This window comes from Wolbachia endosymbiont (group B) of Hofmannophila pseudospretella, from assembly GCF_964028515.1.
Lineage (GTDB): Bacteria > Pseudomonadota > Alphaproteobacteria > Rickettsiales > Anaplasmataceae > Wolbachia.
On sequence record NZ_OZ034788.1, the window covers coordinates 1,384,118 to 1,499,460 of the forward strand.

Sequence of the window (115,343 nt, forward strand, 5' to 3'; positions counted from 1 at the left end):
AGTAAACATCTATAATCTTGATAAAGGAAGTTCAATAGATACATTAGATTTACGAAAAGTGATAAAAATCATACAACAAGATGATCTAAGAGTGCATATTGGCCTGCCAAGAATTTATCAAGATGGAAATGATTTACTAGTTAAGTTAGAAGCAGAATTCGGACAAAGTTTTCCAGCAGAAGTGCTGATGGTAAGATTAAAAGACGGTTTGAATTGGTATGAAAAGCTTCATATTATCTCGAATAATATACCTATGAAAATAAGTTCTGAATTAGAACTAAAACCACTACCTTTGATATTTGAAAAGGATAAGGAGATTATTGTTGTAACTGGTCAAGATGTGGAGGAAGGTACTGAGCTTATCATTTCTAGAAAAGGAGAAAACTATAGGTTTGTTCGTAGTAATGATAATGATCTAATGATAACTAATGCTTTTGATTCGACTATTACTAGAGATGATTTTTGCAGTATTACACTTAGTGAATTCTATAAAACACCTAAGATGAAAACATTATCTATCAAATTTGCTGATAAAGGGATAGTGTTAAGAGATCATGAAAAGGAAATAAATGCTGCAAGAAACGTGGATAGTGTGAAAAGAGAGTATAAGGATCAAGTATATAATGATGTTTTCAGCAAATATAAACAGCAAAATGTTGCAATTAGGCATAGAAGACATAAGGAGTACAGTGATTTAGATAAAAGATTTTCAGAAAATATTAGAAACAGTAGCACAAAAGCATCTTCATGGATAAATGATTTATTTGGTTGGGTAAAGAACTCTATAGGTAGGTTTAGAGCTGCTCTGCCTGAAATTTTAGCAAATTATTCCAATACAGCTGGTACTAGCCAATTTAGTAGCGAAGTTTGTATCAGTAATAATGTTGGTTTAGGATTTCTCTTACTACAAAGTTTCCTAGATAGAAAATATCCTCTGCCTAAGTTTTGTTCTGCTACTCATGAAGAAGTTCTGGCTGATACACTTGATATAATGGAAGAGTTTAAAAAGACACTTAAAAAAACAGCTAAGCAATCTGGTGTATCAGTAAAAGGTTTTGACTTTTTTAAAGTGTATTCAGATATAGCAGGTCATGTAAGGAACGAAAGATATTCTAAAATACCAAGTACATTATATTCAGCCGTAAAAGAAGCTTATCCGAAAAATGAGAAGTTTTTGAGTACTTTCAAAAGCAGTATTGGGAAGATGCTAGATAGGCAGAAAATGGTTAATAATCATAATCAGGAGCAAGGTATAGCTAATGTAGATCCTTCATTTTTATACCAATTCCCACTATATAAAGAACAGATAGACAATAATGGGAAAGAAGTGATACTAAAGTAGATAAAATAGAGAGGTATAAATGGCATTAAGGTCAAAACTATTAGACGAAAAAGTTGTAAATTTGGCGAAAGAAATGTTAAAAAAGGTCAGAAATAACGCATATGTTTCAAAAAAGTTACAAGCGGTGATAGCAGGAAAAGAAAGTAGTATAAGCGCTGTGGCAAGAATATGTAAAATTTCAAGGACTGCTTTGACTGAATGGATAAAGCATCTAAAATTTGGTAGAGTAGAAAGATTATTTTCCCCGTCTCAGCGGCGAAGAAAAAGCAAATTAAACAAAAATCAACGTGAGCAAATTGAAATATGGGTAGAAAGAAATCCAAATATTACTATTAAGGAAGTGCAAATAAAAATCTCAGAGGAATTTGGCCTAAACATTAGCAAATCAACAGTGCACCGTGAGATACAAAGGATGAAGTTTTCTTACATAACACCGAGGCCAATTCACCATAAACAAGATAAAAACAAGCAAGAAGAGTTTAAAAAATACTTCAATAAAATAGTCAATTCCCACCCTGAAAAGGAGGTATTTTTTTGATGAATCACGATTTGGAACTCATTCAAAAATCGGACACGGATGGTTTAAAAAAGGGGTCAGAACACAGGTTAAAATGAAAATTGGTAGACAAAATTTCTATATCTACAGTGCGGTAAATCCAAGAAGTGGTAAGAAAATTAGCCTACTTGCTCCATATGTAAACACTGATTGTATGAATATATTTCTGGAGCAGATGTCGAAAGATTTAGGCACGAAAGAAGCCTTTCTTGTAATGGATTGTGCAAGTTGGCATAGATCAAAAAGTTTGAAAATTCAGGAAAACATTACCATCATATACTTGCCTCCTTATTCACCGGAACTGAATCCTGTTGAAAGGTTGTGGCAATATATCAAATACAATACTTTACGCAATAGTATCTACGATACCATAGGTTTACTTGAAGATGTTTTGTGTAATTTTATTGTCAATATTTCCAGTACTACTATTAAACGAGTTTGTAATGTTTCTTATTTGTTCGGTCAGTAATGGATTTTGGTATTACTTGTCATAAAGCGCCAGTTTTCGTTATTATATTTCTTAAAGTACCTTCTTTTTATCCAGCATCTCCCTTTGTTTGGGTGCCTAAAAACTGCCCACTTCCAGAATTTTCTATGCATAATATTATCCAATGAGCTAAAGATTTTACATGAAACTACCGAGGAGTAATATTGACTCCATCCTCTGTTTATTGGATTGAGATCCTTTATCACCCGTTCTTGTGGTGCTCTACGCATTTCTCTGAGTTTATGTTTAATAGCTAGTGTATGCTGTTTTATAGAATTACGACTTGGTTTACTTGTAACCTTTCTTACTTTCTGTTATTGGATATTATCTTATTGAAAATCCAAGAAAATCAAATCCTGGTTTTGTTTCGTCAATGGTTCTTAATGTATGAGAAACTCTTGTTTTAGAGGGCTTTAATTTTAGTCCAATGGTTTCTAACCATTCTTCAACTAAAATTTTTGCTTTAAGAATAATCTCTTCATTTTCATGTATGATGACAAGGAGAGTAGACCGGCGGAACTTCCCCACCAGTCTCTCGCAGAACTGTACGGAAAGTAGAGTGGGCAGCCAGCGAGTTACTTGTTAAGTACTTTTCCAACAACCCCTCTCCGAACCACGCATGATCGTTTCCGTATCACGTGGCTCTCCAATAATCTAACGTTTTAAGGAGTCACCATCATATTTTCCATATTGGATTTTCTTATGGCATTCATGACAAACAACAAGAGTTTTCCTCTGTCGTTCAATCATTCTCTTTTTCCATTCCGGTAGTTCAGTATTACGTTTACCTAGCAAATCAGCAAGTTTACGTACGTGATGTACTTCAATCTGCTCTTGTGATTTACATAATTCACAAGTTTGTGCCAATAGTCTTTGCTCTATTTCACTACGCTTATTCCATATTGGTATAAGGTTATCACTTATGCTTACCCATTTATTCCATTTTAGCAACACAGCACCAAAGTGTGTAATTAATGGTATCTTTGATGGTAAACGATCTACTCTGATTTGGATGACTTTTCGTTTTTCACCTTCATCATTTTCGATCGTCGCACCAAATTTTCTATAAATTTTCCTGCAAGTTGTTTTGTATTTAGATGCTAAAGTCTTTACTAATGATACTTCCATCACATATTTCAGATAACTTAGTGTGTGAAGGTTGTAGGCCATTTTGTAGTATTGTACAATTCCTCGATATTCAGTTTGATACTGAGCAACAATACTGTAAGCTGTATCAATTGTACGTTGAGGTAAATGTATCGGTTTACCACAACGCATATATTCAGAACACTTTTTCTGCTTTATATGATGTGGTACACGTAACCCAATACTACCGTTAATACATCGTTGTGTCCGATGATCATGTTTATCATCTGCATGCAAAACATGTATTTCATAACCCAAAAAATTGGCTTTGCTATCACACGCATGTGTAATAAACGTTTTATCTTCATTAAGCATAAGTTTGAGCTCCTCATTGAGAAACCCAGCAATCTCATTCTTAATTTGTTCAGCTTCATTCTTTGGTCCTGCAAACCCTACCAGAAAATCATCAGCATACCTAACATACCAAAGACGTCGATAATTTAGATCGCAAGAATCCTTAGATGGCATACCCTGCACTAATTGACGCAGTTGTTTTGCTTGATCCCAGTTCCCTTGTTTTCTCATCATCGATACTTGCATGGTTAACCTTAAATATTTTGGATTTGTCCTTCTTCGCTTACCTCGGTTATTTGCTGGTATTAGTATATGCTCCACATGTTTATCTAACCGATCGAGTAATATGTTACTCAGAATTGGACCAATAATAGAACCTTGTGGTACCCCACTATGACTCTTATTGTACTTCCAATTTTCCATATATCCTGCTTTTAGCAGTCGATTGATTAGCTGAATAAAACGGTTATCTTGGAAGCTTTCACTCAGTATTTTCAACAACATAGTATGATCAATTGAGTCATAACATGCACTGAGATCTCCCTCTATAAACCATTTTGTACCTCTGCCTTTTTGCATTACTGCTCTTAATGCAGTGTGGCATCCACGCTTTGGTCGAAATCCATGTGAACATTCACTAAATTTAGGCTCATAGTAGGCTTCCAATATTAATCGAATTACTTCTTGAAGTAACTTATTTGACCATGTTGGCAACCCTAACGGCCTGCGTTTACCACTCTTCTTTAAAACATAGATACGTTTTACTGGTGTCCACCGATATCGCTCATAGCGTAAACCCTCTATGATTTTATCGATCTTTTCCAAAGACATACCATCAACTGTTTCAACTGTCACACCTTCTGTCATAGCACCTTTATTACGACAAAGTTTGCCATACGCCCGAAGGTAAAGATCACGCTGATAGAGTAGGCGATATACGTTTTTAACCGGCAAATTTCTTTGTCCACGTTCACGTATAATGTTAAGTATTGTTTCAGCTTTCCGCATCTTGCGTACCTCCCAATTTCAACATTCAATTATCTGTCACCCTTTGCCCTGTATGTGGCTTTCCCACACTCCCCGGTGATTCGTTACTTTCACGACTACTACGATGACTCCGTAACCATAGAACTCGCGTTCCTTAGGTCATCCCATGTTCCGTCACTAAGAACTGTTCTAGATCAACTTAGGTTTTCTATTCATCCTCTTAAATAAGTTCACTACTTATCGTTCTACAGCCAGAATGTCACACAAACGAAAGTTTAATTTGTGCTTACTGTAGACATGGGGTTTTAAATGTGATACCCATGGATGTGAAATCCCACCCCTGAAGATTAGAATTCAAGCAGTTTAGCTTTAACCATATTGATCAGGTGTTGCAAGCCGTTACCTTAGAGCCTGTTCATAATCTTTTCAGAAGCAAAGCAGCGAAAGCAAGAACGACCATTTGCAGGCTAGTGTTGAGTTTCCGCTCGCAATTTTTCCACAATCGCCTACATTTTTGCAACCAAGCAAAAGATCTCTCAACAACCCATCTTTTCGGCAATACGACAAAGGTGTGTAATTCGTTTCGCTTTATTACTTCAACGGTAGCGCCAATAGTTGCTTTTATTTGTGTTGCAAAATTTTCTCCTGTGTAGCCAGCATCAACTAGTATATTTTTAACTTCAGATAGGTTTTCTTTAGCATTTTTAACCATTCTCACAGCGCTACTACGATCAGTTATTTCTGCCGTTGTTATATAAATTGCGTGGGGTAAACCTTGTGTATCTACCGCAATATGGCGTTTTATTCCTGAAACCTTTTTGCCTGCATCATAGCCTTTTTCTTCAGCAGTATCTGCATTTTTTACGCTTTGTGCATCAATTATGCAGAAGCTGGTTTTTTCTTTCCGACCATTGTTTTGTCGGACCACGCCAACTATTTTTTTTTAATACCAGCTCCAGAACACTTTCTTTATTTGCATCTGCTTTTTCACTCCACTTCTTAAAATAGTCGTAACAATTCCGCCATTTTGGAAACTCTTTTGGTAACATTCTCCACTGGCAGCCACTTTTTAAGACGTATAACACTCCACAAAATACATGATATAAATCAAGTGTTCTTGGCTTTGTCCTCTTCCTGCAAGACTCCAGATCTGCTACAATAATCTCAAACTTTTCTCGACTTATATCACTTGGATATAAACTTCGCATATCCTACTTTATATACTTTATCCTCTCATTCTATCCCTTTTTTGAGATCACGTACAGGCTCTTACACATCTTCAGATAACTCTCGCTTTACATACATGCTCTTGTCCTCCTTCCCTTTCGGGTTAAAGTTAGTTGTTCACCTCGAGGCCATTTATTCTGAACCCCGCTTAGCTCCGCTAAGTATTTCTTAATGCGTACCACGGCGCACCCTCTCGGTTTATATAGCTCCCATTATTTAGTCCTTTGATCCTAACCCAAGTGTCCAATGATAGAAAATATTTGGAGACCTCTTTCTCACTTTTCCTAGAAATTGCTTTGCTAGTCTTCCATGATCTCGAAGTTTCTTATATTTGGTTCTGACCCATCTTATGAGGTATCTCTCTATATTTCTGAGAGATGTATAAATCTCCGATTTATAAAACCTGCCATAGTACTGAAACCAGCCTCTGACTATTGGATCTATTTTCTTCGATATTTCCTCTAATGTGGTCCACGTAATCCGATGTATTCTCCATGACTTTATGGTTTTCTTGATCTTCTTCTTGGCTTTGTTGCTGATTGCAGGTAGAAATGAAACATAACAGTCCCTCTTCTTATTCTTTGCTCCTCTAGCTCTAAAGGTATAGCCCAAGAAATCAAAGTTTTGTGTAGGAAACTCATCTCTCCTATCACCATCCTTACAGTACACTATCTGTGTCTTTTCAGGATGTAACCTCAATTTACACTTAGCCAATCTTTCTTCGATCATTACTTTCATAAATTCTGCCTGTCTCTTAGTTCTGCAGTGCACTATCGCATCATCCACATACCTCTCAAATGGTACTGTCGGGTAGTTCTTTTTCATCCATATATCAAACACATGATGCATGAATATATTAGAGATGATTGGGCTAACTGAACCTCCTTGCGGAACTCCTTTATCCCTAACTACCTTACTGCCATCTGCTTGCTGAATGGGGGCTTTCATCCACCTCTCAACATACAGTATGATCCATTTGCAGTCAGTGTGTTTCTTGATAGCCTGCAGTGCTAAATCGTGGTCCAGATTGTCGAAAAATCCAGATATATCAAGATCTACTGCCCAATCATTTTTCCAACATCTCTTCCGTGCTGTATATACCGCATCCAATGCAGACTTATTTGGTCTATAACCATATGAATCCTCGTGAAATTTCGGCTCTACTAACGGTTCAAGATACATAGTAGCGGCTGTTTGTGCTATCCTGTCGGACAACATATAGAGTTCTTTGTCCTCCCGTATCTTTCGGTATTGTAACAGCTTTTACTGGCTCGGGAAAATAACTTCCGGATGACATCCGATTCCATAGTTTGTACAAATTATCTTTTAGATTCTCCTCAAACTTTGTTATCGAGACCTCATCTACACCTGCAGCACCTTTATTTTTCGATACTTGTTTATAAGCCCTACAAATAAGTTGCTTTGGTATATCAAAAGACTTTGTTTTATTCATTAACTCCTCCCTTTCGGTTGATACATAATTAAAACTGAATAACTCAGCTCCTTCGCTCCATTTCCATTACAGAAACTTCTTCACTACTACGAGCTGATCCGCCCCTGTTTTTCGCATCGGTACTCTCATCCTTAGAGTTTAGCTCCTTGGATTTCTCCCTTATCATCGAAACGACAGGTTCCCGTAGTTCCACACAATAGCCTGAAATAGATTCATGCCACCTTTATGCCGGACGCCATCTATCCAGTAAACAAGCTCCCGATAGATTTATCCCAGGTTACAAACGACCCCCTGGTTTTGACGTCATTTAAAAGGTTTCGACACTTCATCAGTGGTTCATTTTCGTTCATCTCTCTATTCCTTACATGACATATAATTATGCCTTTTCCATAACGCTCACTACCTTGGCTCTTTACCAAAGCAGCTTATGGTTGTTTGAAGCCTGCTCTTGCAAACCGGCTCCGAGGGGCCCTCCCTCATCTATTGCACAGCTTCAACACTTCCCGTGTTTCTACGGCGCACAGTCGTCTGCGTACCTGATTACATTCACTCCACTTCTGATTTTTCCTCTTCTTTTGCTACCTAATTTACCAAAGCGACTTTCTAATAACTGTTCAAGACCATCTAAGGTAAAGTTAGCTAGTATTGGAGAAATTATACTTCCTTGCGGAGTGCCAGCAGTTGTGGGATACAGAGTTTTCGATTCTAGGAAACCAGCTTTTAACCATCTATGAAGAATTTTCTTCTCCATAGGAATATGCTTCATGAGCCATTCATGGTTAATGTTATCAAAACAACCTTTGATATCACCTTCGAGTATCCATTGTAGTTGATTACGACTTGCCAGTAATAAGTGGCAAGCCACAGTAGCGTCTGCGCAGGATCTTTTAGGTCTAAAGCCGTAAGAGTGACGATCACTGATTGTTTCAGCTACCGGTTCCAACGCGAGCAGATACAATGCTTGCATCGCTCTATCTTTTATCGTGGGTATACCAAGAGGCCTTCTTTTGCCATTAGATTTACTGATATAAATTCGTTTGAGCGAAGAAGGTTTATATCCTCTTTGTTTTAACAGCTTTATTCCTTGAAATTTAGCATTGCAAGTTGACCATAGTTGACGATCTACACCTGCTGTGGTTTTTCCTTGGTTTTCAGTTACTCTCTTAACAGCCAAAGCTTTTCCGCTAAAAGAGCGTGTGAGAAGATGTTGTAAAGCTTTTACCTTACCCCATCTTCCTTCTTGGACAGCCTTAACAATACGTCTTTGTAGCCTCACAATAACTTTCTGGCATTTCTTCCATGGCAATTGCTTCCATGCTTCAAAGCTTTCGGTAGATGCACTTACAGGTTTACTTGTAATCATCTGCTTTCCTACCTTAAGTGGTTAACAAAGTTTCTTGTCACGAGGGACCAAATGGAAGTCTGCTCGTTTTCACGAGAATTAATGTTACAAATTCTATCCATTTCGTTACAAAATGGCATTCGCTTTCTCCATTATCCTTTACCTGCACCTTCATCAGCATTCCTTGCGGTTTGCTTGCCATATAGGCGAAAATACAGGCTTACCCTGTTCCTTCTATCATACAACAGTGGGTTAGGTGGCTTCTCTATACCGGTGGAGTTATTATTTGCGTACATCCAGAAATGAAGAATGTAACTTATCCACATTACCTTTTGGTCAGAGCTTATCAGCATCTTTAGCTCTTTCATCGTATCGGTACTTATAAAGCTTCACTTACGTTCACCATACCACTAAGCCTAGCCCTCCAACCACATGATGCTTGCAGTTTATGCCCCTCTCACGATTGAGCATCTTCTTTTTCAAGAGGAGGTTCATTGTCCGCATCGCTCGGCACCAACCGGTTGCCCGATTCGCACTGATGCGTAGACTCAGATGGCAAAACATCTGGTTTAATAAGTTTTAGAATCCTTTCAGTTTCTTTCTGAATGAATTCCTCTCCTTTTAAACAATATGACCGAAGACTTTCAGGTCGCACCATTTCTATAATATATCTTGAACCTTGAGAGTCCTTACAAAGAACATCAACAATACTCTGCTTTTTAGCGGCAATTTCAGGGTCTAAAATGGTAGCTAAGAATTCAACATCGTGAATAGCAGCTAAGCCAGTAAAGCCTAAAATATCGTTCAAGAAATGAATGAGGATATCTTTATTCTTCTCGGTGCCAAATATTCTTTTAAATGCATAATCGTTGCGAGCATCAAGAAACTTCGAAAGAGCCATAGCAAGAGTACGTAAAAAGCATTAATAATTATACACAATTGTGAAGAAATATTCAACGTTTTTGTGCTAAAGTCTATTAAAGTTAGCTAAATTTCAAGAGTTGGCAAAAAACTACCTTCATAGATGACCATAGAATGCTACTGCGCACCTTAGCTGTTTATTTTATCATCTTTTACAACTCCCTCCATAAACCCCAGCAAATGAATTCATGAGCTATAAAGAGCTTTAAAAACACTTATTTTGGGTGTGAGAGATTAACCTCCTAATAAAAATACAAGCCCAAAAGCTCAATTACGACTTACCTAATATCGTGAGGACAGGTTCATTAATCTCCCACACCTTTACATGATAAAGATCTTGAAACTTAGTGTCAACATTTCAGTAGCAAATTTATGTTAAATCTATATCCTGTCAATATGGACAAAAAGAAGGTTATAATATATACAGATGGAGCTTGTTCTGGAAACCCTGGTCCCGGTGGATGGGCAGCCGTGGTAATGTATGAAAATAAAAGTGTCTTTATCAAAAAACGTATCTCTGGAGATGAAGAAAGCACAACAAATAACAAGATGGAGCTAAATGCTGTAATTAATGGACTAAAGATGTTAAAAATTTCCTGCAAAGTTATTGTACACACTGATAGTCAGTATATTAAACAAGGTGTAACAGAGTGGATCAACAAGTGGAAAATAAATGGTTGGAAGACAGCCGATAAAAAGCCAGTGAAGAACAGAGAATTATGGCAGGAACTAGATGAAGTTGCTTTGCAGCATGATATTAATTGGAAGTGGGTTAGAGCTCACAACGGTAATATGTACAATGAGGAGGCAGATAGACTTGCTAGAAAGGAATCTAAAAAGCTAAAATATAGAGATTGTGAGGTCAAGAAATCACCAAAAAAAAATAGAGGGAACTCTAAGTTTCATAGATTGGGTGGAGTATTATGGCAATAATTCTTTTAGACACAAAAACAATAAACCGTATAGCAGCGGGAGAGGTAATAGAGAGGCCAGCAAGTGTAGTAAAGGAATTAGTAGAAAATGCAATAGATGCTGGAAGTACAGAAATAGAGATCAAAATAGAAAGTGGTGGGCGTAACCTTATAACTGTGACAGATGATGGAAATGGAATAGAAAAGGACGACTTAGAACTAGCATTTATGAGGCATGCCACTTCAAAATTAAGCGATAGTGAGTTAATAGAAATCAAGCACCTTGGGTTTAGGGGAGAAGCTTTACCTTCAATTGCAGCAGTAAGTAGAATGAAATTATCGTCTAAGGCAAGTGGAGCAAAGGAAGCATGGTCTATAAGGTATGAGGGAGGAGAAAAAATAAGAGAGATTACCCCTTGTTCTTTGTTGCAAGGTACATATATTGAAGTTCGTGACTTATTTTTTGCTACACCAAATAGACTAAAATTTCTAAAAACCGAAAGGGCAGAAACACAAAGCATTGTTGACATTGTAAATAACTTAGCAATGATTAACTATAGTATTGGGTTTACTCTCACTTCCGGTAATAAAAAGCTCTTAAAATATGTTAAGCAAACTTCATTATTTAACAGATTATGTGAAATAGAAGAAGAATTTCAGAGCAATTCGCTGGAAGTTAAAGAGGAAAAAGACGGCATCAAACTTACGGGACACATCTGTAAACCAACTATTAGTCGTGGCAATTCAACTCAGATCTATACGTTTGTTAATGGAAGGCCAATAAAAGATAATCTACTTATTGGTGCAATTAGATATGCGTATCAAGATTTTATTCTAAGTGGAAGGTATCCTTTTGCAGTGCTGCACTTAGAGATACCATACGATCAAGTAGATGTAAATGTGCATCCAAATAAATCAGAAGTAAGATTTCAGAATAAAAGGTTGATATATGAAATAGTAAGAAGAGGGATAATAAAAGCATTATCAACGAGAACAGGCGTATTCGCAGTAAATGATCAAAGTATTGAAGAGTTTGATAGCCAAGAACAGGTTAATGATGAAGAGAAAAAAAATCAAAAAGAGTTTTATGAAAAGAGACCAAGTCTTTTAGAAAATCGTCTAATGAAAGAGTTCAATGCACCAGATGAAAGAAGGCAAAGCTTACCAGAAACTTTTAAGTATGGAGAATCCCCAGCCCAAAAGGGAACGATGGTTTTAGAAAGGAAGCAAATTGATTTGGTAGAGGATCATCCCCTAGGATATGCACGTTGTCAGGTCCACAATACTTACATTATTGCTGAGGCTGGAGATAGGCTGATTATAGTAGATCAACATGCAGCCTATGAGAGGTTGATATACGAGTGCTTAAAGCAAAAATCAAGCATAAAAAGACAAAAACTTCTTCCTGAAACAGTTGAAATTAAAAACCAAGCTGGAATGGGGATGGTAAAAACTTATAAAGATGAGCTTTTTGAAATGGGTTTTGATATTGAAATAGAATCAGAAGATAAAGTAAGGGTGAAAGAAATACCTGCAATCTTGGGAACAATAGATATAAAAGAGATGCTAGTTGATATAGTAGATAAGTTAATGGAAATGAAAGATACGGTGCCAATAGAGGATAAGGTGAATAAAATATCAGCCACAATCGCTTGCCATGGAGCAGGAAGAAAAATGAAATTGGAAGAGATGAATGAGATACTAAGACAAATTGAGAAAACTCCATATTCTGGTCATGAAAGACCAACGTATATAGAAATGAAACTAAGTGATATAGAAAAATTGTTTGAAAGGAGATGAGTTCAGTTTGTCAAAAAGGTTGCCAATTAAGTATACGTAACAGCTCTTCTGATTATGGAGTATAAAATTTGAAAAAAGAGAATAAATGCTCTAATTTTTTAGATTACAAAGTGATAGGACAGGAAGTAAGAAATCGTAGATTAGCAAAGGGATATACTCAAAAAGATTTAGCAAAAAAAATCGGAACAACATATCAGGTAATACTGCAATATGAAAAAGGAACACGCAGAATTTCAATTAAGAAATTATATGAGTTAGCAGAAGCATTATCAACAACTGCTAGAGACCTAGCTTGCGGACAAGAAGTATCAAATGAGAAAGGGTATGAGGGAGAGGAGGTACTAAATCTAGTAAGAAGACATAAAGAGATTAAGGATCAAGAATTACGTGAAACGTTTTATTTATTAACTAAATTCATCCGTATTAGTGAGGAAGAAAGTGGAAAGGCAGTAAAAGTAGAGGTGGCAAAGGGTTTAGTTAAGGAAGGAGTTTCTATCTCTCAAACGACCAGTTTATCTATTGATGAATATGATGAGAAAAAAATTTCTATTCCGTATAAAGTAGGTCAAAGAATAAAAGAATGGAGGTTGAGGAGAGGATACACTCAAGAAGATTTAGCAAGTAAAGTAGGCATAATAAATCAAAGAATATATGAATATGAACAAGGACGAGCTGCTGTTTCACTTGAAATGTTAGATGAAATAGCAAAGGTACTATTAATTAATATTACAGGTCTGCTTCCAGAAACAAGAGAAAATGAGAATAGTGAAGTGGAACTATCAAGGTTAATAGAAGAATACAAAAAGATTAAAAGCCAAGAGCTACGTAATGTACTAATAAAATCTCTGTTTGAAAGCATACAAGTTTGCAAAGAGAAAGTGAAGAGAGTAGAAAAGATGAGAATTGCAAAGAATTTAGTTAAGGAAGGAATTTCTATCAATATTATTTTAAAAACAGTGGGCATCTCTTTAGACGAAATTCAACAAATTTAAAATAAAAAATCAGTATATATTAATATCTTTACCTATTCGTGAAAAAATAAGTAAAAAAGATTGAGAAATTGATTTGACTTCACTCAAAAGCTATGGCTTTATGCCAATGCTGACAAAAAAACAGCAGTAAATATATAAAAACATTTTGTTATTAGTGAAGGGTAATTTTTATGAATAATAAGAAAGATCGTAGAGAAGAAATAGAGTTCAGAGCATTAGAAAGCAACGGTAAAGCTCTACTTGATCGTGAAGTAATAGAAACGTTTCTAAGTGCAGTGCATGACAGGGAAGAAGCTCGAATTATTGCTAGAAAGCTAATAGATAGTTTTGGAATAGGAGGAGTTTTAGGTCAGGAAATAGATGACTTGAAAACTATAGAAGGGATAACTGACTCTACAGTAGCAGTAATTTTATGCCTAAAGGAAGCTGCAAAGAGAGTACCAAGAGAAGAGTTAAAGAAAGGACCTGTAATGGATAACTTGGAAACCATCGTAAAATATTTAAGGGTGAGTATTGGTTATTCAGAGGAGGAAAAGATGAAAATAATATATTTTGATCAAAAGTGCCGTTTAAAGGGGGAAGAAGTGTTCACTGGTACAGTGGATAAGGTACCTTTTTACATAAGAGAAGTAATAAGAAAGGCATTAATAAGAAAAGCGACGTCAATAATAATATCGCATAACCACCCAGAAGGAAGGTTAAAGCCATCTGATGAGGATGAAGCTGTAACTAAAGACTTGGCTAAAGCTTGTCAGACTATAGGGATTAGGTTACTGGATCACATTATCATCACAAGTGTTGGGTATTTTAGCTTTAAAGAGCAAGGACTGTTATAAAGCAGATATTTGAAGATTTTCATGAGTTGTTTAACTACTTGAATGAAGAAAGTATTTGCAAGTGCATTAATTATTGCTTACAATTAATGAGAAAGTATATATTAAATTAATAATAAAGTAATAAAGTCGGTTATAGACTTAGTTAAATATATTTAATAGCGGAGGCTAATATGAGTAATAAAATAATTGTACCTTTTGATGATCAAGAAGGAGGTACTTACGAGTTAAACATTGATCTTGATAGATTATCAAAAGGTGAGGTGTTAAATGCTATTGTAGGAATAGGTCGTACTAAGGAGCAATCCACCTTTGTAAGCAAAATTAATAAGGCTAAAAAGCCTGAGGAAATAGCACCTTTCCCTGGTAGAGAAGTTCGCGAAAACAAAATCAACTGTAGGAAAGGATTTGACTATGTTTATGGCACAAAACCTGTAAGTGATCAAGAAGATAAAAATCCATTTACCTCCGCCTTGCAAAAAATAAAGCCAAGTATAAGCGAAAGTGAAAAGTTGAGCTGGTTTAAGAGTGGAGTGGTAAAAGCAAAAACCCCAAAAGAGATGAACAAAGTTATAGATGAAGTAATAGGTGATGGAACAAGGCTAAATGCATGTAATGATGGGGAATGGAGTTTCTCAGAGTATGTAGTATTAGGTACACATTTTCATAAATTTGATAAGGTTGATCGTAAAAAGGTAATACGTAAATTAATGTTAAGCGGTGCAGAGTTTCATGATACTCTACTACAGAATAAACTGATAGGTGAAATCTATGATGAGCTACAACCAGAAGTTCAGCCACAGATAGATAAGCAACTAGAAGAACTAGAAAAAGCTGGCGAAAGTGCTGTTTAAGAAGGATCCTTAATAGATCTCGAGATAGACAATACAACATCATATATAGAATTTTCTGATAATAGCAAGGTAGAGGTAGCCAAAATACTGGAAGCAAACAGAAAGTTAGGAAGTAATATTTTAAAAATTGGTAATGATGCAGTTGAGGTTAAAAGCGAGAAGGGAGGTATAAGAAACTATATCGATATGTCAGATGAAAGCTCTATTATATTACAATTTCCTACAAGCATTGGTCAGCTAAATATTATATTGTACCACGATGTAAAAAAATATGATCAAGTACAAGTCAGAGTAGAAAACAAGGAAATGTGGGCTGAGTTACAAAAAAGAGGCGAAGAAATAGGAAAAAACTGCCTTTTTGGGGGAGTGAAACTTCAAGAAGCAGTAGAGAAAGGTAATTTCACTAGATGTGGCATATGGAGTGAAAAGTATGCTATAAAAGAGATTAGCAATGATGAAGTATTGTCTTCATGGGTAAATAGGGTATGTGGAGGTAGTAAAGAAACCTTTAGGGAACTTTAATTCATTTATTTTAAGGTTCCAGAGTTTACTGGAGCCTTTGAGCTATAGTAGAAAATATTATATATATGGTTTTTTGCGTGGAAAAAAGTCTAGATTATGAAGTAGGACAAAAAGTAAAAAGTTGGAGGTTAGAGCGAGGTTATACTCAGAAGGGTTTAGCAGAGAAAATTGGTGTAAAGTACTGGGTAATACTGCAATATGAGAAAGGGAACCGTAAAATTCCAATTAAGAAGTTATATGCTATAGCAGAAGCATTATCAGTAAATGTTAAAGGTCTAGTTTGTGGAGAGACGCTACCAAATGAAAAAAGATATTTTGAAGATAAAGAAATATTAAATTTAGTAAAGGGGTATAAGGATAAAGAATTAAGCGAGGTATTTTATTTATTAACCAAATTTATTCGTTTGAGTGAGGAAAGAAGCAGAAAAGCGGTAAAAATGGAAGTAGCAAGGGGTTTGATGAAAGTAGGAGTTTCTGCTCATGTTATCTCTCGAACAACTAACTTATCTATTGGTGAGTATGAGGAGAACAAAATTCCCATTCCATACAAAGTAGGGCAAAGGATAAAAGAGTGGAGATTGATACGAGGATATACTCAAAAAGATTTAGCGAATAAAGTTGGCATAACAAATCAAGGAATATACGAATATGAACAAGGGCGAGCTGCTGTCTCACTTGAAATGTTAGATGAAATAGCAAAGGTATTATCAATCAGTATCATAGATCTACTTCCCGAATCAGATGAGGATAGTGAAGCGGAAGAAAAGCTATCAAACTTGATAGAAGAATACAAAAAGATTGAGAGTCGGGAATTACGCGATATGCTAATCAAGTCTTTATTTGAAGGTATACATGTTTATAGAGAAAAGGTCAGAAAGGAAAAGAAGATTGAAGTTGCAAGGAATTTAGTGAAAGAAGGAATTTCTGTTGATATTATCTTGCAAACGACAGGCTTATCAAATTATATGATTAAGAAATTTTTGTGATTTCATAAAAACTTAGCCAATAGTGGATTTTTTTGTGATAGAATATATGTTTGCTTCTGTAGGAAAAACAGCTTTTAGAGGATTTATCTATGATAATTCAGAGCATATTGAGCTACGAGCTGGGGAAAAAAATAGAAGGTTGTAGGATAGTACAAGGGTATACTCAGGCAAAATTAGCAAGCAAAATTGGTTTAACATATAAGGAAATACATAACTTTGAACTAGGGTGCAAGGCTATTACAATCAAAGAATCGTATATAATAGCAGGAGCATTGTCAGTTAATGTTATAGATCTACTTCCAGAACCAACAGTACTAAGAGAAAACAGTTGGTATGAAGATGAGGATAAAGAAATAGTCTATCTAACAAAAATACATAGAGAAATTAAGGATCAGGAATTACGCAAGAAGCTGTATCCATTAGTAAGGTTTGTATATATTAGCGAGAAAATTAGCCAAGAAGAAGCGAAAATAGAAGTAGCAAAGAATCTAGTGAAAGAAGGAGTTTCAGTTGATATTATTTCCCAAGTGACTCGCTTATCTACTTATGAGTATGATGATATAGAGAAAGAAATTTGTACTGATTCTATACTCTACAAAGTGGGGAAAAGGATAAAAGAGGAGAGATTAATACGGGAATACACTCAGGAGGACTTGGCAAATAAAATCGGTTCAACACCTAAAGAAATACACGACTATGAACGAGGATATACAGACATTCCAATTGAAATATTATATAAGATAGCAAAGACATTATCAGTTAACATTAAAGCTCTTGGACTAACAGAATATGAAAATGAGCCAGTTTTTGGGTTTATAGGTAAATGCGAAAAAATTGAGGATCAAGAATTACTGGATACGGTAGCCAGATCTTTATCTGAAGGAATGCAAACTGGTAAAGAAAAGGTTAAAAAAGCAGAGAAAATCAAGATTGCAAAAGATCTAGTTAAGGAAGGTGTTGCTATTGATATTATTGTGCGAGCAAGTGGCCTAACTGCTGGTGAGTTGGGTGATTGTGAAAATTGAATTGTGTTAAACAATATATTAAGATATAAGTAAAGATAGTTATATATTTAATATTTCTATACAGAATTTTTCTATCACTTTCTGATTGTCCTCTATCATTGCATTTGCCTCTTGCTGAAGAGATCTGATATTTTTTGATGTAATATTATCCATGTCAGGTGATGCTATTTTCAATTGCGATTGTATTCTTACGTATCTATTGCCTATTACTTGATTCATCTGATAATTTACGCAGTCCAATCCAGAGGCAAACATCACATTTAACAAAGGTTTTATCCAGCCTATTTTTCCAAATCTCTTTGAATTGGCATACTCTATGCTTCTATCTGTTCTTCCAGTACCTATCGATAACAGTACAATATCATCATTTGGAAATAACCTCTTACCACTTGCATATGCACAAGCCGCTGGATTATTGGCAAATATCCCTCCATCCACTAATACTCTGTCTATCTGATCAATTTTTAGATGTTTTGGTATGAAATAAGTGGGTGCAGCCGTTGCAGCTCTGAGTGCATCTTTCAGCTTAATATTACCTTCTTTCCAGCTTTTGAAGAAAAATGGGCAATTATTGTGAATATCGTAACTTGCAATCAGTACATTATTTAAGGTGCTTTGTAAAGTATCATCACCAAAATATTTATCCAGTACAAATTCAATATTTTTATGTGGGTATTGTGCACAGTTAAACCAAGATAATATTGATCGCCTGAAGAATGAAGATTTAAAAATATATGACCCGTATTCTTGGTAAAATTCAACTAAATCATTGGCAGAGTATTGAAGTTTATTGCTTTTACAAAGTCCAGCAACAATAATCCCACCGGTTGAGGTGCCTGCCATTAAATCAAAAATCTGGGAAATTGGCTTTTTTGTCCTAGATTCAATTTCTGCAAGAATAATGGCAGGTATTATCCCTCTAATGCCACCTCCATCTACAGATAAAATGTACTTTGTCACTGTAAAATTTATTTGTGTTTGTGAATAGCTTCAAGTTCGTTGACTTCTTCAGTGAGGTTTTTCACTCTCTCTTCAAGTCGATAGACTATTTCGATTAGTTCTTGGTTTTTTTCTATAAATTTATCATGGATGTGTACACGTAAGTCAAGTTTTGCCAACCACCATATGAATCCTACAGTCTGTAGAACTATTGTTATTATTACCGCTATTGGGATTTTTTGCTTTTTCATGTGAAAGTATTAATCTATTATGGATGGTTTTGGGAGTTTATATAGAGATCATAAAAAACTTGCAGCTTTAGTGATTACTTTTTGTTGATTCGTATCGGTCCTCTGCTTCTGCAAGTAGCTTAATGATTTCTCTGTAAGGTTTATCTTTGTTGTGCCTTGATGCCATTACAGCTATTCTTCTAGGGCTTTTTCCATTGCTATCCTTTATATTAGGATTCGCTCCTTTTTCTAATAGAAACTCAACGATTTCTAAATAGCCTTGATCTGCAGCAGAATGTAGCGCTGTCCATTTGAATTTATTAGTAGCATTAATATCAATACCATCTTCTACTAAAAACCTTACGATTTCTAAACATCCTTCTCCTGCAACATAACGTAATGATTTTTCACCAATACCTATATTATCTTTTATCAAGGATTTCACAGTTTCCAAGTCACAGTTCTTAGCTGCGATTTCTAATGTGGCACTATAACTCTCATCTCCTTTTTTAAAAAAGGAAAAATATATAACCACAATACACACCGTTAGCACTATAAGAAAAATTAATCCATCAAATTCTCCTTGGCGTATAATTGAATTTTTATGAAAAAGCCTTCTTACATTTCTGTTCATGTAGTACTGCAATAATTATACCCATCTAGAATTAAATGACTATTTGCTTAAGTTTCACTTAAACAGCTTTGCTCACTGCTGCCTCTACTATAGTTTGATATCCTCTATTATTCAGAATATGTTCTGCCCTGCTGATTACCCATTCACCTTCAATTTCCTGACAAAATCCTGAAAGGCTGATCTTAGCTTCTGCAAATAATTCTGGATTACCAGGAACAGTTACATTTAAATTTGATGTACTACGTTTTAGTTGTTTTAACTTGGCTGCTGCTGCACTAATTGCTGATTCTGCGGTAGAGTAAAGCGTTTGCAGGGTATAACTTGGACCCTCATTTCCCACTTTCTCTTCTATAGTTTCTCCCTTTTCATAACTGTGCCATTTTGCAATAACAGATCCATATTTGTTACGCACATTAAAATTTACCTCCCAATTTATAATATCTTTAGGTGTCAATACTGTTGTACCTAACATCTTTCCAGTCGCTGATCTTGCTTCTCCCTTCGGAATAAAAATTATATATCCTCCTGCTGGTTTTACTAGTGCATCATATTTTTTGCCTAATCCTTCCAAAAAACTCATGTCGCTTTCATCTGCTTGAATGGTATGTGGTATAAATATATTTTCAAATCTTTCAGCGACTTTACCTTCATACCCATGTTCTTGTGCTATTTCTTTAATCAAATCTCCCAAGGTAATGTCTTTCCATTCCTTTGATTTTCTTTCCTTTAATGATCCTCTTAAACTTGCAGCGTCACATTTTATTCTTAAAGTTTGTGGTGGACTTTGTATTGTAATTTGATTTGCCTTATATACCCCCATAGGTAATAAACCTGTTTCTTTATATCCTAGAAAAACCTGTAAATTACCCTTAAGTTCTAAAGCGCTAGAGCTATAATTAATACATATCTCAGCTTCGTCACTTGTAGTACCTGATCCATCAGTGACACGTAGTAATATTAAACTCTTTTTTAAAACCTCTGTTACTGGGTTATTTTTTGCTACTATATCAAAGTCTGGTGTCATTCATCTAAAATGTTTATAACAGATCCTTTCGGTATTTTTTGAATTTTAGGAAGCTTAATTCTTAATCCAGCGGGCAAAAAACTTCCATGTTCTGCAAGGCCTGGATTTTCAAGCAATACTTCCTCCACTGCTCCACTACTGTATCCATAATGTTTCCAGCAAATTTCATCTAACATTTCGTTTTCTTTAGTGTAATAATAAATCACTTGCTGTAACTTTTTAACTTCAAAATAAACTCAACTTTTCTTGGTTTTCCATCAGGAAAAAATAATATCTGTTTTTCTTCTACATTAGTAATGACAAAATTTCCAAGCACATTTCCTGAATTATCAACCAGAACTTGAGTATCGCGTATATTTTTTAGCTGTTCTAAGCCATTACTCTGATAACGTGGATAAATTACTCCTGTCAGATCAATACATTCAATTCCTGAGCCAATGTTTTGTAGCAACGTTTTTTCAATACATTCAATTGTATACCACCTTTTTTCTTTACTGTATCTTAGGCTTGTTGGTTCAATCTTACATTTCCCAAGCAACATCAATGTAACTCTTCAACTATATCAAAAAGTGCCCCACGTGCTTGTTCTCTAAATCGTTCTATTACTGCATCAGCAACGCTGCGGACATCTTCAGACTTAATGTTGATATTAAACGTTTGATAGAATGCTTGATTATATACTTTAGATTCCCTATTTTCATATCTACTTTTCTTGAATGCTTTCTCAACTTCTTCTTGTTCTATAGCTCTTTTTTCTTCTATAACACCTTTAACTTTAAAACTCTCAAAATTGCCTTTACTATTTTCTGAAAATTGTTTAATAGCACTATTACTTGTCAATGGGTTTCCGTTACTGAAAATGCTATTTTTAGAAAGCCTATTAACAACATTTCCATTATTTTCAAATTTTCTAATCGGACTATTCTCAGCAAATATGCTACTAACTTTATTTCCTATCCATGAAAAAGTTTCTCCTATGGGTTTAATGAGTGATTTCCAAAAGTTAGAGAAAAAGTCTTTTACCTTTTGCCAGTTAGTGATAACAAGAGCTGCACCAGAAACAAGACTCGCTATTAAAAGTCCAATTGGGTTAGTCATTACAGCTAGTGTTATTGCTCTTAGCCCTGTTATTACTGCAGGAAAAACTATACTTGATAAAGATGAAAATGTTGTCAGTATTGTTGCTTTAAGACCAAAAATTGTACTTCCTAATAAAGTAATTCCATAGCCTACTCCCACTACTAAGACTTTCAAACTTATCAAAGCTGCTAAAGTACTCATGATTGCCGTAGTTAAAGTTGGATATTTTTCTGCAAAAGAAGCTATACGCTCTGTTATTGCTTTCAAACTTCCAGCTACATAATTTAAAGTAGGCAACATTACTGACCCTAGATTCATGCCAGCTTCAAATACTGCATTTTTAAGTAATTGTAATTTATTAGCTGTAGTATTTGCCCGATTGTTAAATTCGTCCTGCATTGAAGCGTTATATTTTTCTTTATCAGCTAAATGTTCAATAGCTTTCTTGTAAATGTCTAAGCTTCCTACTAAAAGAGCAATGTCATCTTGAAACCCAGCACCAAATAGATTCATAAGAATACCGGCACGCTCTTGGTCATCTATTTTTTTTAAAGTTTCAAGAAATTGCAGTATTGCCTCTTGAGGATTTTTTTTAATAGTTTGTTCGAGCTCTTCTATACTTGTTCCCATCTCATCTAATGCATCGTGAAATTCAGGACTTTGCTCCCTTGCGGTCTGTAGTTTACTAAGAAAGTTATTTATAGCAGTTGCTGCTTTTTCAGGTTGTTTACCTAAACTTATGAACGCACTTGCTAAGCTACTTGCTTGATCAACTTCTAAACCAAACTGTTTAGCATTACCGCCAATTCTATTCAGTGTAAGAACCATTTCCTTTGCTTTAGCAGCGGTATTATCTGAAAGATGGTTTATTATGTTACCTACATTTTCCATACCATCAACTTTAATTCCATAGACGTTGGATATTTTCGCAATAGCATTACCAGCTTCCTCTGCCGACATATCAAACGCTGTGGTCATTTTAGCAACTACTGTTGTAAACTTCATAAGATCATCTTTGTCAATACCAAGTTGACCACCACTTGCGGCTATTTGTGCTAATTCTGCAGCTGACAATGGCATCTCCCGAGATAATTTCTTTAACTCTTTAGCGAACTTTGATGCTTCATCTTTAGTGTCATTTTGTACAAATTTTACTACCTTTTTAACGTCAGCCATAGCACTTTCAAAGTCAATCGCAACTTTAACTGGAGCTGCAAGCGTTAGCCCTAGCCCAATAGTCTCTATAATTTGTGACTTAAAATGTGCTTTGCTTGCTAAAAAACTTTGGTGACTACGTATTGCAGATCCAAGCTTACCATACTTGCCTTTCAGCGCTTCAATGGACGAGCCAAGTTTATATTGGTCACTTACTAATGACTTAATATTTCTTCCACTTTTTCTTACTTCTTCATTAAATGAATGTAAAGCATCTCTCTTTTTTAAGTATGCTTCTTTTGCTTTTGTTGCAGAGGTTTTGGCCTTGTCAAACTCTGCTTTTAAAGTTTTGCTTGGTTTCTCTATTGCTTTCATTTGTTTAGCTAAAGATTTTACTTGATCTTCAAAGCCCTTCCACGACCTCCTGCTAGTCAAAACATCACTACCCAACTGCTTAAATTTTGATACTGATTTTAAAGATGAATCAAGCTTTCTTATATTCTCACCAAGACGGGTAAGTTGACTACTGCTTCCCTTTATTACAGTATTAAAACTGCCATCAAGTACCGCACCTATTTTTATCGATAATACTGACATTTGAACTCCCTAGCTAATTTGCTCCATAAAATAAACTCACTAATCTCCATATCAAGAATGTGCTCAACTCCACCACCTATGATAGAGCCAAGCACTAGTATTTCTAATCTCAAGTTTTTTGGATAATCGGTGAAAAAAAATCCTTTAATACCTCTTGAATTTTCACATAATCAGCAATATCTAACTCTTCAATTGCTTCTTTTGCAACTGATGTCAGGTTGGCAGTCAAAGTTACTTCCTTACTTAGATCACTACCATTAAGTCTCTCAATAGCTAGATAATCTCTAACTTTTGGACGTCTAATGGTAAGTTCTGAGACAGAAATACCATCAACTGTTATTGGATTATCAAGTTTTACTGTTGTCATACTTTCTCCTAAAAAATAAAATTCTAAAATCTTTTTAAAACTAAACCTAAATACCTAAAACCGTTTGCAGCAAGGCCATTTGATCAACACCATTTATCTTTCTTATCATATTTTCAGCATCGATCTCTATCAGCTCATTGCCACCTATCGTAAGTTTATAATAATGAGCAGCTACAGTGCATTTTAGAGTGGCTTTTTCAGCAGGTTTCCAGCTACCAAAATCAAATTCTTTGAATATGCCTCTAAGGTTGATAATTACTCCTTCAACCTCATTGCTACCACTACCTTGCATTCCTCCACGGAGCGTTAAAGATACTGAGTTTCCATCTATCAAGCCAAAAAGTCTAAATAGTTCTGAATCATACTCAGCGAAAGTAAAGTCTGCTTCAAGTTTCTCCATGCCCATATCAATATTTATTGGAATATCCATACCACCAGCACGATACTCCTCTGTTTTTATGGTAAGTTTTGGTAGCGTAATTTCATCTATTTTTCCTGCATAACCACGACCATCAACAAATACGTTAAAATTTCTCAGTATTTTCGGTAACACTTTGCTTTCTCCTAACTTATTACACTATTATTTACGAGATGAGATTTGAATGTTATTTGCTCAGCCGGATATGGTGGTGTAAACTCAAAGTCAAAATATACTTTTCCGCTTGCGATGTTTGCTGGTGTGTTTAATTCTGAAGTTGCATAACATTTTCCGCTGATAATCGCTCCCTGAGCTTTCAAATTTGCAAGATAAGAATTCACCCCCTCAATTACATCATCTATGTAAGTTTTGGTAATATTGCGATCAACTGCCCATAGATGAGCTCTAAGTAAACTATCGTTGATTAAATCTGCAGTTCTTCTCACTGATAAAAAAGCCCATTTCGAATCATTTGAACATGTCCTATTTCCCCAAAGCCTATAGCCATTTTGATGAATTATCGTTGTTACTTCATTTTCATTTAAATGGTTTGCTCTACAATTTGTATTACCGAGCGTAAAATCAATAGGCCTGCTTGTTCCAACAATACCATTTATCTCTTTATTTGAAGGTGAGTGCCAAAATCCTTGTTCGCTATCTACTTTTGCTATTAAACCAGCTACAAATGGGCTTGCTGGCAAGGTTCCTTCTTTTCCTTCAGTAAACACCTTAACCCACGGATCAACAACATAAACTCTTGAGCTGCCTACACTTTTTCTCCATTTTATTGCTTCTTCATCATTAGTATTTGGTCCATCTGCAACAATAATTGCTCTTAATTTTTCTGCTATGGAAATTAAAGCACTTACTACTGAATTTACTCCATCTATTTCAGGTAACTGATGAGTAAACTGAGGTGCAATTAGTATTCTTGGAGCAACATGGACTATGCTTTCACTGCTGAGAAATGCCTCAATTCCCTGATATTCTCCGGTTTCTTTATCAACTCCTCCAATTACATTTTTCAGCGTTTCTTCTTTTTTTAATTTTGGATCGCTGTTTTCACTTTCTTCAACTCTAATTACTACTATTGTTGCACCAATTTGGGAAAATATTCCATTTACTGCAGAAGGTAAACTGCCACTCTTTCCGAGCTTTGCTGCTTCCTTTAAGCTTCCTGCAATTAACACTGGTTTATTCAGTGGAAATTTTTGCTCATCTGCTTCAGGAGCAGTACCAATTACACCTATCACTGATGATTTAGCTGTACGTACTGTCCTCGCTCCTGAGGTAACCTCAATAACATTTACTCCATGTAGAAACTGTTCTGTCATTTCTTTTTCCCCTTTTCAACTTTCTTGCATTTTTTGTTTACAATCATCTAGCAAAGTTTGCAGCTCTTCCTTACTTTTAGCTTCACCGATTTCCCTTTCAGCTATATCCACCAATTCTTCGCACTTGATTATTGCTTTTTTCGCTCTTTTTGCTTTTTCCTGAATTATTCTTGCCATTTCTACTACTGAAATTCCTCGGACTTTTGCTAATGGCTCTATAATTTCTGCATCTTTTTTGTCTAGAGATTCTGGTGCTGCTAAAATGTTCTCTGCGGCTTTTGCTTGTATTTCGTACGACTTAGACTTCTGATGAGAATATCCTGCGTATTGGTGAGTATAGTTATCATAATAAGCATGAAGATTAGAAAGTGCAGAAAACTTCGCATTTTGTAGTAACTCCAATTCAATATCTTCTTGATTCCGCTGAGCAATTTTGCCTCCTTCTGTTAAACAATAGCTTTTTTGCCAATCAAAATCTTCTGGCGCTTCATACCAATCATTTCCAGTTGGCTTACTTTCAAGCGTTGTTGTTTCTACTTGTTTGTTATGTTCAAATCTAATATAAATTGGCATTGGTTTTCTCCGTTTTTAATTCCAAATTTTATGAGTGGCATCTAATCCTGGGCATTGCCAAGCTCTTAGCGTTCTCTCTACGTCCACCTCAAGTCCTGTGGTGAGAAAATTGCTACGTATGTTATAAATTCCCCACTGAATAAATTGACCATAGGTGTACACATCACCTGAAAACGCACCTTCACTAACTTTTGTTCTGGAATATAGATAAGATGATGTGTAAAGTAATATTGCAACTGTTTTTCCTGCTGGAATCTCCACATTACCAGATCCGGCTAACTTGCTATCAGAACTCGTGTATTGGTAAACATTTTTCCATACTATTTTTGAAATACTTGATTTATTAGAATTAGTATTATCTGGTGTTCCCACAAATAATCCTGCACCTCCATACTCCGTACTCGAATACGATGATCCAACAAACTCTATAGTTTTATTTATGTTCACATTCGTTGTATTTTTTATAAATACTACTCCAAGTGCAGCATATGGGTAATAGTATATTTGATCATAACTACCAGAAAAACTGTTTGTGTATAACTCTCCGTAAATAAATGTTCCCTTACTTCCCTCTATAAAACTTAGTTGTCTTGGCCGATAAAAACTAACGTAATCTGTATCGTACTTATGGCTACCTGCTAGTAGTTGTAACATATAGTCAGTTTTTGTTATATCACTACTCCACTTTCCAAGCTCTGTTGTAAAAGTTCCGTGGCCAAAGTAATTATTTTTTCTTCCAAGTACACCAAATAAGAAAGGTAATGACCCTGATTCAACCATGTTGCGCTTTCTTATTTCATTTATAAGAGACGCTTTTAACTGTTCATCCCGAGTTTTTACCTCATTTATCAGGGATGTTTTTAATTGGTTATCACGAGTTTCTATTTCCCTAATAATTGATGAGCCAGATGGTACATTATTAACAGCACGAAAATCTTCTACTAAACCTTTAAGACCATCTTTATGATCATTGCCAACACTGTTTATTGCTGCAATATTGGCATTCTTTCTCGTATCAAGTAGCGATAAATTTGTTGTTCCTTTTTCATCAATTCTCTTTAATAACTGCTTCTCTGATTCAGAGATCACTGCTAAAGAACTAGCTTTTTTATTATCCAGATCAGTTAAGTGTTTTTTTGCACTATCAAGAAGTTCTTTTAGCTTACCATCAGTCATCTGTACAATTTCAGAAACCGCACTTTTGTCGATTATTGATTCCAGTGCTTTAGCAAGATATGCTAATTGATCTGGTGTACTGTTTACTGCTAAATCCCTAAGCCTTTCTTGTAGTGCATCAATTATTTCTTTTACTTTAGTCATTTGCACAATATCAGAAATAGCTTTTTTACCTATCATCGATTCCAATGATTTAGCAAGGTACGCTAATTGATCAGGTGTGCTATTTGCTGCTAAATCTTTAATTCTGTGATGCAATGCATCTATGGCTTCGTTAGCAATGGTCATTCCACAAATTCAAAAAAGTTGCAAAGCTCAGTCGTTTAAAATTATTTTTTAGTTCATCTTCTCTTTCGGTGATATCTTCATCTATTTTTTCTATAGCTCTTCGAATACGTACTACATCTTCCACCGCAATATTTTTTGGATGAGGCAAAGGATATCCTCGTTTGGTTTGGTCAATATTCATTATGTTACTATTACTCTAAGAGCCTGTACGTGATCTCAAAAAAGGGATAGAATGAGAGGATAAAGTATATAAAGTAGGATATGCGAAGTTTATATCCAAGTGATATAAGTCGAGAAAAGTTTGAGATTATTGTAGCAGATCTGGAGTCTTGCAGGAAGAGGACAAAGCCAAGAACACTTGATTTATATCATGTATTTTGTGGAGTGTTATACGTCTTAAAAAGTGGCTGCCAGTGGAGAATGTTACCAAAAGAGTTTCCAAAATGGCGGAATTGTTACGACTATTTTAAGAAGTGGAGTGAAAAAGCAGATGCAAATAAAGAAAGTGTTCTGGAGCTGGTATTAAAAAAAAATAGTTGGCGTGGTCCGACAAAACAATGGTCGGAAAGAAAAAACCAGCTTCTGCATAATTGATGCACAAAGCGTAAAAAATGCAGATACTGCTGAAGAAAAAGGCTATGATGCAGGCAAAAAGGTTTCAGGAATAAAACGCCATATTGCGGTAGATACACAAGGTTTACCCCACGCAATTTATATAACAACGGCAGAAATAACTGATCGTAGTAGCGCTGTGAGAATGGTTAAAAATGCTAAAGAAAACCTATCTGAAGTTAAAAATATACTAGTTGATGCTGGCTACACAGGAGAAAATTTTGCAACACAAATAAAAGCAACTATTGGCGCTACCGTTGAAGTAATAAAGCGAAACGAATTACACACCTTTGTCGTATTGCCGAAAAGATGGGTTGTTGAGAGATCTTTTGCTTGGTTGCAAAAATGTAGGCGATTGTGGAAAAATTGCGAGCGGAAACTCAACACTAGCCTGCAAATGGTCGTTCTTGCTTTCGCTGCTTTGCTTCTGAAAAGATTATGAACAGGCTCTAAGATTTTTGACTTTAGGACGATAAACAACCGTACCACTCAAAACTAATTTTACTCTCGTCTCATTAGCATTAAAATTTGATAGCACATGAGTTCTCTCTACCCAATTTTCTCCAATTGGTTTTCCTGATGTTAAATTTACTAATTGCCAATCCACGTTTTTTTGCACATATGCTTTAACATCTGCAGTGCCAGGTATCAGCGCATCGTACGTTATGGTGATTTTAGTATTAGCTCCTGCTGTAATACTTCTTGTAACATAATCTCCTTTTTCCCCTATATTACCCATAACTAGCTGTAACCCAGGATATAGCACTGGACTTTTTTCTCGCCCTCCTTTTAGGCTTGCCTTTACTGTTAGCTCTCCAGATAGTCTTTCACGCAGTGCAAGTGGCAAATTATCAGACAAAAAGTTCTCTTTTCCCTCTTCATCTGTTAAGATAAATTCCACATTGGTATCAAATGCTACTTTTTCGACGTTCGTCAAAACAATTAAATCTGAAGTATTGGTTGCTGTAACTTTTCCCAGATCAATAACGTGAGAATTTTCGCTAAATTTTGCAGCCAAAAGCCGAAACGTTAAATCTAAATTTTGATGTGGAGTCCAGGTGCTTGCATTGCTTGATGAAAGTAATACTCCTACTTGATATGGCTGGCTTGTTACCCAACGGCTATTTACTGCATCATATTTGCCAAGTTCTGCTATTTTGACTGCAGTACCCGAATCATCAGTAAGCAGTACTATTGCATACTCCTCTCCTGCATGGCAAAACACTGGTGACCAAGTAATACGTGTTGCTGTGCCATCTATCTTTATATCTTTTGGCTCAATATAACTTTCAGCAATGACAGTCTGCGATGGCATTCCCACTGCTGTTTCTCTAATCTGCACAACAACACGTTTTTTGCCTTTATTTATAAACCATAACTCTAGACCTCCTATGTGTCTGCTCTCATTTAAAGTAAATGTTTGCGCTAAAGGATCAACTCTTCTTGCTGCGATAACTCTTCTTCTCTCTTCTATGGTAATAGTTTTTTTACCAGTATACGTTGCTTCTCCATAGCTTCCTTTATCTCCATAAAATTGCACTAATTTAGTACCTGCTGGAATATTTGCCGGCACTTTCACCTTTCCTTTTAATTTTCCCTGATTGTTAGCTTCCACTTTTTTTTCCTCTATGCCATAGGTATAATAGAAATGCCATCAAATTTTACTTCTTTAAGTTTTTCATTTGGCTCAAGACCTTCGATCTCAAAATTCTGTACTGCTTCTCTCATAAATTCAGTTTCGTATGAGGTACTTGACAGCAGCTCTGTTGTTTCTTTAACATTAAATACTCTAGTTACTGGACTTTTCCAATTCGTGGTAACCTCCGTCCAGTGGTCTATATTTTTATTTAGAGTAATTTGTGCCGGTACTGGATCAAAAGCTTGATATGGATTGATCTTTTCTCCTTTAGTCTGTAAAAGCTGCTCCAGTACCGGTTCAAGTTCATATGGCAAAAGATATCTTTCCCCACCTTTTTCAATATCTGCAACTTCTACATCTATTGGCAGAACTAGCTCTCTATTTACTATTGCTGCAGACTGCAAAATTCCTTGATCACGCATATCATCGTCGAAGAACGAATCAACAAATACTCCTTTTTTGCTGGTAGGTTCTCTTGAATTTGCATCACTGCGTAGACGTTCCTGTGCAACCAGCGCATAAAGATCATTTATTCCTTTTTTCATTGCTTCAAGCTCATTCATCGGTACTGCATGAATAGCATTATTCACTATTTTCACCCCTTCTTTTTCTCCGTTTTTCCATGTCTGGTGAATATAGCAGAGCAAAAGCTGTCCAGAGGGAGCTTTAGGCATCGATGGTCTCCAAGGGTGAGAAATTCCTTTTATTCTTCTTACCACACCTTTGCTATCGATAGTAATTAAATCAAAGCGTGGCATTTTCCAGGTGTAATCTATCAAAACCAAGCTATTATCAACTGCTCCCCTTACTTTACATCCCTCTTCATTTATATCTTCAGGGCTTACATGAGTGCGACAGCGATAAGTTATTAGGTAACTACTTCCAGGAGCTGGTTCTTTGCCAGGTAATGACCAATCAACGTTTCCTGCGTTTAACTTATAATCTACACTATTTTCATAAATAACATTGCCTTGTTTAATTTGAATAATCTCAAGTACCGCAGAGTCAGGTATTGGATCAACAGCTCCTGAGTATGAACCATGAGTAACGGTAATGGTTTTTTGAACAGTTATATCTACTTTTTTGATTTCACTTATTGGAAAATCATTAACCTTCAGTTCCATTACCCTTTGGCTATTTGGCTGAAAAGTATGTGGTTCTGATTCAACTGATTTTATATTCGGATCTTCATCAAAAGAAACACGAATACTGTGAGGAAGTTCAATCTCATAACCATCAACATGAGCTTTGCCCTCATTAACCACGAATACTTCTTTTCCACCTTCTTTATGTAGGAACATAACTTCCAAGCCATTTACAACGTAGGAACCATTTGCCTCTTTGTCATAACGAGCAAGAGCAGTAGTTACTATGTTTGCTTGTGGAGGTGGTGAGTGCTGAATGAGAACTCCATTTTCAATGTTATAAATTGGATAAAATTCGCCATTTACAGAAAAAGGGGAAGAAACACCTTCAGATTGATAACCCCAAATGGTAGAAACTTTAAGTCTTGCTGCTCCTACTTCCTGATAGTTTCTTGTACCAACAGCAGGATCACGAAGATTTTCATCCTCAAGCTCTGTAATAGTAGATTCTAGATAATAAACACCTATACGAACTGTGGTACTCAGTGGAATAATAAATTCTTCTTTTTCGACTTTTCTAACTGCTCCACGAAGATAGATTTTTCCTGATTCAAGTGTAACTTTACCAGTTTCTCTATCTATAATACAATTGCTTCCTGTTATAACATCACCATCACGAAATATTGCATCACCTATGCCTTTAAGCTTAGAGAGAGCATACTCCTGAGTCTCGTTTAGTTCTGCTGACTGTAGACCTCTTCCTGCCAGGAACAAGCTTTTTTCGTATTCTTTGTCAGGATTAAAGCGGTTATAATAACTATTTAAGGTCATTTTGTTTCAAAAAGTTACAACAAATGAAAAAGTTTCCCGAGTTGCAGATGTTCTGATAAGTGGTACGGTGTGTTCTAAAACTAACAAAATTCCAGGATTTTCCACGTCTTTTGGTTCAAAATATCTCTGTCCTTCAGGCAATTCTTTTTTTACTTTAGTACCAACTATAACCCCGAGCTCTCTTATCACTTGATTTGCTGCGTCCGTGAAATCGAAAGTGAATTTGAGAAAAAGATTATTAGTTGGTACATTTGAGGGTTTAAACCTTCCAGAAGGAGTTATAAGTTCGCCATTTTCATCACCTGTGCAGAATAGCACTTCATCTGCAGTACGTCTGCCAAGTTCATTCAAGAGCTTTATAGAATTTATAGGTTCAGGTGGTGTGCTTTCAGTATACTGTACAGTAACTTTATCACTTACTGGAATAGAGCTATTTTCCGTACGTTTTATTACACCACTACTGCTATCAACTATATAATCTATACTTGGCTGATAAGTTGTTTGTCCTGTAAAAACCCTTACATCTTTAATAGTATGGTGATTTAGAGCTATTTCACCCTCAATAAAAACTTTTTCGACCTGATGGCTACTTTCCCAATTGGCATCACCACTACCCCAAGCAAGATGTATAACTTGCTCTTTTATGCTGGCTGCTATTGCTGCTCTTCCTGATTGTGTAAGAATTGACACCTGTGATGAGTTTGAAAGGCTTATATAATATATATTCAGGATTTGGAAAATTTTTGTCCAAAAAAAATGAATTTTTGCCTAATTTTTTGTTGCAGTATTATTTAAAAATCGAACTGTATTATTCTCGAAAAAAAAACAATAGAATATCAATAGGTTAAAAATTGCATCTGTATTATTTATTTTTGCTCCTGTCCTACAAAGTGCACCTATAAGTTCTCATCCTTAAAGCATTAATTGTTTTAGGGAAAAGTTATGAAACTAAAAACTGCCATAGTTGTTCAAAATATACGGTATCAAGCTAAGAGATTAAAACTTTTTGAATGCTTTGCTCATGAAACTCATGAAGATCTTGAGCAAGAACTTTTCTGTGAAATTTGGACTTATCTTGATAGATATGATGAAAGCAAAGGTAGCTTTAACACTTTTGTAGCAAGATTAACTGAACGTCGTGCCAATAACTTATTGGAGAAACAACTATGTATAAAACGCAATATTAATAACTACATCAATATTGAGAAAACAGAAGCTTTTGAAGATGAAGTAGCAAAACGTACTGATGTAGATTACATGATTTCAACGCTACCAAGAAAGATGCAGAGGATATGCGAACAACTCAAGTACTTTAACTTATATGAAGTTGCTAAGATGAACAACATATCAAGAACTACTTTAAATACTATGGTAAGAAAAATACGTATAAAACTCTCTTCCATCTACTACAAGGGCAAAAAGAAAAATTGAACATAAATTCTACCTTTCCTGAATATATAACATATACCATTGAGGTGAATAAATGACTTTTAAAATTTTAAACAATAATGAAAGATTGAAAACAACTACAGGCATAAAAGTAGTAATTTTTGGTCCTTACGGTATTGGTAAAACCAGTCTCTTAAAGACTATAAGTGAACCAACACTATGTCTTGACTTTGAAGCAGGTCTGCTTGCTGTTCAAGATTGGCAGGGAGATTCAATTAGTGTTCGTACTTGGAGTCAAGCTCGTGATATTGCTTGCCTAATTGGTGGTCCGAACCCTGCACTAAAATCTGATCAGGCGTATAGTCAGAAACACTATGAGCATGTCTGTAGCAAGCACAAAGATCTTCTTTCTGAAGTGTCTAAATACCGATGCATCTTTGTGGATAGTATAACCGTTGCTTCACGTTTATGTCTATTATGGGCAAGGATGCAACCTGAAGCTTTTTCCGATAGATCAGGAAAAGAAGATAAAAGAGCTGCTTATGGGTTGCTTGCTCAAGAGATGATGGCATGGCTCAATCAGTTTCAACACATCAGAGATAAAGACATCATCATAGTTGGCACACTAGGTCAATATCTCGATGACTGTAATCGTTCAACATGGCTACCTCAATGTGAAGGGGCTAAAACTGCTAGTGAGATTCCAGGGATAGTTGACGAAGTAATCAGTATGGTTGGAATCAAGAAAGATGATGGCACGGAGAAACGTTCATTTGTCTGTCAGACTATTAATACTTGGGGATACCCTGCTAAAGATCGAAGTGGCTGCCTTGATATGGTTGAAGAACCGCATCTGGGTAAATTACTTGCGAAAATTAAAGCCAAAACTTTTGCGCCTATTGCTTAATTAAAAATTGGAGAATAGTTATTATGGAACAAAGCTTTTTCAATATCGGTCAAAAAATTCCCTTTTTCAGCGTAAAAGAGTATTTAAACGACAAAGCACCGATACCAGAAGATATAATCTCACCAAGGATTTTAACAAAAAGAGGTCTATTGGTACTAGGTGGCCCACCTAAAATTGGCAAAAGCGATTTTCTAATTTCATGGCTTGTCCACATGGCTGCTGGAGTTTCATTTTTGGGTATGACTCCAAGCAAACCTATGAAAATTTTCTATCTGCAAACTGAAATTGAATATGAATATATGAAAGAACGTTTGCAACAACTTCAACTGGATAACGAACTTTTGAATATAGCTGCCAATAACTTAATCATTACACCAAGAGTACAATTATCTTTCAGCAGTGAAGAAATAGATGAAATTAAAAATGTTATTAAAGAGCGTTTTAAACCTGATATTATTGCAATCGATCCTCTTCGTAACATTTTTAACTCAAGTGAATATGGCAATGAAAACGACAATAGCGCTATGTTATTCTTCTTGCAAAAAACACTTGAAAGACTGAGAAATGTTATCAATCCAGATTCGGGTATAATACTCACTCACCATACAAAAAAACTATCCAAAAAAATGTTAGAAGAAGATCCATTTCAAGGCCTAAGTGGTGCTGGATCTTTACGTGGATTTTATAGCACTGGCATGGTGATGTTTGCTCATGATGAGGAAAGCACTGTCCGTCAAATAGTATTTGAGTTGCGAAATGGTGAACGTGTGGCAAGCAAGCTTGTCAATAAGATAAATGGTCGCTGGAAGGTTGTAGACCAATGGAGTAACTGATTCTTTTTTTCACTTAATTTGTAGGAGACAATATGTTATCAGATTTTTTAACTGATTTTAATACTGCAAAATTACAAAGTAATTTAATACCAAAAGGTACAATAGTTAAGGTAAAAATGGCAATTAAACCAGGAGGTTATGAAAATTGGTTCACTAAAAGCTATGCTACCGGCAGCATCTATTTAAACGCTGAATTTACCGTCACTGAAGGTCAATATGCAAAACGTAAGATTTTTCAAGTAATTGGTATTAAAAGTGGCAAAGCAAGAGTTGAAGGAGAAGATACTTGGGGAGAATCTGGTCGTTCCATGCTTAGAAGTATTTTGGAGTCAGCACGAAATATTCATGCACATGACACTTCAGAGAAAGCAGTTATTGCTAGAAAAATCAACTCTATAGCTGATTTTAACGGGTTAGAGTTTACTGCAAAAGTTGGTATTGAAGCTGATCGGTATGGAGAAAAGAACAAGATTGCTACGGTTATTACTCCAGAACAATCTGAAGTTGATTGGTTGCCATTTTGAAGTACGACGAAGAGAAGCTCTGGATTGCTGTAATTGAGAGAGCTATCAAAGATGCAGCAGGAAAAAATCTAGAGCTAAAGAAAGAAGCAATTAAATGGTTTGATTCAGAGTCTTTTGAAACTGTTTGTGAGCTAGCTAATCTCAGCTCTAAACGTATGAAAAGTATGTATGGGGGTTTTATGCAGAGAAAGGAAATAAAAGGATTATTGATTGATAATATTAAGGAGTGTGTACCTTACCTAATTCCAAACGGTAATTTTTATCGAGAGAGGACTTATGTTGGCAACTGTGACGGGGATACGATTACAGTTAAAATAGTGGGTAAAAAAGCTGGGAATTGGCGTAATTTTACCAAAGGGACTAGTGGTGACATTATTGATCTTTGGACTTTAGTTAAAGGTGATATAAATTCCGCTAAGAAGTGGTTAAATACTAAAGAAAACACAACAGAACATAAAGTTACATCGTTTTCAGCAAGGCATTACTTAAATGATAAATCACCAATGCCAAAAGATATAATAGGTCCAAGAATTTTAACTCCAGGCGGTCTTTTGGTGATAGGTGGAACTCCAAAAATAGGAAAAAGTAATTTTCTTCTTTCTTTATTAGCACATATGGCATCAGGAGTGCCGTTTCTCAACATGAAGCCTCCAAGACCATTAAAAATATTTTATCTGCAAAACGAGATGGAATATGGTGATATGAAAGAACGCTTACTTCAGCTTAAAATTGATCAAAATCTTTGGAAAGAAAATTTATTTATTACCAATAAAATGCCATTAACTTTAAATTCTGAAGAGGTAAGAGCAATAATAACAGAGAAACTTGATGCAAAAACGGTAGATCTTATTGTTATTGATTCTTTTCTCGATTATAGGGAGATAATCTCTTTTGTAAGAAGTGACATGGAGAAATTACGTTCAATAACTAATCCTATGGCCGGGATAGTGCTCACACATTGTACCAAAAAAGTGTCTTCGACTGTATTGGAGAAAAATCCATTTCAAGCTTTAAGCGGCTCAAACATTTTGAGAAGTGTTTATACATCTGGCATCGTTATATTTAAACCAAACGAACGTACAAATACTCTGAAAGTGGTGTATGAACTTAGAAATAGCAAGCCTATGACAAAATACATTCGCAAAGTTAATGGATGTTGGAAGACTTCTAAAGTTATAGCTACCGCTTAGTTTTAAATTGAAAATATATTCAGAGGATTTTATGGATATCTATTGCAATTTTAATACTGCAGCTTCACGAAAAAATGCATCGTTAATAGAAAAAGAACAGCTTAAAGCTCAGCTTCTGTTAAATATCAGATCATGCCTTTCTTATCTATTGCCAAGAGGGATTTTTCGTGGTGATAAGTTTTATGTAGGCAATGTACAAGGTGATAAAGGAAAGAGTCTAGTAGTAGAATTAAGTGGCAGTGAAGCTGGCCTATGGCATGATTTTGCAACAGGAGAAGGTGGTGACATTATCGACCTTTGGGCGGGAGTAAATAGAAAAAGTACAAGAATAGAGTTTCCTGAAGTAATGGCTTCTATAGCTGAGTGGCTTGGTCATTTCAAGAATTCAAGTAGTCCAACTGCATATTGGGATTATTACGATGAAAACGGCCAAGCTATTGTTAGAGTCTATCGTTATGATGATAATAATGGAAAGCGATATCTTCCTTTTGATATTAAAAAATCTGACTTTGGTGCACCGAAGATAAGGCCACTCTATAATATTTCAGGTATCTTAAAGTCCGATAAAGTTATTCTGGTTGAAGGAGAAAAATGTGCAGAAGCGCTGATAGAGAAAGGAATAACTGCAACAACAGCAATGTCAGGAGCAAATGCACCTATTGAGAAGACAGATTGGACTCCACTTAAAGGTAAACATGTTATTATTTGGCCAGATAATGATGAACCAGGCAAACGATATGCTGAAAATGCTGCAAAAAAGCTGTTAGATCTTGGAGTTGCATCACTTGCTGTGCTTGAAATTCCTCAAGATAAGCCTGAGAAATGGGATGCCGCTGATTGTGTAAAGGAGGGTATAAGCATTGAAGAATTTTTAGCTTCAACTCCTTTACTTACTATTGATACCCCATCTACTGACATTCCAAATACTTCAAATATGAAAAGTTTAGAAAGATCTACAAAACAGCCGCTTAACATTTTAGACTGGAGTGTGAGTCGTTATTTAGGTTCAGTACCAATACAAAGGTTTCTTGTTGAAGGTTTATTTCCTTTAGGTGTTACCTCAATAGTAGCTGCTATGGGAGATACAGGTAAAGGTATGCTACTCCTTGACTTGGCACTTAAGGTTGCAAGTGATGCAGATCAGATATGTGGTTTTGGTTCCCTTGTTACAGAGCATGGATCAGTGGTGATTTTTTCAGCAGAAGATGATGCAGGTGAGATACACCGTCGTCTTGATCGTCTTGATCCTGGTAGCAAGAGAGCAGAATATCAAAATCGATTATTTATTATACCTATTCCAAATACGGGAGAGCCCTTTTCTATAGTGAAAAGCAACATGCGTGGTAAATGTCCTGAAACTTCAGATAAATTTGAAGACATCTGTAGACAATTAGATAAAGTAAAAGATCTAAAACTAATAGTATTTGATCCACTAGTATCATTTGTCCATGCTAATATAAACTCAGATCCAGAAATGGGATATTACGCAATGGGGTTACTTGCAAACTTAGCAAATGAAACAGGAGCAGCTGTAATTGTAGCACATCATATGAGAAAACCCAAGTGCAGTGAACCGATTACGACTGTGGAACAGGCAAGAGATGCGATAAGAGGTACAACTGCACTTGTTGATGGTGTGAGGTGTTCTTTTGCATTATGGCCTGCTTCAAAAGAGCATCAGAATACTGTGTTTAATACATTAAAGGTTAGTAAAGTTAATAATGCAGTATACCAAGGAGCTATAGTTAAGTCTAATGGTGCAACAGATAGGAATATAAGAACTTACTTACGTTCCTCAACTGGCTTGCTTGAGGATATATCTGAGGAATTTAAGCTTGGAAAATTATCTGATGAATACTTAAAAAAGATACTGATGCAAGCTATTGCAGTGTCAGCAGAAGAAGGTCATCCGTTTACTCATACAGGTGGACCAGGAGTGTTTCAACAACGGCATAGATTACCAGCTGCATTTCATAGTGTTAGTAGGCATAGACTTGAACGTTTAGCACAGGAACTATTAAACGAAAGAAAAATAGTAAAAGGTATGGCTACAAACTCAAAAGAGGATAAATGGCTTGATATCAAAACTGGTTCTTTTGCCAGAGGAGAAGGTAAGTTTAAGCTAGGTGCAGGAAGGTTTGAAATAGGTAACTTCTAAAAAATACTTAAAGCTCACTTATGAAAGTTTTGTGGGTTCATTTTGTCTCTCTGAAAGTAAGGTTTTAAGAACAAAAAATGAATTCCACACGACCAAATTTCCATGATTTCCGGAAAATTTATCAAGATTTGGAAATTAGAGTATATTCACACTTAAACCATTGAAATTCGTTGATTTTTAGCCATCTAATATAAGAAATATTACGTTTCCATTTCCAAAAAATTTAGCTAATTTGGTAATACTCAAACCCGCTACATTGGCTGATTTCCACTTTCCGAGAATCTTATATATTATATATATATAAATAATAATAAATGATATAATAATAAACTAATATAAAATACAATAACTATAGTAATGGTTCATAGTAACTTTTGAGCAAAAAGAAAGAAGTTTGGAAAAGTAGTCACTAATAGAAATACAACACAGAGACAAAAATACGAAAAACCTACTATTGCATTTTGAACAACTTGAAAAAAAAGATGAAGGACCTAAAAGTGAAAGACAAAACAATTTATAATAGCGTTTTAAAAAGACTCTATGACCCAAGGGTACAATTATACCACCAAGACCTAAGTTACTCATGTAGGGTAGCTTAAAACTCGATTACGAGGCACTTCTAAATTATTTTTTACCCCAAACTTTTATTTACTACAAGAAACCCTAAAACTAGTCTATCATGTTTTTTTGTTGGTTGCAAAGAAAATTTTTCAAACTTAAAGAACAAATGGTTAGTAGACTTTTTGAAACGTTATTTTTGCAACAGCCAACTTATGTCACTTCTATCATAGAGAGGGTAACAAAATACTCCTACCTTTTAAAACGCTTTAGGAGGTCCTTACAACACTATTTGTAATTTAGATATAAAAGTTCGTCTTTTTTTAATTAACGCGTGTAGCTCCCCTAAAAACTCGAATAAAAGGCATCTTTAGTAACCCAACTATTGCAAAATAAACTTACTAGTAGGTTTAACACATTTTTTACACTTTGCAAAGAAAATTCTTCAAAAAAGATTGAACGACTTGTGGTGAGTATAAGGGTTTAATGGAGACTATATGAGAATACAACAACTTTTATTGCAAACCTCTGAGCAATTGATTGCAAAACTCTCAGTAATGAAATCAGCAAATTGTAGATGAAGCTAAAGGAAAAAAGTTACTGCCATAGAAGAAGAAACAGAAGCTACAGAACTCTTAACCCGCTTAATAGTTCAAAATGGAGACAAAGATCTAAATTTATTTATTTACGTCTCCAATTTTATCGCGTATAATGAAGACAAAGATTCATGTTTTCACTATTTATTGGCAGATAGGGCTTTCTAAAGGGTGGGTCACCCCCCTTGAAATTAAAATAAAAGCAAGATGTCAAACATAGATAGCTCAACTACAAGCTGGTTTTTGTTGTAGTTATTTTCTCACTTTCTTTACTTGCTTTAATTAATTCATCAAAGTCAGATTCATGTAATTTATCTTGTATAACTCTATACTTTTCGTATTCTCCTTCAGCTAGAGCTTTTGCAACTTCAGCACTAACTTTACCAGCATCTTTAAGCACTTCATAATCATTGAACAATAGAAATGCATCCAACTTTTCAACCCAATTCTGCATTTTCATTAGCCGATGCTTTCTTGCTTGAAGTTCCGCATAATCTAGATACATCGAAACAATATGATTTAGTTCACTCAACTCTTTTTCAGTCAAATAGTTTTTTGCAGTACTCACATCACTCTTATGAATTTTGTTGCCAGAACCATCTTTCCATGTAGTTAGCCCCATATGTGGCTTTTCGTGATCAACTCGAGAACATATCAACTCTGCTGCAGTTAAACCATAAATTGCCCAATATAATTTATTTTGTACTTTTGCGTAAAATTGTCTTGTTATATCCGAATGTGGATCATAATCTGCAGAGCATTCAGCATAAATATCTGTAATCTTCTGGTAAAATCTACGTTCGGATGCTCGTATTTCCCTGATTTTTTCAAGTAATTCATTGAAGTAATCTTTGCCAAACTTTGGGCCGTTTTTTAGCCGTTCACTATTCAATGCAAATCCTTTGATGATAAAATCCCTCAAAACTTTTGTAGCCCATACTCTGAAAGATGTAGCCTTTTTAGAATTAACTCGATAACCAACAGCTATGATTGTATCTACATTATAAAATTGCGTCGGGTAATTTTTACCATCTGCAGCAGTTACCTCAAAAGTGGAAACAACTTCTTTTTCTTGTAATTCACCAGATTCAAATATGTTCTTTATATGCTTACTAATAGCCGGCAGTTGCACATCAAATAATTCAGCCATCCTTTTTTGCGTAAGCCAAAGATTTTCATCTCTGCATAAAACTTCAATTTCTATATTTCCACCTGGGGTAGTATAAAATACAATCTTATTCTCATCCATTATCTATCTCCTATAACTTACAAACAAACCATTAATGAAGTTTAAGGAATTTAACCAATTAATTGTCTTTACTGCAACCAAATTCTTTAAAACGTCTTTAGAGAGCTATTATAACTTATTAATGAGCTAGATAGAGGGGGATATATGTTTTATCAAAAATCCATTTGAACTCTTCTCAGCTCCAGTAAACAGTTATTTCCAAAATGGAAACAACTCAAATAGTAAGATGTCTAGGAGTTCCGTTTAGCGGATTCTTAAAGCTCTTTAATTTCTGAGCTACATTCAAATTATTTTAACTTTTTTTCAGAAAATCCCGGAAAAAGTAGCAAGAAATCCGGTATATATATTATAGAAGGGCATTGAGTGTAGATGTGCTTCAAACACAAAAGTCGGCAAACGAACAGAGTAGAAAAGATTGAAGAAAGCAAAAGAAACGAGATAGGTTTTTGGTGAGTTGCGTAATTGAGAATTTATATTTTCAAATTTCTTTAAATAAGACAAAAACTGTATTTTAAAGCTAGATGTGACTTTAGGGTAAAATATACTACTTTTACTTCTCGTCAACACAGTTAACGAACTACCACAGTAAAAGGGTTAATACGGTAACCATAATCTCTACGCGATGATCCAGGCCAACCAACTGTTTGAATCACATCATTACGTTCGATGTTTAGTCCTAATTTTTTAGCTAAGGTGGTTTTTATTGTTCTTTGGATTGTGTTTAGTGGTTTTCTGATGTGATGTTCTGGATCTGCTTCTGGATCAAGATTTAGGCGCTTTTCTATTTCAGTTATGCGAAGCAACATGTGTTTTTCAGGAGGTAATTCTTTTTTACAATCATTCAAAAATTGTTCAAATAATACGCGCAAAACTTTCATACATGCTACAGCTTTCTTATTTAGAATCTCTATATTGTTTACGTAAAGTGAGCCCTCTATCAATTGCAACTTTAGTAATTCCTTCTCTTTAGGAGGTTCAATTAGATTAAGTGCAGTATGTAATACCAAAATCCATTACTGACCGAACAAATAAGAAACATTACAAACTCGTTTAATAGTAGTACTGGAAATATTGACAATAAAATTACACAAAACATCTTCAAGTAAACCTATGGTATCGTAGATACTATTGCGTAAAGTATTGTATTTGATATATTGCCACAACCTTTCAACAGGATTCAGTTCCGGTGAATAAGGAGGCAAGTATATGATGGTAATGTTTTCCTGAATTTTCAAACTTTTTGATCTATGCCAACTTGCACAATCCATTACAAGAAAGGCTTCTTTCGTGCCTAAATCTTTCGACATCTGCTCCAGAAATATATTCATACAATCAGTGTTTACATATGGAGCAAGTAGGCTAATTTTCTTACCACTTCTTGGATTTACCGCACTGTAGATATAGAAATTTTGTCTACCAATTTTCATTTTAACCTGTGTTCTGACCCCTTTTTTAAACCATCCGTGTCCGATTTTTGAATGAGTTCCAAATCGTGATTCATCAAAAAAATACCTCCTTTTCAGGGTGGGAATTGACTATTTTATTGAAGTATTTTTTAAACTCTTCTTGCTTGTTTTTATCTTGTTTATGGTGAATTGGCCTCGGTGTTATGTAAGAAAACTTCATCCTTTGTATCTCACGGTGCACTGTTGATTTGCTAATGTTTAGGCCAAATTCCTCTGAGATTTTTATTTGCACTTCCTTAATAGTAATATTTGGATTTCTTTCTACCCATATTTCAATTTGCTCACGTTGATTTTTGTTTAATTTGCTTTTTCTTCGCCGCTGAGACGGGGAAAATAATCTTTCTACTCTACCAAATTTTAGATGCTTTATCCATTCAGTCAAAGCAGTCCTTGAAATTTTACATATTCTTGCCACAGCGCTTATACTACTTTCTTTTCCTGCTATCACCGCTTGTAACTTTTTTGAAACATATGCGTTATTTCTGACCTTTTTTAACATTTCTTTCGCCAAATTTACAACTTTTTCGTCTAATAGTTTTGACCTTAATGCCATTTATACCTCTCTATTTTATCTACTTTAGTATCACTTCTTTCCCATTATTGTCTATCTGTTCTTTATATAGTGGGAATTGGTATAAGATTTGCATTGAAGTATTTGGTATGAACTCTAGTACTCCTCTTTGTGCTGCTTCTTGGAATACTTCAATTAAAGTCTTATGCTGAAAGAAAAGGTCAACCATTTTTACTGTGGGCAAATCAAGAGGTATGTTTGATGGATTTTTTCTTAGTATTATTAATACAGTTGGATTAGCTTTAAGCTTATCTATCGTTAAGAATGTTGGATTGGTGCAAAAATCAAGTATGATTAAACTTACAATCTTACCTTGTCCACCAACATGATAAACTCCACTTTCCACTTTTTGCCACATAAAATTTGTATCACTTAGCTGACCTTCAAACCAATTCATAAATTTCTCTGGGTTTAAATATGCAGATAAGCGGTGAAATCTTTGCTTCTTGTAGGTATTAGGTAAAATATCACGGTTACAATTTTCACAAATTATATTATCGCATGCTTCGTTAAAGTCCTCATCAATGAAAATCTCATTGTTACAGTATGGATCAACTATATTTGGCCAATCTAATTTATCTTGTCTACGAGAGCAGATAATGTAAGACCTCTCTTGCATCTTAATTAATTCAAGATCTGACAAATACCTTGCTGCTTTGATGTAATTTTGATTTGGATTAACCCAAGAGCTGCCAGAATTAAGAAGATCAGAGATTTGCTCTTGGCAAGATTGTAAGACCATAAAATTGTTTTATGTATGCTTTAAAATCCTCTCTTTCCCTTTTATTCAGAGGATGTTCAGAGTAGTAAATTGCTATATACTCATCACTTCGCTTGAAAAATAAGCCTATCTTTTTGCCTTGAAATATTACTTTAATCGACTCTATCAATGGCACTATGTCTCCTACAAATGGCTTTAAAACATGCAATTCCGGTGCAATAGGATCATATGGAGCAACAGTCAAAGTGATATTAGTATAGCTGTAATTGAAACGATTTGACTGAAACTTTAACTCAAAAACACGAATATTTGAATCAGATTCATTAATACAAGTTTCTATAAATTTATGCACCTGTTCCGCAAAGTTTTTATCCTGCACATCTACAAAAATACATTCGCAGCCAAAGTAACAACTTGCAATGCTATTTGCTATTTCTATAGCTTGATCGATATTTCTAGCACCAAGATCTACCTGAGTGCCATTTAGTAGAAAATCCAAAATCATCCACTCTGCCTTATGGCCATGAATAACTTTGTTTGAATTTAACAACAAATCTATATCGCTAGCTTTTCGTATTAACACATATAAACGATTCTGATGATAGAAGAAACCTTGTAGTTGATTCTCGAAACTGTCATTTCTCTTAATGTTATCTTCTTTCAGTATTTGTTGTATGATTTCCTCTGAGATAAAGTCCTTAAATGGAGTACTTGGTCGTCTTGGTATTTTTTGTAAGGCAAAAGACATGAAACTCTTTCTTTGTATTTTTTCAAAGTGATAGACAGACTTTAAAAGATTGTAATCTGCATGAAACAGTAGAAACAGCAAAGACTTCTTATCATATTTATTATTATTTTTTACAAGGTAGGATTTCATGAGTTCCGTAGTTAATGCAGATCTTGCAATTTCACTGACAGTAACTTCTAGTTTTGCACGGTCAAAACAGGTAATCAAGTAGTAAGTAACGAGAGAATCGGAATAATTAGCAATCACTTTACGTTTGTATTGTACAGATGTATTATCGTAACTTTCGTCATCAAAGAGTTGAGCATTTAATTTATCTTTAAAGGAGTTTTGAAAAATAATATTTAATTGCTTACCAGAAAGTGAATCTATCCAAGACTGACGTATTTTTGTATTGTGAAAACGATCAAGCAAATGGTTAACAGGGACTTCTAAATCATCTTCCCAAAATTTACGATTTGGATAAATGTTCATAAGAAACTAACCACAGCATAATAGACTATTTAAATAGTTAAGATAGAAATCTGAAAGCCTTGACCAATAATTATGCAAGGGCTGTTTACTGATTTTTAACCAAGTTTTTTCTAAAAAGTTTGCTTAAGAAGAAGATTTTTTGGACAAAAATTTTTCAAATCCTGAATATATATTATATAGCACTCTAGCGAAACAAATTCTGAATATAAATGTCAATCCTAACACTGGACCTTGGCAAGCAAACGGGCTGGGCAATTCTAACAGATGGAATAATTGAAAGTGGAAGCAAAGGCTTTCATGGTAGTCGTTTTAGCGGAGGTGGCATGTGCTTCTTGAATTTTCGTAATTGGCTTAACTCTTTGGAGCATAAGTTCGCTGCGGTTTATTTTGAAGAAGTAAGAAGACATCTAGGAACAGATGCAGCGCATTGCTATGGCGGTTTTCTCGCAGTTCTGTCTGCTTGGTGTGAAGAGAACAATATTCCCTACCAAGGTGTTAATGTTAAAACTATAAAACGCTTTATAGCAGGCAAAGGCAATGCAAGTAAGAGTGAAGTTATTGAAGCGATACGTGAAAAAAGTTTTTCACCTAGAGATGATAATGAGGCCGATGCTTTGGCATTAATGTTCTATATTAGTAAAGATATTAATAAGACGAAAAATCCATAAAAGTGGGTCCTTTCGGCCATACTGGCGGGTTTGGTGGGTTTGACCCCAGGCCTTCTTTAGCGTCAGATATATTTTGAATATTAACTTTTTAATTATTAAGATATGAATTTAGCAATCCACTACTATCCTGTTGAAAACCTAGTTGAATATGAGCGTAATCCACGTAAGAATGATGACGTAGTAAATAGAATGTGTGCTTCAATCAGGGAATTCGGTTTTCGTATACCAATAGTTGCAAAAAGCGATGGAACTGTGGTTGATGGTCATTTAAGACTTAAAGCAGCAAGAAAACTTGGTATGGAGAGTATTCCAGTTGTTTTAAGTGATAATTTAAATGAACCACAAACCAAAGCTTTTCGATTACTGGCAAATCAATCAGCTAATTGGGCAAAGTGGGATGATGAGCTTTTAAAAGTAGAAATTCAAGAGTTAGAAGATTTACAGTTTGATCTTAAAATGACTGGATTTGAATTAGAAAAAGTTCAACATTTCCTTGATGATTTAGATAGTGAAAAAGAAGATCTTTCTGACTTAGCTGTTGATGACAAAAAGGTAACAAAACCAGGTGATCTTTGGATTTTAGGTGATCATAGAATCTATTGTGGTGATAGCTCTGTAGTTGAATCATTTAAAGCAGTACTGGGCGATAAAATGGCAGACATTACTATTTGTGATCCTCCATATAACGTTGATTATGGTAGCAGTCAAGAAAGAGAAGATAAAAAAATATTAAATGATAATCAAGGTGAAAAGTATGAGCTTTTTCTCTACGACATCTGTTCCCATATTTTAGCATATACGAAAGGTGCAATTTACATTTGCATATCATCATCAGAGTTTTCAACGTTGCAAAAAGCATTTGAGGAAGCGGGAGGAAAATGGTCAACTTTTATCATTTGGGCGAAGAATCACTTTACGCTAGGAAGATCAGATTATCAAAGACAATACGAAGCAATGCTTTATGGATGGAAAAGCGGCAATAAACGTGAGTGGCATGGAGGTAGAAATCAAAGTGATCTGTGGTTTTATGATAAGCCAACACATAATACACTACATCCAACGATGAAGCCAGTAGAGCTAATGGAGAAAGCAATAGTTAATAGCAGCAGACCTGGAGATATCGTACTTGATCCATTTAGCGGCTCTGGAAGTACACTGATTGCATGTGAGAGAACAGGAAGAATTTGCAGAACAATAGAACTAGATTCAAAATTTGTAGATGTCACCATAAAACGTTGGCAAATATACACAGGTAGGGAGGCAATTCTTTCTGGTACTGGTAAAACTTTTGCAGAAATTCAAGAAGAAAATTCGTAAAAAGGAGCAAAAAGAGAGGAGGAAAAGAGTGGAAAAAATCACGCAGACGGAATGGGCAAGAGAGATCGGAGTATCAAAGCAATACGTCTGTTATTTAGTAAAAAAAGGAATAGTTGAGTTGGAGGATGGTTTGATCAATAGAGAACAAGCAAATGAAGCGGTAGCAGCAATAAGAGATCTAAGTCAGCCACTGAGGAGGAAAAATCCAGAAAACGAAAATACAAGTAACCTTTCCACAATGTTGCTTAAAACGCGAATAAAAAATGAGATGGAACGTGGCAAATTGCTTGAGGCGAAAGCTAAGGCTGAGATTGGTGAACTTGTAGCAGTAGAGGAAGTAAAGCGCGATGCATTTAATGTAGCAAGAGTTGTCCGTAATAATTTGCTTAATATTCCAAATAGAGTTTCAGCACTGCTTGCCTCACTGAGCGACACTGAAAAGATTCATAAGACGCTAACCGAAGAGATTACAAACTCATTACAAGAATTATCTAATACTAAATTTCAAATATAAAAAAGATTTTGAATATAAAATGGCTGATAACTTAAGTTTAGAGTTAATAAAGTGTCTCATTAATCAACCTGGATTAGATGTAAATGTTAGAGGATTAAACGGAAAAACCCCACTACATTGCGCTATAGAGTTTGATGAATTAAGTATGGTGGATTTGTTACTCACGAAGAAGAACATTAATCCTTTTGTGGAAGATAATGAAGGTAAAACATCTCTTGATTACGCCAAAGAAGAGAAAAAAGCAGAAATATTGAAAGCGTTAATTAGTAACAAATACGGGTCAGAACAAGATAGTTTACTTCATTTAGCTGCAATGATAGGTGAAGTTAATGCAGTCAGATATTTGATAGGAAAAGGTATTGACGTTAATGTACGAAATGCTCTGCATCATACGCCATTACATCTAGCAGCAGGAATAGGACATGCAGAAGTTGTAAAGATTTTGATAAGAGAAGGAAAAGCTGAAATAGATGTCTTTGATGCGCGAAATCAGACACCAATGCACTATGCAGTTAATAACAAAAAATTGGAAATAGTAAAGTTACTGCTGAAGCTAGGAGCAGATGTAAATAGTGCACGCATAGGACAAAACTCAATGAAATTGTCACCTGTGCATATAGCTGTAAGTAATACTAATTACGATGAAAGAGACTTATGTCTTGATATCCTCAAATGCTTAATAAAGGAGACTAATGCTCAAGTCAATTTACAAGATTACGAAAATAAAACGCCACTACATTACGCTGAAAGACTTAAAACAATAGAGGTTTTACTAACACGAGAAGATATAGACCCTCTGGTAAAAGACGATAGCGGCAAGACACCATTTGATTACGCTAAACCTGAGATAAAGAAGGCTTTGATGAGTAATAAATACGGTTCTGAAAAGAATAGTCTACTCCATTTAGCTGCACAAAGAGGAGAAATTGAGATTGTAGAGTCTATCTTAAAAGAAGAAATTGATATTGATATTTCAAATAATAAAGGTCTATCACCGATTTACCTTGCTGCGGAAAAAGGACATTTACATGTAGTAAAATTACTACTAAAAAAAGGAGCAAACTATATACCTGTTTTACATTTAGCAATCAAATCAAACAATTTAGAGTTATTTAAAGTTTTGTTTACTGAAAAAAATGGGTCATTGCTCTGCAAAGATACCGTTGTTAATTTTCCAACCCTTCATAATAAATATATAGCACAGAGAGAAATAGCAGATAAAAGGATGAAAAAACATAATAATATTATCTGCATCTGTATTACAGTTAGCGCAGTAGCAATGGCAGCATATATAGGTTTAACAGCAGCAACAATAAGCAGTGCAATCATTTTTGCAACAATAACAGGGGTATTTGCGCTTGTTATAGCAATAATGATAAGTGAGATGAGCAAAAGATATATAGAAAACGAATTTCAGAAAAAGATGTTTATGGAACTGGAGGAGTGTAGTTCTACTGTTAATGATGTCGAGATAGAACCAATTACGAGTAGATGCAGACAATGATATACGCCACATCTTTTTCTGAAGGTTTAAAACCAGATCCAGAGCTTAAAGTATCAGAGTGGGCAAATGAATATCGAGTTTTAGCAGCAACTGCAGCATCAGAGCCAGGTAAATGGAGAACAGAGAGAACACCATATCTTAAAGAAATCATGGATTCACTATCTCCGTCTTCACCTGCAGAAAAAGTAGTATTCATGAAAGGAGCGCAGATTGGGGGAACAGAAGCTGGCAACAATTGGATTGGCTATATTATCGATCAAACACCAGGTCCAATGTTAGTTGTGCAGCCAACAGTCGAAATGGGAAAACGTTGGTCGAAGGGAAGATTTGCACCGTTGATAGAGAGTACACCATGTTTAAAGAGTAAAGTAAAAGACCCAAGATCAAGAGACTCAGGCAATACTGTACAAAGTAAGGAGTTTCCAGGTGGAATAGTAGTAATAACTGGAGCGAATAGCAGTGTAGGACTTAGATCCATGCCAGTAAAATATCTCTTTCTTGATGAAATAGATGCCTACCCAGGAGATTCAGGAGGAGAAGGAGATCCAGTACTGCTTAGTATTGCTCGAACTAATACATTTGCACAGCGAAAGATTTTTTTAGTATCAACACCAACAATTCATGGAATAAGCAGAATTGAGAAAGAATTTGAAGCAACAGATAAGAGATATTTTTTTGTTCCCTGTCCGCATTGTAATTACTATCAAGTTCTAAAATGGTCACAAATAAAATGGGAAAACAATGACTCAAGAACAGCACATTATGTCTGCACTGAATGTAGCGGCAAAATAGAAAATCATCAAAAGACAGAGATGCTTGAGCGTGGAGAATGGAGGCCTACTAATAGAGTAAAAGGTGAGAAAAAAGGATTTCATCTTTCAAGTCTTTATAGTCCAGTTGGCTGGTATAGTTGGACTCAAGCAGTAGAAGATTTTCTTTATGCAAAAGAAAGTGAACAATTACTAAAAGTATGGATAAATACTACGCTTGGAGAAACCTGGGTAGACAAAGGAGAAGTACCAGACTGGAAACAATTATTTAACAGGAGAGAATTTTTTCAGATTGGCACAGTACCTAGGAGAGAAGTGGTACTTACTGCAGGAGTAGATGTCCAAAAAGATCGTCTAGAGGTGGAAGTTGTAGCATGGGGAAAAAGCCGTGAAAGTTGGTCAATAGACTACCGAGTATTTGAAGGAGATACAGGAGGTGGAGAAGTATGGGGAAAACTTTCGGAGCTTCTGAGTCATCATTTTATCGGTGAAAATGGGCTTGAATATATGATAAGCATGATGGCGGTAGATGCTGGATATGCAACGCAAGAAGTATATAACTGGGTAAGAGGTCATCAAGGATCTGGAAGAGTAATGGCAGTGAAAGGTGTAAACAAAGCGCTAGTACCACTTAGCAGTCCAAGCAGAGTAGATATAACAGTTGGTGGTCAAAAGCTGAAAAGAGGAATAAAGCTCTGGCCAGTAGGAGTATCGATATTAAAGTCAGAGCTTTTTCAATTACTTAATATTTTGAAAGAAGAAGAGGGAAAAGCTCTACCTGGATATTGTCATTTTCCTGAGTATGCACCTGAATATTTTAAGCAACTAACGGCAGAGCAATTAGTCAGTAAAGTAGTGAAAGGATATACCAAACAAGAGTGGCAGAAGGTAAGAGAAAGAAATGAAGTATTAGACTGTAGGATTTATGCAAGAGCTGCATCGATAGCACTGGGAATAGACAGATGGCCAGAGAGTAAGTGGAATAGTTTGAGTGGAAAAATGGAAAGTAAAAAGCCTAAAAAAGTGAGACAAAGTAAATGGTTGAATGAGAAGTAAAATGTACAATCAGGAATATTTAAGTCAAGTCGAAGAAGCGATAAAAAAACTGCAAAGCGGAGAGCGAGTAGTATCAATTGCATATGGTGACCATGTGGTGAGATATGCTGAAGTTCAGATAAATGACTTGCTAAGCTTAAGACAACGCATCAAAGGTGAACTAAAGATTGCTGGAATGAAGCCAAAGAGAAAGATTGTTTTTTCAACGAGTAAAGGGATCATATAATATCGTTGAAAGGAACCATATGACAAAAATTATAGCAAAAGAATATACAGAATTTTTAGAGCAGCTAAAAGAGCAGATTGCTACTAGTCGTTATAAAGCAGCACTGGCAGTAAATAGCAAGCTTATTGTGCTTTACCACCATATTGGTACAGAGATCTTAAAACGCCAAAAAGAACATGGCTGGGGTGCTAAAATCATAGATCAGCTAAGTAAGGATTTAAGAAGCGCATTTCCAGAAATGAAGGGATTTAGTGCTAGGAATCTTACTTATATGCGCCAATTTGCTGCAGAATATCAAGATACTGAATTTACGCAGCAGGTTGCTGCACAATTGCCTTGGTTTCATATTGTAGTTATTTTAGATAAAGTAAAAGATCCAAAAGAAAGACTATTCTATTTTCAAAAGGCTATAGAGCACGGTTGGTCACGTAGTATAATGGTGATGCAAATCGAACGTGAATTGTACAAACGTCAAGGAAAAGCTGTTACTAACTTCAAAGATAAGTTACCTTCTCCCCAATCAGATTTAGCACATTATACATTAAAAGATCCATATATTTTTGATTTTTTGAGTATAGGAGACGATGCTCACGAAAGAGAAGTAGAAAAAGGGCTTGTAGGCCATGTAGAGAAGTTTTTGCTTGAGCTAGGGGAAGGATTTGCATTTGTTGGTAGGCAGTTTCACTTAGATGTTGGAAATAAAGACTTCTATATTGATTTATTGTTTTACCATTTGAAGCTACGTTGCTTTGTAGTAATTGAGCTAAAAGACAAAGATTTCAAGCCAGAATATGCAGGAAAAATGAATTTTTATCTTTCAGCCGTTGATGATTTATTAAAGCATGAGACAGATCAACCATCTATAGGATTAATTTTATGCAAGTCAAAGGATAACGTACTAGCTAAGTATACACTGAAAGACATAAATAAACCGATAGGGTTGGCAGAATATAAAATTACTGAAAATCTACCAAAGAATATAAAGGCAGCTTTACCAACAGTAGAAGAGCTAGAGGCTGAGTTATCCAAAGTTTCAGATCAGGAAAAGTAATGCTATTAAAATCGTTCAAGCAATTATTTAGCAAGCCAAAGATAAAAAGCTCAGCATGGGATGCAGCAGGTTCAGGAAGAAGATTTTTTCACTTTCAACCAGAGTTAGGAAGTATAAACAATTTGTTGTCTCAAAACCTTGAAACTTTACGTAGTCGTTCTCGTGACATGGTGAGAAAAAATCCATATGCAGCAAATATTATTGATACGATAGTGAGTAACTCTATTGGCACAGGAATAAAACCACAATCAAAAGCAAGAGATGGTGAATTTCGAAAGAAGGTGCAAGAATTATGGCTAAAATGGACAGATGAAGCAGATAGTAACGGAGTAAGTGATTTTTATGGATTACAAGCTCTAGTATGCAGAAGTATGATAGAAGGTGGAGAGTGTTTCGTACGTCTCCGAAATCGTAAACTCGAAGATGGATTTTCTGTACCATTGCAACTTCAAGTATTGGAATCAGAGCATTTAGATAATAAAACAAATCAAACTTTAGGAAATGGTAATGTAATAAGAAACGGGATTGAGTTTAACAAGCTTGGGCAAAGAGAAGCATATTACCTATTTAAAGAACACCCTGGTGAAGGCTCGTTTGGTGAATCAGTGAGAGTGCCAGCAAATGATGTTTTACATATTTATAGACCATTAAGACCTGGGCAAATCAGAGGAGAGCCATGGCTTTCTAATATACTGCTGAAGCTTTATGAGCTTGATCAATATGATGATGCAGAGCTGGTGAGAAAGAAAACTGCAGCAATGTTTGCAGGATTTATTACGAGACTCGATCCAGAAGCAAATATCATGGGAGAAGGTGAAAGTAATGAGCAAGGAGTAGCACTATCTGGCCTAGAACCTGGAACAATGCAGCTTTTAGACCCAGGAGAAGATATAAAATTTTCAGAGCCATCAGATGTTGGAGGAAGTTATGAAGCATTCATGAGACAGCAACTGAGGGCAATAGCAATAGGTACAGGAATAACATATGAGCAGCTAACAGGAGATTTAACCGGTGTTAATTATTCATCCATTCGAGCAGGATTAATAGAGTTTCGTCGTAGATGTGCTATGCTGCAACACAACATTATGGTATTTCAATTTTGCAGACCAGTATGGAATAGATGGCTAGAGTTAGCAGTACTTTGTGGAGAACTCTGTATAGATGAAAAAGTAGTAAAAGCAGCGAAAGAAGAAGTAAAATGGATACCACAGGGATTTGATTGGGTAGATCCACTAAAAGATCAGCAAGCACAACAAATGGCAGTAAGAAATGGATTTAAGAGTCGATCGGAAGTAGTATCAGAAATGGGTTACGATGTTGAAGAAATTGACCAAGAAATAGCAGAAGATCAAAGACGTGCAAGCGAACTGGGCTTAAGTTTTGATTCTGAGGTTACTGCAAATCAAGAGGTGATATGAAACAACAATGGCTAAACAGCTGTGTAATGGTAGAACCAAGGAGTTTTGAGTTACTGTCACTACAAACAGGAAAGCAGCCTATCTTTAAAAATATAAAACATGCAGTAAGAAATAGTGAAAGAGGAATAATACCGATACATGGCATTTTAACTAAAAAACCTGGTGCATTTGATGAAATGCTCGGAATGACATCATATGAGCAAATAGAAGAACAAATTACACAAGCATTAGCAGATAGTAGCATAGAGACAATTATACTGGAAATAGATAGCCCCGGAGGAGAGGTAAACGGTATATTTGACCTAGCTGACTTTATTTATGAATCAAGAGCAAAAAAGAGGATAATAGCGATAGCAAATGATGATGCATATTCTGCTGCGTACGCTATAGCCTCTAGCGCTGAAAAGGTATTTGTGAGCAGAACCTCAGGAGTAGGAAGCATAGGGGTAATTGCAAGTCATATAGATCAAAGTGGATTTAATGAAAAATGTGGAATAAAATATACCACAGTATTTGCAGGAAGTAGAAAAAATGATTTAAATCCACATGAGCCAATGACGTCTGAAAGTCTGGAAAGCTTACAAAAAGAAGTAGACCGACTATATGAAATGTTTGTGCAGCTAATAGCGAGGAACAGAGGTCTTTCAATTGAAAAGATTCGATCAACGGAGGCAGGGCTATATTTTGGCGAGAGAGCAATAGAAATAGGTCTTGCTGATGAAATAACAACATATTCAGAATTTATTAGGAGTTACACTATGAATTTAAACGCAACAGCTAAACAGATTGTAGACACAAATGAATTAATTGAAAAAGGTGGATGCAAAAAATGTCGAGGAGAAGTTTTAGAATTAATACGCTTATGTAATTTATCGCATATGCCAGAGAAAATAGGAGAATTTATTGAGCAGGGCATAAGTATTGAGCAAGCAAGGGAGGTTTTAATGGAATTACTTGCAGAGAGAACGAAAAAGACAGAGATACTGAGTGCAATACCGCAGAATTCAGGAGAAGAGTTGATGACGGAGGTAGCAAGGACTAGAGCGCAATCAAGTATTTAAGTTTTTTTATAACCGCCGCGTACAACAATTACAAACATGGCGGTAAAACTAAAGGGGAAAATAAATGAGGAAATTTTATGAGTTGTATAATCGAACAAAATAATCTAGGTGACTTATTAAAGTATGAGGCATCAAGTCTATATTCAAGAGACCAAATAACGGTAGCCAAGGGACAAAATCTTAAACTTGGTACAGTTGTTGGTAGTGATAAGGATAACATGATTAAGATAATAAATCCAACTGCAACAGATGGTACACAAACAGCAATAGGTGCGATAGTAAGTGATGTAAATGCGACAGAAAATGCCAAAGCAGTAATCATTACACGTATAGCAATGCTAGCAGATCATGCAATTGTGTGGCCAGCAAATATCACTGAAGAGCAGAAAAATGCAGCAATAAAGCAACTTGAAGCACGAGGGATCATTATCCGCAAGGGAGCTTAAAAAAACTATTAAAAATACAAAAGGGGGAAAAGAAAAAATGCAAAATCCATTTACAAATACAGCATTTAGCATGACGGCACTAACAAATGCGATGAATATATTGCCGATAAATTATGGACGTGTTGAAAATTTAAATTTGTTTCCAAGTAGGTCAGTAAGATTTAGACATATTACGATAGAAGAACACAACGGAGTGTTAAGTTTACTACCAACGCAAGTACCCGGAGCACCAGCAACAGTAGGAAAAAGAGGAAAAAGAAAGGTAAGAACATTTACGATTCCGCACATTCCGCATGATGATGTAGTGCTGCCAGAAGAAGTACAAGGAATAAGGGCATTTGGATCAGAGAGTGAACTTAAAGCGCTGGCAGATGTAATAACCGATCATTTGCAATTGATGAGGAACAAACATGCAATAACATTAGAGCATTTGCGAATGGGAGCGCTCAAAGGAATAATTTTAGATGCTGATGGGTCAGAATTATTAAATCTGTACAACGAATTTGAAATCACACCGAAAGTAGTAAATTTTGCCCTTGGAACAGCAACAACTGACGTAAAACGTAAGTGTCTGGAAGTACTCCGGCACATAGAAGATAATCTAAGTGGTGAATATATGACTGGAATTCATGCCTTGGTAAGCCCTGAGTTTTTTGATGCATTAACTTCTCATGCTAAAGTAAAAGAAGCATATGAAAGATGGCAAGAAGGAGCAGCACTTCGAAATGATATGAGGTCAGGATTTACGTTCTGTGGCATAACATTTGAGGAATATAGAGGGCAAGCAACTGACCCTGAAGGAACAGTAAGAAGATTTATTGAGAAAGATACAGGGCACTGTTTTCCAGTAGGAACAGCGAGCACATTTACAACATATTTTGCACCAGCAGATTTTAATGAAACAGTAAATACACTAGGACAGCCACTATATGCAAAACAAGAGCCAAGGAGATTTGATAGAGGAACTGATTTACATACGCAGTCGAATCCATTGCCAATGTGCCACAGACCAGGAACATTAGTAAAAGTCGTTGCAGCATAACAATACTGGTAGAGTAACTACAAGTTGGTGAGGTACAAGAGGACTCTACTAGTATATAACTTATTAGCATACTTATGAAAGAATGCAAGAGAATATTAAGAGATTACTAAAAGATTGTTTTGCCCATTTAGGAGAAGTAGCTTTGTATAAGTCGAAAAATAAGGCGTACATGGTACAAGTACTAAAGCAACAGCCAGATAAATTATACGAGATTGGTGAAGGACAATTTGTGGGAGAGATGCTTTTTCTTGAGGTAAGCATTTTTGATATACTGAGGCCAATTGTAGGAGATATTTTTGTTATAGGTGATTGCAAATACAAAATACACACACCACCACTTAGAGATAAATCTGGAATGGTCTGGCGAATCGAAGCGTATGGGGTGTAAAATGTCTGTGCATATAGAAGTTGAGGTAATAGAAAGTGTAAATGCTAAAAGAAAAAAAATAGAATTAGCAATAGTAAGAGCGTTAAACAGAACAGCACTATGGCTAAAATTGAAGACAGCAAAAGAAATTAGTGAGGAAAAGAAAAGTTTGATAAGAAAGAGATTAAGAATTTTTAAGGCGAAAACTAGCAGATTAGAAGTGTTAATTAGAGCAAATCTCTATGACATTAGAGCATCGACAATTGGTAAAATACAAAAAACAAGAAGAGGATCGAAAGTAGGAAAGCATGAGTTTATAGGAGGATTTGCAGCAGTTATGCCAAAAGGAAATAGCGGTATGTTTAAACGTGAAGGAAGAGCAGCATTGCCAATAAAGGAAATTAAGTTGCCACTAGAACCAGAGGCTTCAAGGATAATAGGGAATTTTGTTAATTATGAGAGTGAGAGAGAGTTTGAGAAATACTTTAAGCATGAGCTAAACTATATTTTAAAGGTATGACAAAGTTCTGGAAAGATTTACATCAAGCAATTTGCAGCACACTGAAGGAAGAAATACCGTCTATACAGACATGTGAAATTTATCCATCGATAAGAAAAGAATTATTAGCGCCAGCGTTATTTGTAGAGCTTGTGAGTTTAGAATCGGGAAAAGATCCAGGAACAGAAGAATTAGCACTGAAAGCAAGATTTGAAGCACGAATTGTGATTGATAGCACAATAGAAAATGCAGCTACTATTGTCAGAACATTAGCTGCTGAGGTGGCAAAAGTTGTAAACAAAAATACATGGAATATAAAAAATGTTTCACCAGGAGAATTTATCTCTGCAGAAATTGACGGATTTAGACCCGAATTAGATGCATATTTGGTGTGGATGGTTGATTGGAGTCATCAGCTTCATTTAGGTAAATCTATATGGACAGAAAATAAGATTAAGCCACATACGATTATAATAGAAGAAAATGTTAGAGAGTAATTTTGCTATTTCAGAGCTGCAAAGAAAGTTAGCAAACATTGTACGAATAGGAGTTGTAAAAGAAGTAGATTATGAGAAAGCAAAAGTAAGAGTGAAGATAGGAGAACTTTTAACAGATTTTCTTCCATGGATAACTTCTAGAGCAGGAGAGGAAAGAAGCTGGCTACCACCAAGCATAAATGAACAGGTAGTAATATTGTCACCATTGGGAGAGTTATCATTAGGAGTAGTACTTCCTGGAATATATCAACAAAAGTACTCTGCACCAGAAAATAAAAAAGAGGTGAGTAGCTTAACATTTCAAGATGGAACAAAGTTGTCATACGATAAAGATAAACATCATTTAGAGATTGAAGTAGTAGACAAAATAACACTGAAAGTTGGGGGATCAAGTATAGAAATGACAAAAAGTGGAATAAAGCTGAAAGCAGAAAGGATCGACTTAAATTGAACAAAGGAATAGTGATACCAATTCCCACTATATAAAGAACAGATAGACAATAATGGGAAAGAAGTGATACTAAAGTAGATAAAATAGAGAGGTATAAATGGCATTAAGGTCAAAACTATTAGACGAAAAAGTTGTAAATTTGGCGAAAGAAATGTTAAAAAAGGTCAGAAATAACGCATATGTTTCAAAAAAGTTACAAGCGGTGATAGCAGGAAAAGAAAGTAGTATAAGCGCTGTGGCAAGAATATGTAAAATTTCAAGGACTGCTTTGACTGAATGGATAAAGCATCTAAAATTTGGTAGAGTAGAAAGATTATTTTCCCCGTCTCAGCGGCGAAGAAAAAGCAAATTAAACAAAAATCAACGTGAGCAAATTGAAATATGGGTAGAAAGAAATCCAAATATTACTATTAAGGAAGTGCAAATAAAAATCTCAGAGGAATTTGGCCTAAACATTAGCAAATCAACAGTGCACCGTGAGATACAAAGGATGAAGTTTTCTTACATAACACCGAGGCCAATTCACCATAAACAAGATAAAAACAAGCAAGAAGAGTTTAAAAAATACTTCAATAAAATAGTCAATTCCCACCCTGAAAAGGAGGTATTTTTTTGATGAATCACGATTTGGAACTCATTCAAAAATCGGACACGGATGGTTTAAAAAAGGGGTCAGAACACAGGTTAAAATGAAAATTGGTAGACAAAATTTCTATATCTACAGTGCGGTAAATCCAAGAAGTGGTAAGAAAATTAGCCTACTTGCTCCATATGTAAACACTGATTGTATGAATATATTTCTGGAGCAGATGTCGAAAGATTTAGGCACGAAAGAAGCCTTTCTTGTAATGGATTGTGCAAGTTGGCATAGATCAAAAAGTTTGAAAATTCAGGAAAACATTACCATCATATACTTGCCTCCTTATTCACCGGAACTGAATCCTGTTGAAAGGTTGTGGCAATATATCAAATACAATACTTTACGCAATAGTATCTACGATACCATAGGTTTACTTGAAGATGTTTTGTGTAATTTTATTGTCAATATTTCCAGTACTACTATTAAACGAGTTTGTAATGTTTCTTATTTGTTCGGTCAGTAATGGATTTTGGTATGAGGTTAGGAGACTACTGTGGAGAAGCTATACCACATTTCTGCATTAGCGGAAGTAATAATGTTTTTGTAAACGGTAAATCAATATGTAGACAAGGAGACAGTTTTAGTGAAGGAAGAGCATTAACTGAAGGATCAAAAACAGTGTTTGCAAATGGTCTTGGTATAGGAAGAGTAGGAGATATAGTTTCATGTGGTTTTAAAGTAATAAAAGGCAGTGAAAGCGTTTTTGCAAAATAGAAATGAAGGGTATGGATGCTAAAACAGGAAAAGCGTTAGAAGGAATAGAGCACTTAAAGCAATCGATAATTGATATACTGACCACTCCAGTAAACAGTAGAATAATGAGGAAAGATTATGGCTCAAGATTATTTGAATTGGTGGATAAGCCAATAAATAGAGATTTAACACTTGAGATATATGCAGCAACTGCAGAAGCTTTGGAAAAATGGGAGAGAAGGTTTAAATTAGAGAAAGTGAAGATAACAGAAGTAAAAGAAGGGAGAGTAACATTGAATTTAGAAGGTGTCTATCTTTCAGAAGGTAAGTTCATAAATATTAATGGAGTAGTTGTTTAAAAATGCAGCAGCCAAATATTATCGAACCACTGAACTTTGAAGAGATTTTTGCTCGGGTGAAGGAAGAGTTAGTGAAGTGTGATGAAAGTTTTACAGCATTAGTAGAAAGTGACCCAGCGATGAAGGTATTAGAAGTAGCAGCATGGAGGGAATTGTTACTAAGACAAAGAATAAATGAAGCAGTAAAGAGCAATTTACTTAAATTTGCGACAGGAGAAGATCTTGATAATTTAGCTGAGTTTTACGGAGTGGAGAGGCAGAAAGAAGAAGATGACGAACGATTTAGAAAGAGGGTAAAAGCAAAAATAAAAGGCTGGAGCACATGTGGGAGCAAGGAGTATTATAGGTATTATGCACTGTCAGCAGATAGTAGAGTAAAAGATGCATTAGTAGAATCACCTATACCAGGGAAAGTACAGATCTCGATTTTATCAACACAAACTGGCATAGCATTAGAAGAGCTACTTGAAATTGTAAGAAAGCAAGTTACTAGAGATGATATAAGGGTTTTAACCGATACAGTAACAGTAATTGGCTGCAATATTATGGAAATAGATATCCACAGCAGAATCAGCACGAATTATATAATATCAGAGGAAGAAATCAAGAAGCAGTTTATTGAGAAATTTGAATTAGCAAAAAGATTAGGGTGGAGTGTAACAAGATCTTGGATAATAGCGAATCTATTTGTAGATGGTGTAAAAAATGTGGAATTAATAGAGCCAAAAGAGGATGTTGTGGTGCTAGGTAATGAGTGTGCTGCTTTAAGAAACTTAGAGATTGAGTTGAATTAATGTTATTGCCACCAAATGCAACAAAACAGGAAAAAGCGCTAGTAGATGCAACAGATTATAAGGTTGATCTGAGCTGTATCAGAGGATTTAAGTTTAGTCTTAAAGAAGAAACATTGCCGTGGATAATAGAAGAATATGGTTTAGAAGAGATATTGCGCTGGGTAAAAGATAAAAGAAGGGCGATAGTAGAAGGAGTAAAATTTCAAAGACTGAGAGGAACACCTGCATCACTTAAAATAGCACTAAAGTGGGCAAATATAGAAGATATTACAATTATCGAAGAACCACCTGGTAAACACTTCTTTGAATTACAAATAGGAATAAAAGATGTTCCAAATGACTTTTTTGTAGATGCAGTAGTAGAACTTGCAAAACTATCATTACCAGCAAGATCAAGGCTAATGAGGATTTTTAATGACTACTATAACGTTGATAGGTTTATATTAGATGAAAGTATATTCGGCAGCTTATTATCAGACTATTCAGGTAGAAAAGTTGAAAAAGATGGACCAGTGTTATCGTTTGGAAGAATAAATTTTTTCAGTTCTAGAGGTCCGTTAGTAGAGATTGTAGACAACTATTTAAGAGAGCATTATGAACAAACATTTAGTAATGACATATATCGATTAGATGTAGCAGTACTTGGAGAAACAGAGCCTCACACAAGAGATTACAAAGGCATTTATGAAAGAAGTCATCAGTGGTATAACTTAAAAGCCCTGTATCCTCTAACTCAAAGCTTATTACCATCGATTAAATTTGCTAAAGCGCAGATAGTATTATCGGACAGTTGGGATTTAGGAGACATAAATACGTGCTTTCCAGTTAGTAGCGTAGAAGAAAGAGGAAATAAATTTGTATTGGGAAGCGATAAACTTTCAGGGCAGCATTGGAGTTTAAAACACAAGCCAATTTTAGAAAGATTTAGCGTTACTCACAACTATAAAGTAGAAAATTATACAGATCAGAAGGTCAGAAAATATGTTTTAGCAGAACACAACGTTTACTATAAAAATGACTCAGATTCAGAGCAAAAAGACTCAATACACGAATTAGAAAAGCATATTTTGGTATTTTACCCAGGAGTACTGAAGTGGCACGAACATAGACATTTGCACAGAAGTTGGAAAAATAGTCAAGCAATATCTATAATAAGTTAAGTACTTATATTTAGATCCTCATATACTATATTAATAATAGGTAAAAGTGTATGAAATAAAAAGAAAAGGACTTGCTTTCTCATGCTAAAAAGGACATGACTTGAATAGCAGCAGGTAAATATAAGAAATTTGTCTGGCGCTAGAAAAGCTAGTTTTGTGAGGTAAGTATGAAGTTTAGCAAAGAATCTTTTAGTAAGTTTTTTAAAGAAGTATCAAGTAACGATATTAATAAAAGAAATGAAGAAGGAGAGACGATATTGCACCAAGCAGTGGAAATCTCTGATTACAAAACAGTGAGATTATTAATAAAAAAAGGAGCGGAGATCAATGCAAGAGATAAAAATGGTTATACACCACTACACTGTGCAGTATTTGCGAAAAGTTTAGAAAATGTAAAAGTACTGCTAAGGGAAGGAGCGGAGGTAAATGCTACTCAATATATTACTGGATGTACGCCACTCCACTCTGCGTGCAAAATAGGAGGAGCAGGAGTTGAAATAATAAAAGAGCTGGTAAAGGCTGGAGCTGAAGTTAATCAACTAAATAAGTACGGTGCAACACCAATGTATTACATATGGGAAAGTGAAAAGTATAGTCTATGTGATAGCAAAGAGAGTGAAAAGGCAAGTAAATTTTTGAGAGAAAAAGGTGGAATAACAAAAAGTAGAGAACTGACGTGCTATGGAATAGAGGGGCTAGTGGGAGAAATAGCAGACATGTTGAATGGAAGCTACATGCCGGAGCTAAAAATAATAGAGATAGAAGAAATAAGGAAGAGAGACAAATCACTGATAAAGGAAGAATGTAAAAATTTAGCAAGCAAAATAATGAGCCAAGTAAATGAAATGATAGATGAGGCAGAAAATGTAGTAGGAAAGAAGGCTTAAAAAAGGGACTTAATTTTAAAGAAAGGTGGGGGTAAATTATGGTAAAGCTCGGTAAAAAAGAGGAGTCACTATTAGAGAACTCATATAAAAATATTTATGCAAGAGACAAGAATGGAAGAACAGCTCTACATTATGCAGTAGACGCAAAAACAGTGAGGTTATTAGTTGAAAAAGGAGTGAATGTGAATGCAGCAGATATAGGAGGATATACAGCGCTGCACCTAGCGGTAACGGAGAAACGCCTAGAAACCGTGAGAGAACTGATAAAGTCAGGAGGAAATGTAAATGCTGAAGAGTATGGCAGTAAATGCACGCCGCTGCACCTTGCATGTATGATGGGGAAAGTGGAGATAGTAAAAGAGTTAGTGGAAGCAGGAGGAGAAATAGAGCAAGCGGATAAATTGGGAATGACAGCGATGGATTATGCAAAAAACAGTAAAGAAATAGCCGAGATATTAAAGAAAGAAACGGACAGAATTGAAAAGCTATTTATGAAAGGCTAAAAATATGGAGGAAGAAACAGAAAAGAAAGTAATGAATTTAGAGAGAAAATCTTTGGATGAGCTGAGAAAAATATGGAAGAAGTTATTTGGGGAAGAGGCACCTAAACATTCAAAGAAATATCTGATACCGAGATTAGCTTATAGAATCCAGGAAAAAGCATATGGAGAAATGTCAAGAAAGGGGACAAAAAGACTAGAGTATCTGGCAGATCGGCTAGAGAAGGGAAAAAGAATAAGTAGTGATAAACTGCCAGTAGAAGGAACAGAATTAATACTAGAGAGAGGAGAAGAGACGCATGCGGTAATGGTAACAGACAAGGGTTTAATCTACAGAGAAGGATTTTATACGTCATTATCAGCAGTGGCGGGGAAAATAATGGGAATGAGCTACAACGGACCTTTATTATTTGGAATGCGTGATAAAAATGGGAGCTGAAGAGGAGAAAATGCTAAAAGAAGTAAGGTGTGCGATATATACAAGAAAATCAAATGAGGATGGACTAGAACAAAAGTTTAACAGTCTTGATGCGCAACGAGTAGCATGTGAAAAATATATAAAAAGCCGAGAAGGATGGGTAGCATTGGCAAAAAGGTACGATGATGGAGGTTTCTCAGGAAAAAATTTAGAAAGACCAGCGATAAAGGAGTTATTTGAAGACGTGAAAGGAGGAGAAGTAGATTGTGTGGTAGTATATACGCTAGATAGGCTCTCGAGAGAAACAAAAGACAGCATAGAGGTAACATCATTTTTTAGAAGGCACCGAGTAAATTTTGTAGCAGTAACACAGATATTTGACAATAATACGCCAATGGGAAAGTTCGTACAAACAGTGTTATCAGGAGCAGCACAGCTAGAAAGAGAAATGATTGTAGAGAGAGTAAAAAATAAAATAGCAACATCAAAGGAGCAGGGATTGTGGATGGGAGGAACTTTGCCGCTTGGGTATGATGTGAAAGATAAGGAATTAATAATAAATGAGAAAGAAGCGAAAATAGTAGGGCACATATTTGAAAGATATTTGGAGCTGAAGTCAATTGCAGAACTGGCAAGGGAGTTAAATAGAGAAGGTTACAGAACAAAATCAGATATCTTTAAAAAGGCGACGGTGAGAAGAATAATAACAAATCCAATATATATGGGAAAAATACGGCATTATGAGAAAGAGTATGAGGGAAAGCATGAAGCAATAATAAAAGAGGAAAAATGGCAGAAAGCACAAGAATTGATAAAGAATCAGCCATATAGAAAAGCAAAATATGAGGAAGCGCTACTTAGGGGAATAATTAAGTGCAAAAGCTGTGATGTAAACATGACGCTAACGTACTCAAAAAAAGAGAATAAAAGGTATCGATATTATGTGTGCAACAATCATTTAAGGGGAAAGAATTGTGAATCAGTAAATCGAACAATAGTTGCTGGAGAAGTGGAAAAAGAAGTGATGAAGAAAGCTGAACAGATATATGAAAAATGGGGAGAAGAGTGGAAAAATTTAAGTTTCAGAGAACAGAAAGAAGTGGTGAAAAAGTTAATAAAGGGAGTAATGGTGAGAGAGGATGGAATAGAGGTGCATTCTGAATCAGAGGAAAAATTTATACCAACAAAGAAGAAGGGAAATAAATGCACAGTAGTAGAACCGGAAGGTAAAACAAATAATTCGCTACTGAAAGCAGTGGTAAGAGCCCATTCCTGGAAACGGCAGCTAGAGGAAGGAAAATACGAAAGTGTGAAAGAGCTGAGTGCCAAAATTAATATAGGTACAAGACGTATACAACAAATTTTAAGGTTAAATTATTTAGCACCAAAAATTAAAGAAGATATAGTAAGTGGAAGACAGCCAAGAGATTTGAAATTGGTTGATTTGAAAGAAATACCGATGCTATGGAGTGACCAGATGGAGAAGTTTTACAGGTTTAAGCAAGCTGTCTGCCAATAAAAAATAAGATAATTTCTTTAGAAGAATCTATAAATTATTAAATCTTTTGCAATTCTTTAATCTCACTTACGGAAAGATTAGTAAATTTAACACTCCCACTAAATTGGATAAATTGATTGCAAAAATAAGGTTTTTAATAAATTGCTTGTAGAGTTGGCCTTTTAGTTAGCTATGTAATAAAACCAACCCTCCTGCTATTTCTACTTACCTTAAGAGATATCTGCCACTGTTATTTGATTCACTACAGCTTCAGCATTGCTATTCTCAAGTGACTTTGAAGGCTTATTACAATAGTATATGATTGCAGCAACAACTAAGCAACAGGCTCCAACTGCTATTCCTACCGCTAACATTCCTGAGTAAGCTGCAATAGCCACACCTAAAGCAACTCCAGCCACTGCTAGTGTAGAAGCAACTATGATAGAAGTATTACGACACTTAGCATGAAGCTCATTTAGTTTATCTAATGCAGAAGCACCATCCTTGTATTTTAGCTCTCTTAGTATATCTTTATTTTCACATTTGTTAAGCAAATTCCAAACATAACTTAATCTTCGTGCTTGACCATAAAACCCCTTCTCAACATATTCAATCAGGAGATCAAAAGGAGTTTCACCTTTGTCATTTTTAACGTTAAGCTTTGCGCCTTCACTCATTAGTAATTCAACATAACCTTGATAGTTTGATTTATTACTAATCAACAATTTTAAGGTATGATGCAAAATTGTATTTTCACCTTCATCTTGGTAATCAATCCTATTTTTATGCAAAAAGTAACTAAAAATCTTTTTATTGAAATCATATTTAACAATATCTTCTAAAATAGTACTTAGAATCTTTATGTCGTTTTTAATCAAGAAATTTAAGATTTTTTTATTATTAAGTTTAACAGCAAGTCTTGCTAGCTCATTTAATGAAGAAGTACCATTTAGACTTTTTAGTGTACCTTTAATTGTACAATTGCTAAGGATCCTTGAAACATGATGTAATCTTTCCTTTTTAGTATAATGCGCCTTTGTAACATATCCAACCAAGAGATCAAATGGAGTTTTACTTTCTTTATTTTGAATATCAAGTTTCGCACCTTCATTTAGAAGTAATTTTGTAATATTTTGCTCCTTCCATTCATCATCTTCTGAGCCAAAACATTTAAAAGCGTGATGTAAAACTGTATCTCCATTTTCGTCTTGACAATTGACATTCATACCACCTTCAATTAAAGTTTTTAAAACTTCTTCACTACAATGATAAACAGCAAGTTCTGCTAGTGTATTTAATGAAGAAGTACCATTTAGACCTTTCAATATGTCTTTAACTGTACAATTGCTAAGAAGCTCCTGAATATTATTTAATTTCTTTTGTTGATTAATTGGATAGCTAACATATTTAACTAAGAGATCAAATGGGGTTTCACTTTTTTTATTTTGAATATCAAATTTTATACCTTTGCTTAGAAGTAATTTAATAATACCTTTGACTTCTGGTTTATCCAAACACAAAAGTTCTAAAGCGAGATGTAAAACTGTATTTCCATTTTCATCTTGATGATTGATATCTATCTTATCTATGTGTTCATTTACAAGGTAATAAGCAACGTTTATAGAATTATATTCAATAGCTGCATGCAAAACAGTATTTGATAACTTTACTCCTTTTTCCATTAAAAGATTTAAGAATTCCTTTTTATCATACAGAATAATAAGCTCTTCTCGATATTTCGAGTAATTAGAAAAATTTATATCTTCTATCTGAACGGCAAAATCCTTAAGTCTATCTAAAATCAGACTAACACTTAAACTGAAAAAAGTTTTTTTCTGCGCATCTTCTAATTCATCAAGTACACGTTTTAATGATTCTTGTTTCAGTGTACGTCTTGATTTTTCTTGCAGATTCAACTCCTTCGTAATAGAAGTCAATCCTCTGAGATTTCTCATAGTACGTTTGTATTGTGCACTACTAATCTCATCCATTTTTCCAACCATCTCATCAAGCTTCTCTTGGAAACTTGAAGATTTAGATGTTCCTGAACATTGATTACCATTCTTTTCTTCATCATACTTTTCCCTTTTTTCTATATCCGATAATACTGTATGTGCCTCTTGTATTTTTTTGAACTTTTCCTCATTCTCTTGAACTTTTTTTTCAAGTTGAATTAGTCGATTTTCTTCTGCTTGTGAAAGGTTCGTCTTTACTTTTAACATATTGAGATCTTTTTTTTCAGGAAATTTATCTGGATGATACTGCTTTGCTAAATTACGATATGCTTGGGTTATTTCATATTCAGAAGCTTCTTCATCTATTCCTAGTACTTCATAATAATCAGGCATCTATTTCTCCACTACTTTGATACATTTTTCATGACATTACCAATACTACATCTTTATGAAAGCAAGGTACTATTATATGAACATTTTAGCAAATATTGTAATATTTGTCAATTTATTAGTAGATTAAATAAAAATTTATAGAAAATACTAGACTCTGTAGCGCTATAATGAATTTGTTTATTTACTCCTTCGGAAATCGCAAAAAAACTGCCTACCTTTGTGAGAACACGTTGCATAAAAATAAGGTTATAAAAATAGAAGATTTAAATTATTTCAATAAGCTTAGGCAAAACAGTTCGTATGTAGATATTGATGAAATGTGCTAATATGGCTAGTTTTAGCGTATAGCAAAGTCAGAATATAAAAAAGTTCGTATGTATCGTTTGGTAGACCAATTCATCCCAAAACAAACTCTTCTCTCACTAGCTGGTTTTTAGTGATGGAGATGGTTATATTATTTAATTCATTAGCGATATATAATATTAAATTAATAGTAATTCATTTGAGAGTAAAAACTAAGGCGAATTTATAACATGTCCTATTTGTCTTTTCAGTAACGAAGGTTGGTATAATTTTTTTCTTTAATAAATAGAAAATCATGATATATTAAGTATTTTAGTGAGGCAAATAATGAATTACACTTTAACGCCATCGCTTGAGCATATAACTCTAGTTAAGATAGCTATCACATTGTGGAACCAGGACGACATTAGGGCCTTGACCGCAAGGTTCTATTTTTGATCGTTAATTCTCAGTGAAAGACGGAAAGAGTGGCAAGTAGTAGAAGATAAGGTAATAGAAAAAATACCAGAGCTCCTGTTACCAGAACCCCTAAAAAAGAAAGTATTGAACTTTATCAAACCAATAGGCCTGGAGATATTAAAGTGGAGGGAGTATCATGATCAAAACTCCTATCTTGGTATAGATCTGCCAAATGAGCTTTGTTGGACACCACAAGGGACAGTAGATAAAAAGGAAACAGCAGTGGTGTTAATTAAAGATGAGAATTTAGATATTACCAGACGCTATAGACTGGCATGTATTTACTGTTTAGAGGATGATATTCGGGAACTATGGAGCAAGATGCCTGAAAATCGCAGAAAGTCTTTTTATAGCGAAGAAGATCCAAGAAAAGTTAGGCAGCAGGAATTAGTGGTTCTTTGGACATATTATACAAAAGGAGAAGTGAATAAGCTGGATAATATGATTGAAAGAAGATGGCAAAGTAAGTGTTCTCCTTATCAATATGCATTTGAATATGCAGCAGTTGGTGGTAATAAAGCGGCAACTGAGTATTTTTTGCAAAAACTAACTTCCAAGGAAAAAGAAGAGTCGTTAGTAAGATCTGCAGGATATGTAGCAGATAGACGTTGTGACTCTGCTCGCAATCGTACTGACCTTCCTAAAGAACACTATGCTGATGTTTTATGTTTTTTACTCTCACAAATGAATGAAGAGCAACAAACAGAAGTATTTAAAAGCTACCCTTATGAAGTGTTAAAATGCTTGTTAGATTGGCCTTGGCAAAGTTTCTTTATGAAAACGGTGAGTCGTATGTGGGATTTTCTTTCTGGAAAGGATTGTAATTATTTTTTGAGGGAAATGGTCGATAAAGTGATAGAGGGCCACAAAGATTATGACTATCAAAAGCTTTTTGGGAAATTTTGGCAGCAAAGCCCAGATGCTCATAAAAGGTATGTTATAGATGAATGTTCTAGTGGGTCTCTATTGTCAAAGTTACTTAAGATTGAAGATAAAGAGAATGTTAAGCTAATTTTAAAAGATGCAACTCTTATTGAAAAAGAAAAAATCATTTTTTACCGTGAAGGTAAGGATATCTGTGAGAGTTTAATTTATAACAATAAATGGGATTTACTAAAATTCTTTATTCAGGAGTGTATATTGTCCAAAGAAGTAATAATTAAGTTTAAAGAAAAGTTCAAGGAACGTATCATATGCCGTCGCTCGGAAGAAAAGTTAGAGAAAGAAAAGGATATGTGGAATAAGGCTTTTCAGTTGCTGGATGACCTTATTCACAAAGGTAACAAAAAGAGAAGTATGGAAGAAAGTGATAGTAGTCCAGCTAAAAGGCTTCATAGTATAGAATTTAAAGAAGTAGCACATAGTATGAAAAAATAGGTGGAAAAGTGCCAAAAGCAACAGCTAAAACAAAACACATTAAACATAAGCCTGAATTAATAGAATTGTTACTTACAGAACCAATTAACTTAGGTAACGATAAAGGTAATCCAATTCTTGCGGTGGATAAAGAAAAGCCCGTAGGGTTTGCTGAAAAGTTTAGTTTATTTTTTAGTGAGACTCCAGATATTGGCTCGACGTCTGATCCAGAGTTTTTTATTCATGGTATTTTAGGTTCAGTTTTAATACTTCCTGAAAGTGGGCTAGTAGAAAAGCTTGGTATCGATAAGGTATATGTTAAGCATACTGAGGTTGGTGTACAAGATAGTAGAAAAAAAGGTAAAGCTAATGTTGTAAAGCTATGTTTTTCTCTTAAAAAAGATGGAAAGAAACAAGTAGCCCTTAGAGTTTTTACGAATGATGGAATTACAGGTGGTAGAAATCCAGAAGATAAGTATCGTTATAGTGACGATGAACTTAAGGAAATAGCGGGAAAATTGGGTATTTCTGATATAGATAACGTAGATGAACATGTGTTCCGTATTTGTACTGAAGGAGAACCAGGCAATAAATCATTCAGACTACATACATGGCAGATAGGTAGAGTAAAAGAAAAATTTAAGATAGCAGCATCTTCTCAATCTCAGGTTAATAACGAATTTAAAGAGATTAGTGTAGCTCAGTCTATAAACTTAGAAGATTCATTTAAAGAGCTTTCTAATGGAGATATAAAGGAAGTAATAGGTAGTACGGAAAAAATTTTCAAAGAATTTGCTAGCGTATATCGAGATAATCAAGAAAAATTTTCGCTAAGCAATTCAGAAGCAGCGTATCATGGGTTTCACTATGGAGCTTTAGCATTAAACTTTAAATATCGCTATGATCTTAACTGTTACGCTGAACGTACCGCAGGTAATGGACGTGCAGATCTGATATTTATGTCACGTACGAGAAAAGGTACAAATGACAGGATGAACCCAAAACCTATTCCAGTAGTTGTTGAGTTTAAAGGAGAAGGTCATACTGCTGATGAAGCCATAGCACAGATCAAGAACAAAGGCTACCTATATAACCTAAGCGTTAGAACTAAAGCAGAAGAGGCGGTTATATTAGGGATGAGTTGTGCTGAAGTAAAGACAGAACAAGCTAAGATTTTTCAATCGCAAGGCTTCCTGCAGCGATTATTAGAAGAGATGAAAAGGTTCAATCAGAATCGTATAAGTGAAATTAAAAATGTTTTAAAGGGTGAATTGAAGAATTTATATCATTCAATTCAGAGCCATAATCGCCATTATTTGAGTAAATTAGTATTTGGGTAGGTTTTAGCTGTAGACGATGATGAATTAGATAAATATATTTTTACTTATACGAATCAAGATGAAAGTATAGGAAGAGAGGCTACCACACTTGTGCTATCAAACCAGGCCAAGAGTGAGGCAGTAATATTAAATATTATAGAACGTAGTGGTGAGCAGAGAGCACTTAGGGGGAAAAAGGAATCTGATAGTAAAAGGATTCCCCCAATTGATGGGCTGAGAATCAATTCTGCAGTTAAAATTGATGTAACAATAAACACGGGAGTACAGCATAAACCAGATGGATTTGAAGTAGAAGGGGGAGAAGATAAATCTTATTATCAGGGTATAAATATAGAAAAAGTCTCTGGTAGTTCTCAAGGTAAGTTTCAGGGTCAATTCGAAAAGATAGAGAATGTTAAGGTTGGTAATTTAGTTAAAGGTCTACGGAAAAGTATTGACATAGAAAGAACAAGTGGTGACAAAAAAAGAAGTGATAGGAAACTAGGAGAATCATTGTCTCCTTTAGCGGAAGTCTTGTTTCCTTTCAAGGGATTAATCAAAAAAGAAATAGACTTTCAAGCAATAATACAAGGCTTATTTATAAATGAAGAAACTGAAGATGGTAAAGAGATTAGAGTGTATATGGAATCTAATGCATCTCCACAAGGGAGGATAGACCTAGCGTTATCTTTTACACAACTATCAGAAAATGATGACTCTTTCATAGAAGATGATCCAATTATCATAGAGTTAAAACTTGCTAATAGTGATAACGATGCAAATAGTAAACTAAAGCAAGCAAAAGAACAGCTGAGTGAGAAATATAAAATTCTCAGGTCCTTCACTGATAAAAAGACAGCTAAGCATGTAGCTATGGTTTTCAATATTGGAGCCAGAGACAAGAATAATGTAATCAAGGTAAGCGCGCAGGATGTTAAAGTTGACCATACTTCCAGTAGCTCTCCTGAAAAGAAAAGACCAGGATCTCCACTTGCTGGATGCCCCAAGAGAAGGAGAGTGAGAAATGTGGATGTATTATGCATAGACTCGAATGATGAAGAGAGCATTGAAGAGAAAGAGAGAAAAGAAGAGTTTATGAAAGAACTATTCAATACTGATAAGATGAGGGAAAGAGCAAAAAGCATTGAGTTTTATGATCAACTTTTTAAGGTATCTGATCAGATGTTCAAAGAAGGAACTATAGATCCAAGTATCAAAGAAGCTCTTATAGTAAAGCTCAAAAATATAGATCTAAATTCAATAGATCCAGAGATTAGAGATATTGTGAAGGAAATGAAGAACAATGTAGAAAATAAAGAAGAAATAGAAAATATCCTGAGAAGATATGGAGTAGCAGAAAAAATAGGAAAAGTAGCAGAAGGTGCAGGTTTTGCCTTTACAATGTTTTTAGTTGGTAAACATATAGTAAATGGAGACATAGAAGGATTAGGCTATGATGCATTAAATCTCTGGGTAATGCCAAAGATTGGCGAAAAAATCTCTGGAAAGATATTAGAGTTAGGAACAAAGCTTGATTCTCAGATGCTAAAGGGGTTTGCGCCAGTTATGGGACGTGCTATAGGTAATTTTGCAGCATTTTTAGGGTTAGCGGAGTCAATAAAGGCTCATCAGAGTGCAACAGATCCAGTAGATATAAAGATTGCTGACCTAAACATTGCAACTAATTCCATTTTTATAGCTGCAGATGTACCTGCGGTTGTTACTGAGACAATGTCAGCTATAGGTATGGAAGCTGGAATAATAGGAGAATTTGCTGGTCCAGTTGGTGCCGCTGTTTCAGTTGCTGTAATCATTATAGCACAGTTTGTAGAAGCAGGACTTGAAGTAGAAAAATTAACAGAACAAATGAATCTTACAGATCAGGAGAGACATGATCTTTATTGGGATTTCTTTCTTGGTAAAAAAGTACCAGATTATATAAAAGATGACATAGAAGCAGAAAGTATATATAAACAATATGTATCAAAGCTTATAAGCCAATATAAAAATAATTATGATAAAATAGTTATGTCATTGCCTTATATATTGGCTACAAAGGAGGAGCGTGGTGATGCGGAAATACGACTCTTCAGAGTTTACTGTCGTACTAACACAAAAATAGTTGATACTAAGTTTGGTTTTGGATTCAATACAAATGTTACACATCCATTTCATATCAGTGATATTAATTCTAGGGTGGTTCCTACAAACATTGAGAGTTATAGTGTCGTTTGCGGACCACGTGATAGTGATGTTAAAGTACAAGTTGATAATCCTTCATGTACTGACTGTGTTGTAAATGGAATTGGTTCAGGATGTGATAGTTTATATGATCATAGCAACGTATTATTGAATAGAACATTTGAAAAGTGGTTTTTACAAGAGTATCCTAGCGACTGTTATAATGCGGTTATATATAGAAATACAAATTCCCGTGGGTATGGGAGCATGTATCATATACTATCTCAAGATGCTAATATTAATGTTGTTTTTCAAGAAAAGGATATTTTAAATGGTGATCGAGATAGGAGAGATAAGATAGAAAATAGGTACTATTTTGAAAAGTCGCTGGATAGCTGTAAGGTACATAATCCAGGTAGAAATTTCTTTTACATAGCAGGAAAGTTTTCTTGTGATTTAGGGGCAGATGGGCAAAAGAACATAGTCATAACACAAGGTAATCTTACTACAGATTCAATAAACATACATTCTATTGTTGGCAGCAACAAAGCTAATCATATAAAAGTTTCTTATGCAGATTATACAGACGGTAAAGGTGGCAATGATGTAATAACAGCAAAGAACTTTACTACAATAAAGGGTTATTTTGGTGATTCTATTTATGGAAAGGGTTTAGTATTATTACCAATAAATCTTAGTGATATAGGTAATATCACTCATACTAATAATATAACAACCATCTATAATAAAAGTGGAGCTTTTATAAGTATAGATAAACAGATATTGGTAAAAACAGCAGATGGTTCGTTTGTAACTCCGACAAAAGTAGACAATAAAACTGGTGTAGTAACAAACTTACATGTAACAAAAAGCGTAGGTAATGACGTTGTGTTAGATGATGAATTGGATAATTTAAGAGCCTGTACGTGATCTCAAAAAAGGGATAGAATGAGAGGATAAAGTATATAAAGTAGGATATGCGAAGTTTATATCCAAGTGATATAAGTCGAGAAAAGTTTGAGATTATTGTAGCAGATCTGGAGTCTTGCAGGAAGAGGACAAAGCCAAGAACACTTGATTTATATCATGTATTTTGTGGAGTGTTATACGTCTTAAAAAGTGGCTGCCAGTGGAGAATGTTACCAAAAGAGTTTCCAAAATGGCGGAATTGTTACGACTATTTTAAGAAGTGGAGTGAAAAAGCAGATGCAAATAAAGAAAGTGTTCTGGAGCTGGTATTAAAAAAAAATAGTTGGCGTGGTCCGACAAAACAATGGTCGGAAAGAAAAAACCAGCTTCTGCATAATTGATGCACAAAGCGTAAAAAATGCAGATACTGCTGAAGAAAAAGGCTATGATGCAGGCAAAAAGGTTTCAGGAATAAAACGCCATATTGCGGTAGATACACAAGGTTTACCCCACGCAATTTATATAACAACGGCAGAAATAACTGATCGTAGTAGCGCTGTGAGAATGATTAAAAATGCTAAAGAAAACCTATCTGAAGTTAAAAATATACTAGTTGATGCTGGCTACACAGGAGAAAATTTTGCAACACAAATAAAAGCAACTATTGGCGCTACCGTTGAAGTAATAAAGCGAAACGAATTACACACCTTTGTCGTATTGCCGAAAAGATGGGTTGTTGAGAGATCTTTTGCTTGGTTGCAAAAATGTAGGCGATTGTGGAAAAATTGCGAGCGGAAACTCAACACTAGCCTGCAAATGGTCGTTCTTGCTTTCGCTGCTTTGCTTCTGAAAAGATTATGAACAGGCTCTAAGAAAAATAGACAATTCAAACTTTAGTATTACAAAGCAATTATCAAGCGCCAATTATCATAGCACTATAGGTGGCTCTAGCAATCATATTTTTTATCCTGATAAAGAGCATCATAATTTTTACTGGGAAGCTCCAAGTAATATAAGTCATCTTTATCTCTTCGATAACAGAAACGCTAATATTACGATTGCTCAAGCAAATGGTATACTAGATTTTAGCCAATTAAATTGTACATTAAGCGATATACAATTTATAGGAAATGATAAAGGAGAAATAAAGGTTAACAAAAATGATTTACATGTAACTTTGCTACCAGATTATAAAGATGTTACAGTTACATTTGACGGAAAAGAATATTACAAATTTCAAAATGGGGAACTAGAGCGTGATTATTGTTCTCATAGCTTTAAAGTAGATGGAAGATTCAGTGTTAATGGTACTGACCTGTTAAATCATCATAATTGTTTCACGTTTGATTCAGATAAAGTGCTTTTTTTGAAGCTAAATAATGATTTGCTATTGTTATCAGATAGAGGGGCATTATCAATATCGAATTATTATTCTTTTGTTCATAAAAATTGGGATTTATCCATAAGGCTAAATAATAGAATTGTGGAACCAGGAGAATTTGGAGAAAGAGCTGATAAATTTAGTTCTTTCAGATATTATAAACCAGATGAGCAAGGGTTACAGATTTATCATAACCAACCTGTTAACAAAAATGATATTGGTTTAGTTGATTTAAAAGATAAGTCTATATTAAATTTCGATATGAAAGTTATGAATGATATCTTATTGCTATCACATAAAAATAACACTCTTGTAAAAGTAGAAAATTGGAATACTTATCAGCCAGCAAAAGAAATAATGTTTGCTTTTAATGATGCAGTGGTTTCTAACTCAAAATGTATAACTTCTATTTGTAATCCAGAAGATGTTATAGTGGAGTTTAATAAGGAAAAAGTAATTTTATTAAAAAAACTGGTGCTCAATGTTATAGCGAAAGATAATTTTAATAAAGCTAAACATTTAATTAAAAGTACTAATTTTGAAGGTGGGGATGAATTAAGGTATTTATACTTAACTATCATTGCTATTCAAATGGGTAGACTGCACTCAGTCATAACTCTTTTTAATAGAGGGTATTTTAGCATCAGAGATAAAGACATTCATGTTCTGCGCTGGGCTATTCAGGAGGGTAAATTAGACATAGCTAAGTTTCTTATTGATCAAGGCGCTGATATTGAGTCTCGAAACGCATACAATGAAAGACCCTTGCATCTTGCTGTTAAAGCAGGCAGTTTGGATATAATAAAGCTTCTTTTTAATAAAGGTGCTAATGTCAACGCTACAGATATGTATGGCCAAACGCCTTTAAGCTTGGCTATTCGAAGGAATTGTAGAGACATAGTAGAGTTTTTAAGACAAGCACAATTGGATTTAGATAGAGAATTGTCAAATGCGACACAAGATAGCTGTTCTGGTAAAATTAAAAGTCTTGTAAGTCGAGGTGCTAATATTAACATCAGAAATAATGATCGTAATACTCCTCTGCACCTAGCAGCTAAAAAGGGTTACTTGTGTATGGTAAAAGAGCTCATAGAGAACGGTGCTAGAGTTGATGTTAAGAGCCTGTTCATAATCTTTTCAGAAGCAAAGCAGCGAAAGCAAGAACGACCATTTGCAGGCTAGTGTTGAGTTTCCGCTCGCAATTTTTCCACAATCGCCTACATTTTTGCAACCAAGCAAAAGATCTCTCAACAACCCATCTTTTCGGCAATACGACAAAGGTGTGTAATTCGTTTCGCTTTATTACTTCAACGGTAGCGCCAATAGTTGCTTTTATTTGTGTTGCAAAATTTTCTCCTGTGTAGCCAGCATCAACTAGTATATTTTTAACTTCAGATAGGTTTTCTTTAGCATTTTTAACCATTCTCACAGCGCTACTACGATCAGTTATTTCTGCCGTTGTTATATAAATTGCGTGGGGTAAACCTTGTGTATCTACCGCAATATGGCGTTTTATTCCTGAAACCTTTTTGCCTGCATCATAGCCTTTTTCTTCAGCAGTATCTGCATTTTTTACGCTTTGTGCATCAATTATGCAGAAGCTGGTTTTTTCTTTCCGACCATTGTTTTGTCGGACCACGCCAACTATTTTTTTTTAATACCAGCTCCAGAACACTTTCTTTATTTGCATCTGCTTTTTCACTCCACTTCTTAAAATAGTCGTAACAATTCCGCCATTTTGGAAACTCTTTTGGTAACATTCTCCACTGGCAGCCACTTTTTAAGACGTATAACACTCCACAAAATACATGATATAAATCAAGTGTTCTTGGCTTTGTCCTCTTCCTGCAAGACTCCAGATCTGCTACAATAATCTCAAACTTTTCTCGACTTATATCACTTGGATATAAACTTCGCATATCCTACTTTATATACTTTATCCTCTCATTCTATCCCTTTTTTGAGATCACGTACAGGCTCTAAGAACCGCTTTGATGAAACTCCTCTACACTGCGCTGCTGGAGAAGGTTTTTCAGATGTAGTAAAAGAGCTCATAAGGAGAGGGGCTAATATTGCTGCCCGAGATGGCAATTTTTATCGTACTCCTCTGCATTTGGCTGCTAAGGGAGGTTACTTAGGCGTGGTAAAAGAACTAGTGAAGGTGGATATTAATGCTAGGGATAAAAATGGTGATACTCCTCTGCATTTGGCTGCTAAAGAAGGTCGCTTAGATGTAGTAGGGAAGCTCATAGAGAACAATGCTGATATTAATATTCGGAATTACTATGGTAGCACCCCTCTATATAAGGCTGCTGAGGAAGGCTACTTGAGTACAGTAAAAAAGTTCATGGAGAATGGAGCACACATTAGTATTAAGAATAGATATGGCAGAACACCACTAGGTATTGCTAGAGATAAAGGACATGATAGTGTTGTGCAATATTTAGAAGGGATCGAAAGAGAAAGAGGAAAACCTGTACAACGTAAACGCCGTCATCATCATGGGGATCACGATCGTCATCATAGTCACTTATCACATAAACCTCTTGCTATAGATTTAAGTAATCAACCTGAGATAGTAGCTAGGCAAGATGTGTCAAAGAATTCATTGCAGGGTGATGATACAGGCTATAACAAAATAGGAGCTACAAGCGGAGCAAGTAAGCCGTCTTCATGGATAGATGCTGTTAAAGGTGTTTTTCAGTTTATCTCTTCCCCTTTAAGGGCTGCGTTGCCTTCATTTTCAGAAAATAGCTCTAGCCGTTCTGGTACAGCAGGAAGTAGCTCCAATCATTCTGATACAGTAAGAAACCCAAATATCCAATATACTAGCCAATTTAGTCGTGAAGTTTGTGCGAGTAATAATGCTAGCTTGATGTTTTTCTTGTTACAAGCTTTTCTAGATAAAAAGTGTCCTCTTCCTAAGTTTTCTGATGTTAATCCTGTAAAGGCTCTTTTTTACACATCGGATATTATAAAGTCGTTCAAGGAAGTATTAGAGAAGCAAGCTGAATCGAAAGGTGGTATAAAAATGCACCGCTTAGATATTAATTTTGAGAAATTATTTGAGAAGATTAATGAAAAAATTAGGAGTGGTGAATTTAATGAAATTTCAGGGATTTTAAAATCATACGCAGAGGAAGCATTGCCTGGTAGAGAACCCGGAGATCCCGGTAGATTAAGTCCGAAAAAGTTTGATAAGTTTATGGCTGAATTTAATAGAAGAATAGACCCAGTAATAAATCAATTAATGCAACAAATGTTAAGCAGATTAGAAGTGAGTGACGTAAAAGAACAACAAATAAGCTTGGAGCCTAAAAGTTATCTAAATAATACTTCTGTTCAATGTCATTTAACTCAAGCTAGAGGTCAAGGTAAAGTATTAATTCCTTAATTTTTGAATTTCATCTATCGAAAAGCCGGTAATTTGAGCGATAACATCAATAGAGACACCGGCCTTAAGTGAGTTCTTTGCCACTTCGATTTTCTCTGCTTTTCTGCCTTTTTCATGTCCGATTTGGATGCCTTCTTCTTTACCTTCTTCTCTACCTTTTTCAGTAGCATCATCAAGTTTTTGAGCGAGGACAGCCTGTTCATCAAGAATACGTTTTATTTCCTGTTCATAGGCAATAAATTCTTTTTCTGACCAGTTGAATCTATTTAGCTCTTCATAGGCCTTTTTAATTATTACATCACTACCTATTATTTTTTCCAGCTCTTCTTCACTAGTCTCATCTGCATATCGAAAAAAATAAACCCATTTTTCAACTATATTTTCCAACTGATCTTCCTTATTCTTTGGAAATTTTGGCAACTCAATAAATATAAAATAGAAATCTTTTAGATCATGATCATTAGTGTCTTCATCTCGAATAGTATGCTTTGATTTGTACTCAGATTTATTAGGAAACAGTACACAATCTGCTATAGCAATGAAGATAATTTCCTTAAGGTTAATGATACTGGTCACCTTTATCAGCTTGCCTTGAGTAAGCTTTAGCAGCATAGTATTGGGCACGTTTTTCAAAGCCTTGTATCTTTGGTCTTAGTGAATTGGTCAGGTAAGGAAGCAATATTACTACTACTCCCTCCCTTAGAAACGCAGCATGCAGGTTTCCCCACACTACGCTTGAGTCCCTTATCTAAGTTCTTCTTTTCTCGAACCGGCTTGTCTTTCATAAATCCTCAGAATACATCAACTTTAGTGGTGACACTAACAGTAGAGAACCTTCTCTTGAAAAGGAGCTTGCTAACATTCTTGTTCGTTTCACTCTCTCATCAAAATACTTTTTCCATTTTAAGTCAAGGGGATTTGCATCCGCTCTGATTTTAACATGTCGTCTGATAGGTATATCAATCAGCTTAAGCAGTCTTAAATACCGTATCTCTTTTGGTTTGTTCTTGCATAGGGGTGCAGCAAAAACCCATTGGCGTTGACCCATTACTTTGAAGTAACGATTCTTTATCCAACGTAATCCTTTACGAGGATGTCTTTTCTTTGCCCATTTCCATAAACTATGCCAAATTTCATTGTCGATCTTTCTAAACGCTTTTTTAGCACACACATGGTGATAGTAATTTCCCCATCCTCTCAGTAGAGAATTGAGTGACTTAATTACTATAGCCTGAGTGTTCGCTATATTTGCTTTTATCAATGTACGTGCTTTATTCAGAAGTCTTTTAATACTTTCTTTCGAAGGTTTAATAATTAACTTCTTATTATATCTACGTACATTACAACCAAGAAAGTCAAACCCTGTTGTGATAGATGTAATCTTTGTCTTCTCTTCTGACAGAATTAAACCTCGCTCATGAAGAAAAGATGATACTAAAGGCTTAACTTCCTTTTCCAGTACTTCATGTGTGAAACCTGAAATAATAAGGAGAGTAGACCGGCGGAACTTCCCCACCAGTCTCTCGCAGAACTGTACGGAAAGTAGAGTGGGCAGCCAGCGAGTTACTTGTTAAGTACTTTTCCAACAACCCCTCTCCGAACCACGCATGATCGTTTCCGTATCACGTGGCTCTCCAATAATCTAACGTTTTAAGGAGTCACCATCATATTTTCCATATTGGATTTTCTTATGGCATTCATGACAAACAACAAGAGTTTTCCTCTGTCGTTCAATCATTCTCTTTTTCCATTCCGGTAGTTCAGTATTACGTTTACCTAGCAAATCAGCAAGTTTACGTACGTGATGTACTTCAATCTGCTCTTGTGATTTACATAATTCACAAGTTTGTGCCAATAGTCTTTGCTCTATTTCACTACGCTTATTCCATATTGGTATAAGGTTATCACTTATGCTTACCCATTTATTCCATTTTAGCAACACAGCACCAAAGTGTGTAATTAATGGTATCTTTGATGGTAAACGATCTACTCTGATTTGGATGACTTTTCGTTTTTCACCTTCATCATTTTCGATCGTCGCACCAAATTTTCTATAAATTTTCCTGCAAGTTGTTTTGTATTTAGATGCTAAAGTCTTTACTAATGATACTTCCATCACATATTTCAGATAACTTAGTGTGTGAAGGTTGTAGGCCATTTTGTAGTATTGTACAATTCCTCGATATTCAGTTTGATACTGAGCAACAATACTGTAAGCTGTATCAATTGTACGTTGAGGTAAATGTATCGGTTTACCACAACGCATATATTCATACCAATTCCCACTATATAAAGAACAGATAGACAATAATGGGAAAGAAGTGATACTAAAGTAGATAAAATAGAGAGGTATAAATGGCATTAAGGTCAAAACTATTAGACGAAAAAGTTGTAAATTTGGCGAAAGAAATGTTAAAAAAGGTCAGAAATAACGCATATGTTTCAAAAAAGTTACAAGCGGTGATAGCAGGAAAAGAAAGTAGTATAAGCGCTATGGCAAGAATATGTAAAATTTCAAGGACTGCTTTGACTGAATGGATAAAGCATCTAAAATTTGGTAGAGTAGAAAGATTATTTTCCCCGTCTCAGCGGCGAAGAAAAAGCAAATTAAACAAAAATCAACGTGAGCAAATTGAAATATGGGTAGAAAGAAATCCAAATATTACTATTAAGGAAGTGCAAATAAAAATCTCAGAGGAATTTGGCCTAAACATTAGCAAATCAACAGTGCACCGTGAGATACAAAGGATGAAGTTTTCTTACATAACACCGAGGCCAATTCACCATAAACAAGATAAAAACAAGCAAGAAGAGTTTAAAAAATACTTCAATAAAATAGTCAATTCCCACCCTGAAAAGGAGGTATTTTTTTGATGAATCACGATTTGGAACTCATTCAAAAATCGGACACGGATGGTTTAAAAAAGGGGTCAGAACACAGGTTAAAATGAAAATTGGTAGACAAAATTTCTATATCTACAGTGCGGTAAATCCAAGAAGTGGTAAGAAAATTAGCCTACTTGCTCCATATGTAAACACTGATTGTATGAATATATTTCTGGAGCAGATGTCGAAAGATTTAGGCACGAAAGAAGCCTTTCTTGTAATGGATTGTGCAAGTTGGCATAGATCAAAAAGTTTGAAAATTCAGGAAAACATTACCATCATATACTTGCCTCCTTATTCACCGGAACTGAATCCTGTTGAAAGGTTGTGGCAATATATCAAATACAATACTTTACGCAATAGTATCTACGATACCATAGGTTTACTTGAAGATGTTTTGTGTAATTTTATTGTCAATATTTCCAGTACTACTATTAAACGAGTTTGTAATGTTTCTTATTTGTTCGGTCAGTAATGGATTTTGGTATCAGAACACTTTTTCTGCTTTATATGATGTGGTACACGTAACCCAATACTACCGTTAATACATCGTTGTGTCCGATGATCATGTTTATCATCTGCATGCAAAACATGTATTTCATAACCCAAAAAATTGGCTTTGCTATCACACGCATGTGTAATAAACGTTTTATCTTCATTAAGCATAAGTTTGAGCTCCTCATTGAGAAACCCAGCAATCTCATTCTTAATTTGTTCAGCTTCATTCTTTGGTCCTGCAAACCCTACCAGAAAATCATCAGCATACCTAACATACCAAAGACGTCGATAATTTAGATCGCAAGAATCCTTAGATGGCATACCCTGCACTAATTGACGCAGTTGTTTTGCTTGATCCCAGTTCCCTTGTTTTCTCATCATCGATACTTGCATGGTTAACCTTAAATATTTTGGATTTGTCCTTCTTCGCTTACCTCGGTTATTTGCTGGTATTAGTATATGCTCCACATGTTTATCTAACCGATCGAGTAATATGTTACTCAGAATTGGACCAATAATAGAACCTTGTGGTACCCCACTATGACTCTTATTGTACTTCCAATTTTCCATATATCCTGCTTTTAGCAGTCGATTGATTAGCTGAATAAAACGGTTATCTTGGAAGCTTTCACTCAGTATTTTCAACAACATAGTATGATCAATTGAGTCATAACATGCACTGAGATCTCCCTCTATAAACCATTTTGTACCTCTGCCTTTTTGCATTACTGCTCTTAATGCAGTGTGGCATCCACGCTTTGGTCGAAATCCATGTGAACATTCACTAAATTTAGGCTCATAGTAGGCTTCCAATATTAATCGAATTACTTCTTGAAGTAACTTATTTGACCATGTTGGCAACCCTAACGGCCTGCGTTTACCACTCTTCTTTAAAACATAGATACGTTTTACTGGTGTCCACCGATATCGCTCATAGCGTAAACCCTCTATGATTTTATCGATCTTTTCCAAAGACATACCATCAACTGTTTCAACTGTCACACCTTCTGTCATAGCACCTTTATTACGACAAAGTTTGCCATACGCCCGAAGGTAAAGATCACGCTGATAGAGTAGGCGATATACGTTTTTAACCGGCAAATTTCTTTGTCCACGTTCACGTATAATGTTAAGTATTGTTTCAGCTTTCCGCATCTTGCGTACCTCCCAATTTCAACATTCAATTATCTGTCACCCTTTGCCCTGTATGTGGCTTTCCCACACTCCCCGGTGATTCGTTACTTTCACGACTACTACGATGACTCCGTAACCATAGAACTCGCGTTCCTTAGGTCATCCCATGTTCCGTCACTAAGAACTGTTCTAGATCAACTTAGGTTTTCTATTCATCCTCTTAAATAAGTTCACTACTTATCGTTCTACAGCCAGAATGTCACACAAACGAAAGTTTAATTTGTGCTTACTGTAGACATGGGGTTTTAAATGTGATACCCATGGATGTGAAATCCCACCCCTGAAGATTAGAATTCAAGCAGTTTAGCTTTAACCATATTGATCAGGTGTTGCAAGCCGTTACCTTACACATCTTCAGATAACTCTCGCTTTACATACATGCTCTTGTCCTCCTTCCCTTTCGGGTTAAAGTTAGTTGTTCACCTCGAGGCCATTTATTCTGAACCCCGCTTAGCTCCGCTAAGTATTTCTTAATGCGTACCACGGCGCACCCTCTCGGTTTATATAGCTCCCATTATTTAGTCCTTTGATCCTAACCCAAGTGTCCAATGATAGAAAATATTTGGAGACCTCTTTCTCACTTTTCCTAGAAATTGCTTTGCTAGTCTTCCATGATCTCGAAGTTTCTTATATTTGGTTCTGACCCATCTTATGAGGTATCTCTCTATATTTCTGAGAGATGTATAAATCTCCGATTTATAAAACCTGCCATAGTACTGAAACCAGCCTCTGACTATTGGATCTATTTTCTTCGATATTTCCTCTAATGTGGTCCACGTAATCCGATGTATTCTCCATGACTTTATGGTTTTCTTGATCTTCTTCTTGGCTTTGTTGCTGATTGCAGGTAGAAATGAAACATAACAGTCCCTCTTCTTATTCTTTGCTCCTCTAGCTCTAAAGGTATAGCCCAAGAAATCAAAGTTTTGTGTAGGAAACTCATCTCTCCTATCACCATCCTTACAGTACACTATCTGTGTCTTTTCAGGATGTAACCTCAATTTACACTTAGCCAATCTTTCTTCGATCATTACTTTCATAAATTCTGCCTGTCTCTTAGTTCTGCAGTGCACTATCGCATCATCCACATACCTCTCAAATGGTACTGTCGGGTAGTTCTTTTTCATCCATATATCAAACACATGATGCATGAATATATTAGAGATGATTGGGCTAACTGAACCTCCTTGCGGAACTCCTTTATCCCTAACTACCTTACTGCCATCTGCTTGCTGAATGGGGGCTTTCATCCACCTCTCAACATACAGTATGATCCATTTGCAGTCAGTGTGTTTCTTGATAGCCTGCAGTGCTAAATCGTGGTCCAGATTGTCGAAAAATCCAGATATATCAAGATCTACTGCCCAATCATTTTTCCAACATCTCTTCCGTGCTGTATATACCGCATCCAATGCAGACTTATTTGGTCTATAACCATATGAATCCTCGTGAAATTTCGGCTCTACTAATGGTTCAAGATACATAGTAGCGGCTGTTTGTGCTATCCTGTCGGACAACACATAGAGTTCTTTGTCCTCCCGTATCTTTCGGTATTGTAACAGCTTTTACTGGCTCGGGAAAATAACTTCCGGATGACATCCGATTCCATAGTTTGTACAAATTATCTTTTAGATTCTCCTCAAACTTTGTTATCGAGACCTCATCTACACCTGCAGCACCTTTATTTTTCGATACTTGTTTATAAGCTTTCCAAATAAGTTGCTTCGGTATATCAAAAGACTTTGTTTTATTCATTAATTCCTCCCATTACGGTTGACAAAATAATTAAAACTAAATAACTCAGTCCCTTCGCTCCATTTCCATTACAGAAACTTCTTCACTACTACAAACTGATCCGCCCCTGTTTTCCGCATCGGTACTCTCATCCTCAGAGATCTGCTCTTTGAATTTCTTCCTTATCATCGAAACGACAGGTTCCCGTAGTTCCATGCAATAGCCTAAAATAGATTCACGCCACTTTTATGCCGGACGCCACCTACCCAGTAAACAAGCTCCCGGTAGATTTATCCCAGATTAACGACTACCCCCTGGTTTTGACGTCGTCTCTACGCTTTCGACACTTCATCAGTGGTTCACTTGCGTTCGTCTCTCTATTTCACACATGACACATAATTGTGCCTTTTCCATAACGCTCACTACCTTAGCTCTTTACCAAAGCAGCTTATGGCTGTTTGAAGCCTGCTCTTGCAAACCGGCTCCGAGGGGCCCTCCCTCATCTATTGCACAGCTTCAACACTTCCCGTGTTTCTACGGCGCACAATCATCACAGTAGAAAATTACACTAATAGACTTTTACGCGTTTTTATGCGGTATCTTACCATATTTTCTTTTCATGCACTGAAAGAGTTCGTTTGTTAAAGCTTTTTTGACATGTTGCTCTAATCCGTGTAATGCAACACAAGCTAGCAACGGTGAGATCGTCCCTCCTTTAATTGTACCACGTTTTGTGGATTGAAGCTTTCCATCTTCCATAATACCCGCTCCTAACCATCCTCTTATGATTTTCTTTAGCGTTGGTATGGTGTTGAGTTTTTCAAGCAATGCATAGTCCCAAAATTGGGAGAAAAATCCTGGAGGTTCTGTCGCATCTATAAACCATAGAAAAGAAGATCATTAAAGTTGGGATTATAGGAGTTATAGAGCCATTAACATAGCAAAATTCTCAAAAGTAGAAACATTGTCATTAGCTCCGATAATTTGTTTTTTCTGAATCATGCGAATATTTTCTATACCTGTAATAGTAATCTTTGCGGAGTGCTGCAGACTTGTCTCTACTAACACACAAGAGGAAGTCTACAGTATTACCAATAGTGCTCTATATAAATAAACCCATTTACCGTTTAATTTAATGTAGGTCTCTCCAACTACTACCAACCTGCTTCTTTCTTTTCCTTACTGCCTAATCTATCAGTGGTAATAAACCACTTTGTAACGTAGCATGGTCAATTTTGCTCCCCTTATACTCATAATTTCTTCCAAATCTCGATAGCTCAAAGAGAATCGACATTTCATGTATACAGATAACATCGCTGAAAAGCTAAATCCTTTGAAATATGGCAATAATTTTTGATTGATACGAAACATCTTTGCTTTATTTTTAGACAATTATATCATTCTTCTTTCTACTTCCCTACAAATGCGACAGAACCGAAAGAACTTGCTCTAGAAAGACAAAAAAAAGTGTTCAACATTGTATCGGGATTCCAGCGTCACGCACTGGAACAACAAGAAAAAGGGTGCTGGCATGACATTAAATGATTTTCCTTATTTTAGCATTAAACGCGATGAAGAAAATCATTTATAATTGCTATAGCAACTAGTGTTGAAACCTGACGTACCTTTTGGCTTGACAAACGAGAGTTTTTATCTGATTTGACAACAAGGGCTTCTAGATGACTTTGAAAGTAAATATTACCATGCTTATCTTCGATAGCTTCTATTACCCCGTCATTGGCAAATGCTGCAATTTTATATCCAAGTAGCTCTAGCCTTCTTCTATTCTCTGTAGTATTACTTACTGTACCTGAATGAGCATTCGGAAAATAAGTTGAAAACCAGCCATTTTGATTAGGTAGTAAAAATCTAGCTACCACTTTTTCCAAACGACTACCTGGAACAATTTTTATCTGCTGAAGAGGCATATTCTCTTTTTGTGGATAGGATGCTGATTTTAAATGATTCTTCTCATCATTAACAACATTTGTTATTTCAATTTCTTTTGCATGCATAATGTCTTGTAAACCACCGCATATGGCAAGCAAATGAATTGTAGGATTGTCATCTACTATTTTTACAATTGCTTCATTCACAAGCTGGCGGTAAGGGTTAAGAGCTGAATGAAAGTTATCTGAAATAAATATTCTGTTTATCTTTTGCTCTTTGATAAATTTTGCAACTTCAACTTTTATTCGATCTAGTATCAGCTTTTTTGCCAATATTTCATCTTGTTTTGCGAACTCTTCTTGGATTTCTTTTAGATTAATTATTTTGTCGTAGTCAATGAATATAGTTTTAACCCCAAAATTATTGAATATCTCATAGATATTTTGAGATTCATCTGTTTGCAATAAACCAACAATTATATTATAATTTACTGCATTTTCTGCTGTCAAAGCAGATAATTCTTTGTTTACTTTTTCACTATAAGCGATATTACTTAATAGTAGAAATGTAATTAATAGTATATTAAATACTCTATTGTAACATTTATGCATTATTTCCTAAATAATTATATTAATATTGTAATATATTATAGAACATTAAGAAAAAGAATGTGGCCTGAGCAGGAATCGAACCAGCGACACAAGGATTTTCAGTCCTTTGCTCTACCAACTGAGCTATCAGGCCAACTACGTACTTTTATTTTTAGACAAAAAACGTTATTATGTCCATCAAAAGTTTTTGAAGTATAGAAACAAAAAATGAACATTAATAACAAAATAGGAATTTATCCTGGTACGTTTGATCCTATAACTTTTGGGCACCTTGACATAATAAAAAGAGCATGTAAGCTAGTCGATAAGTTGATAGTCGGTGTTGCAGAAAATGTTAACAAACATACTGCCTTTAACATAAAGCTACGCACAAGCATGGCTGAAAATGAAGTTAAAGGAGCAGAAATTAATGCAGATGTTATATCTTTTAATGGGTTGCTCGTGAAGTTTGCCAAAGAGCAAAATGCCTCTGTTATTATCAGAGGACTGAGGGCAGTATCAGATTTTGATTATGAATTTCAAATGAGTTGGGTAAATTATAAGCTCTCCCATGAAATCGAAACCATATTTCTTCCTGCATCTGAAGACACTCAATTTATCTCATCAAGTTTTGTGAAAGAAATAGCGAGATTAGGAGAAGATGTTAGCAGCTTTGTATCACAAAATGTCCAAACCGAATTGATTAATCTAAATAGGGTAAAAAATGGAGAATAAATATTTGTTGTTTTCTCCACTTCAAAGCGGTTATGCTCGATGTACAAAATACTATAAAATAAAGGAGCAGTATGTCAGAAGTGAGGGATAATAATCTAATAGTTTGCTGCCGTGGTGATGAGAATGATGATGGTTCTGGTCATCCAGTAGTATATTTACATAAAGAAGGAGAAATGTATTGTCCTTATTGCAGTAAGCCCATGAGTGAAATAGTAAACTCCGAAGAATTTCAATCTGTTGAGGTGAAAGCAGTGAACAAAAAGGAAAGGACCAAAGGTTAATAGCACTTCATTCTTTAGCTTATGTAAATAGCAATAAAGGGGGCAGTAAAGATCAAACTGTCCATACGGTCAAGTACTCCTCCATGGCCAGGTATTATACCTCCACTATCTTTAACATTGTAAACTCTTTTTATGAGTGATTCAGTAAAATCTCCAAGTTGGGCTAGAATAGCAATTGTAAAGCCAATTATTGGGGAATAGAAAATTGGAAATAAACTCAAAAATATTGAACCAAAAATTGTACAAAATACTCCAGCTAAAACTGCACCTAAAAGCCCTGACCAAGTCTTTCCAGGACTAATAATTGGGCAAATTTTAGCACCACCAAAGTTTTTACCAAATAGGTAAGCGGTAATATCGATGCTCCAAATGGTTAAGATAAGCCATATTAATTCATATTTTCCCTGTGGTAGATTATATAAGTATATCAGCGATGCATTTGGTAGTGCAATGAGTAGTAATGCGAAAATGTATAAGATTCTATTGCCCTGAGTTAGATTATACCATTCAAAAGAAGATAAAACTGCAATTGAGAAAATTAGTAGATAAAACGATAAATCACTGAAATATGTGGCAAAAGAAAATATAAGTAATATGACTATTGAGGACAGTGTTCTCACCATAAAATTATTATCTACCATATTTTTTCTCTCTCTTTGTATAATCTGCTAATGCTTTACTCAAATCTTGACAAGAAAAATCAGGCCATAAAGTATCACAAAAATACAATTCAGCATAAGCTGCTTGCCATAGTAAAAAATTGCTTAACCTTTTCTCGCCACCAGTGCGAATTAATAAATCCAATTTTGGTAAATCTTTAGTATACAGAAATTTTTCAAATTCCTCTTCCAATACGCAATCAATATTTCCTTTTATGACGTTGTTGATAGCATGTATAATTTCCTGCTTTGCTCCATAACTAACTGCAACAGTGAGTAATAGACCATCGTTCTTATGTGTCACTTCTTCTGCTTTTTTGATTTGATCGAATATTTTACTGGGCAATAGACTTAAATTGCCAATAAAATTTAACTTAATGTTACAATTGTAAATGAATTTCATTTTATCTTCATTAATTAAAGTGGAGTAAAATAAATTAAATAGGTAGTCTGTTTCGTTTTCAGATCTGAGCCAATTTTCCATGGAAAATGCATACAAAGTTAAGTAAGATATGGCTAAGGTTGTGCAATGTTTAGCAATATCAAATGCAACTTCACTGCCTTTTCTATAACCATCAATTTTTACCATTCCTTGATTCTTTGCCCACCTACCATTACCATCCATAATAATTGCTAGATGTTTTGGTAGAGATTCTAGATTTAACATTTTAATTCAACCTGTTATTCGGTTTTACCAATATTACCCATATTAGGTTAGCTTAATTTCTATGTAAAACGTTCACTATATTCACCTGAACTACATTATTACTGAAAAATCATTGATAGTCTATACTCTACTCTATGAATAAAGTTTTCTGAACCTCGGTGTCAGCTACCAGTGATTTTACTAAGAAAATATGGCAAAAATGGTCTAAATTGAGCGTGTTTTCTTAATTTGATGCGTATGGTTTATTTAACACCCTCTTAAATTTATAAAGCAAAACCTTGGATACAAACACTTTTTAAGCTATGTCATGATATGTAACTGACTTGCATTTTTTCTTTCCGTGTCCCACTTAAGACATTACTAGGCCCATTTTTATCTTCTAGTAGTTTTATAATATCGCTAAGACTAGAATGACTACACATGGATTTTAACTCTTCAAAAGGAGTAAAACCGATTCTATTAACAACTTCCTGATTTCCTAGTAATTCTATTGTATCTACGTAGTTAAGATTATCACGATAAAATATGAGTCGAAATTTTTTAATGTTAAAAGAAATGATATTCTCAACAACCTCCTGATTTTTTAGTAGTCTTACAATATCGCTAAAGAGTAACTTATCATTACAAAGTATGAATTTAAGTTTTTCATAATCAATAAAATTGATGTGCTCAACAACTTGTTGATTTTCTAGCAACCTTATAATCTTGTAACTGCTACTAGTATAATTGCTACTATTAAACTTATCGCTATTATGAATGAGTTCAAATTTTTCATAATCAATAAAACAGAGGTATTCAACAACTTTTTGATTTCCTAATAACTCCATAATATTTTCACCACTAAACTTATTACTCTTGAGTATAAGTTGAAGCTTTTTATCACCAATAGAGTTAATTCGATCAATAGAACTCTGATCTTTTAGTAATTCTGTAACATTTTGCTCACTAAGCTTACCATCACTCTCAACTATCATCCATTGAATAAGACGGATATTCCTAATATCATTTTGATTTTTTGGTGGTATTTCCACATCTGCATCGTTGTAAAACTGAACATCATCAACACGTTTTTCATTAATTCCTTTATTTCCTAGTGCTTCTTTAGCAAAGTTATTCGGATCATTTTTTTCATCTTCCTCGTAATCAAAATTATCATAATATCCATAATCTTCTTCATTCTTTTCGTTACCACTACTTTCGAATTCATTATTGGTATTGCAAACCTCTTCACCTTTTAGTATTTCTAGAATATTGCGCTCCGAAGGTGCATCATTTAGCATGGAACTAAACATTTCATCATCGTAATCGTTGATGTGATTAACAATGCTCTCATCTGAGAGTAATTCTTCAATACCTTTGTAACTAAACTTATTATTATACTTGCATAAGATTTTAAGTTTACTGTAATCCATTGAATTGATGCCATCAACAACTCTTTGACTTGATCGTAATCTTATGTCATAAGCCTTACATATCAGTTGAAGTTTTTCGTTATCTAAATCCTCTGCATTGTCTGCTTTATCAAAATCCATAATCTTATTTCAATTTACTTAGTATTTTAATTTTAAACATATAAAAAGAAATAATCAAGCATAAGGCCTAATGAATTTATTAGTTTATTACATGTCTCTTTTCATGTATAAATTTATAGAAAGTTTTATGTAGAAGTTATTTTATGAGCAAAATTATAGAAATAAGAGCGCCAAAAACTCTTGGTGGTGAATCGGTTACGGAGGGTATAGTAAAAATAAAGAAAAATATCGGTGAAGCAATAAAAGTAGATGACTTGATCTTTGAAATTGAGACTGACAAAACAGCACTCGAATTAACTGCAGAAGCTTCAGGACAAATAACCGAATTTTTTGTGAAAGAAGATGATGTAATTAGCCCTGATCAGTTACTGGCAAAACTTGCTGTAGGAGAAATAAAAGAAGAAGTGAAAGAAGAAAATAAGGGCGAAAGCGCTGCTAAAAAAGATGCCCCTTCAGCTCGTAAAATTATGGAAGAAAATGCAATCAGTGCAGAAAGTGTAAAAGGAACTGGCATGGGAGGCAGAGTAACCAAAGCAGATGTGATAGACCATATGAGTAAGGCTGAACAACCTGCGATAAAACAATATGAATCGCCAAAAAGCGTAGCAAGTGGAGAGAGAAGAGAAGAACGAGTGAAAATGAGCAAAATAAGGCAAGTCATTGCTGCTCGTTTGAAAGCATCACAAAATACTGCTGCAATACTGACCACGTTCAATGAAATTGACATGAAAAATGTCATGGATCTCAGGGCAAAGTATAAAGAAACTTTCGAAAAGAAATACGGAATAAAACTTGGTTTTATGTCGTTTTTTATAAAGGCAGCAGTGCAAGCGCTGAAAGAAATTCGTGAGATTAACGCTGAAATTTCAGGTGATGAAATCATATATAAAAATTACTATGACATAGGCGTTGCTGTTGGCACTGACAAAGGTCTTGTTGTACCAGTTATTCGTGATGCTGATCAAATGTCATTTGCTAAAATTGAACTAACTTTAGTTGCCCTTGGCAAAAAAGCACGAGAAGGTAAGCTGCAAGTATCGGAAATGGAAGGTGCAACATTTACTATCTCAAACGGTGGTGTATACGGTTCACTTCTTTCTACTCCAATAATCAACCCTCCCCAATCTGGAATACTTGGCATGCACTCAATACAAAATAGACCAGTTGCTGTAGGTAGCTCAATTGAAATCAGACCAATGATGTACATTGCTCTCTCTTACGACCACAGAATAGTTGACGGTAAAGGAGCAGTTACTTTCCTTGTTAAAATAAAAAATTACATAGAAGATCCAAATAGATTAGTTTTAGAAATTTAAGCAGGTTAAAAGCGACAAGTAAGTTTTTCTGAAGTTTTCAAGGTGGGTGTTACAGTTGTACAAACATTTGCAAAGGTAACTTATACGAAAAATGGTCAGTGTTTACTGTACGGACATTGTAATCTATGCCGGCTTTGTTGCATGGCTACTAATGTGAAGGAGTGATGGAAGAGATTTATGAGATAAGTTCGAAAATAGGCATACCGATATCAGAAAATTTGTTAATCAAGTAGCATTTTAAGAGCATCTCTTGAGAGCGGTTTATCTCAGATTTATTCTTAAAACTAAATTCAAATGTTTTTTTGAGTCTAAAGAAAAAACTCTCAATACGTGACCGTATTCCATACCCTGTCTGCCTTTTCCATTGAGTTAAATTGCATCTTTTTCTTATATTAATGTTGTTATTTCTTTCCGAGAAGTGGTCTATATTGTCACAGATTTTTGCATTCTTTCTTGGCTTTATAATTGGTTTTAAATTATATTTATTGCATAATTGATATAAACTTGTTGTATCATAAGCTCCATCTGCACAAAGAGACTTAATCTTATAGATATCGCATCAACTATGTTTTTTAAAAATTTTTTATTTGTGTAATTCTGTAACTTTGTTCAATCATGTAGGCAATAAAAACCCGTGTGTCATAGAAATAAAATTTTATATCAAACAGCTGCCATAACAATTTCTGCTTAGCTAATGAATATGTGCTTTAAGTCTGTGTGGACGCACATATTCATTAGCCAATTTCAGTTACCATTGTGAAAGTATGCAAATTAATTGCTTCTTCAAGTCTTGCATTAGCAATTACTATAATTTTTCGCATTAGAGCTGTTATAGCTACCATTTTCTTCTTACCACTTTCAACAAGCTTGGAATAAAAGGCACCAAGTACAGATTTGGACCTTGCAGCAGACATGGCAGCTGTAAAAAGCTTTTTACGGACACTACTTCTACCACCTATAATCCTTCGATAACCAACAGCTTTACCACTTTCCCTAGGATTAGATGCAACTCCGTCAAGACTTGCTACTTCTCTTCTGTTTAAGTAACCAAGCTCCGGTATTAAACACAGAAAATCTTGTGATAACTTTTTACCTATTCCAGGAACTGTTTTAAGGATTTTTTGATGTTCTTGTAACTCATGGATTTCATCAATGATTTTTTGTATAGTATTATTGAGTTCATCTATTTGGCTATTAAAGAATTCAATAGTTTTTTGACAACTTTCTCTTATATGGTCGTTTTCAGGTGCTTCCAGTCTACATTTTTCCTGAGCTCTCATTTGCGTGATGTCATCACGACGTTGACAAAGCGCAACCAAGGTTGATTGTTTTTCAGAAGTAGGTACAAATAGAGAGAGTTCTATGGCGTTCAAATCCATATTGAGCAAGAACTCTTGCATCTGATTTATCGGATTTTGCTAAAGTTCCGTGAGATAAAATAAAACTTTTTACTTTGCGGGTATTAGCTCGATGTACGGTGATATTCTTGTCAATAAGAAAATTCGACAAACCAAGCTCATATTTTCCTGTATTTTCTAAAGTCACTAAAGAATTAGGTAAGATATCTGAGAACTTTTGACACAATCGTTGCCAACCAGAAGTATTATTGTCAAATTCGACAGCATTCTTCTGCTTGTGAACTGCAACAACATTCTTGAATTTTTCGATGTCAATGCCAATAAAATTTTGATAAGATCTAACCATGATAACCTCGATAGTTTTATTAATTTAAGATTGTAAACGGGTGCATATATATGTCCCACACAACTATTCAAACGTATCGAGAGATGGTCTAGTGTACCTTGATGCGAACGGTTGTAATACCAACTTCCTCTCGGTCGCACACGCCCGTGATAACCCTATTCCTATAGTGAGTAGGGTTATCTTTTCCTCTTATCTCTTTTATATCACATTTTTAACTTACAATCTTCATCAGAATTAATAATGTATTCTACCTTTTTATCTAGTTGTTTTTACATTTTAGCTTTTTCTTTGGCATTTTGAGCATCTAAACAAGAAGAAGTAATTGTTAGCTCTTTGCACTGCAGCTGAAAGCGCAAAAACTAGAGCAGAAAATACAGCACCACCAATAATAAATGGAAGGCCAACACTTAACGCTGCAACTGGAGCTAAGAAACTAACATAAGGAGCTGCAGCAAACACTCCTGATGCTAACAAAGTTGCTATAGCTAAAGTACTACCCCTTTTTTACAGTAAAGGTAGCAAAAAAAGCTACAAATCTATGTAGTATTTAAACTCGCTCCTACTGGGACCTGAACCTAATCCACTACAACATATCAGAAAACATTATCTCTATTTTTTCTGATTACACACTGAATTTTTTCTCAGCATAATGATTATGAGATTGCTTTTTAGCTTGGTTTTACTCAACTAAAGCTAAGTTATTAGAAATTACCTGGTTTATTTGAGCGTTAGCAATATGAGTATCTTGTTGTTTACATTTAGTACAATACATAATAGATGCAGCTCCAACACAAGCAGCTCCAGCAATTAAGGCAATTTGATTAAAGTCTTTGTTATAACCTTGGTTAAATCCTTCACTGTAGCCTTTTTTGTAGCCCTCCATATAACCATCTTCATAACTTTTTTGTTGTGCAAAAAACCCATAAGCGTATGTAAATAATGCTCCTCCTGCAGCGTAAAATATACCCTGTATTCCAGGTTTGATTATGTCTGGAACAAGCCTGACGCCATTCTTTATTTCTTGTACTATAGAAATTGTTGTTAAGTTCTTTATGTTAAAATCATTGATATTCATTGCTTTTTGTAAAAAAATTAAGCTATATGCTTTATATCTTAACATTAATTTGGTTTTAAAACAAATTAATATTTTAATATAGGTTTTCTCTTTTGTAGAGAATCTGCTTTTCCTTGTTTTGTATGAACTTAGAAAATTTTTATTAATAAATGACTTTAGGTTTAAAATTGAGGAAGTGGTTGCTATATATATCAGCAAATATGAGTTAAATTTATATTATGGACTTGAATAAATTTACCGAAAAAGGAAAAAGCCTAATTCAAAGTGCTCAAATGAAAGCATTGGGAGCTGGGCATCAGATTTTTATGCCTGAACATTTACTTAAAGTAATGCTTGAAGATGAATCAGGTTTTGTTCAGGATCTGATAGGCTCTTGCGATGGGAATGTACAGAATATTTCTGATGCTGCGAATAATGTAATTAAAAAATTCCCAGTAGTTGAAGGGCCAGGGAGTGGTGGCCTTCAGCTTTCAAGAGAGGTAGCAAAAGTTTTTGAGGATTCAATCGGTATTGCGAGGAGGAATAAAGATACATTTGTTACTGTTGAGCGTTTATTGCAGGGTCTTGCTGCACAAAAAGATGATACTGTAGGTAAAATTTTAGCAGAAGGTGGTGTCACACCATACAAATTGAACTCGGTTATTGCAGAAATGAGAAAAGGTAGCAGTGCAGACTCGCCAAATAGCGAGGAAAAATTAAATGCGGCAAAGAGATATACAAAAGATATTACAGAGCTTGCTATGCAAGGTAAGCTTGACCCTGTAATTGGTCGTGATGAGGAGATCAGAAGAACTATGCAGGTATCGCTAAGGCGAACAAAAAATAATCCAGTGCTGATCGGTGAGCCTGGTGTTGGAAAAACTGCAATAGTTGAGGGTTTGGCAAACAGAATTGTTGCAAATGATGTACCACTTGGTTTGCGTGATGCAAAAGTTTTAGCTTTGGATCTAGGTGCGTTAATTGCTGGAACAAAATTCAGAGGAGAATTCGAAGAAAGATTAAAAGCAGTAATCAATGATATTTCAAAAGCAGAGGGGAAAGTTATCTTATTTATAGATGAGCTTCATACTTTAGTTGGAGCAGGAGCAACAAGTGGTGCAATGGACGCTTCAAATTTGCTAAAGCCTGCTCTTGCGCGTGGAGAAATTCGCTGTATAGGAGCTACAACTTTAGATGAGTATCGTCAACATATAGAGAAAGATCCTGCGCTTGCAAGGCGTTTTCAGCCTGTGTTTATTTCTCAACCAACTGAAACTGATACTATTTCAATACTGAGAGGTTTGAAGGAGAGATATGAGGTGCACCATGGTATTAGAATCACAGATGGTGCAATAATTGCTGCTGCAACGCTTTCTAATAGATATATAACAGATAGATTTTTACCTGATAAAGCGATTGATTTAATTGATGAGGCAGCAAGCAGAGTAAGAATTGAGATGGATAGCAAACCTGAGGTTATTGACGAACTTGAGAGAAAGATTATACAACTAAAAATTGAATCAGAAGCTTTAAAAAAAGAACGTGATGAAAACTCTAAGCAACGTTTAAAAAAGATAAATGAGGAAATTGAAAGTCTAAACAGTAAATTTGCTGACTTAAGCAGTAAATGGCAGATGGAAAAGAATAAGATAGCTAAAATACAAGAAACAGCTGAAAAATTGGATAACGCGAGAAAAGAGCTAGAATTGGCTCAGCGCAATGGAAATTTAGGAAGGGCAGGGGAGTTGATGTATGGTGTGATTCCTCAATTTAAAAATGAGTTAAAAAATCAGGAAAAAGTTACTGATAGTTTCCTAAAGAAAGAAGTTACTGAGAGTGATATTGCAAATATTGTTTCAAAATGGACAGGCATTCCAGTTGATAACATGATGCATAGTGAAAAGGAAAAGCTCCTTAACATGGAAAATGAAATAGGAAAAAGAGTAATAGGGCAGAGAGATGCAATTGAAGCGATAAGTAATGCAGTAAGGCGCTCCCGTTCTGGTGTTCAGGATACTAATCGACCTTTTGGTTCATTTTTATTCTTAGGTCCAACCGGAGTTGGAAAAACAGAGTTAGCAAAATCTCTTGCCGAATTTTTGTTTGATGATCAATCAGCACTTCTACGCTTTGATATGTCAGAGTATATGGAAAAACACTACGTTTCAAAGTTAATTGGTGCGCCTCCAGGATATGTTGGTTATGAACAAGGTGGCAGATTAACCGAAGCAGTAAGGAGAAGACCATATCAGGTAATTTTATTTGATGAGATAGAAAAGGCAAATCCAGATATATTTAATATACTACTGCAGATTTTGGATGAAGGTAGACTCACCGATAGCCATGGCAAATTAATTGATTTTCGTAATACCATACTAATTTTAACTTCTAACCTTGGAGCTGAGATGATGCTAAGAGGAGCTACCGAATCTGTGAAAGATGAGGTGATGAAAATAGTTAAGTCAGCGTTTCGTCCAGAATTTTTAAATAGACTGGATGAAATTATTATATTCCACAGCTTAACCAAAGATGACATTGATAAAATTATAGATGTTCAATTCTCTTATTTACAAAAGATGCTTGCTAAGCGTAAACTGAGTATTAGTTTATCGCAAGAAGCTAAAGAACTAATGGCACAAACTGGATATGACCCTGAATATGGAGCGCGGCCTCTGAAAAGGGTAATACAAGAATGCATTCAAAATAATCTAGCTAAGTTAGTTTTATCGGGGAAAATAGTAGAAGGAGATGAGCTAATAGTGTATACTTCTGGTAACGAAATCTTAGTTAAAAAGATCTAGATTCGCTGTGTATTTTTGTTTTGAAAAATGTGTATAAATCATAATGTTAATGTTGAGTCTTTATTTAAGCTAGTTGATCAAGGGAATAAAAAAGAGAAAGAAAAAATTAAAGAGTTTATACAGTACTTTTATAATTTTGTTTATAATAGTGACCTAAAAGTCAACGATAAATTTCTTTTATACATTGCAGAAGATGCATACAACTTCATTCTTAAAAAAGAAAAAGAAGAAAGTAAATTGGCAGTAAGTAATGTAAATGATATTTCAGGAATAGAAGGCAATTTCACTATAATTAAAATCACAAATTATGACATGCCCTTTTTAGTGGATTCTGTCATTTCCACTATTAAGTCACACGGTTTAACTATATGCTATTATAGTAACAGCATAATTAATGTTCAAAGAAAAAATAGCCTAATAGATAAAATTCATCTTTTGGAAGAAAGTAATGGAATCAAAGAGTCAGTAATATATGTAATTATTAAAGGCATAAGTGGTAGCTTTGTTGATACACTAGAAGAATCTCTACGAAAGACGCTAAAAGCAGTTAACTGCGTTGTAAAGGACTGGCAATTGATGCTCAAGAAGCTTCTTGAGCATCCGGCATTGGATGCTGGAGGCAGAGATTTTCTAGCTTGGTTGAAAAATAACAATTTTGTATTTTTAGGTTATCAAGAATACATTACAAATAAAGAAGGAAAGCTTGCTATAAGTGGTAAGGAGAGCCTCGGGTTAATGAGAGCAAGTGAAGAGTACCAAAATTCATCAATTTCTTCTGAAAGCTTGAATTCTTTATACATACTAAGATCAGACCTAATCTCAATAGTTCATCGGCGTACCTATATGAATTGTATAGGAGTGAAAGAATTTAATGATCAGGGTGATGTAATAAGGGAACAGCATTTTTTTGGGCTATTTACTTCTATAGCAGAAGTGCAAGATATTCGAACTATTCCGGTAATAAAGGATAAGGTTACAACAATAGAAAAAAAGGCAGGATTTGTTCCTGGTGGCCATAACAATAAAGCTTTAATTTCCATTTTACAGGCATTTTCTTGTGACGAATTATTCCAATCAAATGAAGACGAGTTATTTGAAACTTGCACCTCGATCATGTCTCTTGCGATTAGACCAAGAGTCAAGTTATTTTTGAGAAAGCTAGGGAACTTTATTAGTTGCATAGTACTGATACCGATGCGTTATGCTAGCGCTAGGCTAATGTTCAAGATACGTGATATATTGAAGGATGAAACAAGTGCAGGAAGTTCAGATATTTATAACAATCACATTATCAATGAATATGATCTGATGAAATTACATGTAGTACTAAAGGCCAAAAATGCTAGCGTTCTTGATGATGAGGTTTTGCATATCGAAAACAAATTAAGAAACATTACGGAAAAGTGGGAAGATCGTTTTATAGACAATTTATATAATACTTTTAGCACTGTTGAGGATGTATTCATCCGCTATTCTCATGCATTTCCGGTAAGCTATCAAGAGAATTTTGAACCTCATGATGCATATTACGACATGAAAAAATTGGAGATAGTAAGGAAGAAAGGAGTAAGTGAGGTTGATTTGAGACTTACTTGTGACAATCTTAACTATCAGTTAAAAGTTTACACTCCAAGCAATGGTGGTCTTGAATTATCAAAGATATTAAAAATTACTAAGAATTTAGGAGCAAAAATTCTATCTCATAATGGTTATTATATAGAAATCAATGGTGGAATATGGATACACCACTTTGTGTTATCAAGAGTCGATGAGTTAATAAGTGACATTACTCTGAAAGAGCAATTTGAAATAACGCTTGCAAAAGTGTTCAACAAGGAAATTAAAAATGACTATTTCAACAGTTTGATCATTATTGCTGGGCTCAAATGGAAGGAAGTGCTTCTTATTAGGGTGTTAAGTGCCTATCTAAAGCAGACGTTATTTAACTATAACCCAGAATATATCCAAAAAGTGGTCTCAGAGTACCCAAAAATAGTGAAATATCTGATACAGCTATTTCGTGCAAGATTCAATCCTAATATAGATATTGATAGAGCAGAAACTACTAACATTTTCCAGGAAAAAATTGAAGAATTACTAAAAGAGATCAGTAACGTTTCACATGATTACGTTTTGCGTTCGATATTTAACTTGATAATGGCAATTTTGAGAACCAGTTATTATCAAGATGATAAGCCATACTTATCTATCAAATTTGATTCAAGTAAAATAAATGGTTTACCTGACCCGCGCCCATACCGTGAATTGTATGTTTATTCAAACCTTTTTGAGGGAATACATCTAAGAGGAGGGAGGTTAGCTCGTGGTGGTTTGAGATGGTCGGATAGAACGGAAGATTTTCGCACTGAAGTTTTGGGACTCATGAAAGCCCAGATGACAAAAAATGCGGTCATTGTACCTGTTGGCGCAAAGGGTGGGTTTGTAATAAAGCAAGTTTATAAAGACAAAAACATTTTAAGGGAGAAAGGTGTTGAATGCTATAAGAATTTCATCAGAGGAATGCTTGATATTACTGATAATGTAGTTGATGGCAAAATAACTCCACCAGAAAATGTGATTAGGTATGACGAAGATGATCCATATTTGGTAGTTGCAGCAGATAAAGGCACTGCTTCATTTTCTGATTATGCAAACGAAATATCCTCTGAATGTAACTTTTGGCTCGAAGATGCATTTGCATCTGGTGGATCAGCAGGTTATGACCACAAAAAGATGGGTATTACAGCCAGAGGTGCATGGATTGCAGCGCAGAGGCATTTTTGGAAAATGAATAAGGATATTTACCAGGATGCAACTGTTATTGGAATTGGGGATATGGCTGGCGACTTATTTGGAAATGGTATGCTGCTTTCAAAAAATATACATTTAATCGGCGCATTTAACCATATGCATATTTTTATTGACCCAAACCCTGATGCAGAAAAGAGTTTCACAGAGCGTAAACGCCTCTTTGAGTTACCATTTTCAACTTGGATGGATTATAACAAAGATTTGATTTCTAAGGGTGGAGGAGTATTTGAGCGTAGCAGCAAGCAAGTAAACATTTCTCAAGAAATGAAAAAATGCTTTGATATAACAGAAGATATACTGCCTCCAAGTGATTTGATTAGATATCTACTCAAAGCAGAAGTGGACTTCATATGGAATGGAGGAATTGGCACCTTTGTTAAGGCAAAGAGTGAAAATCATAGCATGGTCGGTGACAAAGCAAACGATGAGCTGAGAGTAAATGGTAAAGATATTAGAGCTTCTATGTTTATAGAGGGTGGCAACCTTGGTTGCACGCAGCTTGGAAGGGTAGAATACGCTAAAATAGGTGGGTATATCAATGCAGATTTTATTGATAATTCAGCAGGAGTAATATGTTCTGATCTTGAAGTTAACATCAAGATTGCTTTTGTTGCAATTATGAAAGAAGGGGGAATTCCTTTGGAAAAAAGGAATGAAATACTGGCTAGCATGATAGATGAAGTTGCATTTAAGGTACTTGAGGACCATAACAGGGTTGAAACAAAAGCATTGCTCCTTGAGTGCTTACAAGCTAAAGAAAGGTTGGAGCAACACCATAAATTATTACTCAGTTTAGAGAAATCTGGGTTATTAAACCGAGATGTAGAATGCTTGCCAGCTGAAGAAGAAGTAGCGAGAATGTTAACTGGCACAGAAGGTTTCAGTTCTCCTCAACTTTCTGTTCTGATGTCTTATGCAAGAACAGCAATAAAGAATGAAATTATATACTCTGAGCTACCTGAAAAAGATTTCTTGTGCCGTGATTACTTACTAAATTACTTTCCACAAAGGATGGTAACAGAGTTCAAGGATTCCATATTGAAACACCAACTTTCTAGGGAAATTATTTCTACTTGCATTGCAAATGATGTGGTAAATAGGATGGGCTGTATATTTATTAATAATTTGGTTGAGAGTACTGGAATTAAAGTACATGAAGCAGTTAACATATATATCGTTGTTAATCACCTATATAATTTAAATAGCCTGTGGCAGGAAATTGATAAACTGGATGGAAAGATTGATGTTAATTCGTACTTGCAGGTAGTGAGAAGTGTGCAAAAATTTATTGGTAGAGTATCATTTTGGTTAGTAAAAAATCTTGGTGAGCTTAATCTTGTAGAACTAGATGATGTTATAAAATTTAGGGATGCGATTGAGACTTTAGGCCATGAGATTTTAGATGAGCGCCTATTAAAGATCTATAATCATGGATTAACTTCTTTGATAGAGTTTAATATAGATAAAGATTTAGCAAAAAGGGTTGCTGATCTACGTATTCTTATTTATGCGCTGGACGTTATATCTATTGCTGAACAGACATCTTTATCCATCTTTGAAGCTGGTAAAATATACTTTGAATTAAAGTCGCTGCTAAGGCTTGATATGATTAGAACAGTTGCTGTCAAGATGAAAAGCCATTCTTCCTATTGGGATCGCAGCTTAATTAATGACTTATTAGATGATTTAAGCAATTATCATTATAAGTTAGCTGTTAAAGTTATAAAAGCTACTGATAATCATGTAGATAAGGTTCAAACTTGGGTTCTTAATGATAAGGATGATATAGAACGTTACAATAGTTTTTTAGATGAGATGGTTGCTTCTAAACTTGATTTAAGTAAATTAATACTCATAATCAGGAGAGTTAAAGTACTTGCTTCATAGGAAAAATGTTTAATATAGGTCTTTCAGAAATTTTAGTTGTAGCTTTAGTGAGTATAATTGTTCTTGATAAAAGTAAAGTACCTGTATTTCTTAATCTTATTAAAAATATATATAGGTATTTCTGGGTTGTAAAATCAAGAGTTAGGAAATTGTTGAAGGATACCGGAATTAAAGAATTATATGAAGAGCATAACGTTGAAAAAGTCAATTACATAATTGGTGAAGATGGCAAGCTTTATCCTACTTACAATGTAGATAGTAAAAAAAATGACAGCAAAAATCCTAGTAGTAGATGATATACCATCTAATGTTAAGCTTTTGGAGGCTCAGCTAAAAGCAGAGTACTATACAGTTATTGTAGCTTATGATGGCGAGGAGGCGATAGATTTAGTAGCGGAACAGCAGCCAGATATTATCTTACTTGATGTCATGATGCCAAAAATGAGTGGTTTTGAGGTTTGTAAGAAGCTAAAGAATGATCCCTTAACGACTTATATTCCAATAATTATGGTAACTGCGCTGCATGACACTCATGATAGAGTGGAAGGAATTAATGCTGGTGCGGATGATTTTCTAACTAAGCCGATAGATGAAACTGCTTTATCTGCAAGAATTAAGTCTCTTGTGCGCTTAAAGATGATAATAGATGAGTTGTGCTTGAGAGGAGAAACTAATGCTGAGATTGGTGGAGTAGCAGAAAGCAGTATTATGGATTATTCTAATCAGATTTGTGATGCTAACATACTTGTTGTAGATGAGGACACCTTTCAAGCAGAGCAGATACACAATGTTCTAAAGCAACGCTTCAGATCAATTAAAATACTGCACGATCCAAAAGAAGCATTAAAGGTTGGTATTAAGGATAATTACGACCTGATTATTTCTGACATGCAGTTTTCAAAAACTGACGGCCTACGGTTGTGCTCTAAGTTTCGTAGTAAAGTAGAAACACGTTATACACCAATTCTGATCCTTTCTGAAGATTATGATAAAAGCAATTTAGTAAAGGCACTTGATGTAGGTGCTAATGATTATTTAACAGTACCTTTAGATGAGAGTGAATTAATAGCTAGGGTTAATTTGCAAGTGAAACGCAAAAGGTATCAAGATGCCTTGAGAATGAATTTATTTAATAATATGGAAATGTCTATAAAGGATCCATTAACTAACTGTTATAATAGAAGATATTTTGATGCACACTTAAGAAATATTGTTAAGGATTCTGTGGAAAAAGATAGAAGTTTATCTCTTATGATACTTGATATAGATTATTTTAAGATGGTGAATGATAACTTTGGGCATAATGCTGGAGATGAACTTTTAAAGGAAATACAGAAAAGAATTTCTGAAAATATCAGAGTGACAGATTTATTAGCTAGGTTTGGTGGTGAGGAATTTGTTGTTGTAATGCCAGATACCAATGTATCAGATGCGTATACTATCGCAGAGAGAATAAGGAAAATTATTGCCAAAGAACCTTTTATACTTGTGGGTAAAAATACAACCCATAATGTAACTGTGAGCATTGGAATTTCAGCAATGCAAAGATCTGACCTCGATGATGTTAAAAAATTTATAGTACGTGCTGACAAATATTTATATAAAGCAAAAAACAGTGGTAGAAATAGAGTGGTTACTGGTTGAAGTTCTTTCAAATAAGTAGTAACTAAGATTCAAATGATAGCATAAAATTTCTCAACTCCGGAAATTTTGCATTTAACTGCAGAAATAGATATTTATTTAAAAAATACCCTGTAATTTTTAACCCTAGTCTGAATTCTTGATATGAGTAGCTATTTTGTAGGTTGTGATTGTATACATCATGCAACATCTGTGGAAAAGGTAGTAATTTATCTGCATAACAGTCACCTACTTTTTTTGACACTGCTCTACCAGTTTTTGGAGAAATAAATTGTAGATTTTCTTTCACACCTGTTACAGCACATTTTGATAGGTCTAACTTAAATCCAAGTTGCGTAAGAAGCAGAAGCTCTAAGTTAAGGTAATGACTTTGCCAAAACTGGCTATTATGTTTTATTACATCGATGAAGTGTCTAAAATTATCATACAACTTGATGCAGGATTCACTTTCTGGAAGCACTTTTTCTAATATAGACGAGAAAGAAACAATAGCAATGCTTTTTAACCTATCTTGAAAGAAATGATGAAATGGAGATTCAATCAATTCGCACTTTAAAAAACCTAGATTTTCAGGTAGCTTAGCACTCCATTCTGCATGTAATAGATTACTTATTTGAAACTTATAATTGCTATTGTTTGTTAACCTAGTTAATCCTCTGCACTTTCCATGATTTTTTGTAAATAGAGAAAGAATTAAATTTTTATCACCGTATTTTTTAACAGCTATAATAACACCTTCATCTTTCCATCTCATTTAGAGTATATTGACCATATGATATTATAGAGATAATAAAATTAGTGTAGCAAATTTGAGTTTAAGTCAACTGAAATATATTGACTTTATGTGCAATATTAGCTTTAAACCAGTAAAACAAGCTGCTTAACATATGCGCCCTCTCTATTTTAATTATATTCTTCTTTTGTCTCTATGTTGTTTTTTGCTTTTTTCAATGAAAGCCCAAACGGATGATTCGTCAGTTATTCCTATACCACAAAGAAAAAAAGAATTAGTTGAGTTAGTACAACCGAGGCAAATTATTGAAATACAGGAAATTGATGAGGGTATTCCAATTCCCAAAAGAAAAAAGGGTGTAGAAAGAAAACTAAGAGAAGACATCAAAGAGGTGAAAAATGAAATAAGAGATAAGAAAAATATTGAGAACAAAGATGATGAATTGGCTGTAACAGAAATTATTAATTCTATAAGGGATAAACTGACAGAGTGTTGGAGCATTCCTGAGGGCATAGTTTATAAAGAAAATTTTAGTATAAAAATTAACTTATTATTATTCAGTAAAGGCGAGATCGTTGTAGCCAACGTAGCAGATAGTAGTTCTTATCAAAATAATCCTCTTTTTAGATCAGCAGCAGATAATGCAATGCGTGCAGTGTATAAATGTAGCCCGTTAATTGGCTTACCTGCTGAGCATCATCACATTTGGCGCGAAGTCACGTTAGATTTTATTCTAAATAGGTGAATTTACGTTACCTAAATTAGTTACTTGTGATAAAAAATAGATCAGCAAATTTTCAATCAACAACAGCTAAAGACCTTTCTGCAACGTTGATTTCTCTTATATCTGTAACTTCGTCATTCTGATTAAACGAAATTTGCAGAGACTTACTACTGTACTTCCTTTTTCCCAAGAAGTTAGCTTGTTTAATTTTATATGAGACATAGTACCAAACATTTTCGTCGAATTTTGATACTAATGTTGGCGATCCTAAAGTATGAACCACTTTTTCTCTATCATCACCTACTTTTATTTTGCTCCACAGTTCAACATTAATGCCAGGAACTCCGTGATTATGGATAGTGTGCATGCAGCCTACTGAAAACAGTAAAACAGAAAATATTAATACTCGCATTTTGTCAATTAATTATTTGAAATCATAATACACTGATAAACTATCTGTCGTCAAATTTCAAAAAAGTTAAATTGACTGATTCTCAATATCATTTAATATAATATTTACTTCAAAATAATTAGGTACCTTATGTCATTGCTAGAAGCAGATCCAATATACAAGCCTTTTAATTATCCTTGGGCATATGATGCATGGTTGCAGCAACAAAGGATACACTGGATACCTGAAGAAGTCCCGCTTGCTGATGATGTGAAAGATTGGAAAACTAAACTTTCGAATGTAGAGAAAAATTTATTGACCCAGATTTTTAGGTTTTTTACTCAAGCAGATATTGAAGTAAATAACTGCTATATGAGGCATTATTCAAATATATTTAAGCCAACAGAAATATGTATGATGCTTGCAAGCTTTTCCAATATGGAGACTATACACATTGCAGCTTATTCATACCTTCTAGATACGATTGGCATGCCAGAAAGTGAATATCAAGCATTCTTAAAATATGATGCTATGAGAAAGAAGTATGAATACATGTTAGAATTTGAGGAAAGTAAAAAGCACGATAAAAAACATGTTGCTAAAACTTTAGCAGTATTTGGTGCCTTCACTGAAGGATTGCAGTTATTTGCATCATTTGCAATTTTGCTCAATTTTCAACGGTTTGGAAAAATGAAAGGTATGGGGCAAATAATTGCTTGGTCAGCACGTGACGAAACCTTGCACACCAATTCAATTATCAATTTGTTCAATACATTTATTAAAGAGAATAATGAAATTTGGAATGACGAGTTCAAAGAAGAATTATATTCTTCATGTCGCACTATTGTTGATCTTGAAGATGAATTTATAAGTCTTGCTTTTGATTTAGGAGATGTTGAAGGGCTATCTGCAGAGGAAGTGCGCAATTATATACGTTACATAGCAAACAGAAGGTTAACGCAATTAGGTCTTAAATCTATATATAATGTTAAAGATAACCCTATTCCGTGGCTTGATGAAATACTAAATGGCGTGGAACATACAAATTTCTTTGAAAATAGAGTAACAGAGTATAGCCGTGCAGCGACTCAAGGCACTTGGGAGGAAGCTTTTGCTAAAAACGATACAAAAAGTGAATAGCAGTAACTTCGGTTCTGTCGCATTTGTAGGGAAGTAGAAAGAAGAATGATATAATTGTCTAAAAATAAAGCAAAGATGTTTCGTATCAATCAAAAATTATTGCCATACTTCAAAGGATTTAGCTTTTCAGCGATGTTATCTGTATACATGAAATGTCGATTCTCTTTGAGCTATCGAGATTTGGAAGAAATGATGAGTATAAGGGGAGCAAAAATTGACCATGCTACGTTACAAAGTGGGTTATCACCACTGATAGATTAGGCAGTAAGGAAAAGAAAGAAGCAGGTTGGTAGTAGTTGGAGAGACCTACATTAAATTAAACGGTAAATGGGTTTATTTATATAGAGCACTATTGGTAATACTGTAGACTTCCTCTTGTGTGTTAGTAGAGACAAGTCTGCAGCACTTGCATTCTTTCGTAAAGCCTTCAGGAGTAACTATCTTCCTGAGAAAATTGTCATTGATAAAAGCGGCAGTAATACTGCTGCTCTTGATGATTTGAATGCAGAAATTTGAGCAATGTATAACTTCAAGGCGCAACACTGCTGATACACCATTTTTAGTGATTGGGCAGAGAATCTCTGTTTACGACATCTTTGGTTATTTGGATAAAAAGTCAGAGAGGCAGTTTGAAAAGATCATCATTCCAGCAGTGCTAGAAGATGGCACCAGCATTGATGAAAACAGACTGCCGATGGAGGAGCTAATACCAAAATCCATTACTGACCGAACAAATAAGAAACATTACAAACTCGTTTAATAGTAGTACTGGAAATATTGACAATAAAATTACACAAAACATCTTCAAGTAAACCTATGGTATCGTAGATACTATTGCGTAAAGTATTGTATTTGATATATTGCCACAACCTTTCAACAGGATTCAGTTCCGGTGAATAAGGAGGCAAGTATATGATGGTAATGTTTTCCTGAATTTTCAAACTTTTTGATCTATGCCAACTTGCACAATCCATTACAAGAAAGGCTTCTTTCGTGCCTAAATCTTTCGACATCTGCTCCAGAAATATATTCATACAATCAGTGTTTACATATGGAGCAAGTAGGCTAATTTTCTTACCACTTCTTGGATTTACCGCACTGTAGATATAGAAATTTTGTCTACCAATTTTCATTTTAACCTGTGTTCTGACCCCTTTTTTAAACCATCCGTGTCCGATTTTTGAATGAGTTCCAAATCGTGATTCATCAAAAAAATACCTCCTTTTCAGGGTGGGAATTGACTATTTTATTGAAGTATTTTTTAAACTCTTCTTGCTTGTTTTTATCTTGTTTATGGTGAATTGGCCTCGGTGTTATGTAAGAAAACTTCATCCTTTGTATCTCACGGTGCACTGTTGATTTGCTAATGTTTAGGCCAAATTCCTCTGAGATTTTTATTTGCACTTCCTTAATAGTAATATTTGGATTTCTTTCTACCCATATTTCAATTTGCTCACGTTGATTTTTGTTTAATTTGCTTTTTCTTCGCCGCTGAGACGGGGAAAATAATCTTTCTACTCTACCAAATTTTAGATGCTTTATCCATTCAGTCAAAGCAGTCCTTGAAATTTTACATATTCTTGCCACAGCGCTTATACTACTTTCTTTTCCTGCTATCACCGCTTGTAACTTTTTTGAAACATATGCGTTATTTCTGACCTTTTTTAACATTTCTTTCGCCAAATTTACAACTTTTTCGTCTAATAGTTTTGACCTTAATGCCATTTATACCTCTCTATTTTATCTACTTTAGTATCACTTCTTTCCCATTATTGTCTATCTGTTCTTTATATAGTGGGAATTGGTATAAGAATTAAGGAAAAGGCAGAGCCTTATGTCTATCAATCGCAATATATGCAGGATCCTCCAGAGCCTAAATGGCAAATATTTAATGAAAAGATAGGCTACATGGAGTAGTCGTGGAAGAACACGGTATAGGGTTTAAGGTGATAGCAGATCTAAGGACGTTACTGCCAAACACACTCATTTTAGGCTCAAGAAGAACGAGGTCAAAGATGGAAGTGTTTCAATCTTGTAGTCAGTTTGTTGAGCAAGGTCATATCTTTCTTGAGAAAGCGGAAAGAGATTTTCATTATTTAATCTTCGACGAATTTGAAAAGATTCATACTGAAACTGAGTTTACCGATGATATAGCTGATGTCCTCAGTGAATTTATCATGTGGTTTCCTGAAAAAAACCGTCTAGGGATACCTTGTCCTGACGATATGTATAATCATAAAGTGTTAAAGGATAACGCTGTCTCTGTGAGAGCAAAAGCACCTTTTTCTTGTTTGAGTGTTTGTGATACTTAGTTAAATTCTTGACTTTATTATTTAAATATATCATAATTAAAGTATATTTTTAATAGGAGTTTGATATGCTAGCACGCGAAAGTTTAGACGAAAAACAACTAGAATTATATTCTAGGTTAGAGCTTGACATGAAAATTTTAAATAATAAAATCGAGTATGAATTTGAAGATGCTTTAGACGAAGATTTATTACCTCTTTTTACGGCAATTAATGATGAAGGCTATACACTTATTGGAACTTTTGAATCAGTTGATATAACAAGATTTAGAGAAGTTTTGAATGAAGTGCAAAAGCGGGGTCTTCTTCAAGACATTGTAAAAGCAAAGATTTTATCTTCTAAAAATCAAGATGAGGTGAAATCTATTTCACTGATTGAATACATTACGGATCCTAATCGCAAATCTTCGTTAGATTTTCTACATGCAATTCAGGGAAGTTGTGGATTAGAATCATTCTGGAAAGTTATATCTGAAGATGATCGTGAAAGGATTAAAACTAAATTAAATGAAGATGAACATAAAGACGTGCTAGATGAAATCAATCGAATTGAGGAGATCAAAAGTGAGGGAGTACAAATTGATAATACGGCAGATGACAATCTATCTGAAACTAGCTTAGCTAGTGATGAAAGTACCATAAATAGTAAAAGTAATTCAGCTAATGAAAGTGAGTCAAGGAAAGATGCAGCTAATAAAGCAATTGTCGCTGGTGCTATTTGTGGTGTTATAGCTGGATTAGCAGTTGGTGGTGGGCTTTTTGCTGCTGGTGTTGCATTACCAATACTGGCTCTAATTGGCATAGCGGTAGCTGCTGCTGTACTCACTGGACTTGTTGCTGGTGGTATTACATATAAAATGTCAAATCCTAGTGAGAAGATAGATAGCGTTGATACAGCACAAAAAGTTTCTCAAAAGTCAGAAATAACAGCGTAATTAAGTAGAAGGAAGAAGAAACTTCTTCCTTTTCTCCAAATTTTTTAAGGTATCTAGATACCCTTAACAGGATTTTAGATACCTTGTCTTACGATATATATAACCATAAACTCGCACAAAAGCACCTTTTGCTTGTTTTAGTTATTCACAGAATTGTTAATAACTAAGTTGATAACCTAGTAGAGTACATAATTTTACATTTCTGAGTACTTTGGAGATCTATAATAAATATGATCTCCAAATACTAATATATATATAATTGAGAACAAAAAAACTGTGGATAACTCTGAAAAAGATCAAAAAAGGCATCAAAAAGAATATGATTAGATTGAAATATTTACAGAAAAACTTACCTAATTGGTAAATATCTCAATACTTTTTAAAAAAAGACAAATAAAGGGCTATGTTAGAACTAAAAATTGAAATTTTAAGTGTTTTTAAAGTAGCAATTTAATCTTAAAGAGGTACTTTAATAGTTCCTTTTAAGTACTAATCCGGAGGTTCGACAGGTTGTTGTTTAAAAGATTGATGAATGTTTTTATTAGTATTGAAAATTACATAATGTGTATTATGGAAAATATAAGAAACACACGCTTTCAGCAAGAGAAAATTCAATTTTTGCTCTTCTCAAACAGCATAAAAAAGTGCCTGTTGAACTCCCAGATTAGCATCCAAAAACACTCAAGTATTACTTTAAGAGTATTTAAAATCTTAACTTAAAGACCATTCCTTATCACAACTAAAAAAGATTAAAATTGATATAATTTTTTAGAGTTGTCCACTTTATTATGAATCTCCGAAGTACTCATAATGCGTAAAATATGTATTTCTCTGGGTTATCAACTGAGTTATTCACAATACTGTGGATAACTATCACAAACATTTAAACAAGAAAAAGGGGCTTTTACTCGAATAGATATTTTATAACGTCTTAATGCTAACTCCACCGACATATAAATTTGCGTGGCTTTTTCCAGTATTAAGCAATGCAAGTCCAATATTGTCGACACTAGAGCGTAGTTCTCCTACTTCTTCATTATGTTCACTGATTACTTTAGTGCCAATATTTGGAAGTGCATTTTTTCCCTCAACAAGGTAAAGTTTCCTTCTGAATTTTTCTTGTCTGCTCATTCGATTTACAACTTCCTGACCTATATAGCACCCTTTATTAAAGCTTATACCATTTATCTTATCGATTAAATATTGCAGCGGAAATGATGAATTTTGCACCATATCTTTTGCTCCATCTGGGACAAGGTTTTTAATTCTAACTTTTTCATACTGAATAAAATCTCCAACCGGTTCTTTTATTTCATCTTCATGTATGATCCTCATTCCTAGTAGCTTGTGCCTTGGATCTTGAAAAATAACTTGTGACTTACTACTACACTCCGCCAACTTAGCATCAAACAAAACTCCAACCTTATATAGTGCACTAATGTCTTTAATCTTCACTCTAAGGTAAGTTTTGAGCAAGTCTAATTTTTCAATTATTTGCTGTAGATGGGCATTTTCACACTCCAAATAAATATATTTATCATGCTCAATGAGGAAAAAATCGTACAGATATTTTCCCTGAGGGTTGAGTAATAAAGAGTAAATTGCCTGCTGGCTACTTAATTTATTAATATCATTTGTTATAACACCCTGAAGAAAATCTCTCGTATCTGGTCCGTATAAAGATATTAGACTACGGTTTGCTAGCGGTATGTAACCCATAAAACTTCTGTTCAAACCTTAAATTATACACTTTTACTAACTCCAACCCTTGAAATGTAACCTTTAGATGACTACATAGAATTGTAGGTTAATCTATTAATGAGGAAACATAAATGTCAAGTGTAAATTTAAATGTATTAGATGATAACGTGCTAATAAAGCCTATTACTGAAGAAAAACAAGGTGGAATTGTACTACCATCAAGTGCTGAAAAGAAGCCTACTAAAGGTGAAGTTATAGCAATTGGTGGTGGTTCACGCAACTCAAGCGGAGAGCGTATAGCTTTAACTGTAAAAACTGGTGATAAGGTTTTCTACAGGCAGTGGGCTGGAACAGAAGTAGAGCATGATAATGAAAAGTATGTCGTGATGAAGGAATCAGACCTACTTGCTGTTATCAAGTAGGTATTTCTATTTTACTAAACTAATGCGCTATATAGTGCATTATGTATTTTAATATTCTAAATTTTTTATTAATTTAAGGAGTGATAAAAATGGCTAACATAGTAGTATCAGGCGAACAGTTGCAAGGAGCCTTTCGTGAAGTTGCAGCAATGGTTGACTCAACGGTGGGAGCAACTGCAGGGCCTAGGGGAAATACAATAGGAATTAGCAAGCCATATGGTGGACCAGAGGTCACAAAGGATGGCTATAAGGTAATGAAAGGTATAAAGCCTGAAAAACCATTACACTCTGCGATAGTAAGCACCATTGCTCAAAGTGCTTCTCAGTGTAATGACAAAGTTGGTGATGGTACCACAACATGCTCAATACTGACTAGCAATATGATAATGGAAGCTTCAAAGTCAATTGCAGCTGGAAATGATCGTATTTGTATCAAAAATGGAATACAGAAGGCAAAAGATGTGATATTAAAGGAAATTACATCAATGTCTCGCACAATTTCTTTAGAGAAAATGGATGAAGTTGCACAAGTTGCAATAATTTCTGCAAATGGTGATAAAGATATTGGTAATAGCATTGCTGACGCTGTTAAAAAGGTTGGAAAAGAAGGCGTCATCACTGTTGAAGAGAGTAAGGGTTCAAAAGAATTAGAAGTTGAACTTACAACTGGTATGCAGTTTGACCGTGGTTATCTCTCTCCATACTTTGTTACAAATAATGAAAAGATGAGCGTGGAGCTTGATGATCCATATTTGCTGATTACAGAAAAAAAACTTAATATTATTCAACCTTTACTTCCTATTCTTGAGGCTATTTTTAAGTCTGGTAAACCTTTGTTTATCATTGCAGAAGATGTTGAAGGTGAAGCATTAAGCACTTTAGTGATCAACAAGTTACGTGGTCTAAAAGTTGCTGCAGTAAAAGCTCCAGGTTTTGGTGATAGGAGAAAGGAGATGCTCGAAGATATAGCAGCTTTAACAGGTGCTAAGTATGTCATAAAAGATGAGCTTGGAATCAAGATGGAAGATTTGACTCTTGAAGATCTTGGTACTGCTAAAAATGTTAAAATCACTAAAGACAATACCACAATTGTTAGTGAAGACAATAACTATGACAAACAAAACAGAGTAAATGCTAGAATCAGCCAAATTAAATCTCAGATTGAAACTTCAACCTCTGATTATGATAAAGAAAAGCTGAGAGAGCGTTTAGCGAAATTATCAGGCGGCGTTGCTGTGCTAAAAGTTGGTGGAGCAACCGAAGTAGAAGTAAAAGAACGCAGAGATAGAGTTGAAGATGCACTTCATGCAACAAGAGCTGCAATTGAAGAAGGGATAGTTCCAGGTGGAGGAGTTGCACTTCTTTACGCTGCATCTGCTCTTGATAAGCTAAAAGCTTCAAGCGATGAAGAGCAAATAGGTATCAACATTGTCAAAAAAGTTCTCAGTGCTCCAATCAAAAGATTGGTTAAAAATGCTGGTCTTGAATCTGCTGTTATAATTGACTATTTGATTAAGCAGAATGATAAAGAGCTTATATACAACGTTGAGGCTATGAACTACGCTAATGCATCAACAGCTGGTGTAATTGATCCGGCAAAAGTAGTTCGTATTGCTTTCGAAACGGCAGTGTCTGTAGCAAGCGCACTTATTACTACTGAATCTATGATAATTGATCTACCAAACAAAGAAGAAAATGCTTCATCACCTATGGGTGCAGGAGCAATGGGCGGAATGGGTGGATTCTAAGTAAACAAGAGCCTTGGAGCAAGTTGCTCCAAGGTATCTTTCTAGTTCTAAAAAGTCTTACATTTATAAAGGAAATAAATTTGTGATTTTCTATGCAAAGCCACTACTATTTATATTTGTTACGTCTCTTTAATATTATAACTGCTTAAAAATAAAAAAATAATATATGAAAGTTATAATTGCTAGTATATTTGTATTAGCATAATATTATATTAACAAATGGTTTCGCATAAAAAATTTAGATCCCAGTGTCACGCACTGGGATGACAAGAAAGGAGCGCTAGGATGACAGAAAGGGGTGCTAGGATGACGGAAACGAAGTCATACATAGAAAATAGGTTAGGTATTTTCAACTTTTGCTATATACTCGAGTAAAAATCTCTCTTTTACAGATGGATACAGTAAAGTTTGTTTTATTACTGCCAACAATACTACTCATACTAGTTGCTGGTGTTTACCTATCGGTTAAACTAAAATGGTTACAGGTGTTTAGACTACCGTATGCCGTTTCACTTATTGGAGCTAAAAGAGGAGAAAATAAATTTTCTTCTATAGCCGCCCTGTTTACAATCTTAGGAGGAAATTTAGGAGTAGGAAACGTTTCAGGCACTGCTGTTGCTCTAAAAACCGGAGGACCGGGCTCTATTTTATGGATGGCAATAATTATTGTTATCACTTCTGTAATAAAATATGTTACTTGTTTCCTAAGTATAAAAGCTAGAAAAGAAAAAAATGGAAGGTTTATAGGTGGGCCTGTAGCCTACATGACTGATGCATTTAACTCTAGAAAAGCTACAATTGTGTTTCTAGCGATTATGATCATGGCTTCAATA

General features: G+C 34.9%; 108 protein-coding genes, 1 tRNA gene and 7 pseudogenes (2 of these 116 running past the window's edge). 63 read left to right on the top strand and 53 right to left on the bottom strand.

All coding sequences use genetic code 11. The features are described 5' to 3' along the window. Together ABWU24_RS06675 and ABWU24_RS06680 are read left to right on the top strand one after the other, a co-directional pair. Nucleotides 1-1,342: the 3' end of a tetratricopeptide repeat protein gene (locus ABWU24_RS06675; protein WP_353274633.1), read on the top strand. Its footprint begins 6,545 nt before the window's first position; only the last 1,342 of its 7,887 coding nucleotides appear in the window; the start codon falls outside the window, past its left edge; it ends in the stop codon at nucleotides 1,340-1,342. A 19-nt stretch (nucleotides 1,343-1,361) separates the two neighbouring features. Further along, a protein-coding gene (locus ABWU24_RS06680) for an IS630 family transposase (protein ID WP_353274215.1) occupies nucleotides 1,362-2,367 on the top strand; the annotation gives its coding sequence in 2 pieces (ribosomal slippage) (nucleotides 1,362-1,871 and nucleotides 1,873-2,367; 1,005 coding nt in all). Here ABWU24_RS06680 and ABWU24_RS06685 read toward each other — a convergent pair. The 9 genes and pseudogenes from ABWU24_RS06685 to ABWU24_RS06725 form a co-directional block, all read right to left on the bottom strand. Next, nucleotides 2,361-2,657, bottom strand: a complete 297-nt coding sequence (locus tag ABWU24_RS06685; protein WP_353274788.1) for a group II intron maturase-specific domain-containing protein — start codon at nucleotides 2,655-2,657, stop codon at nucleotides 2,361-2,363. The genes ABWU24_RS06680 and ABWU24_RS06685 overlap by 7 nt on opposite strands. Nucleotides 2,658-2,709: 52 nt before the next feature. Next, entirely contained in the window at nucleotides 2,710-2,913 is a 204-nt protein-coding gene (locus tag ABWU24_RS06690; RefSeq protein ID WP_353274635.1) for a hypothetical protein, read from the bottom strand. Between the two features lie 126 nt (nucleotides 2,914-3,039). Further along, the gene (locus ABWU24_RS06695) at nucleotides 3,040-4,833 is read right to left on the bottom strand and encodes a reverse transcriptase/maturase family protein (RefSeq protein WP_182282558.1); all 1,794 of its coding nucleotides are present in this window, start codon (nucleotides 4,831-4,833) and stop codon (nucleotides 3,040-3,042) included. A gap of 394 nt (nucleotides 4,834-5,227) precedes the next feature. Continuing rightward, nucleotides 5,228-6,020 (bottom strand): IS5 family transposase gene (locus ABWU24_RS06700; RefSeq protein WP_341815401.1). Its coding sequence is split into 2 segments (ribosomal slippage): nucleotides 5,228-5,755 and nucleotides 5,757-6,020, totalling 792 coding nucleotides; the frame shifts between segments, so codons are not numbered across the junction. 235 nt (nucleotides 6,021-6,255) lie between these two features. Beyond that, nucleotides 6,256-7,257 (bottom strand): group II intron reverse transcriptase/maturase, encoded by a 1,002-nt coding sequence (gene ltrA, locus ABWU24_RS06705; RefSeq protein WP_353274637.1) that lies wholly within the window; start codon nucleotides 7,255-7,257, stop codon nucleotides 6,256-6,258. Next, nucleotides 7,211-7,492, bottom strand: coding sequence for a hypothetical protein (locus ABWU24_RS06710; RefSeq protein WP_353274639.1), 282 nt, complete (start codon nucleotides 7,490-7,492; stop codon nucleotides 7,211-7,213). Before ABWU24_RS06710 ends, ltrA (ABWU24_RS06705) begins: the two co-directional genes overlap by 47 nt. 43 nt (nucleotides 7,493-7,535) lie before the next feature. Beyond that, complete coding sequence (locus ABWU24_RS06715; protein ID WP_338405986.1) at nucleotides 7,536-7,658, bottom strand: hypothetical protein; 123 nt, start codon at nucleotides 7,656-7,658, stop codon at nucleotides 7,536-7,538. Between the two features lie 345 nt (nucleotides 7,659-8,003). Next, nucleotides 8,004-8,855 carry a reverse transcriptase domain-containing protein gene (locus tag ABWU24_RS06720; protein WP_410541964.1) on the bottom strand — a complete coding sequence of 284 codons (852 nt, stop codon included), beginning with the start codon at nucleotides 8,853-8,855 and terminating at the stop codon, nucleotides 8,004-8,006. Nucleotides 8,856-9,489: 634 nt separating this feature from the next. After that, nucleotides 9,490-9,735 (bottom strand): annotated as a pseudogene (locus ABWU24_RS06725) (PD-(D/E)XK nuclease family transposase); the annotation flags it as partial. Nucleotides 9,736-10,151: 416 nt separating this feature from the next. Here ABWU24_RS06725 and rnhA point away from each other — a divergent pair. The 7 genes and pseudogenes from rnhA (at nucleotide 10,152) to ABWU24_RS06760 (ending at nucleotide 17,678) form a co-directional block, all read left to right on the top strand. Next, entirely contained in the window at nucleotides 10,152-10,688 is a 537-nt protein-coding gene (gene rnhA, locus ABWU24_RS06730; protein ID WP_410542177.1) for a ribonuclease HI, read from the top strand. Next, the gene (gene mutL, locus ABWU24_RS06735) at nucleotides 10,679-12,466 is read left to right on the top strand and encodes a DNA mismatch repair endonuclease MutL (RefSeq protein WP_353274641.1); all 1,788 of its coding nucleotides are present in this window, start codon (nucleotides 10,679-10,681) and stop codon (nucleotides 12,464-12,466) included. Before rnhA ends, mutL begins: the two co-directional genes overlap by 10 nt. Before the next feature lie 68 nt (nucleotides 12,467-12,534). Beyond that, nucleotides 12,535-13,458, top strand: coding sequence for a helix-turn-helix domain-containing protein (locus ABWU24_RS06740; RefSeq protein WP_353274643.1), 924 nt, complete (start codon nucleotides 12,535-12,537; stop codon nucleotides 13,456-13,458). Nucleotides 13,459-13,628: 170 nt separating this feature from the next. Then, a complete protein-coding gene (locus ABWU24_RS06745; RefSeq protein WP_353274644.1) occupies nucleotides 13,629-14,294 on the top strand; it encodes a RadC family protein in 666 nt (221 codons plus the stop codon). A gap of 170 nt (nucleotides 14,295-14,464) precedes the next feature. Then, a pseudogene (locus tag ABWU24_RS06750) lies at nucleotides 14,465-15,667 on the top strand (hypothetical protein). Between the two features lie 65 nt (nucleotides 15,668-15,732). After that, the gene (locus ABWU24_RS06755) at nucleotides 15,733-16,653 is read left to right on the top strand and encodes a helix-turn-helix domain-containing protein (protein WP_353274646.1); all 921 of its coding nucleotides are present in this window, start codon (nucleotides 15,733-15,735) and stop codon (nucleotides 16,651-16,653) included. An 89-nt stretch (nucleotides 16,654-16,742) separates the two neighbouring features. Then, nucleotides 16,743-17,678, top strand: coding sequence for a helix-turn-helix transcriptional regulator (locus ABWU24_RS06760; RefSeq protein ID WP_353274648.1), 936 nt, complete (start codon nucleotides 16,743-16,745; stop codon nucleotides 17,676-17,678). A gap of 39 nt (nucleotides 17,679-17,717) precedes the next feature. Here ABWU24_RS06760 and ABWU24_RS06765 read toward each other — a convergent pair whose 3' ends face one another. From ABWU24_RS06765 to ABWU24_RS06825, 13 genes are all read right to left on the bottom strand, one after another. Next, nucleotides 17,718-18,638 carry a patatin-like phospholipase family protein gene (locus ABWU24_RS06765; protein WP_353274650.1) on the bottom strand — a complete coding sequence of 307 codons (921 nt, stop codon included), beginning with the start codon at nucleotides 18,636-18,638 and terminating at the stop codon, nucleotides 17,718-17,720. An 8-nt stretch (nucleotides 18,639-18,646) separates the two neighbouring features. Continuing rightward, nucleotides 18,647-18,868: a hypothetical protein gene (locus ABWU24_RS06770; RefSeq protein ID WP_019236453.1), complete on the bottom strand. Its 222-nt coding sequence runs from the start codon at nucleotides 18,866-18,868 to the stop codon at nucleotides 18,647-18,649. Nucleotides 18,869-18,935: 67 nt separating this feature from the next. Continuing rightward, nucleotides 18,936-19,481 carry an ankyrin repeat domain-containing protein gene (locus ABWU24_RS06775; protein WP_353274651.1) on the bottom strand — a complete coding sequence of 182 codons (546 nt, stop codon included), beginning with the start codon at nucleotides 19,479-19,481 and terminating at the stop codon, nucleotides 18,936-18,938. A 58-nt stretch (nucleotides 19,482-19,539) separates the two neighbouring features. Next, a complete protein-coding gene (locus ABWU24_RS06780) occupies nucleotides 19,540-20,505 on the bottom strand; it encodes a phage late control D family protein (protein ID WP_353274653.1) in 966 nt (321 codons plus the stop codon). Then, the gene (locus ABWU24_RS06785) at nucleotides 20,502-20,711 is read right to left on the bottom strand and encodes a tail protein X (protein WP_353274655.1); all 210 of its coding nucleotides are present in this window, start codon (nucleotides 20,709-20,711) and stop codon (nucleotides 20,502-20,504) included. Before ABWU24_RS06785 ends, ABWU24_RS06780 begins: the two co-directional genes overlap by 4 nt. Then, the gene (locus ABWU24_RS06790) at nucleotides 20,708-21,046 is read right to left on the bottom strand and encodes a phage tail protein (RefSeq protein WP_353274657.1); all 339 of its coding nucleotides are present in this window, start codon (nucleotides 21,044-21,046) and stop codon (nucleotides 20,708-20,710) included. The genes ABWU24_RS06785 and ABWU24_RS06790 overlap by 4 nt, the downstream gene beginning before the upstream one ends. Continuing rightward, nucleotides 21,046-23,337 (bottom strand): phage tail tape measure protein, encoded by a 2,292-nt coding sequence (locus ABWU24_RS06795; RefSeq protein WP_353274659.1) that lies wholly within the window; start codon nucleotides 23,335-23,337, stop codon nucleotides 21,046-21,048. Before ABWU24_RS06795 ends, ABWU24_RS06790 begins: the two co-directional genes overlap by 1 nt. A gap of 109 nt (nucleotides 23,338-23,446) precedes the next feature. After that, complete coding sequence (locus ABWU24_RS06800) at nucleotides 23,447-23,704, bottom strand: phage tail assembly protein (protein WP_114517598.1); 258 nt, start codon at nucleotides 23,702-23,704, stop codon at nucleotides 23,447-23,449. A 46-nt stretch (nucleotides 23,705-23,750) separates the two neighbouring features. Next, entirely contained in the window at nucleotides 23,751-24,257 is a 507-nt protein-coding gene (locus tag ABWU24_RS06805) for a phage major tail tube protein (RefSeq protein WP_265023128.1), read from the bottom strand. 11 nt (nucleotides 24,258-24,268) lie between these two features. Beyond that, a complete protein-coding gene (locus ABWU24_RS06810) occupies nucleotides 24,269-25,456 on the bottom strand; it encodes a phage tail sheath subtilisin-like domain-containing protein (protein WP_353274661.1) in 1,188 nt (395 codons plus the stop codon). A 15-nt stretch (nucleotides 25,457-25,471) separates the two neighbouring features. Continuing rightward, entirely contained in the window at nucleotides 25,472-26,029 is a 558-nt protein-coding gene (locus ABWU24_RS06815) for a hypothetical protein (RefSeq protein ID WP_341816047.1), read from the bottom strand. 15 nt (nucleotides 26,030-26,044) lie between these two features. Continuing rightward, the gene (locus ABWU24_RS06820; protein ID WP_353274663.1) at nucleotides 26,045-27,493 is read right to left on the bottom strand and encodes a hypothetical protein; all 1,449 of its coding nucleotides are present in this window, start codon (nucleotides 27,491-27,493) and stop codon (nucleotides 26,045-26,047) included. Then, complete coding sequence (locus ABWU24_RS06825) at nucleotides 27,480-27,674, bottom strand: hypothetical protein (protein WP_353274665.1); 195 nt, start codon at nucleotides 27,672-27,674, stop codon at nucleotides 27,480-27,482. The genes ABWU24_RS06820 and ABWU24_RS06825 overlap by 14 nt, the downstream gene beginning before the upstream one ends. An 80-nt stretch (nucleotides 27,675-27,754) precedes the next feature. Here ABWU24_RS06825 and ABWU24_RS06830 point away from each other — a divergent pair. Then, a protein-coding gene (locus tag ABWU24_RS06830; RefSeq protein WP_341815401.1) for an IS5 family transposase occupies nucleotides 27,755-28,547 on the top strand; the annotation gives its coding sequence in 2 pieces (ribosomal slippage) (nucleotides 27,755-28,018 and nucleotides 28,020-28,547; 792 coding nt in all). Here ABWU24_RS06830 and ABWU24_RS06835 read toward each other — a convergent pair. Genes ABWU24_RS06835 through ABWU24_RS06845 form a run of 3 tightly spaced genes read right to left on the bottom strand, consistent with a single transcriptional unit; the run spans nucleotide 28,542 to nucleotide 32,350 of the window. Further along, nucleotides 28,542-29,720 carry a hypothetical protein gene (locus tag ABWU24_RS06835; protein ID WP_353274667.1) on the bottom strand — a complete coding sequence of 393 codons (1,179 nt, stop codon included), beginning with the start codon at nucleotides 29,718-29,720 and terminating at the stop codon, nucleotides 28,542-28,544. The two genes, ABWU24_RS06830 and ABWU24_RS06835, sit on opposite strands and share 6 nt — an antisense overlap. An 11-nt stretch (nucleotides 29,721-29,731) precedes the next feature. Beyond that, on the bottom strand, nucleotides 29,732-31,660 hold the full coding sequence (locus ABWU24_RS06840; RefSeq protein ID WP_353274669.1) for a DUF4815 domain-containing protein: 1,929 nt from the start codon (nucleotides 31,658-31,660) through the stop codon (nucleotides 29,732-29,734). A gap of 6 nt (nucleotides 31,661-31,666) precedes the next feature. Further along, a complete protein-coding gene (locus tag ABWU24_RS06845) occupies nucleotides 31,667-32,350 on the bottom strand; it encodes a hypothetical protein (RefSeq protein ID WP_353274671.1) in 684 nt (227 codons plus the stop codon). A 252-nt stretch (nucleotides 32,351-32,602) separates the two neighbouring features. Here ABWU24_RS06845 and ABWU24_RS06850 point away from each other — a divergent pair, with 252 nt between their 5' ends. Genes ABWU24_RS06850 through ABWU24_RS06875 form a run of 6 tightly spaced genes read left to right on the top strand, consistent with a single transcriptional unit; the run spans nucleotide 32,603 to nucleotide 38,661 of the window. Beyond that, nucleotides 32,603-33,091, top strand: coding sequence for a sigma-70 family RNA polymerase sigma factor (locus ABWU24_RS06850; RefSeq protein ID WP_264724058.1), 489 nt, complete (start codon nucleotides 32,603-32,605; stop codon nucleotides 33,089-33,091). A 52-nt stretch (nucleotides 33,092-33,143) separates the two neighbouring features. Continuing rightward, nucleotides 33,144-33,956: an ATP-binding protein gene (locus tag ABWU24_RS06855; protein WP_353274673.1), complete on the top strand. Its 813-nt coding sequence runs from the start codon at nucleotides 33,144-33,146 to the stop codon at nucleotides 33,954-33,956. Between the two features lie 23 nt (nucleotides 33,957-33,979). Then, the gene (locus ABWU24_RS06860) at nucleotides 33,980-34,789 is read left to right on the top strand and encodes a helicase RepA family protein (protein ID WP_264707824.1); all 810 of its coding nucleotides are present in this window, start codon (nucleotides 33,980-33,982) and stop codon (nucleotides 34,787-34,789) included. 32 nt (nucleotides 34,790-34,821) lie between these two features. Beyond that, nucleotides 34,822-35,313: a hypothetical protein gene (locus tag ABWU24_RS06865; protein WP_264707826.1), complete on the top strand. Its 492-nt coding sequence runs from the start codon at nucleotides 34,822-34,824 to the stop codon at nucleotides 35,311-35,313. Further along, entirely contained in the window at nucleotides 35,298-36,503 is a 1,206-nt protein-coding gene (locus ABWU24_RS06870; protein ID WP_265024095.1) for an AAA family ATPase, read from the top strand. The genes ABWU24_RS06865 and ABWU24_RS06870 overlap by 16 nt, the downstream gene beginning before the upstream one ends. Before the next feature lie 31 nt (nucleotides 36,504-36,534). Beyond that, nucleotides 36,535-38,661 (top strand): AAA family ATPase, encoded by a 2,127-nt coding sequence (locus ABWU24_RS06875; RefSeq protein WP_353274675.1) that lies wholly within the window; start codon nucleotides 36,535-36,537, stop codon nucleotides 38,659-38,661. 1,383 nt (nucleotides 38,662-40,044) lie between these two features. On the opposite strand, the gene ABWU24_RS06880 is transcribed toward ABWU24_RS06875, so the two are convergent. The 5 genes from ABWU24_RS06880 to ABWU24_RS06900 form a co-directional block, all read right to left on the bottom strand. Continuing rightward, nucleotides 40,045-41,064 carry a virulence RhuM family protein gene (locus tag ABWU24_RS06880; RefSeq protein WP_138265019.1) on the bottom strand — a complete coding sequence of 340 codons (1,020 nt, stop codon included), beginning with the start codon at nucleotides 41,062-41,064 and terminating at the stop codon, nucleotides 40,045-40,047. Between the two features lie 569 nt (nucleotides 41,065-41,633). Continuing rightward, nucleotides 41,634-42,071, bottom strand: a complete 438-nt coding sequence (locus ABWU24_RS06885) for a hypothetical protein (RefSeq protein WP_353274677.1) — start codon at nucleotides 42,069-42,071, stop codon at nucleotides 41,634-41,636. 6 nt (nucleotides 42,072-42,077) lie between these two features. Next, a protein-coding gene (locus ABWU24_RS06890) for an IS630 family transposase (protein ID WP_353274215.1) occupies nucleotides 42,078-43,083 on the bottom strand; the annotation gives its coding sequence in 2 pieces (ribosomal slippage) (nucleotides 42,078-42,572 and nucleotides 42,574-43,083; 1,005 coding nt in all). A gap of 19 nt (nucleotides 43,084-43,102) precedes the next feature. Next, entirely contained in the window at nucleotides 43,103-43,843 is a 741-nt protein-coding gene (locus tag ABWU24_RS06895; RefSeq protein ID WP_353274679.1) for a hypothetical protein, read from the bottom strand. Continuing rightward, a complete protein-coding gene (locus tag ABWU24_RS06900) occupies nucleotides 43,809-45,041 on the bottom strand; it encodes a hypothetical protein (protein WP_230609158.1) in 1,233 nt (410 codons plus the stop codon). The genes ABWU24_RS06895 and ABWU24_RS06900 overlap by 35 nt, the downstream gene beginning before the upstream one ends. 209 nt (nucleotides 45,042-45,250) lie before the next feature. Between ABWU24_RS06900 and ABWU24_RS06905 the strand changes: the two genes are divergently transcribed. The 24 genes from ABWU24_RS06905 (at nucleotide 45,251) to ABWU24_RS07020 (ending at nucleotide 64,898) form a co-directional block, all read left to right on the top strand. After that, the gene (locus ABWU24_RS06905) at nucleotides 45,251-45,709 is read left to right on the top strand and encodes a Holliday junction resolvase (RefSeq protein WP_341810117.1); all 459 of its coding nucleotides are present in this window, start codon (nucleotides 45,251-45,253) and stop codon (nucleotides 45,707-45,709) included. Nucleotides 45,710-45,811: 102 nt separating this feature from the next. Next, nucleotides 45,812-47,026: a DNA modification methylase gene (locus ABWU24_RS06910; protein WP_353274681.1), complete on the top strand. Its 1,215-nt coding sequence runs from the start codon at nucleotides 45,812-45,814 to the stop codon at nucleotides 47,024-47,026. 28 nt (nucleotides 47,027-47,054) lie between these two features. Beyond that, nucleotides 47,055-47,540 carry a hypothetical protein gene (locus tag ABWU24_RS06915; protein WP_341810096.1) on the top strand — a complete coding sequence of 162 codons (486 nt, stop codon included), beginning with the start codon at nucleotides 47,055-47,057 and terminating at the stop codon, nucleotides 47,538-47,540. Nucleotides 47,541-47,559: 19 nt separating this feature from the next. After that, nucleotides 47,560-49,044: an ankyrin repeat domain-containing protein gene (locus ABWU24_RS06920; protein ID WP_353274683.1), complete on the top strand. Its 1,485-nt coding sequence runs from the start codon at nucleotides 47,560-47,562 to the stop codon at nucleotides 49,042-49,044. Further along, nucleotides 49,041-50,870, top strand: coding sequence for a phage terminase large subunit family protein (locus tag ABWU24_RS06925; protein ID WP_341810094.1), 1,830 nt, complete (start codon nucleotides 49,041-49,043; stop codon nucleotides 50,868-50,870). The genes ABWU24_RS06920 and ABWU24_RS06925 overlap by 4 nt, the downstream gene beginning before the upstream one ends. A gap of 1 nt (nucleotide 50,871) precedes the next feature. Further along, nucleotides 50,872-51,096, top strand: a complete 225-nt coding sequence (locus ABWU24_RS06930) for a gpW family head-tail joining protein (RefSeq protein ID WP_341810141.1) — start codon at nucleotides 50,872-50,874, stop codon at nucleotides 51,094-51,096. A 19-nt stretch (nucleotides 51,097-51,115) separates the two neighbouring features. Further along, the gene (locus tag ABWU24_RS06935; protein ID WP_341810093.1) at nucleotides 51,116-52,147 is read left to right on the top strand and encodes a YhcG family protein; all 1,032 of its coding nucleotides are present in this window, start codon (nucleotides 51,116-51,118) and stop codon (nucleotides 52,145-52,147) included. Then, the gene (locus ABWU24_RS06940) at nucleotides 52,147-53,565 is read left to right on the top strand and encodes a phage portal protein (RefSeq protein ID WP_353274685.1); all 1,419 of its coding nucleotides are present in this window, start codon (nucleotides 52,147-52,149) and stop codon (nucleotides 53,563-53,565) included. Before ABWU24_RS06935 ends, ABWU24_RS06940 begins: the two co-directional genes overlap by 1 nt. Further along, entirely contained in the window at nucleotides 53,562-54,626 is a 1,065-nt protein-coding gene (locus ABWU24_RS06945; RefSeq protein WP_353274686.1) for a S49 family peptidase, read from the top strand. Before ABWU24_RS06940 ends, ABWU24_RS06945 begins: the two co-directional genes overlap by 4 nt. A 77-nt stretch (nucleotides 54,627-54,703) precedes the next feature. Further along, entirely contained in the window at nucleotides 54,704-55,072 is a 369-nt protein-coding gene (locus ABWU24_RS06950) for a head decoration protein (RefSeq protein WP_353274248.1), read from the top strand. 37 nt (nucleotides 55,073-55,109) lie between these two features. Continuing rightward, nucleotides 55,110-56,114: a major capsid protein gene (locus tag ABWU24_RS06955; protein ID WP_353274246.1), complete on the top strand. Its 1,005-nt coding sequence runs from the start codon at nucleotides 55,110-55,112 to the stop codon at nucleotides 56,112-56,114. 82 nt (nucleotides 56,115-56,196) lie between these two features. Then, a complete protein-coding gene (locus tag ABWU24_RS06960) occupies nucleotides 56,197-56,502 on the top strand; it encodes a hypothetical protein (protein ID WP_341810090.1) in 306 nt (101 codons plus the stop codon). A gap of 1 nt (nucleotide 56,503) precedes the next feature. Next, entirely contained in the window at nucleotides 56,504-57,001 is a 498-nt protein-coding gene (locus ABWU24_RS06965; protein WP_353274244.1) for a phage tail protein, read from the top strand. Beyond that, the gene (locus tag ABWU24_RS06970; RefSeq protein WP_341815392.1) at nucleotides 56,998-57,477 is read left to right on the top strand and encodes a hypothetical protein; all 480 of its coding nucleotides are present in this window, start codon (nucleotides 56,998-57,000) and stop codon (nucleotides 57,475-57,477) included. The genes ABWU24_RS06965 and ABWU24_RS06970 overlap by 4 nt, the downstream gene beginning before the upstream one ends. Next, a complete protein-coding gene (locus tag ABWU24_RS06975) occupies nucleotides 57,464-57,928 on the top strand; it encodes a phage baseplate assembly protein V (RefSeq protein WP_038251007.1) in 465 nt (154 codons plus the stop codon). The genes ABWU24_RS06970 and ABWU24_RS06975 overlap by 14 nt, the downstream gene beginning before the upstream one ends. A gap of 97 nt (nucleotides 57,929-58,025) precedes the next feature. Further along, a protein-coding gene (locus ABWU24_RS06980; protein ID WP_353274215.1) for an IS630 family transposase occupies nucleotides 58,026-59,031 on the top strand; the annotation gives its coding sequence in 2 pieces (ribosomal slippage) (nucleotides 58,026-58,535 and nucleotides 58,537-59,031; 1,005 coding nt in all). Further along, nucleotides 59,031-59,282: a PAAR domain-containing protein gene (locus ABWU24_RS06985; RefSeq protein ID WP_353274688.1), complete on the top strand. Its 252-nt coding sequence runs from the start codon at nucleotides 59,031-59,033 to the stop codon at nucleotides 59,280-59,282. The genes ABWU24_RS06980 and ABWU24_RS06985 overlap by 1 nt, the downstream gene beginning before the upstream one ends. Nucleotides 59,283-59,284: 2 nt before the next feature. Continuing rightward, on the top strand, nucleotides 59,285-59,620 hold the full coding sequence (locus ABWU24_RS06990) for a GPW/gp25 family protein (RefSeq protein ID WP_353274241.1): 336 nt from the start codon (nucleotides 59,285-59,287) through the stop codon (nucleotides 59,618-59,620). 2 nt (nucleotides 59,621-59,622) lie between these two features. Continuing rightward, nucleotides 59,623-60,414: a baseplate J/gp47 family protein gene (locus ABWU24_RS06995; RefSeq protein ID WP_353274239.1), complete on the top strand. Its 792-nt coding sequence runs from the start codon at nucleotides 59,623-59,625 to the stop codon at nucleotides 60,412-60,414. Further along, a complete protein-coding gene (locus tag ABWU24_RS07000; RefSeq protein ID WP_353274237.1) occupies nucleotides 60,414-61,574 on the top strand; it encodes a phage tail protein in 1,161 nt (386 codons plus the stop codon). Before ABWU24_RS06995 ends, ABWU24_RS07000 begins: the two co-directional genes overlap by 1 nt. A gap of 167 nt (nucleotides 61,575-61,741) precedes the next feature. Then, a complete protein-coding gene (locus ABWU24_RS07005; RefSeq protein WP_353274235.1) occupies nucleotides 61,742-62,461 on the top strand; it encodes an ankyrin repeat domain-containing protein in 720 nt (239 codons plus the stop codon). A gap of 38 nt (nucleotides 62,462-62,499) precedes the next feature. Further along, nucleotides 62,500-62,964 carry an ankyrin repeat domain-containing protein gene (locus tag ABWU24_RS07010; protein ID WP_353274233.1) on the top strand — a complete coding sequence of 155 codons (465 nt, stop codon included), beginning with the start codon at nucleotides 62,500-62,502 and terminating at the stop codon, nucleotides 62,962-62,964. Nucleotides 62,965-62,968: 4 nt separating this feature from the next. Then, entirely contained in the window at nucleotides 62,969-63,400 is a 432-nt protein-coding gene (locus ABWU24_RS07015; protein WP_353274231.1) for a DUF2924 domain-containing protein, read from the top strand. A gap of 10 nt (nucleotides 63,401-63,410) precedes the next feature. Beyond that, nucleotides 63,411-64,898 (top strand): recombinase family protein, encoded by a 1,488-nt coding sequence (locus tag ABWU24_RS07020; protein WP_353274690.1) that lies wholly within the window; start codon nucleotides 63,411-63,413, stop codon nucleotides 64,896-64,898. Between the two features lie 209 nt (nucleotides 64,899-65,107). Here ABWU24_RS07020 and ABWU24_RS07025 read toward each other — a convergent pair whose 3' ends face one another. After that, nucleotides 65,108-66,880 (bottom strand): ankyrin repeat domain-containing protein, encoded by a 1,773-nt coding sequence (locus tag ABWU24_RS07025; RefSeq protein ID WP_353274790.1) that lies wholly within the window; start codon nucleotides 66,878-66,880, stop codon nucleotides 65,108-65,110. Between the two features lie 66 nt (nucleotides 66,881-66,946). After that, nucleotides 66,947-67,225 (bottom strand): annotated as a pseudogene (locus tag ABWU24_RS07030) (DnaJ domain-containing protein); the annotation flags it as partial. Between the two features lie 846 nt (nucleotides 67,226-68,071). Between ABWU24_RS07030 and ABWU24_RS07035 the strand changes: the two are divergent. The 5 genes from ABWU24_RS07035 (at nucleotide 68,072) to ABWU24_RS07055 (ending at nucleotide 76,315) form a co-directional block, all read left to right on the top strand. Further along, nucleotides 68,072-69,364 (top strand): hypothetical protein, encoded by a 1,293-nt coding sequence (locus ABWU24_RS07035; RefSeq protein WP_353274692.1) that lies wholly within the window; start codon nucleotides 68,072-68,074, stop codon nucleotides 69,362-69,364. An 8-nt stretch (nucleotides 69,365-69,372) separates the two neighbouring features. Then, entirely contained in the window at nucleotides 69,373-70,683 is a 1,311-nt protein-coding gene (locus tag ABWU24_RS07040) for a PD-(D/E)XK nuclease domain-containing protein (RefSeq protein WP_353274694.1), read from the top strand. A gap of 90 nt (nucleotides 70,684-70,773) precedes the next feature. After that, nucleotides 70,774-73,773, top strand: a complete 3,000-nt coding sequence (locus ABWU24_RS07045) for a hypothetical protein (protein WP_353274696.1) — start codon at nucleotides 70,774-70,776, stop codon at nucleotides 73,771-73,773. A gap of 47 nt (nucleotides 73,774-73,820) precedes the next feature. Further along, a protein-coding gene (locus tag ABWU24_RS07050) for an IS5 family transposase (protein ID WP_353274345.1) occupies nucleotides 73,821-74,613 on the top strand; the annotation gives its coding sequence in 2 pieces (ribosomal slippage) (nucleotides 73,821-74,084 and nucleotides 74,086-74,613; 792 coding nt in all). Nucleotides 74,614-74,929: 316 nt separating this feature from the next. Further along, on the top strand, nucleotides 74,930-76,315 hold the full coding sequence (locus ABWU24_RS07055; RefSeq protein ID WP_353274698.1) for an ankyrin repeat domain-containing protein: 1,386 nt from the start codon (nucleotides 74,930-74,932) through the stop codon (nucleotides 76,313-76,315). On the opposite strand, the gene ABWU24_RS07060 is transcribed toward ABWU24_RS07055, so the two are convergent. After that, nucleotides 76,260-77,052 (bottom strand): IS5 family transposase gene (locus ABWU24_RS07060; RefSeq protein WP_341815401.1). Its coding sequence is split into 2 segments (ribosomal slippage): nucleotides 76,260-76,787 and nucleotides 76,789-77,052, totalling 792 coding nucleotides; the frame shifts between segments, so codons are not numbered across the junction. The genes ABWU24_RS07055 and ABWU24_RS07060 overlap by 56 nt on opposite strands. Nucleotides 77,053-77,093: 41 nt before the next feature. Between ABWU24_RS07060 and ABWU24_RS07065 the strand changes: the two genes are divergently transcribed. After that, nucleotides 77,094-78,527 carry an ankyrin repeat domain-containing protein gene (locus ABWU24_RS07065; RefSeq protein WP_353274700.1) on the top strand — a complete coding sequence of 478 codons (1,434 nt, stop codon included), beginning with the start codon at nucleotides 77,094-77,096 and terminating at the stop codon, nucleotides 78,525-78,527. Here the strand turns inward: ABWU24_RS07065 and ABWU24_RS07070 are convergent. From ABWU24_RS07070 to ABWU24_RS07080, 3 genes and pseudogenes are all read right to left on the bottom strand, one after another. Next, a pseudogene (locus ABWU24_RS07070) lies at nucleotides 78,516-79,312 on the bottom strand (Rpn family recombination-promoting nuclease/putative transposase). The gene ABWU24_RS07065 and the pseudogene ABWU24_RS07070 sit on opposite strands and share 12 nt — an antisense overlap. After that, the gene (locus ABWU24_RS07075; protein ID WP_353274702.1) at nucleotides 79,309-80,043 is read right to left on the bottom strand and encodes a group II intron maturase-specific domain-containing protein; all 735 of its coding nucleotides are present in this window, start codon (nucleotides 80,041-80,043) and stop codon (nucleotides 79,309-79,311) included. Before ABWU24_RS07075 ends, ABWU24_RS07070 begins: the two are co-directional and overlap by 4 nt. Nucleotides 80,044-80,169: 126 nt before the next feature. Continuing rightward, nucleotides 80,170-80,889, bottom strand: coding sequence for a group II intron reverse transcriptase/maturase (locus ABWU24_RS07080; protein WP_353274703.1), 720 nt, complete (start codon nucleotides 80,887-80,889; stop codon nucleotides 80,170-80,172). On the opposite strand from ABWU24_RS07080, the gene ABWU24_RS07085 reads away from it, so the two are divergent. Beyond that, nucleotides 80,883-81,888 (top strand): IS630 family transposase gene (locus ABWU24_RS07085; RefSeq protein ID WP_353274705.1). Its coding sequence is split into 2 segments (ribosomal slippage): nucleotides 80,883-81,392 and nucleotides 81,394-81,888, totalling 1,005 coding nucleotides; the frame shifts between segments, so codons are not numbered across the junction. The two genes, ABWU24_RS07080 and ABWU24_RS07085, sit on opposite strands and share 7 nt — an antisense overlap. Here ABWU24_RS07085 and ABWU24_RS07090 read toward each other — a convergent pair. From ABWU24_RS07090 to ABWU24_RS07120, 7 genes and pseudogenes are all read right to left on the bottom strand, one after another. Then, the gene (locus ABWU24_RS07090; protein ID WP_353274707.1) at nucleotides 81,882-83,066 is read right to left on the bottom strand and encodes a reverse transcriptase/maturase family protein; all 1,185 of its coding nucleotides are present in this window, start codon (nucleotides 83,064-83,066) and stop codon (nucleotides 81,882-81,884) included. The two genes, ABWU24_RS07085 and ABWU24_RS07090, sit on opposite strands and share 7 nt — an antisense overlap. Nucleotides 83,067-83,623: 557 nt before the next feature. Beyond that, nucleotides 83,624-84,625: a group II intron reverse transcriptase/maturase gene (ltrA, locus tag ABWU24_RS07095; RefSeq protein WP_353274637.1), complete on the bottom strand. Its 1,002-nt coding sequence runs from the start codon at nucleotides 84,623-84,625 to the stop codon at nucleotides 83,624-83,626. Beyond that, a complete protein-coding gene (locus ABWU24_RS07100) occupies nucleotides 84,579-84,860 on the bottom strand; it encodes a hypothetical protein (protein ID WP_341815931.1) in 282 nt (93 codons plus the stop codon). Before ABWU24_RS07100 ends, ltrA (ABWU24_RS07095) begins: the two co-directional genes overlap by 47 nt. A 558-nt stretch (nucleotides 84,861-85,418) precedes the next feature. Beyond that, the gene (locus ABWU24_RS07105; protein WP_051063868.1) at nucleotides 85,419-85,598 is read right to left on the bottom strand and encodes a hypothetical protein; all 180 of its coding nucleotides are present in this window, start codon (nucleotides 85,596-85,598) and stop codon (nucleotides 85,419-85,421) included. A gap of 162 nt (nucleotides 85,599-85,760) precedes the next feature. Next, nucleotides 85,761-86,210: pseudogene (locus ABWU24_RS07110) on the bottom strand (DDE-type integrase/transposase/recombinase). A 191-nt stretch (nucleotides 86,211-86,401) separates the two neighbouring features. After that, entirely contained in the window at nucleotides 86,402-87,340 is a 939-nt protein-coding gene (locus ABWU24_RS07115) for a gamma-glutamyl-gamma-aminobutyrate hydrolase family protein (RefSeq protein ID WP_135352788.1), read from the bottom strand. 60 nt (nucleotides 87,341-87,400) lie between these two features. Continuing rightward, nucleotides 87,401-87,473 (bottom strand) — tRNA-Phe (locus ABWU24_RS07120). Between the two features lie 74 nt (nucleotides 87,474-87,547). Between ABWU24_RS07120 and coaD the strand changes: the two genes are divergently transcribed. Both coaD and ABWU24_RS07130 read left to right on the top strand, forming a co-directional pair. Continuing rightward, on the top strand, nucleotides 87,548-88,054 hold the full coding sequence (gene coaD / locus ABWU24_RS07125) for a pantetheine-phosphate adenylyltransferase (RefSeq protein ID WP_353274709.1): 507 nt from the start codon (nucleotides 87,548-87,550) through the stop codon (nucleotides 88,052-88,054). Nucleotides 88,055-88,125: 71 nt separating this feature from the next. Beyond that, nucleotides 88,126-88,335: a zinc-finger domain-containing protein gene (locus tag ABWU24_RS07130; RefSeq protein WP_015587723.1), complete on the top strand. Its 210-nt coding sequence runs from the start codon at nucleotides 88,126-88,128 to the stop codon at nucleotides 88,333-88,335. 14 nt (nucleotides 88,336-88,349) lie between these two features. On the opposite strand, the gene ABWU24_RS07135 is transcribed toward ABWU24_RS07130, so the two are convergent. The 3 genes from ABWU24_RS07135 to ABWU24_RS07145 all read right to left on the bottom strand — a co-directional run bounded on the left by ABWU24_RS07135 (nucleotide 88,350) and on the right by ABWU24_RS07145 (nucleotide 91,193). Further along, a complete protein-coding gene (locus ABWU24_RS07135) occupies nucleotides 88,350-88,976 on the bottom strand; it encodes a phosphatidate cytidylyltransferase (RefSeq protein WP_015587722.1) in 627 nt (208 codons plus the stop codon). Further along, complete coding sequence (uppS, locus tag ABWU24_RS07140) at nucleotides 88,966-89,661, bottom strand: polyprenyl diphosphate synthase (protein WP_015587721.1); 696 nt, start codon at nucleotides 89,659-89,661, stop codon at nucleotides 88,966-88,968. Before uppS ends, ABWU24_RS07135 begins: the two co-directional genes overlap by 11 nt. A 305-nt stretch (nucleotides 89,662-89,966) precedes the next feature. After that, nucleotides 89,967-91,193 (bottom strand): hypothetical protein, encoded by a 1,227-nt coding sequence (locus tag ABWU24_RS07145; protein ID WP_353274711.1) that lies wholly within the window; start codon nucleotides 91,191-91,193, stop codon nucleotides 89,967-89,969. Nucleotides 91,194-91,336: 143 nt separating this feature from the next. Between ABWU24_RS07145 and odhB the strand changes: the two genes are divergently transcribed. After that, a complete protein-coding gene (gene odhB / locus ABWU24_RS07150; RefSeq protein ID WP_341815991.1) occupies nucleotides 91,337-92,509 on the top strand; it encodes a 2-oxoglutarate dehydrogenase complex dihydrolipoyllysine-residue succinyltransferase in 1,173 nt (390 codons plus the stop codon). A 175-nt stretch (nucleotides 92,510-92,684) separates the two neighbouring features. Here the strand turns inward: odhB and ABWU24_RS07155 are convergent, their stop codons facing one another. The 3 genes and pseudogenes from ABWU24_RS07155 to ABWU24_RS07165 form a co-directional block, all read right to left on the bottom strand. Beyond that, nucleotides 92,685-93,062, bottom strand: a complete 378-nt coding sequence (locus tag ABWU24_RS07155) for a transposase (protein ID WP_341816086.1) — start codon at nucleotides 93,060-93,062, stop codon at nucleotides 92,685-92,687. A gap of 181 nt (nucleotides 93,063-93,243) precedes the next feature. After that, nucleotides 93,244-94,213: pseudogene (locus ABWU24_RS07160) on the bottom strand (IS110 family transposase). Between the two features lie 679 nt (nucleotides 94,214-94,892). Next, nucleotides 94,893-95,288 carry a hypothetical protein gene (locus tag ABWU24_RS07165; protein WP_353274713.1) on the bottom strand — a complete coding sequence of 132 codons (396 nt, stop codon included), beginning with the start codon at nucleotides 95,286-95,288 and terminating at the stop codon, nucleotides 94,893-94,895. Between the two features lie 218 nt (nucleotides 95,289-95,506). Here ABWU24_RS07165 and clpB point away from each other — a divergent pair, with 218 nt between their 5' ends. From clpB to ABWU24_RS07185, 4 genes are read left to right on the top strand one after another with little or no spacing between them, the layout of a single operon-like run. Then, nucleotides 95,507-98,068 (top strand): ATP-dependent chaperone ClpB, encoded by a 2,562-nt coding sequence (gene clpB / locus ABWU24_RS07170; protein WP_341815993.1) that lies wholly within the window; start codon nucleotides 95,507-95,509, stop codon nucleotides 98,066-98,068. Between the two features lie 27 nt (nucleotides 98,069-98,095). Beyond that, nucleotides 98,096-102,766: an NAD-glutamate dehydrogenase gene (locus ABWU24_RS07175; protein ID WP_341815995.1), complete on the top strand. Its 4,671-nt coding sequence runs from the start codon at nucleotides 98,096-98,098 to the stop codon at nucleotides 102,764-102,766. Between the two features lie 5 nt (nucleotides 102,767-102,771). Continuing rightward, nucleotides 102,772-103,062, top strand: a complete 291-nt coding sequence (locus ABWU24_RS07180) for a hypothetical protein (protein WP_015587715.1) — start codon at nucleotides 102,772-102,774, stop codon at nucleotides 103,060-103,062. After that, nucleotides 103,034-104,410 carry a PleD family two-component system response regulator gene (locus tag ABWU24_RS07185; RefSeq protein WP_341815996.1) on the top strand — a complete coding sequence of 459 codons (1,377 nt, stop codon included), beginning with the start codon at nucleotides 103,034-103,036 and terminating at the stop codon, nucleotides 104,408-104,410. The genes ABWU24_RS07180 and ABWU24_RS07185 overlap by 29 nt, the downstream gene beginning before the upstream one ends. 22 nt (nucleotides 104,411-104,432) lie before the next feature. Here ABWU24_RS07185 and recO read toward each other — a convergent pair whose 3' ends face one another. Continuing rightward, nucleotides 104,433-105,161: a DNA repair protein RecO gene (gene recO / locus ABWU24_RS07190; RefSeq protein ID WP_341815997.1), complete on the bottom strand. Its 729-nt coding sequence runs from the start codon at nucleotides 105,159-105,161 to the stop codon at nucleotides 104,433-104,435. Nucleotides 105,162-105,357: 196 nt separating this feature from the next. Here recO and ABWU24_RS07195 point away from each other — a divergent pair, with 196 nt between their 5' ends. Next, nucleotides 105,358-105,885 carry a hypothetical protein gene (locus ABWU24_RS07195; RefSeq protein WP_353274715.1) on the top strand — a complete coding sequence of 176 codons (528 nt, stop codon included), beginning with the start codon at nucleotides 105,358-105,360 and terminating at the stop codon, nucleotides 105,883-105,885. Nucleotides 105,886-105,937: 52 nt separating this feature from the next. On the opposite strand, the gene ABWU24_RS07200 is transcribed toward ABWU24_RS07195, so the two are convergent. Beyond that, the gene (locus ABWU24_RS07200; RefSeq protein WP_015587711.1) at nucleotides 105,938-106,276 is read right to left on the bottom strand and encodes an outer membrane protein assembly factor BamE; all 339 of its coding nucleotides are present in this window, start codon (nucleotides 106,274-106,276) and stop codon (nucleotides 105,938-105,940) included. 129 nt (nucleotides 106,277-106,405) lie between these two features. Here ABWU24_RS07200 and ABWU24_RS07205 point away from each other — a divergent pair, with 129 nt between their 5' ends. The 3 genes and pseudogenes from ABWU24_RS07205 (at nucleotide 106,406) to ABWU24_RS07215 (ending at nucleotide 108,155) form a co-directional block, all read left to right on the top strand. After that, entirely contained in the window at nucleotides 106,406-107,395 is a 990-nt protein-coding gene (locus tag ABWU24_RS07205; RefSeq protein ID WP_353274717.1) for a ribonucleotide-diphosphate reductase subunit beta, read from the top strand. Between the two features lie 75 nt (nucleotides 107,396-107,470). Then, nucleotides 107,471-107,908, top strand: a pseudogene (locus tag ABWU24_RS07210) (IS6 family transposase); the annotation flags it as partial. Continuing rightward, nucleotides 107,898-108,155 (top strand): hypothetical protein, encoded by a 258-nt coding sequence (locus ABWU24_RS07215; RefSeq protein WP_353274719.1) that lies wholly within the window; start codon nucleotides 107,898-107,900, stop codon nucleotides 108,153-108,155. The pseudogene ABWU24_RS07210 and the gene ABWU24_RS07215, both read left to right, overlap by 11 nt. Here the strand turns inward: ABWU24_RS07215 and ABWU24_RS07220 are convergent. Further along, a protein-coding gene (locus ABWU24_RS07220; protein ID WP_353274215.1) for an IS630 family transposase occupies nucleotides 108,115-109,120 on the bottom strand; the annotation gives its coding sequence in 2 pieces (ribosomal slippage) (nucleotides 108,115-108,609 and nucleotides 108,611-109,120; 1,005 coding nt in all). The two genes, ABWU24_RS07215 and ABWU24_RS07220, sit on opposite strands and share 41 nt — an antisense overlap. A 194-nt stretch (nucleotides 109,121-109,314) precedes the next feature. Here ABWU24_RS07220 and ABWU24_RS07225 point away from each other — a divergent pair. Together ABWU24_RS07225 and ABWU24_RS07230 are read left to right on the top strand one after the other, a co-directional pair. Continuing rightward, on the top strand, nucleotides 109,315-109,707 hold the full coding sequence (locus ABWU24_RS07225; RefSeq protein ID WP_341816001.1) for a hypothetical protein: 393 nt from the start codon (nucleotides 109,315-109,317) through the stop codon (nucleotides 109,705-109,707). Nucleotides 109,708-109,772: 65 nt separating this feature from the next. Then, nucleotides 109,773-110,639 (top strand): hypothetical protein, encoded by an 867-nt coding sequence (locus tag ABWU24_RS07230; protein ID WP_341816002.1) that lies wholly within the window; start codon nucleotides 109,773-109,775, stop codon nucleotides 110,637-110,639. A 921-nt stretch (nucleotides 110,640-111,560) separates the two neighbouring features. Here ABWU24_RS07230 and ABWU24_RS07235 read toward each other — a convergent pair. Next, a complete protein-coding gene (locus tag ABWU24_RS07235; protein ID WP_135353082.1) occupies nucleotides 111,561-112,358 on the bottom strand; it encodes a YgfZ/GcvT domain-containing protein in 798 nt (265 codons plus the stop codon). Between the two features lie 113 nt (nucleotides 112,359-112,471). Between ABWU24_RS07235 and ABWU24_RS07240 the strand changes: the two genes are divergently transcribed. From ABWU24_RS07240 to ABWU24_RS07250, 3 genes are all read left to right on the top strand, one after another. Then, a complete protein-coding gene (locus ABWU24_RS07240; protein ID WP_006012576.1) occupies nucleotides 112,472-112,762 on the top strand; it encodes a co-chaperone GroES in 291 nt (96 codons plus the stop codon). Between the two features lie 89 nt (nucleotides 112,763-112,851). Next, nucleotides 112,852-114,510, top strand: coding sequence for a chaperonin GroEL (gene groL / locus ABWU24_RS07245; RefSeq protein ID WP_341816015.1), 1,659 nt, complete (start codon nucleotides 112,852-112,854; stop codon nucleotides 114,508-114,510). A gap of 392 nt (nucleotides 114,511-114,902) precedes the next feature. After that, nucleotides 114,903-115,343: the start of an alanine:cation symporter family protein gene (locus ABWU24_RS07250; protein WP_063630464.1), read on the top strand. 897 nt of this gene lie beyond the right edge of the window; 441 of the gene's 1,338 nt are visible here — the first part of the coding sequence; its start codon is at nucleotides 114,903-114,905; its stop codon lies off the right edge, out of view.

Bases quoted from the DNA above. Each gene is read 5' to 3' on its own strand.
- ABWU24_RS06925 (WP_341810094.1), top strand. From the start codon at position 49,041: ATGATATACGCCACATCTTTTTCTGAAGGTTTAAAACCAGATCCAGAG.
- odhB (WP_341815991.1), top strand. From the start codon at position 91,337: ATGAGCAAAATTATAGAAATAAGAGCGCCAAAAACTCTTGGTGGTGAA.
- ABWU24_RS07195 (WP_353274715.1), top strand. From the start codon at position 105,358: ATGAAAGCCCAAACGGATGATTCGTCAGTTATTCCTATACCACAAAGA.
- ABWU24_RS06865 (WP_264707826.1), top strand. From the start codon at position 34,822: ATGTTATCAGATTTTTTAACTGATTTTAATACTGCAAAATTACAAAGT.
- ABWU24_RS07010 (WP_353274233.1), top strand. From the start codon at position 62,500: ATGGTAAAGCTCGGTAAAAAAGAGGAGTCACTATTAGAGAACTCATAT.
- ABWU24_RS06910 (WP_353274681.1), top strand. From the start codon at position 45,812: ATGAATTTAGCAATCCACTACTATCCTGTTGAAAACCTAGTTGAATAT.
- ABWU24_RS06875 (WP_353274675.1), top strand. From the start codon at position 36,535: ATGGATATCTATTGCAATTTTAATACTGCAGCTTCACGAAAAAATGCA.
- ABWU24_RS07025 (WP_353274790.1), bottom strand. From the start codon at position 66,880: ATGGTTGGAAAAATGGATGAGATTAGTAGTGCACAATACAAACGTACT.
- ABWU24_RS06790 (WP_353274657.1), bottom strand. From the start codon at position 21,046: ATGTTGCTTGGGAAATGTAAGATTGAACCAACAAGCCTAAGATACAGT.
- ABWU24_RS07005 (WP_353274235.1), top strand. From the start codon at position 61,742: ATGAAGTTTAGCAAAGAATCTTTTAGTAAGTTTTTTAAAGAAGTATCA.
- ABWU24_RS07205 (WP_353274717.1), top strand. From the start codon at position 106,406: ATGTCATTGCTAGAAGCAGATCCAATATACAAGCCTTTTAATTATCCT.
- groL (WP_341816015.1), top strand. From the start codon at position 112,852: ATGGCTAACATAGTAGTATCAGGCGAACAGTTGCAAGGAGCCTTTCGT.
- ABWU24_RS06755 (WP_353274646.1), top strand. From the start codon at position 15,733: ATGGTTTTTTGCGTGGAAAAAAGTCTAGATTATGAAGTAGGACAAAAA.
- ABWU24_RS07100 (WP_341815931.1), bottom strand. From the start codon at position 84,860: ATGAATAAAACAAAGTCTTTTGATATACCGAAGCAACTTATTTGGAAA.
- ABWU24_RS06855 (WP_353274673.1), top strand. From the start codon at position 33,144: ATGACTTTTAAAATTTTAAACAATAATGAAAGATTGAAAACAACTACA.
- ABWU24_RS06780 (WP_353274653.1), bottom strand. From the start codon at position 20,505: ATGACACCAGACTTTGATATAGTAGCAAAAAATAACCCAGTAACAGAG.
- ABWU24_RS06695 (WP_182282558.1), bottom strand. From the start codon at position 4,833: ATGCGGAAAGCTGAAACAATACTTAACATTATACGTGAACGTGGACAA.
- ABWU24_RS07020 (WP_353274690.1), top strand. From the start codon at position 63,411: ATGCTAAAAGAAGTAAGGTGTGCGATATATACAAGAAAATCAAATGAG.
- ABWU24_RS06715 (WP_338405986.1), bottom strand. From the start codon at position 7,658: ATGATAAGGGAGAAATCCAAGGAGCTAAACTCTAAGGATGAGAGTACC.
- ABWU24_RS06895 (WP_353274679.1), bottom strand. From the start codon at position 43,843: ATGGTCTTACAATCTTGCCAAGAGCAAATCTCTGATCTTCTTAATTCT.
- ABWU24_RS06900 (WP_230609158.1), bottom strand. From the start codon at position 45,041: ATGAACATTTATCCAAATCGTAAATTTTGGGAAGATGATTTAGAAGTC.
- ABWU24_RS06945 (WP_353274686.1), top strand. From the start codon at position 53,562: ATGAAACAACAATGGCTAAACAGCTGTGTAATGGTAGAACCAAGGAGT.
- ltrA (WP_353274637.1), bottom strand. From the start codon at position 7,257: ATGTTGTCCGACAGGATAGCACAAACAGCCGCTACTATGTATCTTGAA.
- ABWU24_RS06710 (WP_353274639.1), bottom strand. From the start codon at position 7,492: ATGAATAAAACAAAGTCTTTTGATATACCAAAGCAACTTATTTGTAGG.
- ABWU24_RS06795 (WP_353274659.1), bottom strand. From the start codon at position 23,337: ATGTCAGTATTATCGATAAAAATAGGTGCGGTACTTGATGGCAGTTTT.
- ABWU24_RS06840 (WP_353274669.1), bottom strand. From the start codon at position 31,660: ATGACCTTAAATAGTTATTATAACCGCTTTAATCCTGACAAAGAATAC.
- ABWU24_RS06905 (WP_341810117.1), top strand. From the start codon at position 45,251: ATGTCAATCCTAACACTGGACCTTGGCAAGCAAACGGGCTGGGCAATT.
- uppS (WP_015587721.1), bottom strand. From the start codon at position 89,661: ATGTTAAATCTAGAATCTCTACCAAAACATCTAGCAATTATTATGGAT.
- ABWU24_RS07090 (WP_353274707.1), bottom strand. From the start codon at position 83,066: ATGCGGAAAGCTGAAACAATACTTAACATTATACGTGAACGTGGACAA.
- ABWU24_RS07165 (WP_353274713.1), bottom strand. From the start codon at position 95,288: ATGAATATCAATGATTTTAACATAAAGAACTTAACAACAATTTCTATA.
- ABWU24_RS07145 (WP_353274711.1), bottom strand. From the start codon at position 91,193: ATGGATTTTGATAAAGCAGACAATGCAGAGGATTTAGATAACGAAAAA.
- ABWU24_RS06820 (WP_353274663.1), bottom strand. From the start codon at position 27,493: ATGACCATTGCTAACGAAGCCATAGATGCATTGCATCACAGAATTAAA.
- ABWU24_RS06720 (WP_410541964.1), bottom strand. From the start codon at position 8,855: ATGATTACAAGTAAACCTGTAAGTGCATCTACCGAAAGCTTTGAAGCA.
- ABWU24_RS07080 (WP_353274703.1), bottom strand. From the start codon at position 80,889: ATGCCATTTATACCTCTCTATTTTATCTACTTTAGTATCACTTCTTTC.
- ABWU24_RS06990 (WP_353274241.1), top strand. From the start codon at position 59,285: ATGAAGGGTATGGATGCTAAAACAGGAAAAGCGTTAGAAGGAATAGAG.
- ABWU24_RS06935 (WP_341810093.1), top strand. From the start codon at position 51,116: ATGACAAAAATTATAGCAAAAGAATATACAGAATTTTTAGAGCAGCTA.
- ABWU24_RS06810 (WP_353274661.1), bottom strand. From the start codon at position 25,456: ATGACAGAACAGTTTCTACATGGAGTAAATGTTATTGAGGTTACCTCA.
- ABWU24_RS07135 (WP_015587722.1), bottom strand. From the start codon at position 88,976: ATGGTAGATAATAATTTTATGGTGAGAACACTGTCCTCAATAGTCATA.
- ABWU24_RS06975 (WP_038251007.1), top strand. From the start codon at position 57,464: ATGTTAGAGAGTAATTTTGCTATTTCAGAGCTGCAAAGAAAGTTAGCA.
- ABWU24_RS07240 (WP_006012576.1), top strand. From the start codon at position 112,472: ATGTCAAGTGTAAATTTAAATGTATTAGATGATAACGTGCTAATAAAG.
- recO (WP_341815997.1), bottom strand. From the start codon at position 105,161: ATGAGATGGAAAGATGAAGGTGTTATTATAGCTGTTAAAAAATACGGT.
- ABWU24_RS06920 (WP_353274683.1), top strand. From the start codon at position 47,560: ATGGCTGATAACTTAAGTTTAGAGTTAATAAAGTGTCTCATTAATCAA.
- mutL (WP_353274641.1), top strand. From the start codon at position 10,679: ATGGCAATAATTCTTTTAGACACAAAAACAATAAACCGTATAGCAGCG.
- ABWU24_RS07175 (WP_341815995.1), top strand. From the start codon at position 98,096: ATGTGTATAAATCATAATGTTAATGTTGAGTCTTTATTTAAGCTAGTT.
- ABWU24_RS06800 (WP_114517598.1), bottom strand. From the start codon at position 23,704: ATGACAACAGTAAAACTTGATAATCCAATAACAGTTGATGGTATTTCT.
- ABWU24_RS06760 (WP_353274648.1), top strand. From the start codon at position 16,743: ATGATAATTCAGAGCATATTGAGCTACGAGCTGGGGAAAAAAATAGAA.
- ABWU24_RS06860 (WP_264707824.1), top strand. From the start codon at position 33,980: ATGGAACAAAGCTTTTTCAATATCGGTCAAAAAATTCCCTTTTTCAGC.
- ABWU24_RS06850 (WP_264724058.1), top strand. From the start codon at position 32,603: ATGAAACTAAAAACTGCCATAGTTGTTCAAAATATACGGTATCAAGCT.
- ABWU24_RS07180 (WP_015587715.1), top strand. From the start codon at position 102,772: ATGTTTAATATAGGTCTTTCAGAAATTTTAGTTGTAGCTTTAGTGAGT.
- ABWU24_RS06745 (WP_353274644.1), top strand. From the start codon at position 13,629: ATGAATAATAAGAAAGATCGTAGAGAAGAAATAGAGTTCAGAGCATTA.
- ABWU24_RS06960 (WP_341810090.1), top strand. From the start codon at position 56,197: ATGCAAGAGAATATTAAGAGATTACTAAAAGATTGTTTTGCCCATTTA.
- ABWU24_RS07115 (WP_135352788.1), bottom strand. From the start codon at position 87,340: ATGCATAAATGTTACAATAGAGTATTTAATATACTATTAATTACATTT.
- ABWU24_RS06965 (WP_353274244.1), top strand. From the start codon at position 56,504: ATGTCTGTGCATATAGAAGTTGAGGTAATAGAAAGTGTAAATGCTAAA.
- ABWU24_RS06815 (WP_341816047.1), bottom strand. From the start codon at position 26,029: ATGCCAATTTATATTAGATTTGAACATAACAAACAAGTAGAAACAACA.
- coaD (WP_353274709.1), top strand. From the start codon at position 87,548: ATGAACATTAATAACAAAATAGGAATTTATCCTGGTACGTTTGATCCT.
- ABWU24_RS07230 (WP_341816002.1), top strand. From the start codon at position 109,773: ATGCTAGCACGCGAAAGTTTAGACGAAAAACAACTAGAATTATATTCT.
- ABWU24_RS06995 (WP_353274239.1), top strand. From the start codon at position 59,623: ATGCAGCAGCCAAATATTATCGAACCACTGAACTTTGAAGAGATTTTT.
- ABWU24_RS06985 (WP_353274688.1), top strand. From the start codon at position 59,031: ATGGATTTTGGTATGAGGTTAGGAGACTACTGTGGAGAAGCTATACCA.
- ABWU24_RS06950 (WP_353274248.1), top strand. From the start codon at position 54,704: ATGAGTTGTATAATCGAACAAAATAATCTAGGTGACTTATTAAAGTAT.
- ABWU24_RS07235 (WP_135353082.1), bottom strand. From the start codon at position 112,358: ATGGGTTACATACCGCTAGCAAACCGTAGTCTAATATCTTTATACGGA.
- clpB (WP_341815993.1), top strand. From the start codon at position 95,507: ATGGACTTGAATAAATTTACCGAAAAAGGAAAAAGCCTAATTCAAAGT.
- ABWU24_RS06930 (WP_341810141.1), top strand. From the start codon at position 50,872: ATGTACAATCAGGAATATTTAAGTCAAGTCGAAGAAGCGATAAAAAAA.
- ABWU24_RS06770 (WP_019236453.1), bottom strand. From the start codon at position 18,868: ATGAAAAAGCAAAAAATCCCAATAGCGGTAATAATAACAATAGTTCTA.
- rnhA (WP_410542177.1), top strand. From the start codon at position 10,152: ATGGACAAAAAGAAGGTTATAATATATACAGATGGAGCTTGTTCTGGA.
- ABWU24_RS07105 (WP_051063868.1), bottom strand. From the start codon at position 85,598: ATGGAAGATGGAAAGCTTCAATCCACAAAACGTGGTACAATTAAAGGA.
- ABWU24_RS06970 (WP_341815392.1), top strand. From the start codon at position 56,998: ATGACAAAGTTCTGGAAAGATTTACATCAAGCAATTTGCAGCACACTG.
- ABWU24_RS07185 (WP_341815996.1), top strand. From the start codon at position 103,034: ATGACAGCAAAAATCCTAGTAGTAGATGATATACCATCTAATGTTAAG.
- ABWU24_RS06955 (WP_353274246.1), top strand. From the start codon at position 55,110: ATGCAAAATCCATTTACAAATACAGCATTTAGCATGACGGCACTAACA.
- ABWU24_RS07130 (WP_015587723.1), top strand. From the start codon at position 88,126: ATGTCAGAAGTGAGGGATAATAATCTAATAGTTTGCTGCCGTGGTGAT.
- ABWU24_RS06775 (WP_353274651.1), bottom strand. From the start codon at position 19,481: ATGAACAGAAATGTAAGAAGGCTTTTTCATAAAAATTCAATTATACGC.
- ABWU24_RS06940 (WP_353274685.1), top strand. From the start codon at position 52,147: ATGCTATTAAAATCGTTCAAGCAATTATTTAGCAAGCCAAAGATAAAA.
- ABWU24_RS06825 (WP_353274665.1), bottom strand. From the start codon at position 27,674: ATGAATATTGACCAAACCAAACGAGGATATCCTTTGCCTCATCCAAAA.
- ABWU24_RS06880 (WP_138265019.1), bottom strand. From the start codon at position 41,064: ATGGATGAGAATAAGATTGTATTTTATACTACCCCAGGTGGAAATATA.
- ABWU24_RS07200 (WP_015587711.1), bottom strand. From the start codon at position 106,276: ATGCGAGTATTAATATTTTCTGTTTTACTGTTTTCAGTAGGCTGCATG.
- ABWU24_RS07000 (WP_353274237.1), top strand. From the start codon at position 60,414: ATGTTATTGCCACCAAATGCAACAAAACAGGAAAAAGCGCTAGTAGAT.
- ABWU24_RS07015 (WP_353274231.1), top strand. From the start codon at position 62,969: ATGGAGGAAGAAACAGAAAAGAAAGTAATGAATTTAGAGAGAAAATCT.
- ABWU24_RS07215 (WP_353274719.1), top strand. From the start codon at position 107,898: ATGCAGAAATTTGAGCAATGTATAACTTCAAGGCGCAACACTGCTGAT.